At 62.9% G+C, this 88,498-nt stretch carries 77 protein-coding genes and 2 pseudogenes (1 of these 79 cut by a window edge); 43 read left to right on the top strand and 36 right to left on the bottom strand.

Translation table 11 applies throughout. The features are described 5' to 3' along the window. Nucleotides 1-45 precede the first annotated feature (45 nt). Both DN387_RS11225 and DN387_RS11220 read right to left on the bottom strand, forming a co-directional pair. A complete protein-coding gene (locus DN387_RS11225) occupies nucleotides 46-1,266 on the bottom strand; it encodes a CaiB/BaiF CoA-transferase family protein (protein ID WP_043862337.1) in 1,221 nt (406 codons plus the stop codon). A 14-nt stretch (nucleotides 1,267-1,280) separates the two neighbouring features. Continuing rightward, nucleotides 1,281-2,462 (bottom strand): acyl-CoA dehydrogenase, encoded by a 1,182-nt coding sequence (locus tag DN387_RS11220; RefSeq protein ID WP_054916007.1) that lies wholly within the window; start codon nucleotides 2,460-2,462, stop codon nucleotides 1,281-1,283. A gap of 152 nt (nucleotides 2,463-2,614) precedes the next feature. Between DN387_RS11220 and DN387_RS11215 the strand changes: the two genes are divergently transcribed. The 15 genes from DN387_RS11215 (at nucleotide 2,615) to DN387_RS11145 (ending at nucleotide 20,673) form a co-directional block, all read left to right on the top strand. Beyond that, nucleotides 2,615-3,541, top strand: coding sequence for a LysR family transcriptional regulator (locus DN387_RS11215; protein ID WP_054916008.1), 927 nt, complete (start codon nucleotides 2,615-2,617; stop codon nucleotides 3,539-3,541). A 409-nt stretch (nucleotides 3,542-3,950) separates the two neighbouring features. After that, nucleotides 3,951-5,072, top strand: a complete 1,122-nt coding sequence (locus DN387_RS11210) for a Re/Si-specific NAD(P)(+) transhydrogenase subunit alpha (RefSeq protein ID WP_043862334.1) — start codon at nucleotides 3,951-3,953, stop codon at nucleotides 5,070-5,072. Nucleotides 5,073-5,083: 11 nt separating this feature from the next. Further along, complete coding sequence (locus tag DN387_RS11205) at nucleotides 5,084-5,401, top strand: NAD(P) transhydrogenase subunit alpha (RefSeq protein ID WP_043862333.1); 318 nt, start codon at nucleotides 5,084-5,086, stop codon at nucleotides 5,399-5,401. A gap of 2 nt (nucleotides 5,402-5,403) precedes the next feature. Continuing rightward, entirely contained in the window at nucleotides 5,404-6,840 is a 1,437-nt protein-coding gene (locus DN387_RS11200; protein WP_043862332.1) for an NAD(P)(+) transhydrogenase (Re/Si-specific) subunit beta, read from the top strand. A gap of 178 nt (nucleotides 6,841-7,018) precedes the next feature. After that, nucleotides 7,019-8,512 (top strand): acetyl-CoA hydrolase/transferase family protein, encoded by a 1,494-nt coding sequence (locus DN387_RS11195; protein ID WP_043862331.1) that lies wholly within the window; start codon nucleotides 7,019-7,021, stop codon nucleotides 8,510-8,512. Between the two features lie 319 nt (nucleotides 8,513-8,831). Continuing rightward, entirely contained in the window at nucleotides 8,832-9,047 is a 216-nt protein-coding gene (locus tag DN387_RS11190) for a DUF1127 domain-containing protein (RefSeq protein ID WP_043862330.1), read from the top strand. A 239-nt stretch (nucleotides 9,048-9,286) separates the two neighbouring features. Then, complete coding sequence (locus DN387_RS11185) at nucleotides 9,287-9,604, top strand: DUF2388 domain-containing protein (RefSeq protein ID WP_043862329.1); 318 nt, start codon at nucleotides 9,287-9,289, stop codon at nucleotides 9,602-9,604. A 114-nt stretch (nucleotides 9,605-9,718) separates the two neighbouring features. Next, nucleotides 9,719-10,012: a DUF2388 domain-containing protein gene (locus DN387_RS11180; RefSeq protein WP_054916009.1), complete on the top strand. Its 294-nt coding sequence runs from the start codon at nucleotides 9,719-9,721 to the stop codon at nucleotides 10,010-10,012. Nucleotides 10,013-10,039: 27 nt separating this feature from the next. Beyond that, on the top strand, nucleotides 10,040-10,360 hold the full coding sequence (locus DN387_RS11175; protein ID WP_043862327.1) for a DUF2388 domain-containing protein: 321 nt from the start codon (nucleotides 10,040-10,042) through the stop codon (nucleotides 10,358-10,360). Next, entirely contained in the window at nucleotides 10,357-12,312 is a 1,956-nt protein-coding gene (locus DN387_RS11170; RefSeq protein ID WP_054916010.1) for a DUF4105 domain-containing protein, read from the top strand. The genes DN387_RS11175 and DN387_RS11170 overlap by 4 nt, the downstream gene beginning before the upstream one ends. A 184-nt stretch (nucleotides 12,313-12,496) precedes the next feature. Beyond that, nucleotides 12,497-13,948 carry a hypothetical protein gene (locus DN387_RS11165; RefSeq protein WP_054916011.1) on the top strand — a complete coding sequence of 484 codons (1,452 nt, stop codon included), beginning with the start codon at nucleotides 12,497-12,499 and terminating at the stop codon, nucleotides 13,946-13,948. Continuing rightward, nucleotides 13,936-15,411: a hypothetical protein gene (locus DN387_RS11160; protein ID WP_054916012.1), complete on the top strand. Its 1,476-nt coding sequence runs from the start codon at nucleotides 13,936-13,938 to the stop codon at nucleotides 15,409-15,411. The genes DN387_RS11165 and DN387_RS11160 overlap by 13 nt, the downstream gene beginning before the upstream one ends. A gap of 15 nt (nucleotides 15,412-15,426) precedes the next feature. After that, nucleotides 15,427-15,831 carry a hypothetical protein gene (locus DN387_RS11155; RefSeq protein ID WP_054916013.1) on the top strand — a complete coding sequence of 135 codons (405 nt, stop codon included), beginning with the start codon at nucleotides 15,427-15,429 and terminating at the stop codon, nucleotides 15,829-15,831. A 110-nt stretch (nucleotides 15,832-15,941) separates the two neighbouring features. Beyond that, the gene (locus DN387_RS11150) at nucleotides 15,942-19,634 is read left to right on the top strand and encodes a tubulin-like doman-containing protein (protein ID WP_054916014.1); all 3,693 of its coding nucleotides are present in this window, start codon (nucleotides 15,942-15,944) and stop codon (nucleotides 19,632-19,634) included. Between the two features lie 10 nt (nucleotides 19,635-19,644). Then, nucleotides 19,645-20,673: a hypothetical protein gene (locus DN387_RS11145; RefSeq protein WP_054916015.1), complete on the top strand. Its 1,029-nt coding sequence runs from the start codon at nucleotides 19,645-19,647 to the stop codon at nucleotides 20,671-20,673. A gap of 6 nt (nucleotides 20,674-20,679) precedes the next feature. Here DN387_RS11145 and DN387_RS11140 read toward each other — a convergent pair whose 3' ends face one another. Beyond that, nucleotides 20,680-21,081 (bottom strand): GFA family protein, encoded by a 402-nt coding sequence (locus DN387_RS11140; RefSeq protein ID WP_043862321.1) that lies wholly within the window; start codon nucleotides 21,079-21,081, stop codon nucleotides 20,680-20,682. A gap of 295 nt (nucleotides 21,082-21,376) precedes the next feature. On the opposite strand from DN387_RS11140, the gene DN387_RS11135 reads away from it, so the two are divergent. The 9 genes from DN387_RS11135 (at nucleotide 21,377) to DN387_RS11095 (ending at nucleotide 31,550) form a co-directional block, all read left to right on the top strand. Beyond that, nucleotides 21,377-22,684 carry a CitMHS family transporter gene (locus DN387_RS11135; RefSeq protein ID WP_043862320.1) on the top strand — a complete coding sequence of 436 codons (1,308 nt, stop codon included), beginning with the start codon at nucleotides 21,377-21,379 and terminating at the stop codon, nucleotides 22,682-22,684. Between the two features lie 75 nt (nucleotides 22,685-22,759). Next, nucleotides 22,760-23,533, top strand: coding sequence for a TerC family protein (locus DN387_RS11130; RefSeq protein WP_043862319.1), 774 nt, complete (start codon nucleotides 22,760-22,762; stop codon nucleotides 23,531-23,533). A gap of 245 nt (nucleotides 23,534-23,778) precedes the next feature. Next, nucleotides 23,779-25,437, top strand: coding sequence for a Na/Pi cotransporter family protein (locus tag DN387_RS11125; protein ID WP_043862318.1), 1,659 nt, complete (start codon nucleotides 23,779-23,781; stop codon nucleotides 25,435-25,437). 37 nt (nucleotides 25,438-25,474) lie between these two features. After that, nucleotides 25,475-26,848 carry a pitrilysin family protein gene (locus tag DN387_RS11120; RefSeq protein ID WP_054916016.1) on the top strand — a complete coding sequence of 458 codons (1,374 nt, stop codon included), beginning with the start codon at nucleotides 25,475-25,477 and terminating at the stop codon, nucleotides 26,846-26,848. Between the two features lie 142 nt (nucleotides 26,849-26,990). Beyond that, nucleotides 26,991-28,013, top strand: a complete 1,023-nt coding sequence (locus DN387_RS11115; RefSeq protein ID WP_054916017.1) for a DUF5924 family protein — start codon at nucleotides 26,991-26,993, stop codon at nucleotides 28,011-28,013. Nucleotides 28,014-28,056: 43 nt separating this feature from the next. Next, nucleotides 28,057-29,214 carry an ABC transporter permease gene (locus tag DN387_RS11110; RefSeq protein ID WP_177332988.1) on the top strand — a complete coding sequence of 386 codons (1,158 nt, stop codon included), beginning with the start codon at nucleotides 28,057-28,059 and terminating at the stop codon, nucleotides 29,212-29,214. Further along, nucleotides 29,211-30,005: an ABC transporter ATP-binding protein gene (locus DN387_RS11105; RefSeq protein ID WP_043862314.1), complete on the top strand. Its 795-nt coding sequence runs from the start codon at nucleotides 29,211-29,213 to the stop codon at nucleotides 30,003-30,005. Before DN387_RS11110 ends, DN387_RS11105 begins: the two co-directional genes overlap by 4 nt. A 1-nt stretch (nucleotide 30,006) precedes the next feature. Then, the gene (locus DN387_RS11100; protein ID WP_043862313.1) at nucleotides 30,007-30,945 is read left to right on the top strand and encodes an MlaD family protein; all 939 of its coding nucleotides are present in this window, start codon (nucleotides 30,007-30,009) and stop codon (nucleotides 30,943-30,945) included. After that, the gene (locus DN387_RS11095; protein WP_043862312.1) at nucleotides 30,942-31,550 is read left to right on the top strand and encodes an ABC-type transport auxiliary lipoprotein family protein; all 609 of its coding nucleotides are present in this window, start codon (nucleotides 30,942-30,944) and stop codon (nucleotides 31,548-31,550) included. Before DN387_RS11100 ends, DN387_RS11095 begins: the two co-directional genes overlap by 4 nt. Here the strand turns inward: DN387_RS11095 and DN387_RS11090 are convergent. The 6 genes from DN387_RS11090 to DN387_RS11065 all read right to left on the bottom strand — a co-directional run bounded on the left by DN387_RS11090 (nucleotide 31,532) and on the right by DN387_RS11065 (nucleotide 37,007). Further along, the gene (locus tag DN387_RS11090; protein WP_054916019.1) at nucleotides 31,532-32,761 is read right to left on the bottom strand and encodes a nucleoside recognition domain-containing protein; all 1,230 of its coding nucleotides are present in this window, start codon (nucleotides 32,759-32,761) and stop codon (nucleotides 31,532-31,534) included. The genes DN387_RS11095 and DN387_RS11090 overlap by 19 nt on opposite strands. A 202-nt stretch (nucleotides 32,762-32,963) precedes the next feature. Continuing rightward, nucleotides 32,964-34,295, bottom strand: coding sequence for a glutamate/aspartate:proton symporter GltP (gene gltP, locus DN387_RS11085; protein WP_054916020.1), 1,332 nt, complete (start codon nucleotides 34,293-34,295; stop codon nucleotides 32,964-32,966). Between the two features lie 728 nt (nucleotides 34,296-35,023). Next, nucleotides 35,024-35,494, bottom strand: a complete 471-nt coding sequence (locus DN387_RS11080; RefSeq protein WP_054916021.1) for an inhibitor of vertebrate lysozyme family protein — start codon at nucleotides 35,492-35,494, stop codon at nucleotides 35,024-35,026. Between the two features lie 2 nt (nucleotides 35,495-35,496). Further along, nucleotides 35,497-35,661, bottom strand: coding sequence for a DUF1328 domain-containing protein (locus tag DN387_RS11075; RefSeq protein ID WP_009401691.1), 165 nt, complete (start codon nucleotides 35,659-35,661; stop codon nucleotides 35,497-35,499). Between the two features lie 57 nt (nucleotides 35,662-35,718). Further along, a complete protein-coding gene (locus DN387_RS11070) occupies nucleotides 35,719-36,000 on the bottom strand; it encodes a hypothetical protein (RefSeq protein ID WP_043862308.1) in 282 nt (93 codons plus the stop codon). A gap of 173 nt (nucleotides 36,001-36,173) precedes the next feature. Next, nucleotides 36,174-37,007: a BON domain-containing protein gene (locus DN387_RS11065; protein WP_043862307.1), complete on the bottom strand. Its 834-nt coding sequence runs from the start codon at nucleotides 37,005-37,007 to the stop codon at nucleotides 36,174-36,176. A gap of 207 nt (nucleotides 37,008-37,214) precedes the next feature. Here DN387_RS11065 and algB point away from each other — a divergent pair, with 207 nt between their 5' ends. Both algB and DN387_RS11055 read left to right on the top strand, forming a co-directional pair. Beyond that, a complete protein-coding gene (algB, locus tag DN387_RS11060) occupies nucleotides 37,215-38,561 on the top strand; it encodes a sigma-54-dependent response regulator transcription factor AlgB (RefSeq protein ID WP_043862306.1) in 1,347 nt (448 codons plus the stop codon). A gap of 8 nt (nucleotides 38,562-38,569) precedes the next feature. Continuing rightward, the gene (locus DN387_RS11055; protein ID WP_173925029.1) at nucleotides 38,570-40,345 is read left to right on the top strand and encodes a KinB sensor domain-containing domain; all 1,776 of its coding nucleotides are present in this window, start codon (nucleotides 38,570-38,572) and stop codon (nucleotides 40,343-40,345) included. A 42-nt stretch (nucleotides 40,346-40,387) separates the two neighbouring features. Here DN387_RS11055 and DN387_RS11050 read toward each other — a convergent pair whose 3' ends face one another. The 6 genes from DN387_RS11050 to DN387_RS11025 form a co-directional block, all read right to left on the bottom strand. Beyond that, nucleotides 40,388-42,007: an EAL domain-containing protein gene (locus DN387_RS11050; protein ID WP_043862304.1), complete on the bottom strand. Its 1,620-nt coding sequence runs from the start codon at nucleotides 42,005-42,007 to the stop codon at nucleotides 40,388-40,390. Between the two features lie 75 nt (nucleotides 42,008-42,082). Next, nucleotides 42,083-42,859 (bottom strand): N-acetylmuramoyl-L-alanine amidase, encoded by a 777-nt coding sequence (locus DN387_RS11045; protein ID WP_043862303.1) that lies wholly within the window; start codon nucleotides 42,857-42,859, stop codon nucleotides 42,083-42,085. A 64-nt stretch (nucleotides 42,860-42,923) separates the two neighbouring features. After that, nucleotides 42,924-44,858, bottom strand: coding sequence for a GGDEF domain-containing protein (locus tag DN387_RS11040; protein WP_054916022.1), 1,935 nt, complete (start codon nucleotides 44,856-44,858; stop codon nucleotides 42,924-42,926). Nucleotides 44,859-44,881: 23 nt separating this feature from the next. Continuing rightward, the gene (locus DN387_RS11035) at nucleotides 44,882-45,736 is read right to left on the bottom strand and encodes an endonuclease/exonuclease/phosphatase family protein (protein WP_043862301.1); all 855 of its coding nucleotides are present in this window, start codon (nucleotides 45,734-45,736) and stop codon (nucleotides 44,882-44,884) included. An 11-nt stretch (nucleotides 45,737-45,747) separates the two neighbouring features. Further along, the gene (dsbA, locus tag DN387_RS11030) at nucleotides 45,748-46,380 is read right to left on the bottom strand and encodes a thiol:disulfide interchange protein DsbA (protein ID WP_054916023.1); all 633 of its coding nucleotides are present in this window, start codon (nucleotides 46,378-46,380) and stop codon (nucleotides 45,748-45,750) included. 165 nt (nucleotides 46,381-46,545) lie between these two features. Further along, nucleotides 46,546-47,163, bottom strand: coding sequence for a cytochrome c (locus tag DN387_RS11025; RefSeq protein WP_043862299.1), 618 nt, complete (start codon nucleotides 47,161-47,163; stop codon nucleotides 46,546-46,548). A 417-nt stretch (nucleotides 47,164-47,580) separates the two neighbouring features. Here DN387_RS11025 and yihA point away from each other — a divergent pair, with 417 nt between their 5' ends. Next, complete coding sequence (gene yihA, locus DN387_RS11020; RefSeq protein WP_054916024.1) at nucleotides 47,581-48,213, top strand: ribosome biogenesis GTP-binding protein YihA/YsxC; 633 nt, start codon at nucleotides 47,581-47,583, stop codon at nucleotides 48,211-48,213. A gap of 289 nt (nucleotides 48,214-48,502) precedes the next feature. On the opposite strand, the gene polA is transcribed toward yihA, so the two are convergent. Continuing rightward, complete coding sequence (gene polA, locus DN387_RS11015; RefSeq protein WP_054916025.1) at nucleotides 48,503-51,283, bottom strand: DNA polymerase I; 2,781 nt, start codon at nucleotides 51,281-51,283, stop codon at nucleotides 48,503-48,505. A gap of 74 nt (nucleotides 51,284-51,357) precedes the next feature. Here polA and DN387_RS11010 point away from each other — a divergent pair, with 74 nt between their 5' ends. After that, complete coding sequence (locus DN387_RS11010; protein ID WP_043862296.1) at nucleotides 51,358-51,645, top strand: DUF2782 domain-containing protein; 288 nt, start codon at nucleotides 51,358-51,360, stop codon at nucleotides 51,643-51,645. 64 nt (nucleotides 51,646-51,709) lie between these two features. Continuing rightward, a complete protein-coding gene (locus DN387_RS11005; RefSeq protein WP_043862339.1) occupies nucleotides 51,710-52,660 on the top strand; it encodes a homoserine kinase in 951 nt (316 codons plus the stop codon). Nucleotides 52,661-52,751: 91 nt separating this feature from the next. On the opposite strand, the gene DN387_RS11000 is transcribed toward DN387_RS11005, so the two are convergent. Continuing rightward, nucleotides 52,752-53,672 (bottom strand): zinc ABC transporter substrate-binding protein, encoded by a 921-nt coding sequence (locus tag DN387_RS11000; RefSeq protein ID WP_054916026.1) that lies wholly within the window; start codon nucleotides 53,670-53,672, stop codon nucleotides 52,752-52,754. A gap of 66 nt (nucleotides 53,673-53,738) precedes the next feature. On the opposite strand from DN387_RS11000, the gene zur reads away from it, so the two are divergent. From zur to DN387_RS10980, 4 genes are all read left to right on the top strand, one after another. Beyond that, nucleotides 53,739-54,221, top strand: a complete 483-nt coding sequence (gene zur, locus DN387_RS10995; RefSeq protein ID WP_043862294.1) for a zinc uptake transcriptional repressor Zur — start codon at nucleotides 53,739-53,741, stop codon at nucleotides 54,219-54,221. Next, nucleotides 54,221-55,000 (top strand): zinc ABC transporter ATP-binding protein ZnuC, encoded by a 780-nt coding sequence (znuC, locus tag DN387_RS10990; protein WP_054916027.1) that lies wholly within the window; start codon nucleotides 54,221-54,223, stop codon nucleotides 54,998-55,000. Before zur ends, znuC begins: the two co-directional genes overlap by 1 nt. Then, nucleotides 54,993-55,775, top strand: a complete 783-nt coding sequence (gene znuB / locus DN387_RS10985; RefSeq protein ID WP_054916028.1) for a zinc ABC transporter permease subunit ZnuB — start codon at nucleotides 54,993-54,995, stop codon at nucleotides 55,773-55,775. Before znuC ends, znuB begins: the two co-directional genes overlap by 8 nt. Before the next feature lie 144 nt (nucleotides 55,776-55,919). Next, complete coding sequence (locus DN387_RS10980; RefSeq protein ID WP_043862291.1) at nucleotides 55,920-56,633, top strand: PA5502 family lipoprotein; 714 nt, start codon at nucleotides 55,920-55,922, stop codon at nucleotides 56,631-56,633. Between the two features lie 58 nt (nucleotides 56,634-56,691). Here DN387_RS10980 and katE read toward each other — a convergent pair whose 3' ends face one another. Further along, nucleotides 56,692-58,848: a catalase HPII gene (katE, locus tag DN387_RS10975; protein ID WP_078481310.1), complete on the bottom strand. Its 2,157-nt coding sequence runs from the start codon at nucleotides 58,846-58,848 to the stop codon at nucleotides 56,692-56,694. A gap of 217 nt (nucleotides 58,849-59,065) precedes the next feature. Here katE and DN387_RS10970 point away from each other — a divergent pair, with 217 nt between their 5' ends. The 3 genes from DN387_RS10970 to DN387_RS10960 are packed head-to-tail and all read left to right on the top strand — an operon-like array spanning nucleotide 59,066 to nucleotide 61,578. Beyond that, entirely contained in the window at nucleotides 59,066-60,073 is a 1,008-nt protein-coding gene (locus DN387_RS10970) for a methionine ABC transporter ATP-binding protein (RefSeq protein WP_054916029.1), read from the top strand. Then, nucleotides 60,073-60,744: a methionine ABC transporter permease gene (locus DN387_RS10965; protein ID WP_043862288.1), complete on the top strand. Its 672-nt coding sequence runs from the start codon at nucleotides 60,073-60,075 to the stop codon at nucleotides 60,742-60,744. The genes DN387_RS10970 and DN387_RS10965 overlap by 1 nt, the downstream gene beginning before the upstream one ends. Before the next feature lie 60 nt (nucleotides 60,745-60,804). After that, a complete protein-coding gene (locus DN387_RS10960) occupies nucleotides 60,805-61,578 on the top strand; it encodes a MetQ/NlpA family ABC transporter substrate-binding protein (protein ID WP_043862287.1) in 774 nt (257 codons plus the stop codon). Between the two features lie 119 nt (nucleotides 61,579-61,697). On the opposite strand, the gene DN387_RS10955 is transcribed toward DN387_RS10960, so the two are convergent. Genes DN387_RS10955 through DN387_RS10935 form a run of 5 tightly spaced genes read right to left on the bottom strand, consistent with a single transcriptional unit; the run spans nucleotide 61,698 to nucleotide 65,599 of the window. After that, complete coding sequence (locus DN387_RS10955) at nucleotides 61,698-62,330, bottom strand: SCO family protein (protein WP_043862286.1); 633 nt, start codon at nucleotides 62,328-62,330, stop codon at nucleotides 61,698-61,700. Next, entirely contained in the window at nucleotides 62,327-63,226 is a 900-nt protein-coding gene (gene cyoE, locus DN387_RS10950; RefSeq protein ID WP_043862285.1) for a heme o synthase, read from the bottom strand. The genes DN387_RS10955 and cyoE overlap by 4 nt, the downstream gene beginning before the upstream one ends. Further along, a complete protein-coding gene (locus tag DN387_RS10945; RefSeq protein WP_054916030.1) occupies nucleotides 63,211-64,293 on the bottom strand; it encodes a heme A synthase in 1,083 nt (360 codons plus the stop codon). The genes cyoE and DN387_RS10945 overlap by 16 nt, the downstream gene beginning before the upstream one ends. A 12-nt stretch (nucleotides 64,294-64,305) precedes the next feature. Continuing rightward, on the bottom strand, nucleotides 64,306-64,893 hold the full coding sequence (locus DN387_RS10940; protein ID WP_054916031.1) for a hypothetical protein: 588 nt from the start codon (nucleotides 64,891-64,893) through the stop codon (nucleotides 64,306-64,308). Next, nucleotides 64,859-65,599, bottom strand: coding sequence for an SURF1 family protein (locus DN387_RS10935; protein WP_054916032.1), 741 nt, complete (start codon nucleotides 65,597-65,599; stop codon nucleotides 64,859-64,861). The genes DN387_RS10940 and DN387_RS10935 overlap by 35 nt, the downstream gene beginning before the upstream one ends. 62 nt (nucleotides 65,600-65,661) lie before the next feature. Between DN387_RS10935 and DN387_RS10930 the strand changes: the two genes are divergently transcribed. Then, nucleotides 65,662-65,865 carry a twin transmembrane helix small protein gene (locus DN387_RS10930; RefSeq protein WP_043862281.1) on the top strand — a complete coding sequence of 68 codons (204 nt, stop codon included), beginning with the start codon at nucleotides 65,662-65,664 and terminating at the stop codon, nucleotides 65,863-65,865. Nucleotides 65,866-65,871: 6 nt separating this feature from the next. On the opposite strand, the gene DN387_RS10925 is transcribed toward DN387_RS10930, so the two are convergent. The 4 genes from DN387_RS10925 to coxB are packed head-to-tail and all read right to left on the bottom strand — an operon-like array spanning nucleotide 65,872 to nucleotide 70,088. Continuing rightward, nucleotides 65,872-66,759, bottom strand: a complete 888-nt coding sequence (locus tag DN387_RS10925; protein WP_043862280.1) for a cytochrome c oxidase subunit 3 — start codon at nucleotides 66,757-66,759, stop codon at nucleotides 65,872-65,874. Nucleotides 66,760-66,771: 12 nt separating this feature from the next. Beyond that, nucleotides 66,772-67,341, bottom strand: coding sequence for a cytochrome c oxidase assembly protein (locus DN387_RS10920; protein ID WP_043862279.1), 570 nt, complete (start codon nucleotides 67,339-67,341; stop codon nucleotides 66,772-66,774). 10 nt (nucleotides 67,342-67,351) lie between these two features. Further along, the gene (ctaD, locus tag DN387_RS10915; RefSeq protein WP_054916033.1) at nucleotides 67,352-68,944 is read right to left on the bottom strand and encodes a cytochrome c oxidase subunit I; all 1,593 of its coding nucleotides are present in this window, start codon (nucleotides 68,942-68,944) and stop codon (nucleotides 67,352-67,354) included. 16 nt (nucleotides 68,945-68,960) lie between these two features. Next, nucleotides 68,961-70,088, bottom strand: coding sequence for a cytochrome c oxidase subunit II (coxB, locus tag DN387_RS10910; RefSeq protein WP_043862277.1), 1,128 nt, complete (start codon nucleotides 70,086-70,088; stop codon nucleotides 68,961-68,963). Between the two features lie 311 nt (nucleotides 70,089-70,399). Here coxB and DN387_RS10905 point away from each other — a divergent pair, with 311 nt between their 5' ends. Beyond that, nucleotides 70,400-71,047 carry a hypothetical protein gene (locus tag DN387_RS10905; protein ID WP_054916034.1) on the top strand — a complete coding sequence of 216 codons (648 nt, stop codon included), beginning with the start codon at nucleotides 70,400-70,402 and terminating at the stop codon, nucleotides 71,045-71,047. A gap of 86 nt (nucleotides 71,048-71,133) precedes the next feature. Here the strand turns inward: DN387_RS10905 and DN387_RS10900 are convergent, their stop codons facing one another. The 3 genes and pseudogenes from DN387_RS10900 to DN387_RS10890 form a co-directional block, all read right to left on the bottom strand. Next, a complete protein-coding gene (locus DN387_RS10900; protein WP_177332986.1) occupies nucleotides 71,134-72,660 on the bottom strand; it encodes a SulP family inorganic anion transporter in 1,527 nt (508 codons plus the stop codon). A 194-nt stretch (nucleotides 72,661-72,854) separates the two neighbouring features. Next, nucleotides 72,855-73,574 carry a carbonic anhydrase gene (locus DN387_RS10895; RefSeq protein WP_043862274.1) on the bottom strand — a complete coding sequence of 240 codons (720 nt, stop codon included), beginning with the start codon at nucleotides 73,572-73,574 and terminating at the stop codon, nucleotides 72,855-72,857. 243 nt (nucleotides 73,575-73,817) lie between these two features. Next, nucleotides 73,818-74,648, bottom strand: a pseudogene (locus tag DN387_RS10890) (PA0069 family radical SAM protein); the annotation flags it as partial. Nucleotides 74,649-74,691: 43 nt separating this feature from the next. On the opposite strand from DN387_RS10890, the gene DN387_RS10885 reads away from it, so the two are divergent. From DN387_RS10885 to DN387_RS10875, 3 genes are all read left to right on the top strand, one after another. Then, complete coding sequence (locus tag DN387_RS10885) at nucleotides 74,692-76,311, top strand: recombinase family protein (RefSeq protein WP_254506065.1); 1,620 nt, start codon at nucleotides 74,692-74,694, stop codon at nucleotides 76,309-76,311. Nucleotides 76,312-76,702: 391 nt separating this feature from the next. Beyond that, nucleotides 76,703-77,299 carry a hypothetical protein gene (locus tag DN387_RS10880; protein WP_254506063.1) on the top strand — a complete coding sequence of 199 codons (597 nt, stop codon included), beginning with the start codon at nucleotides 76,703-76,705 and terminating at the stop codon, nucleotides 77,297-77,299. Beyond that, nucleotides 77,296-79,482 (top strand): relaxase/mobilization nuclease domain-containing protein, encoded by a 2,187-nt coding sequence (locus DN387_RS10875; protein WP_254506062.1) that lies wholly within the window; start codon nucleotides 77,296-77,298, stop codon nucleotides 79,480-79,482. Before DN387_RS10880 ends, DN387_RS10875 begins: the two co-directional genes overlap by 4 nt. A 1,308-nt stretch (nucleotides 79,483-80,790) precedes the next feature. On the opposite strand, the gene DN387_RS10870 is transcribed toward DN387_RS10875, so the two are convergent. From DN387_RS10870 to prlC, 5 genes and pseudogenes are all read right to left on the bottom strand, one after another. After that, nucleotides 80,791-81,234 (bottom strand): hypothetical protein, encoded by a 444-nt coding sequence (locus tag DN387_RS10870; RefSeq protein WP_254506060.1) that lies wholly within the window; start codon nucleotides 81,232-81,234, stop codon nucleotides 80,791-80,793. Between the two features lie 224 nt (nucleotides 81,235-81,458). Beyond that, nucleotides 81,459-81,686: pseudogene (locus tag DN387_RS10865) on the bottom strand (radical SAM protein); the annotation flags it as partial. 78 nt (nucleotides 81,687-81,764) lie between these two features. Continuing rightward, complete coding sequence (locus DN387_RS10860; protein ID WP_054916037.1) at nucleotides 81,765-83,789, bottom strand: M3 family metallopeptidase; 2,025 nt, start codon at nucleotides 83,787-83,789, stop codon at nucleotides 81,765-81,767. A gap of 99 nt (nucleotides 83,790-83,888) precedes the next feature. Then, a complete protein-coding gene (locus DN387_RS10855) occupies nucleotides 83,889-84,149 on the bottom strand; it encodes a YheV family putative zinc ribbon protein (protein WP_043862271.1) in 261 nt (86 codons plus the stop codon). Next, nucleotides 84,146-86,197 carry an oligopeptidase A gene (gene prlC / locus DN387_RS10850; protein WP_043862270.1) on the bottom strand — a complete coding sequence of 684 codons (2,052 nt, stop codon included), beginning with the start codon at nucleotides 86,195-86,197 and terminating at the stop codon, nucleotides 84,146-84,148. The genes DN387_RS10855 and prlC overlap by 4 nt, the downstream gene beginning before the upstream one ends. Nucleotides 86,198-86,287: 90 nt before the next feature. Between prlC and DN387_RS10845 the strand changes: the two genes are divergently transcribed. Further along, entirely contained in the window at nucleotides 86,288-86,836 is a 549-nt protein-coding gene (locus DN387_RS10845; protein ID WP_043862269.1) for a gamma carbonic anhydrase family protein, read from the top strand. Between the two features lie 32 nt (nucleotides 86,837-86,868). Continuing rightward, nucleotides 86,869-87,519 carry an HAD family hydrolase gene (locus DN387_RS10840; RefSeq protein ID WP_054916038.1) on the top strand — a complete coding sequence of 217 codons (651 nt, stop codon included), beginning with the start codon at nucleotides 86,869-86,871 and terminating at the stop codon, nucleotides 87,517-87,519. A 27-nt stretch (nucleotides 87,520-87,546) separates the two neighbouring features. On the opposite strand, the gene DN387_RS10835 is transcribed toward DN387_RS10840, so the two are convergent. Continuing rightward, nucleotides 87,547-88,498 carry the 3' portion of an aminopeptidase gene (locus DN387_RS10835; protein ID WP_054916039.1) on the bottom strand. 155 nt of this gene lie beyond the right edge of the window, so only the last 952 of its 1,107 coding nucleotides appear in the window; its start codon lies beyond the right edge, outside the window; it ends in the stop codon at nucleotides 87,547-87,549.

Genomic DNA, 88,498 nt, shown 5'->3' with positions numbered 1-88,498 from the left:
ATCAAATCAGCCCTCGCCACCCTCTATATAGATAGGAGAGGGCGCCTACAGCACGCCCGCGCCACGCAGGCGTTGCACCTCGTCACCCTTCAGCCCCAGTACCTGCATCAGCACCTGTTCGGTATGCTCCCCCAGCAGCGGCGGTGCATTGCGGTACTCCACCGGCGTCTCGGACAAACGAATAGGGCTGGCCACCTGCGGCACGCTGCCGGCCAACGGGTGAGGAATCTCTATGGCCAGGCCACGCGCCTGCACCTGAGGGTCCTGGAACATCTGCGCCAGGTCGTTGATCGGCCCGCACGGTACACCCGCCTGCTCCAGCTGGCTGACCCACTCGGCGGTAGTCTTGAACACCGTGGCCTGGCGAATCAGCGGGATCAGCTCGGCGCGGTTGGCCACACGCAGTTTATTAGTGGCAAACCGCGGGTCATCCGCCCACTGCGGCTGGCCGGCCACCTCGGCGAACTTGCGAAACTGCCCGTCGTTACCCACGGTCAGGATGAAGTCGCCATCGGCGGTAGGAAAATCCTGGTAAGGCACGATGTTCGGGTGCGCATTACCCAGGCGACGCGGCGCAACACCCGTGGTCAGGTAGTTCATCGCCTGGTTGGCCAGGCAAGCCACCTGCACATCCAGCAACGCCATGTCGATGTGTTGCCCGCCGCCATCGTGATCCCGGTGGGCGAGGGCGGCCAATATCGCCACCGTCGAATACAGCCCGGTGAGAATATCGGTCAACGCCACCCCGACCTTCACCGGCCCCGCACCGTCCTCACCCTCCGGGCGGCCGGTAAGGCTCATCAGGCCACCCAGGCCCTGGATCATGAAGTCATAACCGGCACGCTTGGCGTAGGGTCCGGTCTGGCCGAAGCCGGTGATCGAGCAATAGATAAGCCGCGGGTTGATCGCCCGCAGGCTTTCGTAGTCCAGCCCGTAGGCCGCCAGCCCGCCAACCTTGAAGTTCTCGATCAGGATGTCGGACTTGGCCGCCAGCTCGCGTACCAGTTGCTGGCCTTCGGGCTGGGTGAAGTCGATGGTGACCGACTGCTTGTTGCGGTTGGCCGAAAGGTAGTAGGCCGCCTCACTGGTGTTCTCGCCATAGGCGTCCTTGAGAAACGGCGGGCCCCAGGCGCGCGTGTCGTCGCCCGCCCCGGGACGCTCGACCTTGATCACCTCGGCCCCCAGGTCCGCGAGGATCTGTCCGGACCACGGTCCGGCCAGCACTCGCGACAGATCCAGCACCCGCAGATGAGATAGCGCGCCCATGGGCTGGCTCCTTATTAATAGAAAGCCTGCAGACCGGTTTGCGCACGCCCCAGAATCAGCGCATGCACGTCATGGGTACCTTCATAGGTGTTGACCACCTCGAGGTTGACCAGGTGGCGGGCCACGCCGAACTCGTCGGAGATACCATTGCCGCCCAGCATGTCGCGGGCCAGGCGGGCGATGTCCAGCGCCTTGCCGCAGGAGTTGCGCTTCATGATCGAGGTGATCTCGACCGCAGCAGTGCCTTCATCCTTCATGCGGCCCAGGCGCAGGCAACCTTGCAGGGCCAAGGTGATCTCGGTCTGCATGTCGGCCAGCTTCTTCTGGATCAGCTGGTTGGCGGCCAACGGGCGGCCGAACTGCTGACGGTCCAGGGTGTATTGGCGCGCGGTGTGCCAGCAGGCTTCCGCTGCACCCAGGGCGCCCCAGGAGATGCCGTAGCGCGCCGAGTTGAGGCAGGTGAACGGGCCCTTCAGGCCACGTACATCCGGGAAGATGTTTTCTTCAGGCACGAACACGTTGTCCATCACGATCTCGCCGGTGATCGAGGCACGCAGGCCGACCTTGCCGTGAATCGCCGGGGCACTCAGGCCTTCCCAGCCTTTCTCCAGCACGAAGCCGCGAATGTCGCCCGCATCGTCCTTGGCCCACACCACGAACACGTCAGCGATCGGGCTGTTGGTGATCCACATCTTGCTGCCGCTCAGGCGATAGCCACCGTCGACGCTCCTGGCGCGGGTGATCATCGAGCCCGGGTCGGAGCCATGGTTGGGCTCGGTGAGACCGAAGCAGCCAATCCACTCGCCGCTGGCCAGCTTGGGCAGGTACTTCTGCTTCTGCGCCTCGGTACCGAATTCGTTGATCGGCACCATCACCAGCGAAGACTGCACGCTCATCATCGAGCGATAGCCGGAGTCGATACGCTCCACTTCACGGGCAATCAGGCCGTAGCACACATAGTTGAGGCCGCTGCCACCGTACTGCTCGGGGATCGTCGCACCCAGCAGGCCAACCTCGCCCATTTCACGGAAGATCGCCGGGTCGGTCTGCTCATGGCGGAAGGCTTCGAGCACACGCGGGGCGAGCTTGTCCTGGGCGAAGTGGAACGCGCTGTCACGCACCATGCGCTCTTCTTCGGTGAGCTGCTGATCGAGCAGCAGCGGGTCGATCCAGTTGAAGCTTGCCTTGCCAGCCATGTGCGAATCCTCGGAAACGTTTTGTCGTGGGTTGATCCTAGGCCGTAACGGGCGTGGCGACAAACGAGGATTGCGCATAGTCTTGTGATAATTTCTCACTTCGTAACGGCACCAACGGCCATTTTTACGACTGATTAGTGAGGTTGACGTATATGCGGCGCAAGATCCCCAGCACCACGGCCCTGGTGTGCTTCGAGGCTGCAGCCCGCCACGAAAGCTTTACCAAGGCGGCCCAGGAGCTCTCCCTGACCCAGGGCGCGGTGTGCCGACAGGTGGGCGGGCTGGAGGAGTTTCTGAATGTGGAGCTGTTTCGACGCTCGCGCCGTGGCGTGAAGCTCACCGAAGCCGGCCTGTCCTATAGCCGCCGCGTCGCCACCCAGCTGGACGCGGTGGAGCGCGATACCCTGTCGGTGATGGGCCAGCAGGGCGCCAACGTGATCGAACTGGCCCTGGTACCGACCTTCGGCACGCAATGGCTGCTGCCGCGACTGAAGGACTTTCAGCGCCTGCACCCCGAAGTCACCGTCAACCTGACCAACCGCACCCGTCCGTTCCTTTTCGCCGACACCCACTTCGACGCCGCCATCTATTTTGGCGACGCCGACTGGTCGGGTACCCAGTCCCACCGCCTGATGGGCGAGAACCCCGTGCCGGTGTGCAGCCCGGCCTTGCTGGCAGGGCAGGCTAGCCTTAGCGCCGAGGACCTCGCGCAACTGCCGCTGCTGCAGCAGACCACCCGACCCTATGCCTGGCGCCAGTGGTTCAACAGCCTGGAAATGAACGTGGCCCGCGACATGACCGGCCCGCGCTATGAGCTATTCTCGATGTTGGCCCAGGCCGCCATGCACGAGATGGGCGTGGCGTTGATCCCGCCCTTTCTCATCCAGCATGAACTGGGGGAGGGCAGGCTGGTGATTGCCAACCCGCATGCGCTGTCGAGCATCAAGGCGTATTACCTGATGATACCGGAGCGCAAGGTGGAATCCGCCTCGCTGCGTGCTTTTCGCGACTGGCTGGTAGCCGAGGCCCAGCGCTATGCCGCGCAGCACAAGGATCAGAGTGGTTTGTTGACCCCGTAGTCAGCAAATATCGAGCCCTACAGATATACGAAAATGTCGCAAATGAGCAGACTGTTCCGGTGCACGCCAAAACACCCCTTAACCCTGCTGTTTACGGGGCCTTCGCGACATAAAGCCTGTGCACAAATGCGCTTTCGCGAAATTTGTCTGAAAAAATTTCAAATTTTGCGTAATGTCCCTGAAGCCCACGGTTCGCGGGCTTCAGGCCGTTTATTGCGACATTCGGTCACAGGGTGACTTGTAGTTTATCGTTCGTCACCCTTCAGAACCGGTTGAAGCGATTCAGGATCGCCTGCAAAATGCCGCGCCCCGCCCGGATTCAGGGCGGGATCGTGCTGATCGGCCGCCCCAGACGCACCATCCGCAGTGCGCTGGTTTACCAACAAAAGATCACGCAGGAGAAATTGACGTGCACATTGGTGTTCCTCTCGAAACGCAGACGGGCGAGACACGTGTCGCTGCCACCCCCGAAACCATCAAGAAACTGATCGGCCAGGGTCATCAGGTCACTGTGCAACGTGGCGCGGGCGTCAATGCCAGCGTGCCCGACAGTGCCTATGAAGCAGCAGGCGCGACCATCGGCAGCGCTGCCGATGCGTTTGGCGCACAGCTTGTACTCAAGGTTGTGGCGCCCAACGAAAGCGAACTGGGCCAGATCAACAGCGGCACCGTTCTGGTGGGCATGCTCAACCCGTTCAACAATGACGTGATTGCCAGGATGGCCGAACGCGGGATCACCGCCTTCGCTCTCGAAGCCGCGCCGCGCACCTCCCGCGCGCAGAGCCTCGACGTGCTGTCATCGCAGGCCAACATCGCCGGCTACAAGGCCGTGCTGCTGGCCGCGCATCACTACCCACGCTTCATGCCGATGCTGATGACTGCCGCAGGCACCGTTAAGGCTGCCCGCGTGCTCATCCTGGGCGCCGGTGTGGCCGGCCTGCAGGCCATCGCCACGGCCAAGCGCCTGGGTGCGGTGATCGAGGCCTCGGACGTGCGCCCGGCGGTAAAGGAGCAGATCGAATCGCTCGGCGCCAAGTTCATCGACGTGCCGTATGAAACCGATGAGGAACGCGAGTGCGCCGAAGGCGTCGGCGGCTACGCGCGGCCCATGCCCGCCAGCTGGATGCAGCGTCAGGCCCAGGCCGTGCACGAACGCGCCAGACAGGCCGACATCGTCATCACCACCGCGCTGATCCCCGGGCGCAAGGCACCGACCCTGCTCAGCGCCGAAACCGTCGCGCAGATGAAGCCGGGCTCGGTGGTCATCGACCTCGCCGCCGCACAGGGCGGCAACTGCCCGCTGACCGTGGCCGACCAGGTGGTGATCGAGAACGGCGTGACCATCGTCGGCCCCACCAACCTGCCAGCCCAGGTCGGTGCGGACGCCTCGGCCCTGTATGCACGCAACCTGCTCGACTTCATGAAACTGCTGTTCGACAAGGACGGCGCCCTCACGATCAACCTCGAAGACGACATCGTCGCCGCGTGCCTGATGTGCCGCGACGGCCAGGTCATCCGCAAGAACGGATAAGGAGCCAGACAATGGAAGACATGCTGATCTCTCACGGCGTCTACAACCTGATCATCTTCGTGCTGGCCATCTATGTGGGCTACCACGTGGTATGGAACGTGACCCCGGCGCTGCACACCCCGCTGATGGCGGTCACCAACGCCATCTCCGCCATCGTCATCGTCGGCGCCATGCTGGCCGCCGCGCTGACCGTGACCCCGCTGGGCAAGACCATGGGCACCCTCGCGGTGGCCCTGGCAGCGGTCAACGTGTTCGGCGGTTTCCTCGTCACCCGGCGCATGCTGGAGATGTTCAAGAAAAAGGCCGCGAAGGCTGAGGGGAAGAAGTAAACATGAGCATGAACCTGGTAACCCTGCTCTACCTTGTCGCCTCGGTGTGCTTCATCCAGGCGCTCAAGGGCCTGTCGCACCCGACCACCTCGCGGCGCGGCAACCTGTTCGGCATGCTCGGCATGGCCCTGGCGGTGATCACCACCGTCGGCCTGATCTACAAACTGGGCGCGCAGCTGGCCACCGACGGCATCGGCTACGTGATCGTCGGCCTGCTGGTGGGCGGCACTGCCGGCTCGATCATGGCCAAACGCGTCGAAATGACCAAGATGCCGGAACTGGTCGCCTTCATGCACAGCATGATCGGCCTGGCGGCCGTGTTCATCGCCATCGCGGCCGTGGTCGAGCCACAGTCGCTGGGCATCGTGGCCAGCATCAGCGACCCGATTCCGGTCGGCAACCGCCTGGAACTGTTCCTTGGCGCCGCCATTGGTGCGATCACCTTTTCGGGTTCGGTCATCGCCTTCGGCAAGTTGTCGGGCAAGTACAAGTTCCGCCTGTTCCAGGGCGCGCCGGTACAGTTCAGCGGCCAGCACAAGCTCAACCTGGTGCTGGGCCTGGCCACCATCGCCCTGGGCCTGATCTTCACCTTCACCGGCAACCTGACCGCCTTCGCCCTGATGCTGGCCCTGGCCTTCGTGATGGGTGTGCTGATCATCATCCCGATCGGCGGCGCCGACATGCCGGTGGTGGTCTCGATGCTCAACAGCTATTCGGGCTGGGCAGCGGCGGGCATCGGCTTCTCGCTGAACAACTCGATGCTGATCATTGCCGGTTCGCTGGTGGGTTCGAGCGGCGCGATCCTCTCGTACATCATGTGCAAGGCGATGAACCGTTCGTTCTTCAACGTGATCCTCGGCGGCTTCGGCGGCGCTGCAGAAGCCGCCGGCCCGGCCGGTGCCAAGGAGGCGCGCCCGGTGAAATCCGGTTCGGCCGACGACGCCACCTTCCTGCTGAGCAACGCCGACACCGTGATCATCGTGCCCGGCTACGGCCTGGCGGTGGCCCGTGCGCAGCATGCGCTCAAGGAACTGACCGAAAAGCTCACCCACAACGGCGTGACCGTGAAGTACGCGATCCACCCGGTGGCGGGGCGCATGCCCGGGCACATGAACGTGCTGCTGGCCGAGGCCGAAGTGCCCTACGACCAGGTGTTCGAGATGGACGACATCAACTCCGAGTTCGGCCAGGCCGACGTGGTACTGGTGCTCGGTGCCAACGACGTGGTCAACCCGGCGGCCAAGAACGATCCCAAGTCGCCGATTGCCGGCATGCCGATCCTCGAAGCCTTCAAGGCCAAGACCATCATCGTCAACAAGCGCTCCATGGCCAGCGGCTATGCCGGCCTGGACAACGAACTGTTCTACCTGGACAAGACCATGATGGTGTTCGGCGATGCCAAGAAGGTCATCGAAGACATGGTCAAAGCCGTGGAATAAGCCCTTGAAAAGGCTGTGACAAATAGCCCCAGCGCGGTACCGGCTGGGGCTTTTTCATGCCCGCCCAGCCGACAGAAGGCTCTACTTCAGGCCTTCGCATTCGACCTTGGTCGCGGGACGCCGACAGGCGAAATCAATAGACTGCGCATCTAGCTTTAGTAGCCCGAGATAATAATCCATGTACCGTGATCGTATTCGCTTGTCCTCTTTGCACAGCAAGGTAATGAGTGCGGCCGATGCCGCAGGTTTGATCGAGGACGGCATGACCGTCGGCATGAGCGGTTTCACCCGTGCCGGCGAAGCCAAGGCCGTGCCCCACGCACTGGCCGAGCGAGCCAAGCTGTCGCCGCTGAAAATCAGCCTGATGACCGGCGCCAGCCTGGGCAACGACCTCGACAAGCAGCTGACCGAAGCCGGTGTGCTGGCCCGTCGCATGCCGTTCCAGGTCGACAGCACCCTGCGCAAGGCCATCAACGACGGCAAGGTGATGTTCATCGACCAGCACCTGTCGGAAACCGTCGAGCAACTGCGCAACCAGCAGCTCAAGCTGCCGGACATCGCGGTCATCGAAGCGGTCGCGATCACCGAAGACGGCCACATCGTGCCGACCACCTCCGTGGGCAACTCGGCCAGCTTCGCCATTTTCGCCAAGCAGGTCATCGTCGAGATCAACATGGCGCACAACGCCAACCTCGAAGGCCTGCATGACATCTATATCCCGACCTACCGGCCGACCCGCACGCCGATCCCGCTGGTGAAAGTCGATGACCGCATCGGCAGCACCGCGATCCCGATCGACCCGGCCAAGATCGTCGGCATCGTCATCACCGAGCAGGCGGACTCGCCGTCCACCGTATTGCCGCCGGACGACGAAACCCAGGGTATCGCCAACCACCTGATCAACTTCCTCAAGCAGGAAGTCGACGCCGGGCGCATGACCAACAAGCTCGGCCCACTGCAGGCCGGCATCGGCAGCATCGCCAACGCGGTGATGTGCGGTCTGATCGACTCGCCGTTCGAAGACCTGACCATGTACTCCGAAGTGCTGCAGGACTCGACCTTCGATCTGATCGACGCCGGCAAGCTGAGCTTTGCCTCGGGCAGTTCCATCACCCTGTCGACCCGTCGCAACGCCGACGTGTTCGGCAACCTGGAGCGCTACAAGGACAAGCTGGTGCTGCGTCCGCAGGAAATCTCCAACCACCCTGAAGTGGTACGGCGCCTGGGCATCATCGGCATCAACACCGCACTGGAGTTCGACCTGTACGGCAACGTCAACTCCACCCACGTGTGCGGCACGCGCATGATGAACGGCATCGGTGGCTCGGGCGACTTCGCGCGCAACGCGCACCTGGCCATCTTCGTCACCAAGTCCATCGCCAAGGGCGGCGCGATCTCCAGCGTGGTACCGATGGTCAGCCATGTGGACCACACCGAGCACGACGTGGACATCCTCGTCACCGAGCAGGGCCTGGCCGACCTGCGTGGCCTGGCGCCGCGCGAGCGCGCCCGGGTGATCATCGACAACTGTGTGCACCCGGACTACCGCGACGCACTGAACGACTACTTCACCCGCGCCTGCGAAAAGGGTGGGCACACCCCGCACATCCTGCGCGAAGCCCTGCAGTGGCATGAAAACCTGGAAGAAACCGGGCGCATGCTGGCCAGCTGAAGCCGTCCCTGTACAGCCGGTGGCGCGCAATGCGCACCGGCTGTACAGTTGCCCCGCTCAACCGTTACACAAACTGTTCTACTGTACCGGTGTTTTGACGGTACCTTCCTACGCAAAATCCCCTCATTGACCCTAAATTGCACCGTTTCAGTGCGGACCGGTACAGTTGCGTCCAATCCGAGTGCAACAGTCTGCATAAACAGTTAACTGGCCCATCACAATGCAGGTGAACTGTATCTACTGTTATGGACGACACAGGAGGATCATTGGCATCAGTTAAATCACTACCTAATGCCGCCACAAGCGGAAGGATGACACCATGGAACGTACACTCAGTTCCGATCTGGCTTTTGAAAACAACGCTCAACAATCCCAGGGTTCGCTGCCACTGCGCCTGCTGGCCAACCTGATGTTGTGGCAACGCCGCATCGCCAGCCGCCACCAACTGGCTCGCCTGGACTCGCGTCTGCTGGCTGATGCCGGTATCAGCGAAGCGCAACGTTACGAAGAGCTGAGCAAGCCTTTCTGGCGTTGATGCAGGGCCCGCCGGCCAACGCCGGCACCCCGAATTCAAAAACCCGTCGCAGGTGACTGCTGACGGGTTTTTTTGTTTGAAAGGCCCGCGCCAGAGCATTCGAACCCAATACCAGTACAGTTTTTATAAACCAAAGTATCACCAGTACAATCGTACAGTTGCGCTGCACGAGCCGGCGAAGCAGACGCCACTGCACCACCTGCTGCATAATAGCCGGGCCCATATTCAGGAGATCGACCATGTCCCGTACCCGCCTGCTTGGCGCCGCAATGCTGCTGGCCCTGGCCTCCACTGCCCACGCATCCAGCTTCGTGGTCACCACCGATACCGTGGTGCGTGGCGTTGCCGCCTCCACCAACGCGACCTCCGATGCCTCCTCATCGCTGCGCGATGACAAGATCGTGCGCGCCGCCCGTGACGACGCCGCCAGCTTCGTCGCCAGCCAGGGCGCCATCCGCGGTGTGAAACTGGAAAGCGCCTTCGCCCACATCCGCCAGCAGGCCCCGACCCTGCAGGCTTCCGACGCCCAACTGGCCCAGGCGATCCTGGCCATCTGAACCGCGCAAGGGCCCGGTACACGTAACAACGTGTAAAAGCCGGGTACCCTGCGCTGGTCCCCACCCGCGCATTGGGATAGCCTTGCCGCCTGATTTCACAGCCAACCAGACCTCATGCGTTATTTGCTACCGCTGCTGCTCGCACTCTGCGCGTCGACTGCCGCCCAGGCCTTCGACCTGACCACTCAAAGCCTTGTGATTGCGGGCTACGCCACCAGCAAGGTGACCACCGCCCCGTTCGATCGCAAGCTGATCCTGGCCGCCCACGACGATGCCGCCGCCTTCGTCGCCAGCGACGGCGCCCTGCGTGGCGCACAGCTGGAAGCCGCCCTGAACGCACTGCGCCAGCACACCCCCGAACTTCATGCCAGCGACCTTGAACTGGCGCAGGCAATTCTCGTCCAATGATCACAACCGATTTTCCGGAGATGCTCCATGCGTAAACCGCTGATTGCCGCCACCCTCGGCCTGATGCTGCTGGCCGACGTGGTCCAGGCACAAACCCTGGTGGCCACCAGCAATATCATCGTGCGTGCCTTTGGCCGCTCGATCGACTTCACCTCCGACACCACCACCTCGATCCGCGACTCCAAGGTCGTGCGCGAGGCCCGTGACGATGCCGCCAGCTTCGTCGCCAGCCGTGGCGATATCCGTGGCGCGCAACTGGAAGCTGCCTTCGATACCCTGCGCCAGCGCGTCCCCGAAGCACGCGACGCCAGCGACCAGGTGCTGGCCGAAGCCATCCTGTCGCTGTGAAACCCCTTGCCTGGCTGTTGGGCTGCGTACTGACGCTGCTCGGCGCCCCTGCGCTGGCCGACCTGCAACTGCACCTGCAGGCAGACGGCCTCGACCCGCAACAGCAGCGGGCCAGCCAGGCATTGCTCGACGAAGCCCTGCAGGCCCTGCCGCCACGCTTGAAGGCTGAGCTGGACCGCCGCGTCGACGTCTCCTGGACCACCCGCATGCCCGAAGACGCCTATGGCCAGGCTTCGCTGGTATCGAGCCTGGAGCTCAACCGGCGCCTGCTGCCGGGCCTCACCGATGGCAGCGCTGCCACCGCGCAGACCGGCCGGCCGCATGGCACGGTGCGCCAGGAGCTGCTGGCCACCGTTCTCCACGAGCTCACCCACCTGTATGACCGCGCCCGCCTGTGGCCAGCGCCCGAGCGCCGGCTGATCAGCCGCTGCGTGCGCCAGAACACCAGCCTGGGCAAGGTGGGGCTGCCCGATGAATGCCGCGGCCAGACCGAACGCCGCTTCACCCTCAGCGACGACCCGCGCCTGCTCGACCTCGCCGGCTGGCCGCAATACGTGGGCCGGCGTGGCGAGCGCGAACAGCACAACCGCCAGATCGCACGCACCCCGGACAGCTACGAGCTGAGCAGCCCCAAGGAATTCATCGCGGTCAACATGGAGTACTTCCTCCTCGACCCGAGCTACGCCTGTCGCCGCCCGGCCCTCTACAAGTACCTGCGCGAGCATTTCGACTGGGCGCCTGCCGCTGCCGAGTGTGCGCCTGGGCTGCCGTTCCTCAACGCCGGCAACGACTTCGACAAGCAGCCGCTGGGCCAGGTCGACCCCGAACGCGTGTACGCCGTGGACTTCCTGCTGGCCGAAGCCAACCAGAACTGGGTCAGCCGCTGGGGCCACAGCATGCTGCGCCTGGTGATCTGCGCGCCGGGGCGCCCGCGCGGTCCGGACTGCCGCCTGGACCTGGACCAGCACCTGGTGCTCTCGTACCGCGCCTTCGTCAACGACGTGCAGCTATCGAGCTGGGACGGCCTGACCGGCGCCTACCCCTCGCGCCTGTTCGTGCTGCCACTGGCACAGGTGATCGACGAGTACACCAAGACCGAACTGCGCAGCCTGGCTTCGATCCCGCTCAAGCTCGACCGGGACGAAATCGAAGACCTGGTGCGCCAGGCCGCCGAGATGCACTGGAACTACGACGGCCACTATTACTTCCTGTCCAACAACTGCGCGGTCGAAACCCTCAAGCTGCTGCGCAGCGGCACCGGCAACCCGCGCCTGGCCGGGCTCGACAGCATCATGCCCAATGGCCTGCTCGAGGTGCTGCAGGGTCGTGGCCTGGCCGACATGAGCGTGCTCGACGACCCGCGCGAAGCCTTGCGCCTGGGCTACCGCTTCGACTCCTACCGCGACCGCTACCAGGCCATGTTCCAGGTGCTCAAGCAGCACCTGCCGGTGCCGCAGGCCAGCGTGGAGGCCTGGCTCGAACAGCCACCCGCCCAGCGCCAGCAATGGTTCGCCCAGGCCGACCTGCGCACCAGCGCGGCCTTGTTGCTGCTGGAACAGGCCGGCCTGCGCCGCCAGCTGCTGCTGGCCCAGGACGAGGTCAAGCAGCGCTACCTCAGCGGTCGCGAGCTCAACGACACCAACGTGGCCCAGGCCAACAGCACCCTGCAGCAGATCCTCGCCAACAGCGGCTTTCTCAGCAAACCGGCCGAACTGCTGAGCGGCAGCGGCTACGGGCTGCCCCAGGCCAGCGAACGCCAGCAGCTGGAGCAGGCCAGCAGCCAGCGCCAGCAGCAACTGCAGCGCCTGACCGGCGACCTGGACAAGGAAGTACGCGCCTTGCTCGGCCCCGAGCGCGCCGCCGAAATCGCCGCCGTCGAAGCCAACCTCAAGCAGCTCGGCGAACACCTGCGCGCATTGCACAAGGCCGCTGGCGGGCTGCAATTGCCCTGAGTCGGTAGTTGACTTTGTAACTGCCTGTGCCACTATTTCGCCGCTTGAAAAATGGCATTTGGCTGCCATTGCGCCCCGCCGAAAGGCGCCGGGACATTTCGCAGAACCTCTTTCTTTCGACGTGACGGCCTGACCTCAAGCAGGCACTGCCGCGCACGGACGACCGTTGGCATGGTGGGATTATATGGACGTAGTCGGAGACGACCGCGAGTACGAGTGGTCGCTGGATGGGCAACGCTGGTTGCAGGATGCCCATGGCAGGTTCTCCCTGACCCACGTCGCCGGCAAGGCGCTGGAAGACGCGCAGCCCGACCTGGACTTTCTCGTCGGTGCGCAGCAGGCGCCCGGTGCGCAGGGCTGGCTGCCGGCCAGCTTCCGCCATTGCCCGCAGACCGGTACAGCCCTCACACCCGTGCGCTTCGACCGCCAGCAACGCTGGTTGCCGCCCTATGGCAACGGCAGCGGACGCCGGGTGGTGGAGGGCAGTTGCCGGCTCGACGGTGCCGAGCACACCCTCGCCGCGCTGTACCGCAAGCTGGACGGCGCTACCCCGCGCAGCCTGAACACCGCGCACAAGTACGACCAGCTGCCACGCAAGAACGGCTTGAATTTTCTCGTCGCCAACCTGGGCGGTCATCGCGAGGCGCTGTTTGCGCTGGCCCGCGACGGCAGCCTGTTCCGCTGGCAGCGCCAGGCCCAGGAGTGGGCGGCGCTGTTGCCGCACAGCACCCCGATCGGCCGTTGCAGCCTGCCCAGCTGGGCGTGGGGCGTGAGCCTGCGCGAGGTGGGCGAACAGCAACGCCTGCTGCTGGCCTGTGACGAGGGTGCCACCGAGGTGCGCGTCGACCCGCTCGATGGCCGCTACCATGTCGACCGCTGCCCGGGCCGTGCCATCGCCGCCCCCGGCGATCTCGACGACCAGGTACTGATCCCGCAGCAGATGCCCGACGGCAGCTTCAGCCTGGTGGCACGCCACAATGAACAGTGGTCCCTGCACCCCATCGCCCACGCCAACCCGGCGCACCTGCAGGGCCTGTCCGCGCCACTGCGCGACCCGGCCTCGCGGCGCCTGCTGTGGATCGGCGCCCACGGCTACCTCAGCGTCAAGCTCGGCGCACAGCTGGACGCCCAGTGGCTGAGCTGGCCCGCCGGTGCCCAGGCCCGCCCCGAATACGGCCCGCCGTTCGTCAACGGCTACGGCATCTGGCAGCAACTGTTCGAGGGCAGCGAGCAGTACTGCCTGCGCCTGGACTCGGACGAACGCAAGGAAGTCAAAGGCTCGCGCCTGAGCACCGGGCACCTGAACTACATGTTCAACGTGCGCCTGGATGCGCCCTGGGGCGAGCACGACGTCGACAACACCCCCACCCGGCGCGAAGTGGTCTACCCCTTCATCGAGTTCATCGACAGCCAGTACCTGCTGTCGGTGCGCGTCGAGTGGCCGTCGAGCCTGCAACAGTTCTTCGGCAACGACCAGGCCATCGACAGCCAGTTCTGCCTGGAACGTGTGGGCCAGCCGCCCTTGAGCATCACCCTCAAAGTGGCCCAACCCTGGAACGCCCAGTGGTTCTTCCACGACAACGCCCTGTGGCTGTACATCGATTCGACTGGAGCGCTCTACCGATGGAACGCATGAACCGCCTGCTGCGCCGTGGCCTGCTGCTGGCCCTGAGCCTGGTGTGCCTGAGCGCCCAGGCGCAACCGCTGCGCCAGGTGTTTCTGGTACAGAACTCCGGCTGGATGGAGCCGTTCTACCTCGACCCGGCTTCGGGCTTCAAACCGCTGATCACGCAACTGGCCGCCACCGCCGCCGGCAACGGCGAAGTGGTGATCGGCGCCTTCAACCAGGCCGACAGCAGCCACCCCTCGCCGCAATGGACCTACCGCGGCCCCGGCACCCACGCCAAGCTCGGCGACAGCGTCAGTGCCCTGGCCCTGGCACGCAAGGCCAGTGGCGCCTATGCCGACACCGACTTCAAGGAAGCCCTGCTGGCCGCGATCAAGACCGGCCTGGAAGGGCGCGAAGGCATCATCTGGATCGTCACCAACAACAAGAACAGCCCCAACAACAGCAGCGAGACCCAGCTCAAGAACCGCGAGTTCTACGACCTGCTGCACAAGGAGGACGTGATCAGCCGCATCGCCGCCTTCCCGCAGAAGATGCCGGTCAAGAGCAGCAACTTCGAAGCCAACGGCCTGATGATCTACGCCCTGGCCTACGGCGCCAATGCCGGTGCCGCGCTGGAACAGGTGCTGGCCCAGCCGGCCCTGGCCCAACTGCTGAACGACGCGCGTGTACGCCTCAAGCCGCTGACCCAGGCCGCCGTGCGCTTCATCCCGACCGGCGTCAAGGACACCCCCGACGTCAGTGCAGAGCTGGCCCCCGACCAGCAGACCGTGGTGCTCAACATCAACGTCGACGGCTCGCCCAAGACCGCGGTGTTGCTGGGCCGCTTCGAGAACCAGTTCAACCCCTACCAGATCCACTCGGCCAAGGTCGCGATGAGCCTGGACATGCCCGGCGAAGCCCTGCAGTCGGCGATCTCGATGGACCGCATCGAGAACCTCGAACCCGGCGCCCGCTCCGACGAGCTGTCGATCAGCCTGCAACTGCCGCCGCTGCCGTCGCAGTGGTCCAGCGAAGTGCTGCTGTCCAGCGGCTACCAGCGTGCCGGGGCCATCGAAGTGCGCCTGAGCGAGCAGCAACTGCAGATTTCCCAGCAGTTCATCGAGCGCATGAACGAGCTGTTCCCCAACGATGCACTGCCCGATGTGTTCCTGCCGTCCAGCGAAGCCAGCGCTTCGGCCACCCGCCTGCCGATCGTGCTGCAGATCAGCTACCCGCTGGGCCCGGTGCTGTTGCTGCTGGCCCTGCTGGTGCTGGCGTTGATCGGCCTGTTGCTGGCCAAGGCCCTGATCGGCGGCAAGAAGCCGGTCACGGTGATGGTCGAAGGCATCGCCCAGCAATACCCGCTCAAGCCGTTCAGCAGCGCCAGCGTCTATGACGCCCGGCAGAACAAGGTCGCGACCGTAAAGCGCGGCCTGTTCGGCGCCACCCTCGAAAAACTCGCCGCCGACGTCGCCGTGCGCCTCAAATAACCCAGGACCCCGATCATGACCCAGACCAGCTCCCTGCCAGCCCCCGTAGAAAACGACGCCGCACCGGCCACCACCACCTCCACCCTGAGCGTTCCGGCGCCGCTGATGGACCTGGGCCCGAAAAAGGTCGACAGCCGTGACGCCCTGATCGGCGTGGCCGTGCTGGTAGTACTGGCGCTGATCTTCTTCGTGATCAAGAACGCCTACGCCAACTGGCGCGTGCGCGAGCGCGTGGCCCCCAGCCGCGCCAACGCCTCGGGCTGGTTCCTGTTCCTGGGCCTGCTGCTGGTCTCGGCCATGGCCGTGCTGGCGGTGATCAACTCCGGTCAGTTCCTCACCCCGCTGTACCTTGCGCCACTGGCTGGCGTGGCCGGCATTTCGCTGGTGGCCTGGCTGATGACCTTCTCGGCCAAGCGCTGAGCCCGGCCTGCACTGCCCGCGTCAGGCCTGGCCTGACGCTTCAATTTGATCCACGGATTTAGCCCGCCGACCCGATTCGGCCAGCCCAGCCAGGGCTCATGGAGTTTCAGATGAACGAGAATGCACAACCTTCCGGCCCGGCAGCGCTGAACATGGTCAGCGAGAAGATCCACCCGACGCTGTTCATCGCCCTGGGCGGTACCGGCATGAAGGTCAACATTCGCCTGCGCCGGCGCATTCTCAATGCCATCTGGGGCGGCAACAACCAGGTGCAGCAGATTGCCGACTTCCCCCTGGTGCAGTTCATCAACTTCGACCTGGATGCTGGCGAAGTCACCCAGGACGGCAAGTCGATCAAGACCGACGTGCTGGCCGAACAAGTGGCCTTCACCTCCGAAGAGAAGATCATCGAGCCGCTCAACCTGAGCAAGTACACCCACTCGATGGACGAGCTCAACCGCCACCGTGAAGTGGCCGAATGGTTCCCGCTGACCCCGGACAAGATCCGCGCCCTGGGCATCGACCCCTCCAAGGGCGCCGGGCAGATCCGTGCGCTGTCGCGCCTGTACTTCTACGACAAGTACCCGGTGATCCGCGACAAGCTGCGCGACAAGGTCGGGCGCCTGCTGGCCAACATCGGCGGCAACGCCGACAAGCTCAAGAAGCTCGGCCTGGAAATCGACCCCGGCAAGATCCGTATCGTCATCAGCGGCTCGGCGGCCGGCGGCACCGGGTCCGGTTCGTTCCTGGACATGGGCTACCTGGCCAAGGCGATCCTCAAGGAACACAACATCGCCGGCAAGGTCGACCTGTTCTTCGTGTTGCCCGGCGGCTTCCATGCCTACAACACCGAGCGCGTGCAGGCCAACGGCTATGCGGCGCTGATGGAGCTGGAAACCAGCATGCGCGGCAACCGTCTGGTCAAGCACTGGGACGCCACCGACAACCTGTTCATCGACAACCGCCCGTACGATGACGTCTACATCATCGACAACAGCAACGTCGCCCAGGCCAAGACCAGCGACCAGGAAGACGTCTACGAGATGCTCTCGGACGTGCTGTTCACCGACTTCACCTCGCAGGACTTCGCCAACAAGAAGCGTTCGATCGCGGTCAACCAGAACCAGCACAAGATCCGCTCCTACACTGTGCGCCTGCCCCAGGACTACGGCGACGACACCGAGCTGCGCTTCCCGTGCTCGTACTCCTCGCTCGGCCAGGCCGTGCTCGACACCCAGATCGATGCGCGTCAGAACGTGCGCCTGAGCCGTCAGGTACAGCAGATGCTCAAGGCGTTCTTCGGCATCGCCAACGCCTCGGCCAACGACAACCGTCCTACCGACCGCGAGCGTGACGACTTCCTGCGCGAGCAGCTGAACGTCACCCCGCGTACCTTCACCGAACTGCCGGACTTCCTGTCCAAGGTCGAGCTGACCCTGGCCACCGGCGAGTTCACCCACTACCAGATCGCCGACGACCTGCTGCTGGTGGAAGGCGACAACAGCATCACCGCCCAGATCGAGCAGAAGGTCGAAGCGTTGTTCGAACGCCTGCACAGCGGCGGCGCCGACAAGGACCAGTGGCTGACCCATGTGCGCGAGATCCAGCAGCAGCTGGAACGCGACACCAAGGGCAGCAACATCGACAGTGCCGAGCGCAACCACGAAGTGCGCATCAAGGAAAACCGCCAGCGCCGCCTGGCCGAACTGGTGCGCGAAGACGCCCTGCCGGAAAAACTCTTCCGTCGCCTGGACGACGATGAGCGCGGTGGCCTGGACTACACCCTGGCCCTGGTCGAGATGCTCAAGGACCGCCTGGAAAACGAAGGCAGCGGCATCATCCCGGCGCTGGAAAAGAATGCCGCACGCTTCAAGGAACTGGCCGAGAAGCTGGAGTCCTCGGAGCTGGCCCGCGAATTCGAGCGCCTCAAGGAAACCACCGGCGGCGGCCTGATGGCCCGCCTCAGCGGCAAGGACAAGCAGGCCGAGACCGTGCTCACCCAGGTCAAGGACACCCTGCGCGACAGCCTGTTGTTCTACGTGCGCCATGTGGCCGCGCGCGAGGCGGCCCAGTTGCTGCGCGAGCTGTCCGACTGGCTGGGCCGCAAGGAGTCGGTGGACCAGAGCGGTCGCGCGGTGTGGAACGGCTTCGTCGGTCGCCTGCAGGACGGGCGCAACGCAGTCGACCAACTGCTGCGCCGGATCGAGACCGACATCAGCAAGATCGACGCCAGCATCAAGGAAAAACACGCCACGCTGATCCCCCTGGCGCTGGTGCAGAACAGCGAAGAGCAACCGGTGGACGGCGCCCAGGTGCGCGAGTGGGCCAAGGACGCATTCAAGGACTTCGGCGGCTCCAAGACCCTGTTCGGCAAGCTGCAGGACGAGGAGGGCCAGGAAGAGCTGCTGTCCAAGCTGCGCGCCAAGGCCGTACAGCAACTGCCGCGCCAGACCCAGGGCACCGACCCGCTGCTCAGTGCGCTGGCCGCGCTGACCCCGGACGAGCAGCGCGAGAAGTTCCGCCAGTTGCTGCAACGTGCCATGCCGTGGACCCCGCTCAACCTCACCGGCGGCTTCGGCATCGGCAAGGACCGCTACACCTGCCTGGTCGGCGTGCAGGACGCCAATGAGTTCAAGCGCACCTATGGCGCCATGCTCGGCCAGTGCCTGCCACAGGGCACCGGCATGACCGCCGGGCAGATCCAGTTCGTCGAATCGGGCACCCCGGGCAAGCTGATCTGCTTTACCGAGCTCAGCGGCTTCCCTCTGCCGGCGCTGACCCCGCTGCCGACCTACCTGGCCAGCTACCGCAAGGAAAGCACCACCATCCCGCTGCACAGCCACAAGCGCATCAGCCAGTTCGTGCAGCCGATCCAGTTCACCCAGGAGCAGTACCGCCAGTTCGCCGAGGACTTCAAGCTGTACCTGCACGCGGTCGTGATGGGGGTACTGCGCCGCAACCCGTCGGAACGCTACGAACTGATGATCGACCAGGACTACTTCAGCGTCGGTGACGAGTTCGCGATCCGCCAGAACGGCCTGAACCAGCTGCAGCGCAAGGACATCGAAGACCAGCTGCGCCAACGCTACGAGCAACTGCGCAGCCCGCAGCAACTGGCAGCCATGGTCGCGCTGTTCGAAGACCTGCGCCGCGGCGCCTACAAGCCGCAGATGCGCCAGGACGAAATCGGCGTGTCGTCGCTGTACCAGACCTTCCCGTACAAGATCGCCGAGCTGCTGAAAAACGAGTACGACAACCGCCTCAAGCGCCAGGCCCCGGACAACGCCGAGCGCCTTGTCGAGCAGGCGCGCGCGTTGCTACAGCAGTTCACCGAGCCGGTCAGCGGCTCGCGCGCCGATGTGTACCGCGACGAAGTGCACGACGAGCACAGCGAGAAGCGCACCCTGCTCAAGGACTTCTTCACCAGCGGCTGGCTCGACAGCCTGTTCCAGCCGGCCGCCAGCACAGCGCCAGTTGCCGCCCCCATGCCGGGCATGGCGCCACCGCCGCCACCAGGCGCAGCCGGCATGGTGCCACCGCCGGTGGCCGCACCGCAGTACAGCTACCACCTGAGCGTGGCCGGCACCAACTATGGCCCGTACACCACCAGCCAGCTGCAGCAGTACGTGCAGACCGGCCAGGTGACCCGCGACAGCCTGTTGTGGCGCGAAGGCATGGCCGCCTGGCTGGGCGCCGGGCAGATCGCCGAGCTGGCCCACCTGTTCGCCCCGACGCCCGCCGCAGCGCCGCCTGTCGGTACCCCACCGCCCGTTGCGCCGATGGCGCCACCGCCTGTGAACTGAGGAAGGCCCCATGTCCGCATCCGCGAAAAATCCGGCCTTCCCGCTCAACTGCGCCAGCAGCGCGTGCAACCAGCCCCTGAGCGGCCCGGTGGCGTTCTGTCCGTACTGCGGCGCCAGCAGCCAGGTTGTGGCCGCTGCACCCGCCGCGCCGGCGCCGGTGGCCGTGGTGAGCGCGGCCCCGACCGCCATGCCCGCAGCGGCGCCCGCGCCGGAGATCGAACCGGTGCACACGCTGGCCCCGGCAGGCATCGTGAGCACACCGGTGGTGACGCCGCCGCCCGTACCGCCGATAGTGCAAGGGGCGCCGGTGGCCAAGTCGCGCAACCTCGGGCGCAAGCTTGCCCTGGCCGCCGGTGTGGTAGTGGCGGTACTCGGCTACGGTGCCTACCAGGCCAGCCAGCGCCAGTCGCTGCAGCAGTTCGAAGCCGAACTGGCCGCCGGCCAGGCTTGCCTGCGCAGCAGCCAGTTCGACTGTGCGCTGGAAAAAGCCGAAAGCGCGCTGCGCATCGAGAGCAAGGACCCGCGCGCCATCAGCCTGCTGCAACGCGCCCAGGCCGGGCTCGAGGGCCAGCAGCGCGACCAGCAGGCCAAGGCCCAGGCGGCAGCCGCCGCGGCCAGTGCGGCAGCCGCTCGTCAGGCTGCGGCCGAACGGGCGCAACGCGACCAGCAGGCCCGTGAGCTGGCCACCAAGGAGCAGCAGCTACGCGACGAGCAAACCCAGCTCGCCAAGCGCCAGCAACAGTTGGAACAACAGGCCCGCGTCGTGCAGCCGGCGCAGCAGCGTCCGCTCACCACCCCGCGCCCGCCCGTACAACGACCTGCCAGCGCAGCCAATGCCGGGCTGGTGGGCCAGCAACTGAGCCAGGCACGCAGCGCCCTGGCCCGTCGTGACGGTGCCACCGCCCGTTCGCTGGCCAACAGCGTGCTCAGCCAGGACCCTGGCAACCGCCAGGCGCAGATCATCCTGCGCCAGGCCGAGCAGCTGCGCGCTCAGTCGTTCAACACGCCAAAGGGCCTGGGCGGGGTGATCATCGAGTAGCCCGCGCTATAGCGTCTCGCCGGGCTCGCCCGGCAACTGCTCGTCCAGGTGCACCCAGGGCAGCCGGCTGTCGGTCCAGATATGCCGGCGCGGCTGCACCTGCTCCGGTGCGTCCAGGGTGGTGATGGTGATATCGATGCTTTCGGGGCTCAGGTCGGTGGTCAGCGCCATGTGCGCGCCACAGCGGCTGCAGAAGTAGCGCACGCAGCTGGCCGACGAGTCGTAGCGCTGCGGCGTGCCCAGCAGCCACTGGAAGTCCTCGCAGCGCACCGTCGCCCAGGTCACCAGCAACCCGCCGGTCACGCGCCGGCACACCGAACAATGGCAGTGCGCGACATCCTCCAGCGCACCCGCCACCCGATACCGCACGGCGCCGCAATGGCAGCCGCCTTCATGCACTTCGCCCATCCTCGTCGCTCCTGCAGACCCGCACTGGTTGATGAAACCTTCTGTCGCCTTTGTGCCGCCGAAAGCTGGCTGAAAGCTTGGGCACTTAGCATCGCCTCACCTCCGGCAAAAGACCGGTCAGCCAGGGCTCTGACTTTACTGCAGTGCCCGGCCCAATCAACAACAACAATGGTGATACTGATGTCCTTCCACGCCCGCGTTCTGCCTGCCCTCCCGCCGTCACTCCCAGCACCGCGCACCTTGCGCTGATCCGTTCGTCCCTTTCTCGACGCGCCTCGCCTGGAGTAACTGCCCCATGCTGACCTTCCTCGGCTTCGCCATGGTCATCACCTTCATGTACCTGATCATGACCAAGCGCCTGTCGGCCTTGATCGCGCTGATTCTGGTACCGATCATTTTCGCCCTGTTCGGCGGCTTCTCGGGCGAGATCGGCCCGATGATGCTGCAGGGCATCAGCAAGCTGGCACCCACCGGCGTGATGCTGATGTTCGCCATTCTGTACTTCGCCCTGATGATCGACTCCGGGCTGTTCGACCCGGCCGTGCGCAAGATCCTCAAGCTGGTCAAGGGTGATCCGCTGAAAGTCTCGGTGGGCACCGCCGCGCTGGCCCTGGTGGTATCGCTGGACGGTGACGGCGCCACCACCTACATGATCTGCGTGGCCGCCATGCTGCCGCTGTACAGCCGCCTGGGCATGAGCCCGCGGATCATGGCCGGCCTGATCATCCTGGCCGGCGGGGTGATGAACATGACCCCCTGGGGCGGCCCCACCGCCCGCGCCGCCAGCGCGCTGCACGTCGACCCGTCGGACATCTTCGTGCCGATGATCCCGGCCATGGCCTTCGGCGTGTTCGCCATCCTGGCCATCGCCTATATGTACGGCAAGCGCGAACGTGCCCGCCTGGGCGAACTGCACCTGCCGGGCGATGAAATCGACCACAGTGAAATCAGCGTATCGCAATATCCCGACGCACGCCGGCCCAAGCTGCTGTGGTTCAACGGCGCATTGACCCTGGCCCTGATGGTCGCGCTGATCGCCGGCCTGCTGCCGCTGCCGGTGCTGTTCATGATCGCCTTCAGCATCGCCATGGTGGTCAACTACCCGTGCCTGCAACAGCAGAAGGACCGCGTCGCGGCCCACGCCGGCAGCGTGCTGGCGGTGGTGGGGCTGATCTTCGCGGCGGGCATCTTCACCGGCATCCTGTCCGGCACCGGCATGGTCGAGGCCATGTCCAAGAGCCTGCTGGCGGTGATCCCCGAAGCGATGGGCCCGTACCTGGCGGTAATCACCGCGATCGTGAGCATGCCGTTCACCTTCTTCATGTCCAACGACGCCTTCTACTACGGCGTGCTGCCGGTGCTGGCCGAAGCTGCCAGCCACTACGGCATCAGCCCGGTGGAGATGGCCCGTGCCTCGATCGTCGGGCAACCGGTCCACCTGCTCAGCCCGCTGGTACCCTCGACCTACTTGCTGGTAGCCCTGGCCGGTATAGAATTCGGCGATCACCAGCGCTTCACCCTCAAATGGGCGGTGCTGGTGTGCCTGTGCATCATGTTCGCGGCGCTGCTGATGGGAATTTTCCCGCTGTTCAGCAGCCTATAATTCATCCGTTTCATCCCAACGCTTGCGCGTCGACCCCTGCGGCGCGCAACGCCCCACACGCTCGAAGGAACACACATGGAATGGCTGACCAACCCGGAAATCTGGGTTGCCTTTTTTACCCTGACGGCTCTCGAGATCGTCCTGGGCATCGACAACATCATCATGATCTCGATCCTGGTCAGCCGCATGCCCAAGCACATGCAGCAGCGCACCCGGATCTTCGGCCTGGCGCTGGCGATGGTCACGCGCATCCTGCTGCTGCTGTCGATCGCCTGGGTCATGCGCCTGACCGCCGACCTGTTCCATGTGTTCGGCCAGGGCATTTCCGGGCGTGACCTGATCCTGTTCTTCGGCGGCCTGTTCCTGTTGTGGAAGAGCTCCCAGGAGATCTACCACGGCCTCGAAGGCGAGGACGAAACCCACGACGAGCCGTCTTCCGGCAAGGCCGGTGGCAAGTTCCTGTACACCATCATCCAGATCGCGATCATCGACATCGTGTTCTCGCTGGACTCGGTGATCACCGCAGTGGGCATGGTGTCCCACGTGCCGGTGATGGTGGCGGCGATCATCGTCGCGGTGCTGGTGATGATGCTGTGCGCCAGGACCATCAGCGAGTTCATCGACAAGCACCCGTCGCTGAAGATGCTCGCGCTGTCGTTCCTGATCGTGGTCGGCACCGTGCTGATTGCAGAAGCCTTCGACGTGCACGTACCCAAGGGCTACGTCTACTTCGCCATGGCCTTCTCGCTGGCGGTGGAGGCGATCAACATCAAGATGCGCACCGCGGCGGCGAAAAAGAAACAGCAGAGCGACCCGGTGAAACTTCGCAAGGACATTCCGGGTCAGTAACACTGGCTGCGCTGAACAACAGGCCCCGAATGGGGCCTTTTGTCTTTTGGGACGGCAACGCGCCAGCGAAGATGCCCGAACCGGCGCGCGAGGTTTCAAAGCCTGTGCATGCATGCCATGCTGGCGCCACGGCCCTTGGCCGACTACAGCTTAAGTGAGCACTGGAAAAAACCGCCGGTCACCAGGCCAGGCTCACCGCGTCATCCACTTGCCCCACTGGGGCGCCTTAACAGGGGGCCGTAAGTATGCTGACCCTGCTCAACCTGCTCTCGGCCGTGGCCCTGCTGATCTGGGGCACACATATCGTACGTACCGGCATCCTGCGGGTGTACGGTTCCAACCTGCGCCGATTGCTGAGCCAGAACATGGCCAAGCGGCCCCTGGCGTTCATCGCCGGCATCCTGGTCACGGCCATGGTGCAGAGCAGCAACGCCACCGCGATGCTGGTGACCTCGTTCGTCGGCCAGGGCCTGATGACCCTCACCCCGGCCCTGGCCATCATGCTCGGCGCCGACGTGGGGACCGCGCTGATGGCGCGGGTGCTGACCCTGGACCTGTCGTGGCTGTCGCCGCTGCTGATCTTCCTCGGGGTGATCTTCTTCCTCTCGCGCAAGCAGACCCGCGCCGGGCAACTGGGGCGCGTAGGCATCGGCCTGGGCCTGATCATCCTGGCCCTGCAACTGATCGTGGAGGCCGCTGCACCGATTACCCAGGCCCAGGGCGTCAAGGTGCTGTTTGCCTCGCTGACCGGCGACATCCTGCTCGACGCCCTGGTGGGCGCGCTGTTCGCCCTGATCTCGTATTCCAGCCTGGCCGCGGTGCTGCTCACCGCCACCCTGGCCGGCGCCGAAATGATCAGCCTGCCGGTGGCCATCGGCCTGGTGATCGGCGCCAACATCGGCAGCGGCCTGCTGGCGTTCCTGAGCACCAGCATGCAGAACGCCGCCGGGCGCCAGGTGGCGCTGGGCAGCCTGCTGTACAAGCTGATCGGCCTGCTGGTGGTCATCCCGGTGCTCGACCCGCTGGTGCACTGGATGGACAGCCTGACCTTCAGCCCGCAAGAGCTGGTGATCGGCTTCCACCTCATCTACAACACCCTGCGCTGCCTGGCCCTGCTGCCCACCGCGACGCCAATGGGGCGCCTGTGCCGCTGGCTGCTGCCCGAGCGCGAGGAAACCAACGGCCACGCCAAGCCCCGCCACCTGGACCCTGCCGCGCTGGACACCCCGAGCCTGGCACTGGCCAACGCGGTGCGCGAGACCCTGCGCCTGGGCGACCTGGTCGACAGCATGCTCGATGCCATGCTCAACGTGCTGCGCGGCAGCCAGACCGCCCTGACCCAGCAGGTGCGCACCCTCAGCGACGACGTCGAGGGCCTGTACAACGCCATCAAGCTGTACCTGGCGCAGATGCCCCGCGAAGACCTCGGCGAGCACGACAGCCAGCGCTGGGCCGAGATCATCGAGCTGGCGATCAACCTCAAGCTGGCCAGCGACCTGATCGAGCGCATGCTGCGCAAGGTGCAGCAGCAGAAGACGTCGCAGCGCCGCGAGTTCTCCCAGGTGGGCCTGGAGGAGCTGACCGTGCTGCAGACCCAGCTGCTGTCCAACCTGCGCCTGGGCCTGTCGGTGTTCCTCAGTGGCGACCCGCACAGCGCACGCCAGCTGCTGCGCGAGAAGCGTCGCTTCCGCGCCCAGGAGCGGCGCCTGGCCCATGCCCACGTCAGCCGCCTGCAGCGCAAGGTGGTGCAGAGCATCGAGACCAGCTCGCTGCACCTGGAACTGATAGCCGACATGAAACGTCTCAACTCGCTGTTCTGCAGCAGTGCCTATGCGGTACTGGGCGGCAGCGATACCGGCGCCCTGATGATCGACAGTGTACCGGACGATGCCCATTCGCCTTGACCCGACGCTGCCCCGAACCCGTGCAAGGAAGCCTGTGATGCGTTGCCTGATGTTCATCTGCCTGTTGCTGGGCGCCCCTTCAAGCTTTGCCCTCGACCGCACCCAGGTCGAGGGCTACCTGTTGCCCAACGGCCTGCAGGTGCTGCTCAAGCCCGGCTACGAGCGCGACCATGTGTCGATCCGACTGGTGGTGGGCATCGGCTTCGACGACTTCCCGTGCGCGCGCCAGGAACTGCCGCACCTGCTCGAACACCTGTTGTTCAGCGGTATCGACGACACGGGCGAAGGCGGGCTGGAAGAACGCATGCAGGCCCTGGGCGGTGAATGGAACGCCTACACCAGCAGCGCCGACACCACCTTCGTCATCGAGGCCCCGGCGCGCAACCAGCGCAAGGTGCTCGACTTGCTGCTGGCCGTGCTCCAGGACACACGTATCGATGCCGACGCCTTGCAGGTGTCGAAGAGCATCGTCGAGCGTGAAGACGGCGGGCACTACACCCACCTGCAGCGCTGGCTGGACCGCCAGGACCTCGGCCATCGCGCCAGCGACCAGCTGGCGGTGGAGCTGGGGCTCAAGTGTGCCGAGCGCTCCTCGGTGCAGGACATGACCCTGGAAGAAGTGAATGAACTGCGCCAGCACTGGTACGCCCCCAACAACATGAGCCTGATCGTGGTCGGCGGCCTGGACCGCGTGCTGCCCGCCTACCTGGAGCGCACCTGGGGCCAGCTGGAGCCGGTGGAACCGGGCGAACGCCGGGTACTCGATGGCGTGACCCACAAGGCCCAGGCGCGCCGCGAGCTGATCCGCGGCTGGCTGGGCGACAGTGCGCGGTTGCACTGGATGTTCCTGGAGCCGGTGCTGGATGAAAACCACGACGCCGCCTACGACCTGCTGCAGCGCTACCTGGACTGGGCGCTGTATCGCGAATTGCGCCTGCAGCACAGCCTGTCGTACGGGCCGTCGGCGCAGCGCGAGCGTTTTGGCGACACCGGCCTGTTGAGCCTGAATGCCGACCTGGACAGCGATCAGGTCGAGGCGGCCGAGCAGATCCTGGAGCAGATGATCGAGCGCCTGCGCAAGGACGGCCTGGACCGCGCCACGTTCGAGCGCATCAAGGCCGCGGCAATCGCCCGCGAAGCGTGGACCAGCCAGGGCAACAGCGCGCTGGCCGACTACTACTGGGGAGCGTTGAACGACTATGCCGACGGTCGGGTCGGCGAGGCGAAGACCCGGTTGCGCGAGGTCAGCCTGGAGGATGCGGATGCGGCGCTGCAGGCGTTGTTCGCCGAGCCTGGGTATGTGCGGGTAGAGAAGCCGTTGCTGGGGTATGACCAGCTGTATGGGTTGGGGGCACTGGGGCTAGGGCTGGTGTTCGCGGCCTTGCTGCTGTGGCGTCGACGCCGCGGCTGACGCAATCGCGGGTCAAGCCCGCTCCCACAATGATCACGTGCACCCTGTGGGAGCGGGCTTGACCCGCGATAGGGCCATTACTGACACCCGAAAGCAGCGTATCCTGTAACAGATTTTTACCTCACCCAGCGAACGCCCCACCATGCCCGCACTTCTCCTGCGCCTGATCGACCTGATAAAGCGCTACCCGGGGGTCATCGCCCTCGGCGGTTTCATTTCCGGTATCGGCAGTTTCATCCTGGTCGACCGTCAGGAAGGCCTGGCCAGCTGGGTCGCCATCCTGCTGCTGGTGAGCTGGCTGTGGCTGATGTTCGAGAACACCTTCACCCAGCTGTTCACCCGCCTGTTCAAGCGCGAGATCCCGCAGCCGCTGCTGCGCTACGCCACGCAGATGATCCACCAGGAAAGCCTGTTCTTCGTGCTGCCGTTCTTCTTCGTCACCACCACCTGGAACAGCGGCCAGCTGGTGTTCACCGGCCTGCTGGCCGGCGCCGGGCTGGTGTCGATCGTCGACCCGCTGTACTACCGCTGGCTGGCGCCGCGCCGCTGGCTGTTCCTGGCCCTGCACACCCTGACCCTGTTCGCCGCGCTGCTCACGGCGCTGCCGATCATCCTGCACCTGACCACGTCGCAGAGCTTCAAGCTGGCGCTGGGCATCGCCATGCTGCTGTCGTTCCCGAGCCTGGCCAGCAGCTTCCCGATCAATCACTGGCGCCGTGCCGCCATGCTGGTGCTGGTCACCCTGGCCGTTGGCGGCAGCGGCTGGCTGCTGCGCTCGTGGGTGCCGCCGGCGACCCTGTGGATGACCGAAGTGGCCATCAGCACCCAGCTGCAGAACCGCACCCCCGGCGACAGCCTGGAGCAGGTCAGCGCCAGCCAGATCCGCAGCGCCGGGCTCTATGCCTATACCGCGATCAAGGCCCCGCGCGGCCTCAACGAACGCATCTACCACGTATGGAAACAGGACGGCAAAGAGGTCGATCGCATTGCCCTGAACATCAATGGCGGGCGCAAGGAGGGCTACCGCGCCTGGACCCACAAGCAGGTGTTCCCCAGCAACCCGGTCGGGCACTGGCAGGTGCGCGTGCTCACCGAGGACGGCCAGGTGATCGGCGTGCTGCGCTTCGAGGTGGTTGATGACGGTCAAGCATCCGTCGCCAAGTGACGCTATGCTCTGACCCGGCGCACTGGAGCGCCTGCCGGACTGTCTGGAGCCTATGACCACCACCGTCACCCCCGCCAGCGCCACCCTCGATACCACGCGCAGCCCGGCCTGCCTGCGCATCGCCGGCGACTGGACCCTGGCCAACTACACGCCGCTCAAGCGCAGCACCGAGGCCCTGCACGGCCAGTACGATGCCAGCGCCCAGGTCGACCTCGCCCAGCTGGGCAAGCTGGACACCGCCGGCGCCTCGCTGCTGGTCGAACTGCTGGGTGCCGAGCGCCTGGGGCAACTGGCCGATGACCACGCCAACCCGCTGTCGGCCGCCGACCGCGCCTTGCTGCACACCGTGTACTGCTCGCTTCAGGACTACTGCCTGCCAGAGCGCCAGCCGGAAACGTCCGTGCTGACCCAGCTGCTGTGCCGCATCGGCCGGGCAGTCGACGTGCTGTGGCAAGACACCCGGCAACTGCTCGGCTTCATCGGCCTGATCATCGCCACCCTGGCGCGGCGCCTGCTGCAACCCAGGCGCTGGCGCATGACTGCCGTGGTCGCGCACATCGAACAGACCGGCCTGGACGCGGCGCCCATCGTCGCGCTGCTGACCTTTCTGGTGGGTGCGGTGGTGGCCTTTCTGGGCGCCACGGTGCTGGCCAGTTTCGGCGCGAGCATCTTCACCGTCGACCTGGTGGCGTTCTCGTTCCTGCGTGAATTCGGCGTGCTGCTTACCGCCATCCTGATGGCAGGACGCACCGCCAGCGCCTTCACCGCGCAGATCGGCTCGATGAAGGCCAACGAGGAAATCGATGCGATCCGCACCCTGGGCCTGGACCCGGTCGAGCTGCTGGTGGTGCCGCGGGTGCTGTCGCTGCTGATCGCGCTGCCATTGCTGACCTTCGTCGCGATGCTGTGCGGCATCATCGGCGGCGCCGTGGTGTGCGCGGTGTCGCTGGACATCTCGCCGGCGATGTTCCTGTCGCTGCTGGAAAGCGACATCGGCGTTCAGCACTTCCTGGTGGGCCTGGCCAAGGCGCCGTTCTTCGCCTTCCTGATCGCGGCCATCGGTTGCCTGGAAGGTTTCAAGGTGACCGGCAGCGCCGAATCGGTCGGCGCCCACACCACCTCGGCGGTGGTCCAGTCGATCTTCGTGGTGATCGTGCTGGATGCCGTGTTCGCGCTGTTCTTCATGGAGATGAGCTGGTGAGTGAGGCAAGCCGCGAGAAGGTCATCGAGGTGCGGGGCCTGTGCAACCGCTTCGGCACCCAGAGCGTGCACGAACAGCTCGACCTGGACCTGTACCGCGGCGAGATCCTCGCCGTGGTCGGCGGCTCGGGCAGTGGCAAGTCGGTGCTGCTGCGCAGCATCGTCGGCCTGCGCCGGCCCAACGAGGGCACGGTGAGGATCTTCGGCCAGGACCTCAGCCAGGCCAGCGACCAGCAGCGCTCGCAGGTGGAGCGTCGCTTCGGTGTGCTGTACCAGAAGGGCGCGCTGTTCTCGTCGTTGACCGTCACCGAGAACGTCGCACTGCCGCTGATCGAACATGCCGGCCTGAGCCGCGCCGACGCCGAGCACCTGGCCGGGGTCAAGCTGGCCCTGGCCGGGCTGCCGCTGTCGGCGGCCGACAAATACCCCGCGTCGCTGTCGGGCGGCATGATCAAGCGCGCCGCCCTGGCCCGCGCCCTGGCGCTGGACCCGGACATCCTGTTTCTCGACGAGCCCACCGCCGGGCTCGACCCGATCGGCGCGGCCGCCTTCGACCAGTTGATCCTGACCCTGCGCGATGCGCTGGGCCTGAGCGTGTTCCTGATCACCCACGACCTGGACACCCTCTACACCATCACCGACCGCGTGGCCGTGCTGGCGCAGAAGAAGGTGCTGGTGGCCGGCCCCATCGACCAGGTCTCGGAAACCGACGACGCGTGGATTCACGACTATTTTCATGGCCCGCGCGGCCGTGCGGCCTACCAGGCCGCCACAGCGCTCAAGGAGAACTGAAATGGAAACCCGCGCGCACCATGTGTTGATCGGGCTGGTCACCGTGCTGGTGGTGGCCGGCGCCATGCTGTTCGGCCTGTGGCTGGCCAAGTCGAGCGTCGACAGCACCTTCAAGGACTACGAGGTGGTGTTCAACGAGGCCGTCACCGGGCTGTCCAAGGGCAGTGCGGTGCAGTACAGCGGGATCAAGGTGGGCGATGTGATCAGCCTGCGCCTGGACCCCAACGACCCCCGCCGGGTGCTCGCGCAGATCCGCCTGAGCGCCGAGACCCCGATCAAGCAGGACACCCAGGCCAAGCTGACCCTGACCGGCGTCACCGGCACCTCGCTGATCCAGCTCAGCGGCGGCACCCCGCAGAGCCCGCCGCTGGAAGGCAAGGGCGGCCGGCTGCCGGTGATCGTCGCCTCGCCATCGCCGATTGCGCGCCTGCTCAACAACAGCAGCGACCTGGTGACCAACATCAACCTGCTGCTGCACAACGCCAACCGGCTGTTCTCCGAAGAGAATGCCACCCGCCTGGGCGCCACCCTGGCCAACCTGGAGCAGACCACCGGCGCGATTGCCGGGCAGCGCGACGACATCCGCCTGGCCATCCAGCAGATGGCCCAGGTGGGCAAGCAGGCCGGCGCGGCGCTGGAGCAGACCAGCCAGCTGATGCGCAACGCCAACAGCCTGCTCGGCAGCGACGGCAAGCAGATCGTCAACAGCGCCGACCAGGCCATGCAGTCGCTGGCGCGCAGCACCGCCACCATCGACGCGTTGCTCACCGACAACCGCGAGGCGATCACCAGCGGCGCCCAGGGCTTCAACGAACTGGCCCCGGCGATCCGCGAACTGCGCGATACCCTGACTGCCTTGAAGGGCATCTCCCAGCGCCTGGAGGCCAACCCCAGCGGTTACCTGCTGGGCCGCGACAAAAACAAGGAGTTCACCCCATGAGCCGCCCCTGCCGCACCCTCGCCCTGGCCGCGCTGCTGAGCCTGAGCAGCGCCTGCTCGATCCTGCCCAAGGCGGAGCCGGCCGACGTGTACCGCCTGCCGGCGGCGCAACCGGTGCGCAGCAACGCCGCACCCGTGGCCTGGACCCTGCGTATCAACAAGCCGCTGGCCAGCGAGATCCTCGGCACACCGCGCATTGCCGTGGTGCCGGCAGGCAACCTGATCAGCAGCTACAAGGGCGCACGCTGGGCCGACCCGGTGCCGGCACTGCTGCGCAACCGCATGCTCGACGCCTTCCAGCGCGACGGCCGGGTACAGCGGGTAAGTGCCGACGACGCCAACCTGCAGGCCGACTACGAGATCGTCGGCGAACTGCAGGCGTTCCAGAGCGAGTACAGCGATGCCGGGCTGGCAGTAGTGGTGCGCCTGGATGCGCGACTGGTGCAGGGGCGTACCCAGCGCGTGCTGGCCAGCCACAGCTTCGAGGTGCGCCAGCCGGTGGCGCAGACCCAGGTACCGGCGGTGGTCGGCGGCTTCGGCCAGGCCACCGACCGGCTGATGGCACAACTGGTGGACTGGACCGTGGCTCAGGCGAAGAACCAGTAGCACACCGCGATGGCCGCCAGCACCCCGGCCAGCTCGGCCAGCAGCGCGCAGCCCACGGCGTGGCGTGCGCGCTGGATACCCACGGCGCCGAAATACACCGCCAGTACGTAGAAGGTGGTTTCGGTGCTGCCCTGGATGGTCGCGGCCACCAGTGCCGGGAAGCTGTCCACCCCGTGGGTCTGCATGGTCTCGATCAGCATGGCCCGCGCCGCGCTGCCGGAGAACGGCTTGACCAGCGCGGTGGGCAGGGCATCGACGAAACGCGTGTCCCAGCCCAGCCATTCGATGACATGACGAATGCCGTCCAGGCCGAACTCCAGCGCCCCCGAGGCGCGCAGCACGCCGACCGCGCACAGCATCGCCACCAGGTAGGGCAGCAGGCTCTTGGCTACGTCGAACCCTTCCTTGGCACCTTCGACGAAGGTTTCGTACACCGGCACCCGCTTGAATGCGCCGATCAGCAGAAACAGCATGATCAGGCCGAACAGCGTGAGGTTGCCCAGGATCGACGACAGGGTGGCCAGCGCGGTGGCCGACAGGCCCGCCAGCAGCGCCATGAAGCCGCCCAGCAGCAGCGCGCCGGGCACCATGTAGGCGAGCACCACCGGGTCCCACAGGCGCAGGCGCTGCATCACCGCCACCGACAGCAGGCCCACCAGGGTCGAGGCGCTGGTGGCCAGCAGGATCGGCAGGAACACCAGGGTCGGGTCCATAGCGCCTTGCTGGGCGCGGTACATGAAGATGGTCACCGGCAGCAGGGTCAGTGACGAGGCATTGAGCACCAGGAACAGGATCTGCGCGTTGCTTGCCGTGGTGGAGCTGGGGTTGAGTTCCTGCAGGGCGCGCATGGCCTTGAGGCCGATAGGCGTGGCGGCGTTGTCCAGGCCCAGGCCGTTGGCGGCGAAGTTCAGGGTGATCAGGCCCAGCGCCGGGTGGCCGGGCGGTACCTCGGGCATCAGGCGACGGAACAGCGGGCCGAGTACCTTGGCCAGCCAGTCGACGATACCGGCCTTTTCGGCGATCTTCAGAAAGCCCAGCCACAGGGTCAGGGTACCGAACAGCAGCACCATGACGTCGACCGAAAGCTTGGCCATGGCGAAGATGCTCTCGACCATGGCGGCGAAGATGCCCGCGTTGCCACCCACCAGCCACTGCACCAGTGCGGAGAGGGCGGCCACCACGAAAAAGCCGAGCCAGAGGCCGTTGAGCATTGGTCGTTTCCCTTGCAAGTTGGAGCGCATGATAGCGGGGTGGGTAGGCAGACGCCATAAACGGCGGCGGCCCATTCGCCGGCAAGGCCGGCTCCTACAGGTTCGGCGTCGTCTGTAGCAGCCGGCCTTGCCGGCGAAGCTTCTGGCAGGCAACAAAAAGCCCCGACGGGTCGGGGCTCTTGTGTTTCAGGCCGTCAGCAGCTTAGTGCTGAGCGGTCTCGCCAGCCGGCGCCGGGGTCTTGCTGCGCCAGTGCGGCAGCGAGTTCCAGTACGCCTGGCCCTTGGCATCGTCATACATGCCTTCCCAACGCGAGATGACCAGTACCGCCAGGGCGTTGCCGATCACGTTCAGGGCGGTACGCGCCATGTCCATGATGCGGTCGACACCGGCGATGAACGCCAGGCCTTCGAGCGGGATGCCCACACTGCCCAGGGTCGCCAGCAGCACCACGAACGATACGCCCGGCACACCGGCAATGCCTTTGGAGGTGACCATCAGGGTCAGCACCAGCAGCAGTTGCTGGCTGATCGACAGGTCGATGCCGTACAGCTGCGCGATGAAGATCGCCGCGATGCTCTGGTACAGGGTCGAACCGTCCAGGTTGAACGAGTAGCCGGTCGGCACCACGAAGCTGCAGATGGCCTTGGGCGAACCGTAGGCTTCCATCTTCTGGATCACGCGCGGCAGCACGGTCTCGGAGCTGGCGGTGGAATAGGCCAGGATCAGCTCGTCCTTGAAGATGCGCATCAGTTTCAGGATCGAGAAACCGAACAGGCGGGCGATCAGGCCCAGCACCATGAAGGCGAAGAAGGCGATGGCGAAGTACACCAGCAGCACCAGCTTGGCCAGCGGCAGCAGCGAGGCGAAACCGAAGTTGGCCACGGTCACCGCAATCAGGGCGAACACGCCGATCGGGGCGTAGTTCATGATCATGTGGGTGACCTTGAACATGGCTTCCGACACGCCCTGGAAGGTTTTCACCAGCGGGTCGCGGATGTCTGCCTGCAGGCTCGACAGGCCCAGGCCGAACAGCACCGAGAAGAAGATGATCGGCAGCATCTCGCCACGCATCAGCGCTGCAAAGATGTTCGACGGGATCAGGTTGAGGATGGTCTCGATGAACGCATGCTCATGCTGCACCTCGGCGGCGGTGGCCTGGTACTTGGAGATATCCACGGTGCCCAGGGTGCTCATGTCGATGCCGGCGCCCGGGTGGAACAGGTTGGCCAACACCAGTCCGACCACGATCGCGATGGTGGTCACCACCTCGAAATAGATGATGGTCTTGAGGCCGATACTGCCAAGTTTCTTCGCATCGCCAACCCCGGCGATACCCACGACCAGCGACGAAATCACGATCGGGATGACGATCATCTTGATCAGGCGAATGAAGATGTCACCTGCCGGTTGCAGGACGTTACTGATCCACCATGCCTTTTCTGCACTGAAATGGTTCAGCAACGCCCCGATGGCGATCCCCAATACCAGACCGATGAGGATTTGCCAGGCGAGGCTTAGTTTTGCCTTCTTCATGTCGTTACCCTTTGTTCAAGTGGACACGGTCACTGCCTTGAAACCTGCATTCTAGAGCCGCTGAAAGCGATTCCCTGGAGTTTTCATGGTGCAGGCAATGCGCCGTAGAAGGTCACCGCAAGTGAGCGCAAGGGGCGCTCGGACCAGCGAAAAAGGCGCAACTATTCCGATGCAGGCGCACTGAGTCTAATGCCGTAAATGACTACCCTATGCCGAATCGGCATGATCTTTTTGGCATGAAACGGACGTCCCAGCGGCAGAAAACCTACCCGTTCGGAATCCCGAATAAGGCCAAAGCGCCATGATTAGGCCGATACAGCGGTATCCACAAACCGGCAAAACAGCGTTGTTCGACAATCCGAATGCGTGAAAAACGTCATTTGGCAGGTCAAAGAAGTCAGGAATTTTTTTGATGGGTGGTCAGCCGTCTGGCCGATCTGTCACTTTCAAGCGGGGAAATGCATCAGGCTTGCGCCGGGTGCACAAGTCTGACCGGGGGCTGCCCTGGCGGCATGCGACCCCGGTCCACGACTGTGTTGCCGTTTACCACCCTGACCCGGCCCATGAAGGAGGTACTCCCTGTACCCCTAGGCCCCTCCGATCCTGTAGCAATCAGAGCAGCCCGGCCCCCTGGTCATGCGTCCGCTCTCCTCGAGCGGGCGCAGCATAGAAACTGGAACAGGCAAAAGGTTCAGCTTCCATGGCGATACTGATGCGTCCGGCGACACTCAGTAGTAGTTCGGGTCTTTCTTCAGCTGCTCTTCGAGCATCTGTTTCATGCCGTCATCCGGCTCGCCCAACCAACGCTTGTCGGTGTGACGGCTGGGTGACTTGTCGGCAGGCAGGCCGGCGGGTACCTGGACCCACAGCGCGTATGCCTCATCCTTGTCCCAGCTGAAGGCCACGATAAGACGGCTGCTGTCGCAGCTCTGCTCGGTCTCGCACAAGGGGCCGACCAGATACTTGTCGCCGTCTTCCTCGATCGCCGTCATCTGCTCGGTGGAAGCACCACTGAGGTTGATGACCCAATCGGGCAGCCGCTCCTGCTTTTTGACCACTTTCTGCCAGGTTTCCCGGTACTCGGGGTCCGAACCAAGCAGTTGGCTGGTCCGGACCTGGCCGTCATTGGCCGCCATCGCCGCTGTACAGGCCCCCACCATCAAGGCGCCTGCCAGGGCTCTGTAGAGCGTCCCTTTCATAGTCAACCTCTACCGCGACGACCGAAGAAGAAGGAAGCGACGAACAGTACCAGGAAGACAATGAAGAGAATCTTCGCGATACCGGTAGCGGCGCCGGCGATACCACCGAAGCCCAGTACGGCAGCGACAATGGCGATGATCAGGAAGGTGATGGCCCAACTTAACATGGTGTTTCTCCTTACCGTTTTTGAAAGCGGTTGTGTCAGATGTGGGGCATTGCTCGGTCAGAACACCCAGCGTTCCTGCGGCACGACGGTTTCCACGGTGGCCGCATCGACCGAGTGGGTACGTGGCGCGGTCCTGGCTTCCAGCATCGAAGCACGCGTGGCCTGCACATGGGCCACGTGATAAGCCTGTACGGACATCTGGTTGGCGATCTGCTTGGACTGCCAGATGCTGTACATCTGCCCTGCAACCAGGGTCAGAAGCGCCGCCAGGCAGAGAAACAGCAACTGGCGTACGTGAAGCGGGGAAATCTGCACTAGGGCGGCGGTTAACAGGTTCATGCCGGGCTCCTCTGCTGCATCGTTGTTATTGACTGATAGAGTCATTGCAGCCTGCATGCCAGCTTTTGAAATCAAATAAAACGCTTATAAATCAACATCTTAGGTATGTACCGAGGGCAGCTGCAGGACGCATCCTGCACGATGCCCCCCAGGGCCTCGTGCGATTTGCACGATCAGCCCTCCACCTTGATCGCCACCTTGAGCATGTCGGCGTCCACCCCGCGCACGCCGCGGATCTGGCGGGCAATCTCCTGGGCGATGGTCTTCTGCTCGTTGCTCATGACTTCCCCGGACAGGCGCACCACGCCCTCCTGGGTCGCCACCTTGATGTTGGGCCCGTCCAGGTTGCGGCTATATAAGAAGCTGGTCTGCACCTTGTCGTTGATCCACGCGTCGCTCTGCACCTCGGCCGCTGCCGCAGCGGCCTGCTCGCGGGCCTGGGCCGGGTCGCTCACGCCCAGGCTGATCAGGTTGTTGACCAGGTACACGCCATCGGTAGAGGCCGCCACGCTGCCGGCCATCTGCTTGGCCTCTGCGCTGGTCACCCGCCCACGCAGGGTGACCACCCCGGCCCGGCTGTCGACTTCGATGGGCAGGCCCTGGGTCTGGCTGCTCCACAGCAGGCGGGCGCGGATAACCGCCCCCAGGGTGGCGTCCTCCAGGCGCTGGGCATAGGCGCGCCGTTGCAGGGTTTCATCCACAAGCTCGGGGTTGACCTGCAACTGGTTGTCGACCTGCTCGATGCCGGCGGTGGCCAGTGCCACCTGCGCCGCCAGCTCGCGCTCCACCTCGTTCTCCACCTCGCCCTGCAGGCGGGCGGTCTGACCCTGGATGGCCACTTCGATCTTGAACGGGTTGAGCAGTCGGTTGAGCGCCAGGGCGGTCTGCAAGGCGCCTTCCTGACGGGCCTGCTGCAGGCCGGGTTCGGCCGCCGAGGCGCTGGTGACACCCAGCGGGGTGAGCAGAAGTGCGGCAGTCAGAACTGCCAACGGGCGTATTGCACGCATGATGAAGCCTCCTGTTGGTCAGAAGGAACATCATCGCAATCGTTGTGCCAGTGCTCAAAAAATAAACAAACTCATTATTTTCAATGAGTTAGTCATATTCGCAGCAGGGAGCTAGCATGCAGGGCGCGGAATCAATCAGAATCGACCATGCAACTTGCCCGATTTTTCCGAGACTAACCAAGAACATTCTTAAAGGAGCGTAGGAAAATGGAATCTGCCACGGAACATCAGGGCCGCATTCTGCTGGTAGACGACGAGTCCGCAATCCTGCGTACCTTCCGCTATTGCCTGGAAGATGAAGGCTACAGCGTGGCCACGGCCAACAGCGCCGCCCAGGCCGAAACCCTGTTGCAGCGCCAGGTGTTCGACCTGTGCTTTCTGGACCTGCGCCTGGGCGAGGACAACGGCCTGGATGTACTGGCGCAGATGCGTATCCAGGCGCCGTGGATGCGCGTGGTCATAGTGACCGCGCATTCGGCGGTCGACACCGCTGTCGATGCAATCCAGGCCGGCGCCGCCGATTACCTGGTCAAACCGTGCAGCCCCGACCAGCTGCGTCTGGCCACTGCCAAACAACTGGAGGTGCGCCAGCTCTCGGCGCGTCTGGAGGCCCTGGAAGGGGAAGTGCGCAAACCCAAGGACGGCCTGGATTCCCACAGCCCGGCCATGATGGTGGTACTCGAAACCGCGCGCCAGGTGGCCAACACCGACGCCAACATTCTGATCCTTGGCGAGTCCGGTACCGGTAAGGGCGAGCTGGCACGCGCCATTCATGGCTGGAGCAAGCGCTCGCGCAAGGCCTGCGTGACCATCAACTGCCCGTCGCTGACGGCCGAACTGATGGAAAGCGAGCTGTTCGGCCATAGTCGCGGGGCATTTACCGGGGCCAGCGAAAGCACCCTGGGCCGGGTCAACCAGGCCGACGGCGGCACGCTGTTTCTCGACGAGATCGGCGACTTCCCGCTGACCCTGCAACCCAAGCTGCTGCGCTTCATCCAGGACAAGGAATACGAGCGGGTCGGCGACCCGGTCACGCGCCGCGCCGACGTGCGGATTCTGGCAGCCACCAACCTCAACCTGGAGGACATGGTGCGCGACGGGCGTTTTCGCGAAGACCTGCTGTACCGTCTGAACGTGATTACCCTGCACCTGCCGCCGCTGCGCGAACGCAGCGAAGACATCCTGACCCTGGCCGACCGCTTCCTGGCCCGCTTCGTCAAGGAATACGCGCGCCCCGCCCGAGGTTTCAGCGACGAGGCCCGCGCCGCGCTGCTCAACTACCGCTGGCCGGGCAACATTCGCGAGCTGCGCAACGTGATCGAACGGGCGAGCATCATCTGCCCGCAGGAGCGGGTCGAGGTCAGCCACCTGGGCATGGCCGAACAACCCACCAGCAACGCGCCGCGGGTGGGGGCTGCATTGAGCCTCGACGAGCTGGAGCGCGCGCACATCGGTGCAGTGCTGGCCACCAGCGACACCCTTGACCAGGCCGCCAAGACACTGGGCATCGATGCCTCGACGCTGTACCGCAAGCGCAAGCAGTACAACCTGTGAAGCTGGCGATGAAGCTGCGCACGCGGCTTTTTCTCAGCATCTCGGCGCTGATCACCGTGGCCCTGCTGGGCCTGATTCTGGGCCTGGTCAGCGTGCAGCAGATGGCCAGCTCGCAGCAGAAGCTGATCAGCGACAACTCCTACATCCTCGACCTGGGCCTGAAGCTGCGTCAGAACCTGGGTGAACAGCTGTCCCTGCTGCTGGACCCGGACAGCGAGGTGCAGGCGCTGCAACCGCTGCAGGACAAGTTTCAGCAACTGCTCGACGAGGGCCTGAGCCATGAACGCCAGGCCGAGGGGTTTGCGGGTTTCAGTACCGCCAACCGTGATTACCAGGCCTTCCTCAAGGCCTTTCGCGACAGCCCCGAGCCCAGCCGCAACCTGGGCCCGGACCAACCCCTGGGCGAAGCCTTCAACCAGTTGCGCACCGACCTGATCGACTCGCACAAGCAGGCCCTGGCGCATATCAACCACAGTGAACAGAAGGCCCGCGAACGTGCCCTGCTGGTCTCCAGCATGCTGGGCCTGCTCGGGCTTGCCGTGCTGGTGCTGGGTTTCATCACTGCCCACGGCATCGCACGCCGCTTCGGCCAGCCGATCGAGGCGCTGGCCAAGGCCGCCGACCAGATCGGCCAGGGCAACTTCGAGGTCACCCTGCCGGTAACCCCGGCCGTGGAGATCAACCAGCTCACCCGCCGTTTCGGGCTGATGGCCGAGGCACTGCGCAAGCATCAGGCCACCAATGTCGACGAACTGCTGGCCGGCCAGCAGCGCCTGCAGGCGGTGCTCGACAGCATCGACGACGGCCTGCTGATCATCGACCGCGAAGGCCATCTGGAACACCTCAACCCGGTGGCCCAGCGCCAGCTGGGCTGGGACGCCAGCCGCCTGGGCCAGGGCCTGGGCAAGGCGCTGCAACGCCCGGAGCTGGACGACCAGCTGCGCCTGATATTGCGTGGCGGCAGCCTGGACCGCGTGCCGGACGACCTGAGCCTGGAAATAGATGAAGAAACCCGCCTGCTGGCCTACAGCCTGACCCCGGTGTGCCATCCACAGGGGCAGATCCTGGGCGCGGTGATGGTGCTGCACGACGTCACCGAGCAGCGCGCCTTCGAACGGGTGCGCAGCGAGTTCGTGCTGCGCGCCTCCCACGAGTTGCGCACCCCGGTGACCGGCATGCACATGGCCTTCGGCCTGTTGCGCGAGCGCCTGACGTTTCCAGCCGAGAGCCGCGAGGCGGACCTGTTCGACACCATTGGCGAGGAGATGCAGCGGCTGACCCAGCTGATCAACGACCTGCTCAACTTTTCGCGCTACCAGAGCGGCTTGCAGAAGCTCGAACTGCAACCCTGCGCGATCGACGAGTTGCTGTCGCGGGCCCGCGAGCGCTTCGCAACGGCGCTGGCCGACAAGCAGATCGAGTTGCGCGTGGAGCTTGCCGCGCCACTGCCGCGCATCCAGGCCGACCCGGCGCAACTGGACCGGGTGCTGGACAACCTGCTGGACAATGCCATCCGCCATACGCCGGTGGCGGGCAGTATCCGCCTCAATGCCCGGCGGCATGCCGAACGGGTGATCATCAGTATCGAGGACAATGGCGAAGGCATTGCCTATGGCCAGCAGGGGCGGATTTTCGAGCCCTTCGTGCAGGTTGGGCGCAAGAAAGGCGGTGCCGGGCTGGGCCTGGCACTGTGCAAGGAGATCGTGCAGTTGCATGGCGGGCGCATGGGCGTGTACTCACGGCCAGGGCAGGGCACGCAGTTCTACATGGCGCTGCCGGTGTAACCGCCTTCGCCTGCAGGCGCCAGCCTTGCTGGCGAAGGGGCGCTACGCCTCGTCATCGATCCGCCGCGGCCCCAGCCGCCGCCCCCGGGTCACCAGCTCGACGAACTGGCGCGCACTGAGCGGGTGCGCGAACAACCAGCCCTGGCCATAGTTGACCCCCTCGCTGTTGAGCAGCAACGCCTGGTCCTCGTACTCGATACCCTCGGCGATCACCCGCAACTGCAGGGCGTGGGCCATGCGGATGATGTGCGGGGCCACGCCGCTGCTGGCCGCGTCGTGCCCCAGGGCATCGATGAACGCCTTGTCGATCTTCAGGCAGTCCACCGGCAAGGTCTGCAGGTAGGCCAGGCTGCAATAGCCGGTACCGAAGTCGTCGATCAGCACCTGGTGCCCCACCGCCCGCAATGCCTGCAGGTTGTCCCGCGCCACCACCACGTCGATCAGCCCGCGCTCGGTGACCTCGAAGGCGATCTGGCTGGCCGACACATGGTGCAAGGCCAGCAGGCGCGCCGCCACCCGGCCGATGCGCGGCACCATCACATCGCACGCCGCCAGGTTCACCGAGATATACAACTGGCGGTTGGCGCGCAGCAGCTGGCCCAGCTGTTCGAGCACACGCTGCAGCACGAAGTCGGTGATCTGGCGGATCTGCCCGGTGTTCTCCGCCAGCGGGATGAACAGGTCGGGGCTGGTCAGCGTGCCGTCGGGGCGACGCCAGCGCACCAGGGCCTCGGCGCCCACGCAGCGCCGGCTGGCCAGCTCGAAGATCGGCTGATACAGCACCTGCATTTCGCCACGGCGCAGCGCGCCCTGCAGCTCCGAGCTCATCGAACGGCTCTGGCGCACCAGCTGCAGCACCAGCCAGCCGATGCACCAGGCCAGCAGCAGGCTGCCGGGGAACAGCAGCCAGAGCACGCCGTTCATCTTCAGCGACAGGCTTTCGCGCGGGGTGATCAGCACCAGCTGGTAGTCAGGCGATTTGGTGGGCATGCGGTATACCAGGCGATCGGGCAGTTCCATCAGGTCCACCCTGGGCGGTGGCGGCCACTGGTCGCCGGGCGGCCAAGGCTGCTCCGGGCCCAGTACCGGCACGGCACGCGCGCCGTGGTCGAGCACCACCAGCAGGCTGCCACCGGGCGGCAGGTCGACCACGTCGGTCAGGTGCCCGCGCGACGTCGACACGCGAAAGTGCCCACGCCCCAGCACCAGTGCGGCGCGGTTGTCGTCGGGTTCGGTGGTGGTATTGAGCCAGTAGCTGTAGGTGGGGCCCTGAATGTCCGGTGCCCGCAGCGGGTCGAAGTTGCTGCTGCCCAGCCGGTTGGAGCACGACTGCGTGCCGTCGAGGTAAGTGGCCTCGAACACGAAGCGGTTGTCGAAGGTCACCTGCTGCAAGGCTGCCTGCATCGCACTGCTGCACCCGCGCAGGGGCTGTGCCTGAAGGGCGTCGACGCTTTCGCGCAGTTGGCCGAAGATCTGCTCCAGGCGTTCGAGAAAGCGCTCGCCCTTGGCGTTCATCTGCGCGCTTTCGCGCTGCTGCACCTGGTGCATGGCCACGCCGAGGCTGGCCAGCAGCAACAGGGTTGCACTCGCCGTGGCCGCAAGCGTGGCCAGCAGCCAGGGTCGATAGAGGAGGCGACGCAACGTGGCAAGGGCAGGCGACATCAAGAATCATCCCGTTGAATACCATGAGGTATAGCAACTGCCGGACGAATCAGCCTGCCCGTTGGGCGGTACCGCTCAGCGCTGGCTGTTCAGCACCTGCAGAATCGCGGCAGTCTGGGCATCCGGCTGGCCGTCGAACAGCTGTGGCCGAAAGCGCATCTGGAACGCTGCCAGTACATGCCGGGTGCTCACGTCCAGCTCGCCGGTCTGCTCGATGGCGTAGCCAAAGCGCGCCAGTTGCTGCTGGTACCAGGTGATGCTTGGCGGGTTGACGTCAAAGCGCGCGCGCTGCTGCGCCACCGCCTGAGCGTTGGGCCAGACGCCAAGGCCGGCGTCGGCCAGGCGTTTCCAGGGGAACATCGGGCCCGGGTCGAGCTTGCGCAGGGGCGCGATGTCGCTGTGGCCGATGATGTGTCGCGGCTGGATGCCGTTGCGCTGCACGATGTCCTTGAGCAGTACGATCAGCGCCTGGATCTGCGCCTCGCTGTAGGGGTGCCACACGCGCCCGGTGGGGGTGTCGGTGAAGCCCGGGTTGACGATCTCGATGCCGATGGAAGTGGAGTTGAGCCAGGTCCGGCCCTCCCACTGGCTGTCGCCGGCATGCCAGGCGCGACGACTTTCATCCACCAGCTGATAGATGGTTGCCGGGTTGTCGCCGATCAGGTAATGGCTGCTGACCTCACCGTGGGTCAGCAGGGCCAGCGAGCGCTCGAGGTTGGCATTGGTGTAATGCAGCACCACGAACTGGATGCGGTTGTCCTGGTTGACCGAGGGGTGGCTACGGTCGATCTTCAGGCCGGTGGCGCAACCGGCCAATGTCAGCATCACAAGCGCGGTAAGGAAGGCTTTCATGGAAATGGGGCAGGGCCTGGGCAGTCGGTAATGCAATAGCATAACGTATCCTGCGCAAACCCGTTCACCCCTGTTCGACGCGGTTGCGACCCAGGTGCTTGGCGCGGTACAGCGCCTCGTCGGCGCGCTTGAGCACTGCGTCGCTGCGCTCGCCGGAGCGGAACGCGGTGATGCCGATGGACAGGGTGATGGTCACCCGTTCGCCCTTGAAGTGGAACGGGCAGGCTTCGATGGCGCCGCGCAGCGTCTCGGCCAGCTCGATGCCGCTACCCAGCGCGGTCTGCGGCACCAGCAGGACGAACTCCTCGCCGCCGAAGCGGGCGATGAAATCGCGGCTGCGCAGACGCTTGCGCAGCTCGTTGGCAACGATCTTGAGCACCTTGTCGCCGGCCTGGTGGCCGTAGCTGTCGTTGATGCGCTTGAAGTGGTCGAGGTCGAGCATGGCCATCAGCAGGTGGCCGCCGTTTTCCTGCCAGGCGAGCATTTCCTGCTCCAGGCGCTCGGCCCAGGCGGCGCGGTTGGGCAAGCCGGTGAGCGGGTCAATCAGGGCCTTCTGGCGCTGTTCTTCAAGGTGCTCGCGGTAGCCCAGGGCTTCCTGCTCCATGCTCGCGACCCGCTCGGCCAGGCCTTGCAGGCGGCTGGCCAGTTCCTGCTCGCGCAGGTCACGCTGATGCTGGTGCTCGTCCATAGTGCCGAGCAGGCCCTCGAGGCGGTTCTCGAGGATGTGCTTGAGACTGTCGAGGTCGGCAGCGCCCTGCACGCTGCTTTGCAGGCCGTCGACCTGTTCGCGCAGCTGGGTATTGAGGTCGCGGGCGACGGAGCTGTTGTCGGCATGCCCTTCGCTGGCCTCCTGCAGGTGGCTCTGGAACGTCTCGAGGCGCTCGTTGAGCTGTTGCAGGTAGGCTTCGAATTCATGCTGGCCGCTGTCGGTGATGGCCAGCATCAGTACCGCCAGGTCATCCAGCACCGGCAGCAGCTCGTACCAGTTCAGCCCGTGCTCCAGGCGCTGACGCACCGCCAGGGCCTGGGGCTTGTGGCGTTCGGGCAGGGTCAGATCGTCGAGCAAACCGAGCAGGGTCTGCTCGATATGGGTGGCGACGGAGCTATAGGAAGGCTCGGTGCCGTCGGGGAGGGCGTAGAGGAGTTCTTCGGGGGTGGGTTCGGGTGCCCCATCGACTTCGACAGCGTCCGCGTGCTCGGTCAGCACCGGGGCAGGCGTGGGTGGCGGTGTGAGCGCTGGGGCCTCTTCGCCAGCAAGGCTGGCGCCTACAGTGTAGGAGCCGGCATTGCCGGCGATGGGCTGCGCAGCAGCCTCGGCGTCCTCTGTGTCGACCAAGGCTTGGGGCTCGGGCAACGGCTGCAGTTCATCCACATCCGCCGCAGCCGGCGCAGGCTGCTCATGCACAGGTTCAACCGCTGCTTGCGCCACCGGCTCCAGGGCCTGCGTTTCGGGTTGAGCGACCTGCGTCTCTTCTTCACGCCCGCCAAACAAGCGCTGCAGAAACCCCGGCTTGCTCGCCTCTTCTGGGTGCTCCAGCACCGCCAGCGCCTTGCCCTGCAAGCCACTGAGCTCGCTCAGCAGCAACGGCATCTCGCGTGACTGGCTGGCCCGCGCATCCAGCTGCTTGGCAAATTTCTTCAGTGGTCGGCTGACCTCGCTGGGCAACGGCAGCTTCTGCAACTGGGCCACCAGCGCGTTGAGCGCGGTGCCTACCTGGGCGATCCGGGTTTCACGGCGCTGCTCGGAATCGAGCACGGCCTTTTCCAGACGCGGGATCAACCCGGCCAGGGCGGCGTCCATGTTGTCGGTACGGATGACCTCGCGCATTTCCTTCATGCACTGGTCTACCGCGCGGTCGCTGCCTTCGGCCGCCAGGGTGCTGCGCACCAGGCCGCGGCGCAGCAGGTCGAGACGGGCGTCCCACCGGCGTTCGAGCTTTTCCTGCTGCTCGATGCTCTTGAGGTATTTTTCTTTCCAGCGTTGAGCTTCGTCGGTCATGCCAAGGTCCGCAGATAAGGGGACTAACGCAAGGCCGGAAGGGTATCGACAGTCAGGGCATCAGGCAAACGAATCTCGACCGCCACGGGGAGATGGTCGGAAATCGGCTGGGACAGCACCTCGACCCGTTCCAGGGTGAGGCTCGGGCTGAGCAGAATATGATCAAGGCAACGCTGTGGTCGCCAACTGGGGAAGGTCGCTTCGACCTGCGGCGCAATCAGGCCCAGGTCGCGCAGCGGGGAGTGCTGCAACAGGTCGGTGGCATGGGTGTTCATGTCGCCCATCAGCACCTGGTGACGATAGCCGCCGATCAGCTCGCGGATGTAGCCCAGTTGCAGGGCGCGGGTTCGCGCGCCAAGCGCCAGGTGCATCATCACCACCACCAGCGCATCCTCGCCTTCACCGAACCGCACCAGGATCGCACCGCGGCCGGCCGGGCCGGGCAGCGGGTGGTCTTCGAGCAGTTGCGGCTTGAGGCGGCTGAGCACGCCGTTGCTGTGCTGGCCCAGGCGCCCGAGGTTGCGGTTGAGCTGCTGGTACCAGTAGGGGAAAGCACCCAGTTGCGCCAGGTGTTCAACCTGGTTGACGTAGCCCGAGCGCAGGCTGCCGCCGTCGGCTTCCTGCAGGGCCACCAGGTCGAAGTCGCCCAGCAGGTTGCCGATCTTCTGCAGGTTGCCGGCACGCCCCATGTGCGGCAGCAGGTGCTGCCAGCTGCGGGTCAGGTAGTGCCGGTAACGCTCGGTGCTGATGCCTACCTGGATATTGAAGCTGAGCAGACGCAAGCGACCGTCGGACGGTAGACCACTTGCATCGATATGGTGCTCGTTGACCTGCGGTTCGTGCAGGCCGACGAGGCGCTCGGATTTCCAGCGGCGCATAGTTTCGCCTCTTATTTGGCGGCGCGTTCCTTGGCAATCAGTTGGTCAGCAACGTTCAGTACGCCGTTCGGGCCACCTGCGGTGCCCAGGTCGAAGGTGTACTTGCCGTTGACGACCATGCTCGGAACGCCCTTGATGTTGTACTGCTTGGCAAGTTCCTTGGCCTGGTTGACCTGTCCCTTGATGGCGAACGAGTTGAAGGTGGCCAGGAACTTGTCCTTGTCCACACCCTGGGTGGCCAGGAAGTCGGCCATCTCTTCAGGCTTGGTCAGGTGCTTGCGCTGGTTCTGGATGGCATCGAACACGGCCGCATGCACCTTGTGCTCCACGCCCATGGCTTCCAGGGTCAGGAACATCTGCCCGTGGGCGTCCCATTGGCCGCCGAACATGGCGGGAATACGCTTGAAGTTCACGTCGTCAGGCAGCTTTTCGACCCACGGGTTGATCGTCGGTTCAAAGCTGTAGCAATGCGGGCAGCCATACCAGAACAGCTCGACCACTTCGATCTTGCCAGGCTGGGACACCGGTACCGGGTTGCTCAGCTCGACATATTCCTTGCCGGCGATCACAGGGTCTGCGGCCTGGACCGTCATACCGAAGGCGCTGGCGGCGACCAGCGCGGCGCCGAGAATCAGATTACGCATGCGTTACTCCTGAGCAGTGATGTGTCGCCTCGTCGCGACCTGGGTTCAGACAGGCCGGGGCAGGCCCGAGTTCGTTAGTGTAACGGCAGCGGGCACAAAAAAGGGTGGCCCGGGCCACCCTTTTCATTTTTGCGCCGCTGTATTAACCCAGCGTTAAACCGGGGCTCAGTGCAGGCCCTGGATGTAGCTGGACAACGCGTCGATGTCCTTGTTGCTCAGCTTGCTGGCGATGGTGCGCATGGTGGTGGCATCGCCATCGTTGGTGCGGTTGCCTTCACGGAAGTCCGTCAGCTGCTTGGCCACGTAGCTTGCGTGCTGACCACCCAGGTGCGGGAAGCCGGCGGCGGCAATGCCTGCGCCGTTGGGCGAGTGGCAACCGGTGCAGGCCGGCAGGCCTTTTTCCAGATCACCGCCGTTGAACAGTGCGCGACCACGCTCGACCAGCGCCGGGTCGGCGGCACCCACGCTGCCTTTCTGGCTGGCGAAATAGGCCGCGATATCGGCCAGGTCCTGATCGTTGAACGCGGCCAGCATGCCGGTCATTTCCAGCACGGTACGTTTGCCCGACTTGATGTCGTGCAGTTGCTTCTCCAGGTATTTCTCGCCCTGGCCGGCCAGTTTCGGGAAATTCGGCGCCATGCTGTTGCCGTCGGGGTTGTGACACGCGCCACATACAGCGGTTTTTGCCTGACCGGCAGCAGCATCCCCAACGATATTGCCGGCAGCGTTGGCAGCCCCGGTGATGCCTAAGGTCAACAGCAGACTCACGAATAGTTTGTTCATCAGCTAATCCAACTACGGCTAAGGGTGAAAGAGTTATGTATCGAGGCAACCTGTCTTGTTGACTCACCCGGTCAGGGTGGCCTGATCGTCCTCGTTACTGCAGTCCATGCACAAACCACGCGGCGGCATAGCCTTGAAACCCTGGGGAGCTGCTTCGACAGCCTCTGCGGTCCCTTATGTCAGGCGTGACTTCCACGCTGTAGGGATCCTGTGTAGCCTGAGCGCCGAATACGACCCTTTCAGGGTTGGGGCTGCACTGCGTCTACTGCGCAAGCTTGGTCAAGCAGCTCCCGTGCACATCCTCCTACGCTGGGATAATGCGCACACAAAAACTGGGGCATTATATACTCCCGTGCCTGAAACGGAAACGACACCGCTTGCCGAGACCCCCTCGAGCAACGCCCAATCGGAAATACCATGCAAGTCAAAAACCCCATCCTCGGACTCTGCCAGCAGGCCAAATTCGCCCTCAGTGCCGCCAAAGTCGACCAGTGCCCGGACGACGAAGGTTTCGAAGTGGCCTTTGCCGGCCGCTCCAACGCCGGCAAGTCCAGCGCCCTCAACACCCTGACCCACGCGAGCCTGGCGCGCACCTCGAAAACCCCGGGGCGTACCCAGCTGTTGAATTTCTTCAGTCTGGACGACGATCGGCGTCTGGTCGACCTGCCGGGCTATGGTTATGCAAAGGTGCCGATCCCGCTCAAGCAGCACTGGCAGCGCCACCTGGAGGCCTACCTGGGCAGCCGGGAGAGCCTCAAGGGCCTGATCCTGATGATGGACGTACGCCATCCCATGACCGACTTCGACAAGATGATGCTCGACTGGGCCGTGGCCAGCGGCATGCCGATGCACATCCTGCTGACCAAGGCCGACAAGCTGACCTTCGGCGCGGCCAAGGGCACGCTGCTCAAGGTACAGGCCGAAATCCGCAAGGGTTGGGGCGACAGCGTGACCATCCAGCTGTTCTCGGCGCCCAAGCGCCAGGGGCTGGAAGAGGCCTACACGGTACTGGCTCGCTGGCTGCAACTGCCGGACAAGCCCGCAGAATAAGGGCTGCCCGGCAAATGCCGGGCAAAAAAAACCCCGGACTTCGTATGGGGAGGGGGAAGTTCGGGGTTCAAGTTCCGGACCGCTAGGGCGGGGTCCAGATATCTGCCAACACTTAACACAACATAGGAGCATCGAAGGGCTTCACCAGCCATTCAGTTACTCTGAGTCGTGGTTCACCGGTTTAGTTCCTCGGCGCGGGAAACTATTTTCCATAGGCCGAAAAAGCAGAAATTGCCGCGACCTTATGCCGCAGCAAATTTCTGTTTTTGGTAGGCACCAAGCACGCTTTTCAGTGCGCCTCGTCCCAGTTCGCCCCCACGCCCACATCCACCACCAGCGGTACATCCAGCTGCGCGGCACCGCTCATGTGCACGCGAATCTCCTGCGCCACCTGTTCCACCAGGTCCTCGCGCACTTCCAGCACCAGTTCGTCGTGCACCTGCAGGATCACCCGGGCATCCAGCGCAGTGCTCGCCAGCCAGTTGTCCACCGTGACCATGGCGCGCTTGATGATGTCAGCTGCGGTGCCCTGCATCGGCGCGTTGATCGCGGTACGCTCCGCGCCAGCGCGCTCCTGCGGACGGTTGGAGTGAATGGTCGGCAGGTACAGGCGCCGTCCGAACAGCGTTTCCACGTAGCCCTGGTCGGCCGCCTGCTTGCGGGTGCGCTCCATGTAGTCGCGCACGCCCGGGTAGCGGGCAAAGTACACGTCGATGTAGGCCTTGGCCGTCTTGCTGTCGACGCCGATGTCCTTGCCCAGCTTCTTTGCGCCCATGCCGTAGATCAGGCCGAAGTTGATCGCCTTGGCGCTGCGCCGCTGGTCGGAGGTCACGTCGCCAAGCTCCACCTTGAACACTTCGGCCGCGGTGGCAGTGTGCACGTCCAGGCCGTTGCGGAAGGCGCTGAGCAGGCCCTCGTCCTTGGCCAGGTGGGCCATGATGCGCAGCTCGATCTGCGAGTAGTCCGCCGCCAGCAATTTGTAGCCGGGCGCCGCGATGAAGGCCTGGCGAATGCGCCGGCCCTCGGCGGTACGCACCGGGATGTTCTGCAGGTTCGGGTCGCTGGACGACAGGCGGCCGGTGGCAGCCACCGCCTGCTGGTAGGAAGTGTGGATACGCCCGGTACGCGGGTTGATCTGCTCGGGCAGGCGGTCGGTGTAGGTGCTCTTGAGCTTGCTCATGGAGCGGTACTGCATCAGCACCTTGGGCAGCGGGAAACCTTCCTCGGCCAGCGCCTCGAGGGCTTCTTCAGCCGTCGACGGCTGGCCCTTGGGGGTCTTCTTCAGTACCGGCAGGCCGAACTTGTCATAAAGGATGGCGCCCAGCTGCCTGGGCGAACCCAGGTTGAACGGCTCGCCCGCCAGCTCGATGGCTTCGCGCTCCAGCGCGTCCATCTTGTCGCCCAGCTCGCCGCTCTGGATCCTGAGCAGGTCGGCATCCACCAGCGCGCCCTCGCGCTCGATACGCGCCAGCACCGGCACCAGCGGCATCTCGATATCGCTCAGCACACTGGCCAGGCTTGGCAGCGCCGCCAGCTCGGCGTGCAGCTTGTGGTGCAGGCGCAGGGTGATGTCGGCATCTTCGGCGGCGTAGGGGCCGGCCTTGTCCAGGTGGATCTGGTTGAAGGTCAGCTGCTTGGCACCCTTGCCGGCAATGTCGGTGAAGCCGATGGTGGTGTGGTCCAGGTACTTCTTGGCCAGGCTGTCCATGTCGTGGCGGGTGGCCGTGGAATTCAGCACATAGGATTCGAGCATGGTGTCGAAGGCCACCCCACGCACGGTGATGCCCGCGCAGTTGGCCAGGATGTTGATATCGTACTTGGCGTGCTGCCCGACCTTGGCCTTGTTCGGGTCTTCCAGCAGCGGCCTGAGCGCGTTCAGCACCAGCTCGCGGTCCAGCTGCTGCGGGGCGCCTTCGTAGTTGTGTGCCAGCGGGATGTAGGCGGCCTCATGGGGCTGGACCGCAAACGACAGGCCGACCAGCTGGGCCTGCTGTGCATCGACGCCAGTGGTTTCGGTATCGAATGCGAACAGCTCGGCGTCCTTGAGCTTTTGCAGCCACACGTCGAAACGTGCCTTGTCCAGAATGGTTTCATAGGCGGCCTCGACAGGGGCTACCGGCTCGGCAACGGCCACCGGGGGCGCCTCGGCGTCGGGTGTGGCGGCAGGGGGCGGGGCGAGCTCCAGGCGCTTGTTCTCGCGCTGAACTTCATCGATCCAGCCCTTGAACTCGAGTTCGGTGTACAGCTGCAGCAGCGTTTCGCGGTCAGGTTCGCCCAGGTGCAGGTCGTCCAGCCCGACCTCCAGCGGCACGTCGACCTTGATCGTGGCCAGCTGGTACGACAGGAACGCCAGCTCCTTGTGCTCCAGCAGCTTGGCCGGCAGGGTCTTGGCCCCGCGGATCGGCAGGCTCGGCACCAGGTCGAGATTCTCGTACAGCTCCTTGATACCGCCGTTGACGCCCACCAGCAGGCCGACGGCGGTCTTCTCGCCCACGCCCTTGACCCCGGGGATGTTGTCGGATGAGTCGCCCATCAGCGCCAGCAGGTCGATGATCTGCTCGGGTGCGACGCCGAACTTCTCCTTCACGCCCTCGATGTCCATCGACGAGCCCGACATGGTATTGACCAGGGTAATGTGCGCATCCACCAGCTGGGCCATGTCCTTGTCACCGGTGGAGATCACCACCGGGCGGGTCGCCGCGGCGCTGCTGCGGGCCAGGGTGCCGATCACGTCGTCGGCCTCGACCCCCTCCACGCACAGCAGCGGGAAGCCCAGCGCCTTGACGCTGGCGTGCAGCGGCTCGATCTGCACACGCATGTCGTCGGGCATGCTCGGCCGGTTGGCCTTGTACTCGGCGTACATCTCGTCGCGAAAGGTGCCGCCCTTGGCGTCGAACACCACCGCGAAGGGGCTGTCCGGGTACTGCTTGCGCAGGCTCCTGAGCATGTTCAGCACACCCTTCACCGCGCCGGTGGGCATGCCCTTGGAGTTGGTCAGCGGTGGCAGCGCGTGGAACGCGCGGTACAGGTAGGACGAACCGTCCACCAGGACGAGGGGAGCTTGGCTCATGAGCAGAATCAACCTTTTCAACGGGCCCGGCGCTAGAATGTCCGGAACATTGACGACAAAGGGACAAGGTTATCATGCGTAGACTAAATCGCCTGTTGCTGCTCGGTGTGTTGGCTGCCGCTCCACTGGTAGCCAATGCGGCGGATGAAGCGCCTTCGGCCGATCCGGATGTAACCATTCGCACGGAAGGCGACAAGACCATCCAGGAATACCGCCAGAACGGTTTCCTGTATGCCATCAAGGTCACCCCCAAAGGGGGCAAGCCTTACTTTCTGGTGCGCGCAGACGGCTCGGAAGGCAACTTCATCCGTTCCGACCAACCCGACATGCTGATTCCTTCCTGGAAAATCTTCGAGTGGTAATGCGGGCCCCTACCATCCACCTGGCACTTCCTGCGGGAAGTGCCCGAATGAGCAGTTTTTGACCATGTCTGTCTTCACCCCACTGACCCGGCCCGAGCTGGAAACCTTTCTGGCGCCCTATGGACTGGGTCGCCTGCGGGACTTCCAGGGAATTGCCGCCGGCACCGAGAACAGCAACTTCTTCGTCAGCCTCGAACAGGGTGAGTTCGTGCTGACACTGGTCGAACGCGGGCCGATCCAGGACCTGCCGTTCTTCATCGAACTGCTCGACGTGCTGCACGAGGCCGACCTGCCGGTGCCCTATGCGCTGCGCACCCGCGACGGCGTGGCCCTGCGCGAGCTGGCCGGCAAGCCGGCGCTGCTGCAGCCGCGCCTGCCGGGCAAGCACATCAAGGTGGCGAACAACCAGCATTGCGTACAGGTGGGCGAACTGCTCGGCCACCTGCACACCGCGACCCAGCACAAGGTGCTGGAGCGCAAGACCGACCGTGGCCTGGACTGGATGCTGGCCACCGGCGCCGAACTGATGCCGCGCCTGAACCCGACGCAACAGGCGCTGCTGCAGGGCTGCCTGGACGAGATCGTCGCGCACCAGGGCCAGATCATGGCGCTGCCGCGGGCCAACCTGCACGCCGACCTGTTCCGCGACAACGCCTTGTTCGAAGGCACCCACCTGACCGGGCTGATCGATTTCTACAATGCGTGCTCCGGGCCGATGCTGTATGACCTGGCGATCACCCTGAACGACTGGTGCTGCGACGATGCCGGGCAGATCGACCCGCCGCGGGCGCGGGCGTTGCTGGGTGCGTATGCGGCGCTGCGCCCGTTCACCGCAGCCGAGGCACACCTGTGGCCGGTGATGTTGCGGGTGGCCTGCGTGCGGTTCTGGCTGTCGCGGCTGATTGCGGCCGAGTCGTTTGCCGGGATGGACGTGCTGATTCACGACCCGGCGGATTTCGAGGTGCGCCTGGCGGCGCGTCAGCAGGTGGACATCGCCCTGCCGTTCGCGTTGTAACTGAGCCACTCCAGGTAGGAGCCGGCCTTGCCGGCGGAGCCGTTGGGCTGCAGCGCAGCCCTTCGCCGGCCGGCTCCTACAGATCGGTGGGTCAGAGCTTTTCCAGGCACCCCGCCAATCCATTGCCCAGGTTCTCTAGCAACCGCTCATAGCCATTGGCATCCGCTGGCATCGTGCCGCCCAGCGCATCCAGCTCGGCCAGCGTCACCGGCAACCCCGCTGTCAGCGTCTCGGCCAGCCGCGGGCGCAGCGGCGGCTCGCTGAATACACAGGTCTTGCCCACTTCCTGCAGGCGCTTGCGCATCGCGGCCACGTGCTGCGCGCCCGGCTGCACCTCCGCCGCCACACTGAACACGCCGGTGTGCTTGAGCCCGTAGGCCGCCTCGAAGTAATCGAAGGCTTCATGGAAGACAAAGTATGGCTTGCCCGCAACAGCGCTCACCCGCGCCTTGAGCCGCGCATCCAGTGCATCCAGGCGCTCGCCGAATGCCTTGGCGTTGGCGGTGTAGCGCGCCTGGTTCTGCGGATCGGCCGCGCCCAGGTCAGCCGCCATCTTCGCCGCAATCACCCGCGCGTTCACCGACGACAACCACAGGTGCGCATCCAGGCTGCCTGGGCGGTGGTCATGGTCATGCTCGTCGGCGTCTTGCGCGTGTGAATGGCTGTCCTCGCCAAAATGGCGCAAGGTCAGGCCCGGCAGGTTCTGCACCGCCACCGTCGGCTTGCTGCGGCTACCCAGCACACGGGGCAGAAAACCCTCCATGTCCGGGCCGATCCAGTACAGCAAGTCCACCTGGCCCACCTTGCGCACATCGGAAGGGCGCAAGGCGTAATGGTGCGGCGAAGCGCCCGGTGGCAGCAGCACATCCGGCGTACCGACACCGTCCTGCACCGCGGCGGCGATCAGCTGCAGCGGCTTGATGCTGGTCAGCACCTGAACCTCGGCCTGCGCCGGGGTCATCAACAGGCTGCTTGTGACAAAAGCGACAAAAAGGGCAAAAAATCGGGACACGATAGGCACTCATCGGGGCAGGAACGGGTAACATAATAACGTCTCTCAACAGAACCGTCGCTGCCCATGCCCAATACCCCGCTGGCCAACCGTCCCCACGACCACTCCCACTGCGTGCACAGCGCGCTGGCCGAGGCCGATGCGCTGTGCGCGCGTCAGGGCCTGCGCCTGACCGCCCTGCGCCGCCGCGTGCTGGAGCTGGTATGGCAAAGCCACAAGCCGCTGGGCGCCTACGACATCCTTGCCGTGCTCAGCGAGCAGGACGGCCGCCGCGCCGCACCGCCCACCGTGTACCGCGCACTGGATTTCCTGCTGGAAAACAGCCTGGTGCACCGCATCGCGTCGCTCAATGCCTTCATGGGCTGCAGCCACCCCGAGCATGCCCACCAGGGCCAGTTCCTGATCTGCCGCCAATGCCACGTGGCAATCGAACTGGAGCAAGCCTCCATCAGCGACGCCATCGTGGCCAGCGCCAATGATGTGGGTTTCAGTGTCGAGACCCAGACCGTCGAAGTGGTCGGTCTGTGCGGCACCTGCCGGAGCGCCTGATGAGCAACGCGTTGATCCGCCTCGAGCAGGTGGGCGTCACCTTCGGCGGCCAGGCCGTGCTCGACAGCATCGACCTGTGCGTGGAGCCCGGGCAGATCGTGACCCTGATCGGCCCCAACGGCGCCGGCAAGACCACCCTGGTGCGCGCCGTACTCGGCCTGCTGGCGCCGCATACCGGCAGCGTATGGCGCAAGCCGCGACTGCGCATCGGCTACATGCCGCAGAAGATCCAGGTGGACGCCACCTTGCCGCTGTCGGTACTGCGCTTTCTGCGCCTGGTGCCGGGCGTGGACCGCAAGACAGCACTGGCGGCCCTCAACGAAGTGGGCGCCGAACACGTCATCGACAGCCCCATCCAGACCGTGTCCGGCGGCGAGATGCAGCGGGTGCTGCTGGCCCGCGCGCTGCTGCGCAAGCCAGAACTGCTGGTGCTCGACGAGCCGGTACAGGGCGTCGACGTGGCCGGTCAGGCCGAGCTCTACAGCCTGATCACGCGCCTGCGCGACCGCTACGGCTGCGGCGTGCTGATGGTTTCCCACGACCTGCACCTGGTGATGAGCACCACCGATCAGGTGGTGTGCCTCAACCGCCACGTGTGCTGCTCGGGCCACCCGGAGCAGGTCAGCGGCGACCCGGCCTTCGTCGAGCTGTTCGGCAACAACGCGCCAAGCCTGGCGATCTACCACCATCATCACGACCACGCCCACGACCTGCACGGGTCGGTGGTCACCCCGACCCCTGGCGGGCATGTGCACGGAGACCACTGCAAGCATGGCTGATTTTCTGTTGTATGCCCTGCTTGCAGGCCTGGCCCTGGCGCTGGTGGCGGGCCCGCTGGGCTCGTTCGTGGTGTGGCGGCGCATGGCGTATTTCGGCGACACGCTGTCCCACGCGGCGCTGCTGGGCGTGGCCCTGGGCTTCGTGCTGGACGTCAGCCCGACGCTGGCGGTGACCGTCGGCTGCCTGATGCTGGCGCTGTTGCTGGTAACCCTGCAGCAGCGCCAGCCGCTGGCCTCCGACACCCTGCTGGGGATTCTCGCGCCGAGCACGCTGTCGCTGGGCCTGGTGGTGCTGAGCTTCATGCACGATGTGCGCATCGACCTGATGGCCTACCTGTTCGGCGACCTGCTGGCGATCAGCCCGGGCGACTTGGCGTGGATCCTGGGCGGCAGTGCGCTGGTCCTGTTGCTGATCGTGGCGCTGTGGCGCCCGCTGCTGGCGGTGACCGTGCACGAGGAACTGGCCCGGGTCGAAGGCCTGCCGGTGGCTGCGCTGCGCCTGGCGTTGATGCTGCTGATTGCGGTGGTGATCGCGGTGGCGATGAAGATCGTCGGCGTGCTGCTGATCACCTCGCTGCTGATCATCCCCGCCGCAGCCGCACAGCGGCATGCGCGCTCGCCGGAACAGATGGCCCTGGGCGCCAGCCTGATCGGCGTAGTGGCGGTGTGTGGCGGGCTGGCCCTGTCGTGGTTCAAGGACACCCCGGCCGGCCCATCCATCGTGGTGTGTGCGGCAGTGCTATTCTTGGTGAGCCTGGCGCTGCCCCGGCGCTGAGCGCGCAGCCCCATGGGCAGGGTGCGGCCGACAGGGTCGCGCCCTGCGACATTTTAATCGCCGCTACATCCTGAAGAGTTATTTTCGCGCCAGCGCGCTGGGTGTAGACTTGCTCGCTTTTTGCGCAAATAGAGAGTCGCAGGAATGAAGCCGTTCGCCTCCCGTTATCTGCTCCTTGCCGCGTTTTCCGTGTTGCTGGCCGCCTGTTCCAGCGCGCCGGTCGACCCGCCGCCGCCCGCGCAGCCCGATGCCTGGCAGCTGCTGGAGCAGAACATCGCCAGCAGCGAGCTGGCCACCGCCGAAGACCAGCTGGCCACCTTGCAGGCCCAGTCGCCAGACGATGCACGCCTCGAACCCATGCAGCGCCAGCTGGCCGAAGCCTACCTGCAACGCAGCCAGATCGTGCTGCAGAAGGGCGATGTGAATGCCGCAGCCACCGCACTGGCACGTGCTCGTGCGCTGATGCCCAAGGCCCCGGCGCTGACCGGCGGCGTAAATGGCGCCATCACCCAGGCGCGCAAGGCCGAGCTGGACAAGGCCGAGGCCGCGCTCAAGGCGGCGGAAGCCAAGCCGCCGGCAAAAGTCATCGACCCCACGGCGCCGAGCACCGTAGTGGCGTTGAAAATCACGAAAATAGAAGAACTTCGCCGACAACTGGATGACATCGCCACCGATGTGGTGAATTACCAGTGTGACGTGGTGTTCCAGGTGCCGCGCCGTGATGACGCGCCGTGGCTACAGACCTTGCTGGCCAAGCGGGTAAGCAAGCGCGATGCGAGCTTCGCCTTGCAGCAGGCCCACGAGATTCATCGCAACCAGCCGGCGCAGGTGGTGCTTACGCCGCGGCGCGCCGAGTGATGTCGGCGGTGCCTTCTTCGCCGGCAAGGCCGGCTCCTGCAGGAGCCGGCCTTTTTGACTACGCCGGAATGGCCTTGGCGGCCGCTTCCCGCGACCACACCCGGTGCTTGGCAATCGCCGCGATCAACGCCTTGTAGGCCTTCTGATCGCTGCCCACCACCATGCCTTCATCCGCCTTGAGGCCCAGCTTGTCGAGCACGGCCTTGGCATCGCTGTCGGTACCCAGCGGCTTGAGGTGCTTGTAGGCCTCCAGCACGAAGTGCAGCGCCACGCCATCGCCGCTCAGAGCCTGCAGGCTGGCCTTGCCACCGGCGATCCATACCGCATCGAACACCACCGACGGCATGCCTTCCATCGAGGCATCCACCGCCAGGGTCTTGCCGGCAGCGGTCTTCACCGGCGCCGAGGTCGGTCCCAGCAGCACGCCCTGGGCGCTCTCGGCCTGCAACGCCTTCACCAGCGGGTCCACCAGCGTGGCATCCACGCCATCGGCCACCAGAATCGCCACCTTGCGCCCCTTGATGCCTTCGCCCAGCAGGTTCATCTGGCTCAGCGCCGGCGAAGCCTTGAGCGACTGTGGCTTGACGTCCACGGTGCCGGCCTTGGGCGCCGGCAGGCCAAGGTTCTGCGCTACCCGCGCCGCCAGCTTGAGGTCGATGTTGGCAAGAATCTCGTTCACCTCGCGGGCACGGATATGCTCGCGCTCCACCTTGCCCAGCTCGAAGCTGTAGGCACTGATGATGTGCTCCTGCTCGGTCGGGCTCATGCTCTGGAAGAACAGCCGCGCCTGGGAGAAGTGATCGCCGAACGAGGGGCTGCGCTGGCGCACCTTGTGCGCCTCGATGCGCTCGGGGTAGGTCTCGAAGCCGCCATCCTGCGCCGCCGGCGGGGTTTCCTTCGGCCAGCCGCCATCGATGGAGTTGGGCTCGTAGGACGCCCGGCCCTTGTGCACGGTGGTACGGTGCTGGGCATCGCGCTGGCCGTTGTGGTTGGGTGCCACGGGCCGGTTGATCGGGATCTCGTGGAAGTTCGGGCCACCCAGGCGGCTGATCTGCGTGTCGGTGTAGGAGAACAGCCGGCCCTGCAGCAGCGGGTCGTTGGAAAAGTCGATGCCCGGCACGATATGACCGGGGCAGAACGCCACCTGCTCAATTTCGGCAAAGAAGTTGTCCGGGTTGCGGTTGAGCACCATCTTGCCAAGCGGCGTCACCGGTACCAGCTCTTCTGGGATGATCTTGGTCGGGTCGAGCAGGTCGAACTCGAACTTATGCTCGTCGGCCTCGGGCACGATCTGCACGCCCAGTTCCCATTCCGGGTAGTTGCCGGTCTCGATCGCTTCCCACAGGTCGCGGCGGTGATAGTCAGTGTCCTTGCCCGCCAGCTTCTGCGCCTCGTCCCACAGCAGCGAATGCACACCCTGCTTGGGCTTCCAGTGGAACTTGACGAAACTGGCCACGCCTTCGGCGTTGATCAGGCGGAAGGTGTGCACGCCAAAGCCCTGCATGGTGCGCAGGCTTTTCGGTATCGCGCGGTCGGACATCGCCCAGATCACCATGTGCGCCGACTCGGGCACCAGCGAGACGAAGTCCCAGAAGGTGTCGTGGGCCGAACCGCCGGTGGGGATCTCGTTGTGCGGTTCGGGTTTGACCGCATGCACGAAGTCGGGAAACTTGATCGCGTCCTGAATGAAGAACACCGGCATGTTGTTGCCAACCAGGTCGAAGTTGCCCTCATCGGTAAAGAACTTGACGGCAAAGCCGCGCACGTCGCGCACCGTGTCACCCGAGCCACGCGGCCCCTGCACGGTGGAGAAGCGCACGAACACCGGGGTGATCTTGTCCGGGTCCTGCAAGAAGCCGGCCTTGGTCAGTGCGGCATGCGACTCGTAAGCCTGGAAGTAGCCATGGGCGCCGGTGCCGCGGGCATGCACGATGCGCTCGGGAATGCGCTCATGGTCGAAATGCGTGATCTTCTCGCGCATGATGAAGTCTTCAAGCAGCGAGGGGCCGCGGTCACCGGCCTTGAGGGTGTTCTGGTTGTCGGCAACCTTGACCCCCTGGTTGGTGCGCAGCGCCTGGCCGGTGGCATCGCTGCGAAACGGCTCCAGGCTCTGCAGCTTGGCGTTGGTGTTGGCCTTGTCGGGCGTCTGGGCGCCGGCGAGTTGACTTTCCTGGGGCGCATTCTTCTTGCTGGGCATGGGTCTGCAACTCCTCATCATCGTACGCGGGGCCCCTGGATGGGGCTCTTCAGGTAGTGACTGACAGGAGTGCCGGGCGTTCCTTTCGAATGACCAGCGAGCAACCACTGATCGCGTTATTCCTCAAGCGTTGGTCAAACACGAAATAAATGCTAAGAACCTATATACGAACAGGCTAAAATGCGCCCCCGGCTAACAGCTGACCCTATTTCATGCGCCCCACAAGGTTCGCTACGTGATCGAGTTTCAACAAGTCCATAAAACCTACCGCGTCGCCGGTAGGGACATCCCCGCACTGCACCCGACCAGCCTGCGCGTCGAAGACGGCCAGGTGTTCGGTCTGATCGGCCATTCCGGTGCCGGCAAAAGTACCCTTCTGCGCCTGATCAACCGCCTCGAGGCCCCCAGCGGCGGCAAGATCATCGTCGACGGCGAAGACGTCACGGCGTTCAACGCCAACGACCTGCGCCGCTTCCGCCAGCAGGTCGGGATGATCTTCCAGCACTTCAACCTGCTGGCCTCCAAGACCGTGGCCGACAACGTGGCGCTGCCGCTGACCCTGGCCGGGCGCATGTCACGCGCCGAGATCGATCAGCGCGTCGGCGAGCTGCTGGCCCGGGTAGGGCTGAGCGAGCATGCCAGGAAGTACCCGGCACAGCTGTCCGGCGGCCAGAAGCAGCGCGTCGGCATCGCCCGCGCCCTGGCCACCAAGCCCAAGATCCTGCTGTGCGACGAGGCCACCAGCGCCCTGGACCCGCAAACCACCGCCTCGGTGCTGCAATTGCTGGCCGAGATCAACCGCGAGCTGAAGCTGACCATCGTACTCATCACCCACGAGATGGACGTGATCCGCCGCGTGTGCGACCAGGTGGCAGTGATGGACGCCGGGCAGATCGTCGAACAGGGCCCGGTGGCGCAGGTGTTCCTGCACCCCAAGCACCCGACCACCAAGCGTTTCGTGCAGGAAGACGAGCAGGTCGACGAAAGCGAACAGCGCGACGATTTTGCCCATGTACCGGGGCGCATCGTGCGCCTGACCTTCCAGGGCGACGCCACCTATGCGCCGCTGCTGGGCACCGTGGCCCGTGAAACCGGGGTGGACTACAGCATCCTCGCCGGGCGTATCGACCGCATCAAGGACACCCCCTACGGTCAACTGACCCTGGCCATCACCGGTGGCGACATCGAGGCGGCATTTGCCCGCTTCATTGCGGCAGATGTTCATATGGAGGTACTGCGCTGATGGACGCCCTGAGTTTCTTTGCCAACATCGACTGGGCCGAAATCTGGCTGGCCACGATCGATACCATGATCATGCTGTTCGGCTCGCTGCTGTTCACCGTACTGCTGGGCCTGCCACTGGGCGTGCTGCTGTTTCTGTGCGGCCCGCGCCAGCTGTTCGAAGAAAAGCGCGTGTATGCGCTGCTGTCGCTGGTGGTCAACGTGCTGCGTTCGCTGCCGTTCATCATCCTGCTGATCGTGATGATCCCGTTCACCGTGCTCATCACCGGCACCTCGCTGGGCGTGGCCGGGGCCATCCCGCCACTGGTGGTCGGTGCCACGCCGTTCTTCGCGCGACTGGTGGAAACCGCCCTGCGCGAGGTCGACCGCGGCATCATCGAGGCCACCCAGTCGATGGGGGCCACCACGCGCCAGATCATCATGAACGCCCTGCTGCCCGAAGCGCGGCCGGGCATCTTCGCAGCCATCACCGTGACGGCCATCACCCTGGTGTCGTACACCGCGATGGCGGGTGTGGTGGGTGCCGGCGGGCTGGGTGACCTGGCCATCCGCTTCGGCTACCAGCGCTTTCAGACCGACGTGATGGTAGTCACCGTGGTACTGCTGCTGGTGCTGGTTCAAGTTCTGCAGAGTGTCGGCGACAAACTGGTTGTGCATTTTTCCCGTAAGTAACCAAGGGTCGGCCACGCCGACGCGCCGGGGGCCGGAACGGCCCTCACAAGGAGCGATTAGATGAAAAGACTGCTTGCTGCTGTTGCCGCCGTCGCGGCCTTCTCTGCCCACGCGGCCGAGACCCTGACCGTTGCCGCCACCCCGGTACCGCACGCCGAGATCCTCGAGTTCGTCAAACCGGCGCTGGCCAAGGAAGGCGTGGACCTGAAGGTGAAGGTGTTCACCGACTACGTCCAGCCCAACGTGCAGGTGGCCGAGAAGCGCCTGGATGCCAACTTCTTCCAGCACCAGCCGTACCTGGACGAGTTCAACAAGGCCAAGGGCACTCACCTGGTCAGCGTTGCCGGCGTGCACCTGGAGCCGCTGGGCGCCTATTCGAACAAGCTCAAGAAGCTCGACGAACTGCCATCGGGCGCCACCGTGGTCATCCCCAACGACGCCACCAACGGCGGCCGTGCCTTGCTGCTGCTGGACAAGGCTGGCGTGATCAAGCTCAAGGACAACACCAACATCCTGTCGACCGTGAAGGACATCACCGGCAACGACAAGGGCCTGAAATTCCGTGAGCTGGAAGCTGCCACCATTCCGCGCGTGCTGACCCAGGTCGACCTGGCGCTGATCAACACCAACTATGCGCTGGAAGCCAAGCTCAACCCTGAAAAGGACGCCCTGGTCATCGAAGGCAGCGATTCGCCTTATGTGAACATCCTGGTGACCCGCGAGGACAACAAGGATTCGGACGCGGTGAAGAAGCTGGTAGCAGCCCTGCACACGCCTGAAGTGAAGAAGTTCATCGAAGAGAAGTACAAGGGCGCGGTCAAGCCAGCGTTCTGATTCAGAAATGCCAAGGGCTGCTACGCAGCCCATCGCGGGTCAAGCCCGCTCCCACAAGTTCTCCACCGCCCTTGAAACCAGGGTTGTACCTGTGGGAGCGGGCTTGACCCGCGAAGCTTTCAGTCGCGCTTGACCAGCCCCGGCAACTGCGCCACCAGCTTCTGGTTGTTGAACGGCGCCCGAATGAACCCGCGCTGGGTACCATCCGGCCCGAGCAGCGCCAGGTTGCCACTGTGATCGACCGTGTAGTTCGGCTTGCTGGTATCGGCCGGAATGAACGGGATGCTCACCGCATTGGCCAGCTTCTGCGTATCCTCCAGCGACCCCGTCACCCCGCGAAAATCCTTGTCGAAGTAGCCCAGGTACGTCTTCAACTGCGCCGGTGTATCCCGGTTCGGGTCGACGCTCACCAGCACCACCTGCAGACGGTCCACCGCCTCCTTGGGCAGCTCGCTCTTGACCTGCCGCAGTTGCGCCAGCGTGGTCGGGCAGATGTCCGGGCAGAAGGTGTAGCCGAAGAACAGCAGCGACCACTTGCCCTTGAGCTGGTCCAGCACCACCGGCTGGCCGTTCTCGTCGGTCATCTGCAGCGCCGGCACCTGGCGGCTCTGCGGCAGCAGGATGATCCCGGCATCGATCAGCGCCGTGGGGTCGCCCTGGCTGCGATTGCTCAGCACCTTGTTGATGGTAAGCCCGAGAATCAGTGCGACCAGGGCAACGAGGATGAAAACGGTTTTCTGGGTTCGAGTCATAGGTTCAACAGTAGGTAATGGTCAACAAGCAGCGCGATGAACAGCAGGAACAGGTACGCGATAGAGTACTTGAAGGTCCTGATCGCCGCGTGCGGCCGACTGCCACGGTACAACACCCAGGCCCAGTGCAGGAAGCGCCCGCCCAGCACCACGGCGCAGGCCAGGTACAGCGGCCCGCTCATGTGGATCACGTAAGGCAACAGGCTCACCGCCAGCAGGGCGGCGGTGTACAGCAGAATGTGCAGCTTGGTGTAGTGCTCGCCGTGGGTCACCGGCAGCATCGGGATATCGGCCTTGGCGTACTCCTCCTTGCGATGGATGGCCAGGGCCCAGAAGTGCGGCGGGGTCCAGGCGAAGATGATCAGCACCAGCAACAGGGGCTCGGCGCCCACATGCCCGGTCACCGCCACCCAGCCCAGCAGCGGCGGCGCCGCCCCGGCCAGCCCGCCGATCACGATGTTCTGCGGCGTGGCCCGCTTGAGAAAGCCGGTGTAGAGCACCGCATAGCCCAGCAGCGAGGCCAGGGTCAGCCAGGCGGTCAGTGCGTTGGTGAAGCTCAGCAGCAGCACCATGCCCAGCACCGCCAGCAGCAAGGCGAACGCCAGCGCCGCCAGCGGTGCGACGCGCCCCTCGGCCAGCGGCCGCTTGTGGGTGCGCGCCATCAGTGCGTCGATGCGCCGGTCCACCACATGGTTGACCGCCGCCGCTGCGCCCGCACACAGGCCGATGCCCAGGTTGCCGAACACCAGCACCGTCCATGGCACGCCCGCGCGGGTGGCCAGGAACATCCCCACCAGCGAGGTGATGAGCATCAGCACCACCACCTTGGGCTTGGTCAGCTCCAGGTAGTCGCGCCACAGCGCCTGCTGGCGCGCGGGGTTCAGAAGCGTTGCCATGGGTTCTCTCCCAGATAATGCACCACGCCCACCGGGCGCAGCGGCGTCAGGCGCCAGCCCTGGCTGACCCTGCGCGCCTTGGGCTGCGTGGCCAGGCGCGTGCGGTAGTTGACCAGCACCAGCGTCAGCAGCAGCGCCGCGCCACCGGCGTTGTGCGCCACCGCCACCGCCAGCGGCAGCCCGAACGCCACATTGCTGATGCCCAGCCCCACCTGCACCGCCAGCGCCAGCAGCACCAGCCTGGCCAGGCGCCGCAGGCCGATAGCGTGCAGCTGCCAGGCCAGGGTCAGCAACACCAGCGTGACCAGCAGCGCCCCCAGGCGGTGGGTGATATGGATGGCGGTACGCGCCTCGCTGTCGAGCTGTCCGCCCAGGTAGTTGGGGCCGATGTGCTGGGTGAGGTGAAAGCCGTTGGCAAAATCCGCCTCGGGCCACCACTGGCCGTGACAGGTCGGCAGGTCGACGCAGGCCACCGCGGCATAGTTGGCGCTCACCCAGCCGCCCAGGGCGACTTGCCCGATCACCAGCAGCAACGCCAGTGCCGCCAGGCGCCTTAGCCGCAGCGGCAGGCCGGGCAGGGGCATGAACGCGCGCGACAGGCGCAGGCTCAGCAGAAACAGCAGGCTCAGGGTGGCAAAGCCGCCCAGCAAGTGCGCCGTGACCACCTGCGGCCACAGCTTGAGGGTGACCGTCCACATGCCGAACGCGGCCTGGAAGAACACCACCGCCAACAGCAGCAGCGGCAGGCGGTACGGCTGGCCGTTGTGCCCATGCCGACGCAGCGCCTGCACCGCCAGCATGGCGATCACCAGCGCCAGGGTGCCGGCAAAATAACGGTGCACCATCTCGTTGCGGCCCTTGTGGGCCTCGACCGGCGTGTCCGGGTAGTGGCGTTCGGCATGTGCCAGTTGCGCCTCGGTCTTGGGCACGCTGATGAAGCCGTAGCAGCCCGGCCAGTCGGGGCAGCCCAGGCCGGCGTGGGTCAGGCGGGTATAGGCCCCCAGCAGCACCACCACCAGCGCGAGGAAGGTGGCGAACACGGCGAGGCGGTATCCGGGTCTGGCCATGGTGCGTGCCTCCTAGCCGATGTTGGACAGCTTGAGCAGATGGCGCAGGTCGTTGAGCAGGTCCTTGCCCTTGACACGTGCGTCGTAGCGCAACACCAGGTTGCCGTGGGGGTCGACGATCCACAGCTGCGCGCCCTTCAGGCTCCCGGCGGCCCTGCTGTACTGCGCCAGCTCCAGCGCATAGCGCTGCAGTTGCGGGTACTCGCGCGCAAGCCTGGCCTGATACGCCTCGCTCAACGGTTGCCCGGCGGCCAGCGCGTGGCTGGCACGGGCGGCGTCGCGGCCAAGGCCGATCTGTACCTGGCGCGCCAGGTACACCAGTTGCTGGCAGTCTGCGTCACAGTCACCAGGGGTGCTGACCAGCAGTTGCCAGCGCGCCTCGTCGGTCGCGACCCCCAGCTCGGCGCGGCCCTGGCCGTTGCCGATCAGTTCGCCGTGGTAGCTGCGGCTTTCCGGCACCCAGAACTGCAGCTTGTACATGCCGGTGGCGAGCATCATCGGCCCCACCACCACCAGCAGGATCAGAATCAGCTGCAACCGCCCGCGCCAACGACGGCGCGGCACTTCAGACGTGCCGGATGGATGCATGACGGCGCCCATGGTGGTTCTCCTTGTCGTTGTGCCAGCCGAAATAGAGGTACAGCGCAACCAGCGCCGCAGCCAGGGCAAACCATTGCACGGCGTAGCCCAGGTGCTTCTCGGGGCCCATCGCCACCACCGGCCAGTCCAGCCGGTAGCTGGCCGGGCCCGGTTCCAGGCGCAGTTCATGGGCAAAGCCCTCGCGGCCCAGCTGCGGCCACAGCTGCGCGGCATCCACCGCCGTGAGCAGGTGCGGCCAGCGGCCCCCTTGCGGGTCGGCGTGCAACTGGAAGGTGCTGCCCGGCGCCACATATACCCAGGCCTGCAGGGCAAGCGGTGTCTCGGGGGTGCTGAACTGCACCGCCACACGCCGGTCGGGCCAGGGCAGCCAGCCGCGATTGACCAGCAGCCACAGGCCGCTGGCCTGGTCGTGAAAGGGTTGCAGCAGCTCGACCCCGGCCTGGCCGTCGCGCAGGCGGTTGTCGAGCAGCACACTGTGGGTGCGGTCGAAACGGCCATACAGGTGCACCCGGCGATAGGCCGGGTCGCTCGCCTGCGCCAGCTGCTCGCTGGCCAGGGGCGCTGCCACCCGGCGCTCTGCATAGGTGGCCAGCAACTCGCGCTTTTCGGCGGCGCGCCCCAGCTGCCAGCAGCCCAGCGCAATCAGCCCCGGCAGCAGCAACATCACCACCAGGGTCGGCACCCGGCCGGGGCGGAACGGCCTCATCGGGGCCCCGCAACGGCTGTCGCTATACTTGTTGTAGTCATCGCATCCCCCGGAGTACCGCCATGCTCAAAGCCGCGATTGTCCTGATGCTGCTGGCGACCGTGATCAGCCTGTTCAGCGGCCTGTTCTTTCTGGTCAAGGACGATGACAACTCGACCCGCCTGCTCACCGCCCTGAAAATCCGTGTCAGCCTGGCCGCCATCACCCTGGCGCTGGTCGCCTGGGGTTTCTACAGCGGCCAACTGGTGTCCCACGCGCCGTTCTAGGCGCGGCTACAGCACATACACGAAGATGAACAACCCCACCCACACCACATCAACGAAGTGCCAGTACCAGCTGGCCGCCTCGAATCCGAAGTGCTTGTCGGCGCTGAAATGCCCGCGCAGGATGCGCATCAGCATCACGAACAGGATGATCGTGCCCATGGTCACGTGGGCCCCGTGGAACCCGGTGAGCATGAAGAAGGTGGCGCCGTAGATCCCCGAATGCAGGGTCAGGCCCAGTTCGGTGTAGGCCTCGTGGTACTCGTAGGCCTGCAGGATGAGAAACGCCACGCCCAGCACGATGGTCAGCGCCAGCCAGAATTTCAGCGCACCGCGGTGATCCTTGCGCAGGGCATGGTGGGCGATGGTGATGGTCACGCTGGAGCTGACCAGCAGAATGGTGTTGATCAGCGGCAGGTGCCACGGGTCGATCACATCGCTGGGCGGCGGGAACAGCTTGGGGTCGGGGGTATGCAGCAGCGGCCAGGCGAACTGGAAGTTCGGCCATAGCATGTGCGCCACGCCCTTGGCACCTTCCCCACCCAGCGCCGGGCCTGCCAGGTGGCGCACGTAGAACAGCGCACCGAAGAAGGCCACGAAGAACATCACCTCCGAAAAGATGAACCACGACATGCCCCAGCGGAACGAGCGGTCCAGCTGCGGGCTGTAGAGCCCGGCGCGGCTTTCCTTGATCACCGCGCCGAACCAGCCGAACAGCATGTAGGCCAGGCACAGTGCGCCGACGAAGAAGATCAGCGGGCCATGGGAGTCCTCGTGGCCGGCCTTCATGTCGTTGAACCAGGTGCCCAGGCCGAACACCGTGATCAGCATGCCGAGGGTGGCGATGATCGGCCACTTGCTCTGCGCCGGTACGTAGTAGTGCTGATGAGCAGCCATGGATCGTTCTCCTTATCGGGCGCTCTGTACGGTCTGGGTGGCCACGTGGGCCACCGGCGGCTGGCGAGCGGTGATATCGAACAGCGTGTAGGCAAGCGTCAGGTGTTTCACATCCTTGGGCAGGTCGCGGTCGACGATGAAGCGCACCGGCATCTCGATGCGCTCACCCGGCTGCAGCACCTGCTGGCTGAAGCAGAAGCATTCGGTCTTGTGAAAGTATGCGGCTGCCTCCGCCGGGCTGATGCTGGGGATGGCCTGGGCGGTCATCGGCTTGTCGGTGGGGTTGCGCGCCACGAAGATCATCTGGTTCACCGCGCCCGGGTTGACGTCGATCTGGTCGGCGGTGGAGTAGAAGTCCCAGACCATGTCGCTGGCATTGGTCGACAGGAACTGCACCTTCACCGAGCGCGTGGGGTCGCTGACCTGGCTGCCTGCGTACTGCCCGCCGGTCTTGCCGTTGATGCCGAAGGCCTTGCACATCACGTCGTAGATCGGCACCAGGGCAAAGCCGAAGGCGAACATCACCACGGTCAGCAACATCAGCCGCGTCACCAGTCGCCGCAGCGACGTGCGCTCGTTCATGGCAGCACCCTCATTTCACTTCCGGCGGGGTCTGGAAGGTGTGGTAGGGCGCGGGCGAGGGCACCGACCATTCCAGCCCTTCGGCGCCATCCCATGGCTTGGCCGGGGCCGGCTTGCCGCCACGGATGCACTTGATCACGATGAACAGGAAGAAGATCTGCGTGACGCCGAAGGTGAACGCGCCGATCGACGACACCATGTTGAAGTCGGCGAACTGCAGGTTGTAGTCCGGCACCCGGCGCGGCATGCCCGCCAGGCCAACGAAGTGCATCGGGAAGAACGCCATGTTCATGCCGATGAACGACAGCCAGAAGTGCAGCTTGCCGAGGGTTTCGTCGTACATGTGCCCGGTCCACTTGGGCAGCCAGTAGTAGGCGGAGGCGAAGATGCCGAAGATCGCCCCCGGCACCAGCACGTAGTGGAAGTGCGCCACCACGAAGTAGGTGTCGTGGTACTGGAAGTCGGCCGGGGCGATGGCCAGCATCAACCCCGAAAAACCGCCGATGGTGAACAGGATGACGAAGGCGATGGCGAACAGCATCGGCGTCTCGAAGGTCAGCGAACCTTCCCACATGGTGCTCACCCAGTTGAACACCTTCACCCCGGTGGGCACCGCGATGAGCATGGTGGCGTACATGAAGAACAGCTCGCCCACCACCGGGATGCCGACCACGAACATGTGGTGCGCCCACACGATGAACGACAGGAAGGCGATGGCCCCGGTGGCGTAGACCATCGAGGTGTAGCCGAACAGCGGCTTGCGCGAGAACGCCGGGATGATCGAGCTGACCGCGCCGAACGCTGGCAGGATCATGATGTACACCTCGGGGTGACCGAAGAACCAGAACACGTGCTGGAACAGTACCGGGTCGCCACCACCGGCGGCGCTGAAGAAGCTGGTGCCGAAATGGATGTCCATCAGCATCATGGTCACCACCCCGGCCAGCACCGGCATCACCGCGATCAACAGGAACGCGGTGATCAGCCAGGTCCAGACGAACAGCGGCATCTTCATCAGGGTCATGCCGGGGGCGCGCAGGTTGAGGATGGTGGCGATCACGTTGATCGCGCCCATGATCGAGCTGATGCCCATCAGGTGGATGGCGAAGATGAAGAAGGTCACGCTGGCCGGTGCGTAGGTGGTCGACAGCGGGGCATAGAAGGTCCAGCCGAAATTCGGCCCGCCGCCGGGGCTGAACAGGGTCGATACCAGCAGCAGGAACGCTGCCGGCAGCAGCCAGAAGCTGAAGTTGTTCATGCGCGGCAGGGCCATGTCCGGCGCGCCGATCATCAGCGGGATCATCCAGTTGGCCAGGCCGACGAAGGCCGGCATCACCGCACCGAACACCATGATCAGGCCGTGCATGGTGGTCATCTGGTTGAAGAATGCCGGCTCCACGATCTGCAGGCCGGGCTGGAACAGCTCGGCGCGGATCACCATGGCGAACGAGCCGCCGAGCAGGAACATGGCGAAGGCGAACCACAGGTACATCGTGCCGATGTCCTTGTGGTTGGTGGTCAGCACCCAGCGCATCAGGCCCTTGGCCGGGCCGTGGGCGTGGTCATGGGCGGCATGACCGTGGTCGTCGATGACTGTACTCATGTCCTGTCTCCCCGGTTCATTGGCTGTCGGCCTGCTTGAGCGCCAGCACATCCTTCGGCGTGACCATGTCGCCCTTGTTGTTGCCCCAGGCGTTGCGCTCGTAGGTGATCACGGCGGCGATATCCACTTCCGAGAGCTGCTTGCCGAACGCCGCCATGGCCGTGCCGGCCTTGCCGTGGAAGACGATGTTCAGGTGATCCTTGATCGGGCCGGTGGCGATCTTCGAACCCTTGAGCGCCGGGAACATCGGCGGCAGGCCCTGGCCTTCGGCCTGGTGACAGGCCACGCAGGTGGTGTGGTAGACCTTGTCGCCGCGCTCGCTGAGCTCCTGCAGGGTCCACTCCTTGCTGGTCAGCTCCTTGAGCTTGGCCGACTCGGCCTTGCGTTCGGCCAGCCAGGTGTCGTAGTCGGCCCTGGACTTGACCTCCACCACCACCGGCATGAAGCCGTGGTCCTTGCCGCACAGTTCGGTGCACTGGCCGCGGTAGATGCCCGGCTTCTCGACACGGGTCCAGGCCTCGTTGACGAAACCGGGGATGGCATCGCGCTTGACCGCGAACGCCGGCACCCACCAGGAATGGATGACGTCGGCGGCAGTCACCAGAAAGCGCACCTTGGCACCCACCGGGATCACCAGCGGCTGATCGACCTCCAGCAGGTAGTGCTCGTCCTTGGGTGCCTTGTTGTGGATCTGATCGGCGGGGGTGGCCAGGTTGCTGAAGAACTCCACGTCCTGGCCCAGGTACTTGTAGTGCCACTTCCACTGGTAGCCGGTGACCTGGATATCCACGTCCGACTCGCTGGCATCGTAGATGTCCACCAGGGTCTTGGTGGCGGGGATGGCCATGGCCACCAGGATCAGGAACGGCACCACCGTCCACATGATCTCGACCCAGGTGTGCTCATGAAAATGCGCCGGCTGCTGGCCGGTGGAGCGACGGTGCACCATCATCGACCAGAACATCGCGCCGAACACCACGATGCCGATCACCACGCAGATCCAGAAGATGGTCATGTGCAGGTCGAACACGGCGTTGCTGACTTCAGTCGCCCCCGGCGCCATATTCACGGTCCAGGCGGCGTGTGCCGGCGTGAACAGTGACCACAACAGCAGGCCCATCCAGGCATGTGGATGTCGCATCATTGCGGGTTCCCCTTATGATTCTTGTTATCCCGGAGGCAGGGCCTACGGCTAAGGGTACGGCGTCAAGACGGCGAACTTCGACGGCGAGCCCCTGCTGGACAGCAGGCGGGCCTCATCAACCAATCACTTTCAAAGCGGAGTATAGACAGCCGCCCAAACCGCGCAAAAAATCGCCGAGAGGGGGTTGATGGCCATTTGATATGCCTTACAGCGACATAAACGCACATCGTTTATGACAAATCCGTCTTAACTCTTTTTCGAACCGAGCTACCTTATGTCATCCGTGTGTTTCCCTTGTCCCTGGAGTTGTCATGAACATCGCCGCTTTGCGCGAGCAGATCACCCGTGCCCGTCAACATGAGGTCCAAACCGGCCAGTTGAAAAAGCAACTTGAAGTGCAACTGCCCCACCTGCATCCCTCGATCAACCTGCCTGAGCAAGACCCGCATGCGGCGCTTGTGGGGTTTGTCGACGCGTACATCGACCAGGTACCCGAATTGCTGGAGGCCGCCAATGCGGTGGCGCGCGAGGCGGGCATCGAGTCGCAGATCAAACCGGTACTGAAAATTGCCGAAGCCTATTTCCTGCAGCCGCCGGCGATCATGCAAGGCCAGGTCGGCCTGGGCTGCCTGCTGGATGAGGCCTACCTGGCGCACCGCCTGGTGGAGGAAGTGAACGACCTGTACATCAAGCATTTCAAGCAGCCACTGATCCCACTGGATACCACCGTGGCCAACCTGATCGCGCATCAGCTGATCGGCGAGGCATTCGCCAACCAGCTGGATGAGGTGGTGCACCACTCGGTGGACGAAATGCTCAACGACGAAAGCTTCGCGCTCGAATCGGTGGAGGCCTACCGAGACAAGCTGAGCAGCCCGGACACCGGCGCGGCGTGGAAGCGCTGGCCGTGCCTGTCGCGCCAGCTGGGCGTGGGGCTGGAGCTGGATCAGTCGGCCTGACCGGCTCGGCGGCGCAGCCTTCGCCAGCAATGCTGGCTCCTACAGGATTACACCCCGTGTAGGAGCCAGCGTTGCTGGCGAATCGTTCAGGCGCCAAGCCCTGCCGCCATGCGCGCCCGCCCCTCGGTGCGCCGCTTCAACCCGCGCGGCTCGATCACCAGCACCGATCCATTGCCCGCATTCGCCCGGCCCCAGTCCTCCAGCAGCTCGAGACACGCGTGGTCGATATAGCTGAGTTGGGCCAGCGGTACATGCAACGTGGTACATACCGGTACGTTATCCAGCGCCCGGGCGAGTGCCGGGACCTTGAGAAACGTCGCCGCACCGCTCAAGCGAAGCTCCAGGTGCCCCGGCGTATCCAAGTGGCTGACGCTGATCTTCAACCGCGCCGCCTTCAGCGCAAGCTTGAGCAAAGTCAGGGCGAAACCCAGCAGTACGCCGGTCAACAGGTCGGTGAAGATGATCGCCAGTGCGGTCGCCGCGTAGGTGAACATCGGCATGCGCCCATAGCGCCCCAACCCGCGGAACGCCTTGAAGTCCACCAGCTTGAAGCCGGTGTACACCAGTACACCTGCCAGGCTCGCCACCGGGATCTGCTGCAGCACACTGCTCAGCACCACCACGAACGCCAGCAGCCATGCCCCATGCAGAATAGCCGACAGCCGCGTCTGCGCACCGGCCTGCACGTTGGCCGAACTGCGTACGATCACCCCCGTCATCGGCAACGCCCCCAGCACGCCACAGAGCATGTTGCCCACCCCCTGGGCCGACAGTTCACGGTCGAAGTCCGAACGCTGGCCACTGTGCATGCGGTCCACCGCCGCCGCCGACAGCAGCGTCTCGGCACTGGCGATGAATGCCAGGGCGAGCGCCGCCACCAGCAGGTGCGGGTTGGCCAGTTGCAGCAGGTCGGCGGGGCGTAGCCAGTCGATGGCCTCGGCCAGGTTGGCGGGCACCACCACGCGGTTCACCGGCAACGCCAGCCACAGGCTCAGCAGGGTCATCAGCGCCACCCCGAGCAAGGCCCCCGGCACGAAGCGCAGACGCTGCGGGCGCAGGCGCTCCCAGCCCCACATGATCGCGATGGTGCCCAGGCCCAACGCACCCGCTTGCCAGGCATTGCCGGGGCCTTCCGGGGTCAGCGCCTGCAGTACGGTCTGCGGGAACGCCGTCAGGTTGGCCAGCCCGGAAGGCTGCGGGCTGGCGTCGAACATCACATGCGCCTGCGACAGTACGATCAGCACGCCGATACCGGCGAGCATGCCGTACACCACCGCCGGCGCCGTGACCCGGAACCAGCAGCCCAGGCGCAGGCACCCTGCCAGCAGTTGCAGCAGGCCCGCCAGCAGCAGGATCGGCCCGAGCATGGCCATGCCATGCTGGCGTACCAGCTCGAACACCAGCACCGCCAGGCCCGCCGCCGGGCCGCTGACCTGCAATGGCGAGCCGGCGATGAACCCCACCACCAGGCCACCGACGATGCCGGTGATCAGACCCTTGGCCGGGGGCATGCCGGAAGCGATGGCAATGCCCATGCACAGCGGCAGCGCCACCAGAAACACCACCACCGAAGCCAGCAGTTCACGCGGCAGGGCCGCTTTCAATTGCGTCATGTTCACCTTGATTCTCCCTCTATCGATCACGCCGGGCCATTCCGCTGGCCCGCACGCCGCAGTAACGCCGCCACGCGGGCAGCCGCAAGCCGCCGGCAGGCCAGCAAGGCATTCATGGAAATTCAAGGCAGCCGACTACCTGGGCTGCACGCGAACGTGCAGCCTTCAGTCACCCTGTTGCGAATGAGGTGTGGCTAGTAGCGCCCGCGCGGGGTGGCGCAGGGAATCGGCTGGCCGCTCTGCAGGGGCAGGAAGCGGTCGCTTACCGCGTCATAGGCGGTGATTTCGCTGGTTTCGATGTCGTAGATCCAGCCGTGGATATACAACTGGCCGGCCGCCAGGCGCGAGGCGACCGAAGGGTGGGTACGCAGGTGCTGCAACTGCGCGATGACGTTTTCCTTGGTCAGCACCTGCATGCTTTCGTGTTCGTTGTGGCAATGGCAATTGTCTTCCACCACCGTGCGCGCCACCTCGGCATGCCGCAACCAGGCCTTGACCGTGGGCATCTTCTCCAGGCTCTGCGGGTTGAGCACGGCACGCATGGCCCCGCAATCGGAATGCCCGCACACGATGATGTGCTGCACACCCAGGGCCATCACCGCGTATTCGATGGCCGTGGATACACCACCGTTCATCTGCCCGTAGGGCGGCACCACGTTACCCACATTGCGGGTCACGAACAGGTCGCCAGGGGAGCTGTGGGTAATCAGTTCGGGCACGATGCGCGAGTCGGCGCAGGTAATGAACATCGCCCGCGGCTTCTGCGCAGTGGCGAGTTTCTTGAAGAGCTCTTCCTGTTGCGGGAAGACTTCATGATGAAAATGCAAAAAGCCGTCGACGATATGCTTCAGTGCGGCATCGGCGCTTTCGGCTTGATCAGCCGGGCCGTTTTGAGAGGGGTCCTGGTCTTTCATTGTTGATCCTCTTTGACGGTTTGAAGGTAAGTCCATTTTACCGGTTCAAGATTCAGACAACGCAATGAAGCTTGGATGTCGCTCACGCTCAATAAAGCACAGTGCGGCTGCCTGGCTTTTCACGCTACGCGGAAAAACTTAACTCAAACTGAATTTGGAGGCTCTAGAACGGGCGTTCCAGAACAAAAGGGCGGGCCTCGAATACTAGCAAAAAAGCATTAATGGCAACTACCCATTAATGCATTACAGCAGCGACAACTGCCCACCGGGCGGGCAGAACGCGCTGCAATCGAGTGCATGGCCTTCAAGCCGGTTCAGTCCCAGGCGGCGCATGGCCTTGTCGAAACGCTGCGCCAGCAAGTCGGCAAACACGCCTTCGCCCCGCATGCGTGCGCCAAAACGGCTGTCGTACAGCTCGCCGCCACGGCTCTGACGGATAAGGCTCAGCACATGGGTCGCACGTTGCGGGTAATGATCCTGCAGCCATTGCTCGAACAGCGGCGCCACCTCCAGCGGCAGGCGCAGCAGCATGTAGGCCGCGTGCAGCGCGCCGGCCTGCTTGGCCGCCTCCAGCAGGTGCTCCAGTTCGCTGTCGTTGATCATCGGGATCATCGGCGAACACAGCACACCTACCGGTACACCCGCCTCGCGCATCACCCGAATCGCCCGCAACCGCGCCTTGGGCGCGGCGGCACGCGGTTCCAGGGTGCGCTTGAGCTCGTCGTCGAGGGTGGTCAGGCTGATCATCACCGACACCAGGCGCTGCTGTGCCAGTTCGGCCAGCAGGTCGAGGTCGCGCAGGATCAGCGAGCCCTTGGTCACGATGGTGACCGGGTGACGGTAGCGCAGCAGCACTTCGAGCAGGCGCCGGGTCAGCTGCTGTTCGCGCTCGATGGGCTGGTACGGGTCGGTGTTGGACCCCAGGTTGATCGGGGCGCACACGTAGCCTTTCTTCGACAGCTGTTGTTCCAGCACCGCCGCCGCGTTGGTCTTGGCGATCAGCTTGGTCTCGAAATCGAGCCCCGGCGACAGGTCCCAGTAGGCGTGGCTGGGGCGGGCATAGCAATAGATGCAGACATGCTACGCTATACGTTCCATCGGTTGGGTTGATTAAAAAATGACCAAAAAATGTTATCCATACGTTCGCTTTTCATCGACCCGCCAAGAAGATGGCAGCACTAGAAACCGTCAAAACGAGCTTATAGACGCTTTTGTGTCCAAGCATGGGCTAGAAGTGGATCGACACCTTGAAGACGCCGGTACGTCCGCATATCACGGCAAAAACGCCGGTTCAGAAGGTGTATTGGGTAAATTCTTGAAAGAAGTGCGGATGGGCGAAATCGACAAAGGTTCGTATCTATTGATCGAAAACTTCGACCGGCTTTCGCGTGACAAAATTGTCCGCACTAATAAAATTTTTACCGATCTCATCTTTTCGGGCATCAAGATTGTAATTCTTGATAAAAATAAAATTTATGAAGAAGAAAACCTTGATTTCGCTGATTGGGTCAATGCCCTTTTAGAGTTTGAACGGGCTAACGCAGAGAGTAAGCGGAAAAGCGATTTTTCAAGCAAGGCTTGGCGAATCAATCGCGGAAGAATGCGTGAAGGTGAAATCGTCACTAAAAAAGTACCAACATGGTTAAAGGTTGAAAATAACGCCTTTGTCATTGACCATGAAAAAGTCGAAAGGATTAACACACTTTTCAAGCTTTCGCTTTCAAAAGGTCTTCAAGAAGCAACGCGAGAATATAATGACCTTTATAGTGAAAAGCTCGCTATCCACCAAACCCAATACCTATTATCTAACCGTAAGCTGATTGGCGAGCATTCCCCGCAAAAGATTCACTATGATGAAACCGGCCAGTTAAAAAGAAAAGATGAAGGCGATTCAATTCCAAATTATTACCCAGCCGTTGTAGATGAACAATTATTTTATCAGGTTCAAGAACTCATCAAATCGAGAAGACCTTTTGCCGGTAGATATTCTAATCAACGTTATAACGTCTTTCGCGACCTGATTTATTGCAAGTGGTGTGGTGGCACCATTCGATATATGAACAAGGGAGAAAGGGACTATTTCATCTGCACAAACTCAATGACCGGAAAATGTGACTTGAATAGCCACTTTGGTCAACAATCTATTCGTGGCAAAAAATTATTTGGTATGTTCTTTGCTTTTACAGATGGCTTGAATGTTTCCGCTTTGCTTGAAGAAAATACAAACGCAAAAGAAATTAAAACGGAAGTATTGAAACTGGAAGCTAAAAGAAATCAGATTGCCAACAGACTACAAGATTTCAAAGTCGAAGTTAAAACAATGATTTTGGACGGTAAAACTATACCCTCCACATATAATGAGGTTATTGCAGAATTAGAGAGCAATCGCAACCATATAGACAGTGAAATCGACACAAGAACGAAAGAGCTTGACCAGATTTACATATCCGAAAAATCTTTTATGGGCTTAAAAGATATTGATGTGAGCGGCATTATTTATGATCGCACAAATGAAGCGGTAGAGAAGCGAGTGCAATACAACAACGAACTAAAGAAAATCATCAAACACATTCGCATAGATTTCCTGAATACCGCGATTGAAATAGAGTTCGCAAACAAACTTTGCCGTCTAGTTAATAGTGATGGTGACGTTATTGATTATGTAATCGACCATGTGCCCGAAGATTTCACGACCATATACAACTATGACAAGGACTACATAAATCCAGACGCCTAGATTTTTACCAGATTGTTTTTTAAAATACTACTGCATGGTTGACACTTTCACTGCTTTGTAAGTTGCTGCTAACTTCCAGATTATGGCCGCCAATCGGTGGCCTTTCTTTTGTGCTATACAATTTCAATTTCAAATTTTCGTTGAAATTTCCACCTACTTGAAAACATTATAATGTATGTTACTTTATATATAGGTTACTTATCTAGGCAAGCAATGTTCTTGGTTCCCAAATAACTCTTAAATGGTTCCCATTTATTCATTATTTGGTTCCCAACCAACAGCTAAATGGTTCCCATTTATCTATTGTTTGGTTCCCAAGAACGCTTGATTTTTCGCACTTCGTTTGAAAAATATAGGAGCATAAAACAAATGAATACATTAGGAGTTCAATATGAAGAAAGTCAAAGACACAGATACCAAAAAACAAAAGAGAGGTGAAATTACAAAAGAGATTCTAGTCACGCATTTCAATGGCAAGCCAAAAAACAAGCTAGATGAAAGTGAGTTGAAAGAGTTCAAAAAAATCTATTCAAGACTATCCGAACAAAAAAGAGGTGAAAGCTTTCATCTTCGCTTTTCAGGTGATAGTGCAGCTTTCATGAAAAAATTATTTGTGGATAAAACGAATACCAACAAAAGCAATCTTGTTAAAAAAATAATTGAAAAGCGAGTTACATCCTGCATTGAATATACAGACCCTAAACTAATTGAAGCAGCCAAGGTTATCGACGAAGTTTGCGGCACCGGCAAACTCTTTACTACGCTGAGTGGTATTTCATCAGCGTTAGAAAAGTTTGACAGTAATGGTATTGCGATATTTCACAACGGCAGACAGATTGACATTACTAGCACATTAGAGCATTTAGACAAAAAAATAGCACAGGCAGAGCAGTTGATGGACAGAGTTAACAGTTTGCTTGATGGTGTAAATCTTCAAGGTAGAGTTATCTACAACAAAGAAAAGGACAACAACAATGGTGATATATGATAATCAAAAAACCAGAAGGAGACTTATCGGCCAACCTATCTAGTAAAAAAGAAATAGTTTTCAATTTGGACTATTTCTTGAATAAGGCTTTTCACAAAAACGAACCTGACACATGCAAATTGCCTTTTGTAAATAAATTCACTGACAACCTTTCATATAGTAATTTCATGGCTGAATACTTTATGGACGATTTAAGCAAGGGGCAAAAGTATGCGGCATTATGCGATATTGTTTCTTTCTCGCCCAATGACTTTGATGTTGATAACCTAACACTAGAAGATAAGCAGAAAGCTTTTAAAGCAGTCAAGTCATACGTTAGACAAGTCTATGGTTCAAGAACATTCGTAGCGGATTATCACATTGATAATGGCAAGCTTCATTATCATATCGTCGTAAAAAACAAAGATAAATTTGGAAATTGCTACACAACAAAAGCGTTCAATGACTTTGACAAGAAAGAGAGAGTTGCAGCAAAGCTTGAAAAGCAATTCGGGCTTGAAGTTGTTGAAAATAGAAAGTGCGTATTAGCAGAACAACAACGTCTTGATGATTTTCAGTATTCTCCCACAGCTCATTTGCAACGATTTAAAAAACATAATCCAACAGCTTATGCCGATAAAGTTGACCAACTTACAGCGATGAATGATTTCATCAGGTCAACCGCTAAAAGATCAAAATCACCACAAGAGCTTTTCCAAATCTTGAAGGCCAATAACATTGGAATCCGCATAAATAATGATAATACAGCTAATCTTGCTTTTTCATTTGTTGATGGCAATGACAGCTCACTTAAAGCATCACAAGTTAATCTTTCAATGAAGTACTTAAAGACTAAATTTAAAGATTTTAGCGATGAGCAGCTTAAAGACATAGTAAGGCAAGCGGCAGAATTCAAACCTGAAAGAATCACCCACAGCCTAGCATGGGTTGGCGAACGAATTGACTTTGAACCAAGAATTAAAACCAAAAAAGACACAATGCAATGGAGATTAAAGAAATACGAAGCACAAGAGCATTCAAATATTATTCGTTACTATTCAGTATCTAAAAAGGGTTATGAATACGATAAGTTTTCATACGACAAAGAAAAACATTCTGTTTCTGTTTATGAAGTAACTCCATCAACGGTGCGTGATGCCTTAATTGTGCTAATCAATAATTCACCTTGCGAGGCAATCAAAACAGAATCCACCAACAAGAATTTTTGTATTGAAAGCATTAAGCAATCAGTTGAATTAGGTTTGTTTGATAAAGAAGGCTTTCAATATCAAATGCCCAACGTAAAGGACTTTTCAGCAGAAGATATTAAACAGTTGAATGATTACCTACGTGAAAAAGGCAAGACAGAAATTGAAATCAAGGAAGTTGATGGTGCCTTGCTAGCTATCGCCAAGGTGGAAAAACCAGTCATAGAAGCCGTTCACGAAGCCGCAGAAGCACCAGAAACAGCTATCCCGTCCAAAGACACACCAGCAGCACCAACACCGCTAGAAATGGCTGATATTGGGCCACAGATACAAGACATTGACGAACCTACAACGTCAAAGCCAGTTGAACAGGTGGTGTGGCAAAATGGTGATAATGACTTCGAAAATCAAGAACAAGAAAATCAACATGACGATTTAATTGATTACCTTAATGAAGATTTTAATAATGAACAATTAACATCATCGGAACCACAAACCATTGATGCATCTAGCTATGCTGATTTGATTGATGATTTAATATCCGATTATAAAGAAAGCTGGTTTATATCAGGTATTATTGACAGCGTAATTGAGGCGTTAGATGGAAGTATTGAAGGAGAACCCAACGATATACATGCATTGATTTTGGACCAAATCCAAAATAATGAAGTTGATAATGAGCTTAAAACAGTTGTGCTTGAACGATTAGAAAATGCTTTGATATGCGATATTGAGCACGAAGTTAATTCATTGAAAAAAATGCATTTGCCGGGAAATTCAAGCCATAGCATCGATGAGCATAGAGTGTTTGACAAAAAATGTATTCCAAGACTATTAAACGAGGAACAAAAAAGTCAATATATGCATAGGCAGAACATATACCAACTTAAAGACAGGCTTGAAGAAATCAATCCAGATGTAGCAGACGACATGAATTATGCCATTAAACAGCGATTCCAACATGGTTCAGAGTATAAATACGCACATAACAAATAAAGCCCTATCAGGGCTTTGTTTGACTTTATGCAATTAAGTGATACGATAATAAAAGGTGAAGCCCAAACGCATTACACATTTGGGCTTCGGTGTTGAACTGATACCAGCAGTTTCAACTTGTAATTAAAGTTATAACATATGATTATAATCATTCAAGTCCCTCCTGCTGGAAAAATTCCATAACTATAAGAAAGTCAGTATTAACACCTGTAAGCAATGTTGGAAATTCAGGTGATTGTTCCGTTGCGTAGCCAAAGAGAAATAGAATGGGGATACTGGAAATTTCTCAACCCGCCAGCCATATAGAGATATATGTTGAACAGGGTTCCAGTGTGGTGCTAATACAACCATTAAGTGTTCAAAGTCTAAACTGAGTATTACTGATTTAGACCCTGAAAATTCAGGCGAGCGGAACTTGTTTTTAACTCTTAAACAAGGAAGACCAGCTATGCCTGAAAGAGCTTAGCTGGTAAAGCTTTAAAAGCGAAAACCCCTTAGGGTTTTCAAGACACGCACACGTACACACGTACCCCCCATACAATCGCATGACCTAACCCCTAACCCCTACACCTATACAGCCATATGCTGCGACTTTACCGCTAAAACAATTTAAACCAGTCAAATTCAAGCGGATTTTTTTATGTTGATAGTAAGACATTAAAACCATCCTGCCGGCTTTGAAAATGCCATATAAGAATGTTGAAAACAATCAAGCAAACCATAAAGCGAAGTTAATCCAGCGATTTACTACCGTGTGTGTGACACTTTGAAAAGCATCTGGCAGCTTCGCTTTTAGAAAAAACAACGGGCTTTTTATTTGTTTTTGTGAATTGTGTTTTTTTCAAATCGAGTGGCAGGGTTTGAAAATTTTCATTTTGTGAGGTGACCCATCCCCGACGCTTTGAGTTGAAAAAAAACTGGGAGCGATTTTTGAAAATTTTTGATGATTTTTTTTGAGGAGTTAGTTGCAAAACTCAATTAAGGAAAACTCAAATAGGGTTTGCCGCTAAATGCAAACAAGGTCGGACCATAAATATATTTTCACTTTGCTATTGACAGCTTGTTTTTGCCGTATTTAAGCCATAAGTTGAAGGTTTGAGAAAGTTGAAAACTCAATAATTTGCTGTAAATTTATAAAAAGTTTTGAGTTTTTTTTATGAAAATAGCACTTTAATTCTATACGGCGAGAATGAGGTTATGGGTCTAAAAAGACCTATTTTGGATTTAGCACAAATTTAACCTTTAAAACAGCTTGTGATGTTAAAGCGAAGCGACCACCAGAATAGGCGAGCCGCTGCACGCCTTGATTTAGTATCGGTTGCAAATAGTCTGTGTGCCGATTTGGTTGCAATAAGTGGTTTTATTCTGTTCCTGCTGATTTTGCAGGTTTTGCCAAGCTTGTGCTTCCTGTGCAGCCTGCTGATTTTGAGCGTCAATCTGATTTTTAGTCTGCACAATGTTCATCGACAACATATTACAGTCGCCTTGCGATGGATTGACCGAATTGCCTATCTGTTGTGCTCGGCTCATAAAGTAATTCTGGTCAAATTGCCAAGTATTCAAATTGGCCATTGAGTATTGCTGACCGCGTGCCCCAACGTCCGGCGACATATAACCGCTGTTGACACATTTCATGATACTAATCAATTGGGTAGCGAATGCGGTGTATTGACCGTCCGAAAGCGGCGGTTTCTGCGTGACGCAGCCACTCAGCAGTGAACCAGCAGCCAGCACAAGAAGAAATTTTTTCATTCGCCATCCTTAGAAATTGTTGAGTGGTGGCTCACCAGTGGCACCATTCGTGGATTCTACCCAACCCTACGGGTGCAGTGCCATACACCGCGTATACGGCGATCTGCTGCACGGGTACAGTCCCAACACTCAAATCCACCTTGATCAGAAAAACATGCCATTTTCCGGCGTCTCGCAATCGGGAAACCCGCTTTTGCCGTGGAACCTATCATTGAACATAGCCAACCATGCTCGCAACCTCGGTAGGGGTTGATCGAGCGGTCGAAGGGCAGGTCGGGCGAGGTGTTACGGGTGATGATGGTTTTGGCCGTCTCGATGCGGACTTCGGTACCCTGGGTCAGCGGCACCTCCTGGTACCAGCCATCATCCTCGGCCACAGAGCGGGCAGGGGCGAAGCGGTTGTGCGGGTTGTGCGCGGTACCGCGACCACGCACAGGCGCTGGAGTGAACATGGCGAACCCCTGTACTGTTTTTATATACAGTACTTCATCGCCACCAGGACCTCCAGCACCGCTCGGCGCCCGACGTGGCTACGGGTTAAGGCCATGCCACTGCAGAAACGGCAGGGGGCTCACCTCACGCCCGCGAAACACCTTGAACCCTGCCGTGATCGAGCGCCCGGCCCCCGGGGCAACAATGGCCTCGAGCAGGGCACGCCCGGTGGCCGGGTTGAGCACGCCTTCGGCTTCGAACCGGGCGAAGGCATCGATCGCGTAGACCCGTGACCACAGGTAGCTGTAATAGCCCGCCTCGTAGCCGCTGGCCAGGTGATCGAAGGCCTGGGCCGGGCGCTCGAAATCGCCCAGCGGCCAGGGCAGCACTGCGTCGAACTGTTCCACCACCTGCTGCTGCAGGCTTTGCGCAGCAGCCGGGTAGGTCTCGCCATGCAGGTGCAGGTCCAGGCGCGCCATTGCCAGGTCTCGGGCAAACGTGAGCCCTTGCTGCTGTTTCTGCTGGTCGAGAAACGCCTGCACCGTGGACTGCGGCAGTGCCTTGCCTGTCTGGTAGTGATGGGAGATACCGGCCAGGTACTCGGCCGACCAGCACCAGCGCTCCAGCAGCTCACTGAAGAACTCGATCCCGTCCGGCCCCAGGCTGTCGATATCGGACAGGCGGTAATCGGTGGTGGCCACCAGCAGCTGGTGCAGGCAGTGACCGAACTCGTGGTACAGCTTGCGCAGGTCCAGGTGGGTCAGCAACGGTGGGGCAACCCCGTCGCCACGCTCGACTGCGCAGAACAGCGCCGCCGCGCCCTTGTGAAACCGACCCTCGGCATCCACGTGGCGGTTCCATACTCGCAGGCTCCAGGCGTAGTCCTCCTTGCCCGGGCGGGTGATCGCATCCATGTACAGGTACCCCACCAACGCATGGCCCTGGGTTACCTCGAAGCACCGCACATCCGCATGCCAGGCCTGCAACGTGCTGGACGGTGTGATCTGCACGCCGAACAGGGTATCGGCCAGTTGCGTCATGGCCAGCACCACCTGCTCCAGCGGGAAGTAGCCACGCATTTCCTCGCCAGACAGCGCCAGCGGGTGCCGATGCGCACGCTGCGCGTAAAAGGCGATGTCCCAGGGTTGCAGGCCACCCAGGCGCGCCTGCTGGTCGAAGGCCCGCAACCGCGCGGTTTCGGCGCTACGCCAGGCGGCGCTGTGGGTGCTCAGGTCCTGCAGAAACCGTGTGACCTGTTGCGTCGATTCTGCCGTCTTGGTCTGCAGGCTGAGTTCGGCAAAGCTGGCAAACCCCAGCAGTTGCGCCTGCTCATGGCGCAGTCGTCGCAACTCCAGCAGCACCGGGCCGTTGTCGGGGCCTGCGTCCAGCTCCGACGCGCGGCCATGGTAGGCCCGATACACGGTTTCACGCAGGCTGCGGTCTGTGGCCTGCTGCAGGATGGCCAGGCACGGGGCCTCTTCCAAGGTCACCAGCCAGCCCTCGAGGCCCTTGGCCTGGGCCTTGCGCGCCATGGCGGCGGTCTCCAGCGCGTCGACCCCCTGCAGGCGCCGGGCATCGGTGATGTGCAGGGTCCAGGCGCCGGTGGCGTGTGCCAGGTTGTCGAGGAACAGGTTGCGCTGGGCACTGATGCTGGTTTGCAGGGCCATCAGGCGGGCACGCTCGGTTTCACCGAGCTCGGCGCCGCTCAGGCGAAAGGCCTTGATCGACTGCTGCAGCGACATCCTGCGTTCGTGGCTGAACAGCGCACCGTGGGCGCTGTCGGCCAGACGCTGATAGAGCGCCAGCAACGTGGCGTTCTGCAGCTTTGCCTGATGATAGGCCTGGGTCTTGAGCCAGCACTCGTCCACGGCGGCCTTCCAGGCCTCGCCGCGGGTGTACAGGGGCACGATCAGGCGCACGGCGTTGTTGAGGCGTGCATCCAGTGCATCGATGGCCATCCCCAGGTCGTCCCAGGTGGGCAGGCCACGCTGGGCCAGGATGATGCGGGCCAGGGCGTTGTGGTTGTCGAGGATGATCTGGTCGATGCCCTCCGTCAGGTGTTCCAGGCGGATGTCGGCGTAGGCTGGCGGATCGAGGGGGGCGAGCAGGGGATTGCTGGTCATGGGCAGCTCCTTGAGTGACGGGAAGGTCCCGTCACTTTCAAGGGTTGCCGGTGCGCCAGGGGCTAACTATGTATGCCCCTGCACCAGCCACACGGCCCGCTAGGGCTTCTTCAGCTTCGGATTGGGGAAGAACTGCACCGTCTGCACCGCAGGCTGGGGCGCCTTGGCCTCGGCCTGGTTGACGCGGGTGCCCAGTTCCTTGGGCACCGACAGGCCCTGTTCGTTGAGCGTGTCGGAGAACCCGCAGGCCACGCACTCGCGGTGTGGCACGCCGTCTTCGCTCCACATCATCAGCTTGTCCGGCTCGCTGCACGCCGGGCATACGGCCCCGGCAATGAAGCGTTTCTTGGTCTTGCTCATGCCGCCAGGTCCTCGCTCAGGCCACTGTGGCGCAACAGCGCATCGATCGACGGCTCACGGCCACGGAAGTCGACGAACAGGCGCATCGGCGCCTGCGAGCCGCCACGGGCCAGAATCGCCTCGCGGAAGGCGCGACCGGTTTCGGCGTTGAGCACACCCTCTTCCTCGAAGCGCGAGAAGGCATCGGCCGACAGCACTTCAGCCCACTTGTAGCTGTAGTAACCGGCCGCGTAGCCGCCGGCGAAGATGTGCGCAAAGCTGTTGGGGAAGCGGTTGTACGCCGGCGGGCGCATCACCGAAACCTCGTCGCGCACCCCTTCGAGCACCTCCAGCACGCTGCGGCCATCGCCGTGGCTGGCGTGCAGTTCGAAGTCGAACAGCGAGAACTCCAGCTGGCGCACCATCATCAGGCCCGACTGGAAGTTCTTCGCCGCCAGCATCTTCTCCAGCAGGTCCTGCGGCAGGGCAGCGCCACTTTCGTAATGACCGGAGATCAACGCCAGGCCTTCAGGCTCCCAGCACCAGTTCTCCATGAACTGGCTCGGCAGCTCGACCGCGTCCCAGGCCACGCCATTGATGCCGGACACCCCGGCATGCTCGATGCGGGTCAGCAGGTGATGCAGGCCGTGGCCAAACTCGTGGAACAGGGTGGTGACTTCATCGTGGGTCAGCAGCGCCGGCTTGCCCGGGGCGGCCGGGGTGAAGTTGCACACCAGGTTGGCCACCGGGCTCTGCAGGCTGCCATCGGCCGTGCGGCGACGGTCGCGGGCGCCGTCCATCCAGGCACCGCCGCGCTTGTTGGCGCGGGCATACAGGTCGAAGAAGAAGCGCCCCACGTGCTGGCCGTTTTCCTTGATCTCGAACAGGCGCACGTCCGGGTGCCAGGTATCGAAGCCTTTCACCTCGGCGATCTCGATGCCGTACAGGCGCTGCACGATGGTGAACAGGCCCGACAGCACCTTGTCGATCGGGAAGTAGGCACGCAGGGCTTCCTGCGACACGCTGTAACGCTGTTCGCGCAGCTTCTCGCCATAGAAACCGCTGTCCCAGCTCTGCAGGTCCGGGCAGCCCTGCTCGGCGGCGTAGGCCTTGAGCTGGGCCAGGTCCTGGGCGGCGAAGGGTTTGCTGCGCTTGGCCAGGTCACGCAGGAAGCTCAGCACCTGGTCGCTGGACTCGGCCATCTTGGTGGCCAGGCTCAGCTCGGCGAAGTTGGCATAACCCAGCAGCTCGGCCAGTTCCTGACGCAGGTCGAGGATCTCGCGCATCACCGGGCCGTTGTCGAACTGGCCGGCGTTGGGGCCCTGGTCCGAGGCGCGGGTGCAGTAGGCCGCGTACAGTTCTTCGCGCAGGGCACGGTCGTGGGCGTAAGTCATCACGGCGTAGTAGCTGGGGAATTCCAGGCTGATCAGCCAGCCATCCAGGCCCTTGGCCTGCGCGGCGGCCGCCATCTGCGCCTTGGCCGATTCGGTCAGGCCGGCCAGTGCGGCCTCGTCGGTGACGTGCTTGGTCCAGGCCTGGGTGGCGTCGAGCAGCTGGTTGGAGAAACGGCTGCCCAGTTCCGAAAGCTTGCTCTGCACCTCGGCATATCGCTTCTGCTGGTCGGCCGGCAGGTCGATACCCGACAGGCGGAAGTCACGCAGGGCATGTTCGAGGATGGTTTTCTGCGCCACATCGAAGCCGGCGGCTTCGGGGCTGGCGATCAACGCTTCATAGGCCTGGAACAGCTCGCGGTTCTGGCCCATTTCGGTGGCGTAGGCGCTCAGGGCCGGCAGGCAGGCCTCGTAGGCCTCGCGCAGCTCGGCGCTGTTGCACACCGCGTTGAGGTGGCTGACCGGGCTCCAGGCGGCACCCAGTCGGTCGTTGAGTTCGTCCATGGCCAGCACCAGGCCGGCCCAGGTGGGGTTCTGGCCCTGGGTTTTCAGGATCGAGGCGATGGCGCTGCGGTTGTCGGCCAGGATCTGTTCGATCGCCGGCAGCACATGCTCGGCACGGATCGCCGAGAAGGGCGGCAGGTCATAAGACTGCAGAAGCGGGTTGTTCGCACTCACGGTTAAACACCTTGGCAGAAGAAACACCGCTCCATCTTAATTACAATCGACGCTGACCGCAGCTATCAGCCTTACAGAGAGACACTATTCATGGCCATCCGCAGCTTCCAGCAACACATTCCGCGTCTCGGCGCCCGCGCCTTCGTCGACCGCAGCGCAGTGGTGCTGGGTGATGTCGAGATCGGCGAGGACAGCTCGGTATGGCCTCTAACGGTGATCCGCGGCGACATGCACCGCATCCGCATCGGCGCGCGCACCAGCGTGCAGGACGCCAGCGTGCTGCACATCACCCATGCCGGGCCGTTCAATCCCGACGGCTACCCGCTGCTGATCGGCGATGACGTGACCATTGGCCACAAGGTCATGCTGCATGGCTGCACCCTGGGCAACCGCATTCTGGTCGGCATGGGCAGCACCATCATGGACGGCGCGGTGGTCGAGGACGAGGTGATCATCGGTGCCGGCAGCCTGGTACCGCCGGGCAAGACGCTGGAGAGCGGTTTCCTGTACGTGGGCAGCCCGGTGAAGCAGGCACGGGCGCTGACCGACAAGGAACGCGCGTTCTTCCCCTACAGCGCCGCCAACTACGTGAAGCTCAAGGACCTGCACCTGGCCGAAGGCTTCGACCAGCCCGAGTGAGTTATCCACAGCCCCCTTTTTTCGAGACTGTCATGCACCAGCAAACCATTCTGTTCGACCTCGACGGTACACTCACCGACCCCCGTGAAGGCATCACGCGCTCCATCCAGTACGCCCTGGCCAAGCTGGACATCGACGAGCCGGACCTGGCCCGCCTGGAACACTTCATCGGCCCGCCTTTGCTGCAGGCGTTCATGCAGTTCTACGGCTTCGACGAGGCCAAGGCATGGCAGGCGGTGAACTTCTACCGTGAGCGCTTCAAGGTCACCGGGTTGTACGAGAACCGCGTGTTCGAAGGCGTGAGCGAGCTGCTCGAAGGGCTGCAGGCGCAGGGGCGCACGCTGTACATCGCCACCTCCAAGCCCTGGGAGTTCGCCCGCGAGATTGCCCGGCACTTCGATTTTGCCCGGCATTTCAAGGTCATCTACGGCAGCGAGCTGGACGGTACGCGCACCAACAAGGTGGAGCTGATTGCGCACCTGCTGGCCGAAGAAAACCTGGACCCGGCGCAGACACTGATGATCGGCGACCGCAAGCACGACCTGATCGGCGCGCGCAGCAACGGGCTGGAAGCAGTGGCGGTGGGCTACGGGTTTGGCAGCCGCGAGGAACTGACCGCAGAGCAGCCGGCGTATCATTTCGACACGCTGGGCGAGCTGCATCGGGCCTTCATGCGGTCCTGAGGGCCTTTTCGCCGGCAATGCCGGCTCTTACAAGGGATGCGAGCCGGCCTTGCCGGCGTAGCTTTCCAGGGCCTGCTGGCGCTGCTCGAACGGCAACCGCCCCCAGGCCTCGACCCGCTGGTAGAACACCGCCCAATCTCCGCCAACCTCCCGGAACAACGCTGCAAACGCCGGCACCCACTGGTCATACAGCCCGAACGGCAGCAGCTTGGCGTTGTTCATCGGCGCGTTGATCCACGCGTCATAGCGCTTGTCGCCCTGCCACCTTGCATCGCGCAGCACCCGGTACTCGCTGCGCAGGCGCTCGAACTCGGCCTGCTTGCCCGCGCGCATCGCCGCCTCGTCCAGCGGCTGTGCATACAACGTCTTGAGCCGCTCGCGGCTGGCCAGCACCAGCCCGACGAACTCGTCACGCTGGCGCGCTCCACCCTGCGGCAAGGGCGCCAGCCCGCGGGCCGCGCGCCACTGGCGCGAACCTTCCTGCTCCACAAAGGTGGCAAACGACTCGTTGAACGCCGTGTCGTCCTTCACGTACACGCGCTGGTGCGCCAGTTCGTGGAAGATCACCGTGGCCAGGCGCTCGTCGCCCCAGCCCAGCATCGAATTAAGAATCGGGTCGTCGAACCAGCCCAGGGTCGAATAGGCCTCCACACCGCCCACATACACATCCTGCCCCTGTGCCTTCTGCAACGCCGCCGCCCCGCGCGCCGCACCCTGGCTGTAGTAGCCGCGATAGGCCACGCAACCGGCGATGGGGAAGCAGTAGGTATGCGGTTCCAGCGAAAACTCCGGGGTGGCGAACACGTTCCACACCACGAACGGGCGCCCGATATCGGCGTACACCCGGTAGCTGCGGTTGTCCGGCAGCTTAAGGTGGCTGCTGGCAAAAGCGCGTGCCTGCTGCGCTTTCGCCAGGTGCTGGCGCAGGGCAGGGGGGGTGGCCGGGTCGGCCACCAGCACCGCCACCGGCTCGCGCGCG

Source organism: Pseudomonas sp. FBF18 (genome assembly GCF_024261405.1).
Taxonomy (GTDB): Bacteria; Pseudomonadota; Gammaproteobacteria; order Pseudomonadales; family Pseudomonadaceae; genus Aquipseudomonas; species Aquipseudomonas palmensis.
Note: the sequence above shows the minus strand (reverse complement) of the source record. Positions and strands in the feature narration are given on the sequence as shown.

Excerpts from the sequence above, each read along its gene's own strand:
- DN387_RS11225 (WP_043862337.1), bottom strand. The coding sequence starts at position 1,266 with ATGGGCGCGCTATCTCATCTGCGGGTGCTGGATCTGTCGCGAGTGCTG.
- DN387_RS11220 (WP_054916007.1), bottom strand. The coding sequence starts at position 2,462 with ATGGCTGGCAAGGCAAGCTTCAACTGGATCGACCCGCTGCTGCTCGAT.
- DN387_RS11215 (WP_054916008.1), top strand. The coding sequence starts at position 2,615 with ATGCGGCGCAAGATCCCCAGCACCACGGCCCTGGTGTGCTTCGAGGCT.
- DN387_RS11205 (WP_043862333.1), top strand. The coding sequence starts at position 5,084 with ATGGAAGACATGCTGATCTCTCACGGCGTCTACAACCTGATCATCTTC.
- DN387_RS11200 (WP_043862332.1), top strand. The coding sequence starts at position 5,404 with ATGAGCATGAACCTGGTAACCCTGCTCTACCTTGTCGCCTCGGTGTGC.
- DN387_RS11195 (WP_043862331.1), top strand. The coding sequence starts at position 7,019 with ATGTACCGTGATCGTATTCGCTTGTCCTCTTTGCACAGCAAGGTAATG.
- DN387_RS11190 (WP_043862330.1), top strand. The coding sequence starts at position 8,832 with ATGGAACGTACACTCAGTTCCGATCTGGCTTTTGAAAACAACGCTCAA.
- DN387_RS11185 (WP_043862329.1), top strand. The coding sequence starts at position 9,287 with ATGTCCCGTACCCGCCTGCTTGGCGCCGCAATGCTGCTGGCCCTGGCC.
- DN387_RS11180 (WP_054916009.1), top strand. The coding sequence starts at position 9,719 with ATGCGTTATTTGCTACCGCTGCTGCTCGCACTCTGCGCGTCGACTGCC.
- DN387_RS11175 (WP_043862327.1), top strand. The coding sequence starts at position 10,040 with ATGCGTAAACCGCTGATTGCCGCCACCCTCGGCCTGATGCTGCTGGCC.
- DN387_RS11165 (WP_054916011.1), top strand. The coding sequence starts at position 12,497 with ATGGACGTAGTCGGAGACGACCGCGAGTACGAGTGGTCGCTGGATGGG.
- DN387_RS11160 (WP_054916012.1), top strand. The coding sequence starts at position 13,936 with ATGGAACGCATGAACCGCCTGCTGCGCCGTGGCCTGCTGCTGGCCCTG.
- DN387_RS11155 (WP_054916013.1), top strand. The coding sequence starts at position 15,427 with ATGACCCAGACCAGCTCCCTGCCAGCCCCCGTAGAAAACGACGCCGCA.
- DN387_RS11150 (WP_054916014.1), top strand. The coding sequence starts at position 15,942 with ATGAACGAGAATGCACAACCTTCCGGCCCGGCAGCGCTGAACATGGTC.
- DN387_RS11145 (WP_054916015.1), top strand. The coding sequence starts at position 19,645 with ATGTCCGCATCCGCGAAAAATCCGGCCTTCCCGCTCAACTGCGCCAGC.
- DN387_RS11140 (WP_043862321.1), bottom strand. The coding sequence starts at position 21,081 with ATGGGCGAAGTGCATGAAGGCGGCTGCCATTGCGGCGCCGTGCGGTAT.
- DN387_RS11135 (WP_043862320.1), top strand. The coding sequence starts at position 21,377 with ATGCTGACCTTCCTCGGCTTCGCCATGGTCATCACCTTCATGTACCTG.
- DN387_RS11130 (WP_043862319.1), top strand. The coding sequence starts at position 22,760 with ATGGAATGGCTGACCAACCCGGAAATCTGGGTTGCCTTTTTTACCCTG.
- DN387_RS11125 (WP_043862318.1), top strand. The coding sequence starts at position 23,779 with ATGCTGACCCTGCTCAACCTGCTCTCGGCCGTGGCCCTGCTGATCTGG.
- DN387_RS11120 (WP_054916016.1), top strand. The coding sequence starts at position 25,475 with ATGCGTTGCCTGATGTTCATCTGCCTGTTGCTGGGCGCCCCTTCAAGC.
- DN387_RS11115 (WP_054916017.1), top strand. The coding sequence starts at position 26,991 with ATGCCCGCACTTCTCCTGCGCCTGATCGACCTGATAAAGCGCTACCCG.
- DN387_RS11100 (WP_043862313.1), top strand. The coding sequence starts at position 30,007 with ATGGAAACCCGCGCGCACCATGTGTTGATCGGGCTGGTCACCGTGCTG.
- DN387_RS11095 (WP_043862312.1), top strand. The coding sequence starts at position 30,942 with ATGAGCCGCCCCTGCCGCACCCTCGCCCTGGCCGCGCTGCTGAGCCTG.
- DN387_RS11090 (WP_054916019.1), bottom strand. The coding sequence starts at position 32,761 with ATGCTCAACGGCCTCTGGCTCGGCTTTTTCGTGGTGGCCGCCCTCTCC.
- gltP (WP_054916020.1), bottom strand. The coding sequence starts at position 34,295 with ATGAAGAAGGCAAAACTAAGCCTCGCCTGGCAAATCCTCATCGGTCTG.
- DN387_RS11080 (WP_054916021.1), bottom strand. The coding sequence starts at position 35,494 with ATGAAAGGGACGCTCTACAGAGCCCTGGCAGGCGCCTTGATGGTGGGG.
- DN387_RS11075 (WP_009401691.1), bottom strand. The coding sequence starts at position 35,661 with ATGTTAAGTTGGGCCATCACCTTCCTGATCATCGCCATTGTCGCTGCC.
- DN387_RS11070 (WP_043862308.1), bottom strand. The coding sequence starts at position 36,000 with ATGAACCTGTTAACCGCCGCCCTAGTGCAGATTTCCCCGCTTCACGTA.
- DN387_RS11065 (WP_043862307.1), bottom strand. The coding sequence starts at position 37,007 with ATGCGTGCAATACGCCCGTTGGCAGTTCTGACTGCCGCACTTCTGCTC.
- algB (WP_043862306.1), top strand. The coding sequence starts at position 37,215 with ATGGAATCTGCCACGGAACATCAGGGCCGCATTCTGCTGGTAGACGAC.
- DN387_RS11055 (WP_173925029.1), top strand. The coding sequence starts at position 38,570 with ATGAAGCTGCGCACGCGGCTTTTTCTCAGCATCTCGGCGCTGATCACC.
- DN387_RS11050 (WP_043862304.1), bottom strand. The coding sequence starts at position 42,007 with ATGTCGCCTGCCCTTGCCACGTTGCGTCGCCTCCTCTATCGACCCTGG.
- DN387_RS11045 (WP_043862303.1), bottom strand. The coding sequence starts at position 42,859 with ATGAAAGCCTTCCTTACCGCGCTTGTGATGCTGACATTGGCCGGTTGC.
- DN387_RS11040 (WP_054916022.1), bottom strand. The coding sequence starts at position 44,858 with ATGACCGACGAAGCTCAACGCTGGAAAGAAAAATACCTCAAGAGCATC.
- DN387_RS11035 (WP_043862301.1), bottom strand. The coding sequence starts at position 45,736 with ATGCGCCGCTGGAAATCCGAGCGCCTCGTCGGCCTGCACGAACCGCAG.
- dsbA (WP_054916023.1), bottom strand. The coding sequence starts at position 46,380 with ATGCGTAATCTGATTCTCGGCGCCGCGCTGGTCGCCGCCAGCGCCTTC.
- DN387_RS11025 (WP_043862299.1), bottom strand. The coding sequence starts at position 47,163 with ATGAACAAACTATTCGTGAGTCTGCTGTTGACCTTAGGCATCACCGGG.
- yihA (WP_054916024.1), top strand. The coding sequence starts at position 47,581 with ATGCAAGTCAAAAACCCCATCCTCGGACTCTGCCAGCAGGCCAAATTC.
- polA (WP_054916025.1), bottom strand. The coding sequence starts at position 51,283 with ATGAGCCAAGCTCCCCTCGTCCTGGTGGACGGTTCGTCCTACCTGTAC.
- DN387_RS11010 (WP_043862296.1), top strand. The coding sequence starts at position 51,358 with ATGCGTAGACTAAATCGCCTGTTGCTGCTCGGTGTGTTGGCTGCCGCT.
- DN387_RS11005 (WP_043862339.1), top strand. The coding sequence starts at position 51,710 with ATGTCTGTCTTCACCCCACTGACCCGGCCCGAGCTGGAAACCTTTCTG.
- zur (WP_043862294.1), top strand. The coding sequence starts at position 53,739 with ATGCCCAATACCCCGCTGGCCAACCGTCCCCACGACCACTCCCACTGC.
- znuC (WP_054916027.1), top strand. The coding sequence starts at position 54,221 with ATGAGCAACGCGTTGATCCGCCTCGAGCAGGTGGGCGTCACCTTCGGC.
- znuB (WP_054916028.1), top strand. The coding sequence starts at position 54,993 with ATGGCTGATTTTCTGTTGTATGCCCTGCTTGCAGGCCTGGCCCTGGCG.
- DN387_RS10980 (WP_043862291.1), top strand. The coding sequence starts at position 55,920 with ATGAAGCCGTTCGCCTCCCGTTATCTGCTCCTTGCCGCGTTTTCCGTG.
- katE (WP_078481310.1), bottom strand. The coding sequence starts at position 58,848 with ATGAGGAGTTGCAGACCCATGCCCAGCAAGAAGAATGCGCCCCAGGAA.
- DN387_RS10965 (WP_043862288.1), top strand. The coding sequence starts at position 60,073 with ATGGACGCCCTGAGTTTCTTTGCCAACATCGACTGGGCCGAAATCTGG.
- DN387_RS10960 (WP_043862287.1), top strand. The coding sequence starts at position 60,805 with ATGAAAAGACTGCTTGCTGCTGTTGCCGCCGTCGCGGCCTTCTCTGCC.
- DN387_RS10955 (WP_043862286.1), bottom strand. The coding sequence starts at position 62,330 with ATGACTCGAACCCAGAAAACCGTTTTCATCCTCGTTGCCCTGGTCGCA.
- cyoE (WP_043862285.1), bottom strand. The coding sequence starts at position 63,226 with ATGGCAACGCTTCTGAACCCCGCGCGCCAGCAGGCGCTGTGGCGCGAC.
- DN387_RS10945 (WP_054916030.1), bottom strand. The coding sequence starts at position 64,293 with ATGGCCAGACCCGGATACCGCCTCGCCGTGTTCGCCACCTTCCTCGCG.
- DN387_RS10940 (WP_054916031.1), bottom strand. The coding sequence starts at position 64,893 with ATGGGCGCCGTCATGCATCCATCCGGCACGTCTGAAGTGCCGCGCCGT.
- DN387_RS10935 (WP_054916032.1), bottom strand. The coding sequence starts at position 65,599 with ATGAGGCCGTTCCGCCCCGGCCGGGTGCCGACCCTGGTGGTGATGTTG.
- DN387_RS10930 (WP_043862281.1), top strand. The coding sequence starts at position 65,662 with ATGCTCAAAGCCGCGATTGTCCTGATGCTGCTGGCGACCGTGATCAGC.
- DN387_RS10925 (WP_043862280.1), bottom strand. The coding sequence starts at position 66,759 with ATGGCTGCTCATCAGCACTACTACGTACCGGCGCAGAGCAAGTGGCCG.
- DN387_RS10920 (WP_043862279.1), bottom strand. The coding sequence starts at position 67,341 with ATGAACGAGCGCACGTCGCTGCGGCGACTGGTGACGCGGCTGATGTTG.
- ctaD (WP_054916033.1), bottom strand. The coding sequence starts at position 68,944 with ATGAGTACAGTCATCGACGACCACGGTCATGCCGCCCATGACCACGCC.
- coxB (WP_043862277.1), bottom strand. The coding sequence starts at position 70,088 with ATGATGCGACATCCACATGCCTGGATGGGCCTGCTGTTGTGGTCACTG.
- DN387_RS10905 (WP_054916034.1), top strand. The coding sequence starts at position 70,400 with ATGAACATCGCCGCTTTGCGCGAGCAGATCACCCGTGCCCGTCAACAT.
- DN387_RS10900 (WP_177332986.1), bottom strand. The coding sequence starts at position 72,660 with ATGACGCAATTGAAAGCGGCCCTGCCGCGTGAACTGCTGGCTTCGGTG.
- DN387_RS10895 (WP_043862274.1), bottom strand. The coding sequence starts at position 73,574 with ATGAAAGACCAGGACCCCTCTCAAAACGGCCCGGCTGATCAAGCCGAA.
- DN387_RS10885 (WP_254506065.1), top strand. The coding sequence starts at position 74,692 with ATGACCAAAAAATGTTATCCATACGTTCGCTTTTCATCGACCCGCCAA.
- DN387_RS10880 (WP_254506063.1), top strand. The coding sequence starts at position 76,703 with ATGAAGAAAGTCAAAGACACAGATACCAAAAAACAAAAGAGAGGTGAA.
- DN387_RS10875 (WP_254506062.1), top strand. The coding sequence starts at position 77,296 with ATGATAATCAAAAAACCAGAAGGAGACTTATCGGCCAACCTATCTAGT.
- DN387_RS10870 (WP_254506060.1), bottom strand. The coding sequence starts at position 81,234 with ATGAAAAAATTTCTTCTTGTGCTGGCTGCTGGTTCACTGCTGAGTGGC.
- DN387_RS10860 (WP_054916037.1), bottom strand. The coding sequence starts at position 83,789 with ATGACCAGCAATCCCCTGCTCGCCCCCCTCGATCCGCCAGCCTACGCC.
- DN387_RS10855 (WP_043862271.1), bottom strand. The coding sequence starts at position 84,149 with ATGAGCAAGACCAAGAAACGCTTCATTGCCGGGGCCGTATGCCCGGCG.
- DN387_RS10845 (WP_043862269.1), top strand. The coding sequence starts at position 86,288 with ATGGCCATCCGCAGCTTCCAGCAACACATTCCGCGTCTCGGCGCCCGC.
- DN387_RS10840 (WP_054916038.1), top strand. The coding sequence starts at position 86,869 with ATGCACCAGCAAACCATTCTGTTCGACCTCGACGGTACACTCACCGAC.